The organism is Streptomyces sp. GLSS-08 (assembly GCF_056387915.1).
Window position 1 is genome coordinate 459,853 of sequence record NZ_JBWJAQ010000001.1, and the last position, 114,541, is coordinate 574,393.

General features: G+C 70.8%; 100 protein-coding genes, 1 pseudogene and 2 riboswitches (1 of these 103 cut by a window edge). Of the genes and pseudogenes, 43 read left to right on the top strand and 58 right to left on the bottom strand.

Annotated features, from left to right (window positions below; all coding sequences use genetic code 11):
* The 9 genes from AC0ZLC_RS01795 to AC0ZLC_RS01835 form a co-directional block, all read right to left on the bottom strand.
* Positions 1–1,283, bottom strand: partial view of a polynucleotide kinase-phosphatase gene (locus AC0ZLC_RS01795; RefSeq protein ID WP_476750044.1) — the 5' portion only. It extends 1,297 nt beyond the left edge of the window; 1,283 of the gene's 2,580 nt are visible here — the first part of the coding sequence; it begins with the start codon at positions 1,281–1,283; the stop codon falls past the left edge of the window.
* Positions 1,280–2,965, bottom strand: coding sequence for a 3' terminal RNA ribose 2'-O-methyltransferase Hen1 (locus AC0ZLC_RS01800; RefSeq protein ID WP_476750045.1), 1,686 nt, complete (start codon positions 2,963–2,965; stop codon positions 1,280–1,282). Before AC0ZLC_RS01800 ends, AC0ZLC_RS01795 begins: the two co-directional genes overlap by 4 nt.
* 289 nt (positions 2,966–3,254) lie before the next feature.
* Positions 3,255–3,851, bottom strand: a complete 597-nt coding sequence (locus tag AC0ZLC_RS01805) for a GTP-binding protein (RefSeq protein WP_476750046.1) — start codon at positions 3,849–3,851, stop codon at positions 3,255–3,257.
* On the bottom strand, positions 3,832–4,206 hold the full coding sequence (locus AC0ZLC_RS01810) for a DUF742 domain-containing protein (RefSeq protein ID WP_476750047.1): 375 nt from the start codon (positions 4,204–4,206) through the stop codon (positions 3,832–3,834). The genes AC0ZLC_RS01805 and AC0ZLC_RS01810 overlap by 20 nt, the downstream gene beginning before the upstream one ends.
* On the bottom strand, positions 4,199–4,630 hold the full coding sequence (locus AC0ZLC_RS01815; RefSeq protein ID WP_476750048.1) for a roadblock/LC7 domain-containing protein: 432 nt from the start codon (positions 4,628–4,630) through the stop codon (positions 4,199–4,201). Before AC0ZLC_RS01815 ends, AC0ZLC_RS01810 begins: the two co-directional genes overlap by 8 nt.
* Complete coding sequence (locus AC0ZLC_RS01820) at positions 4,627–6,906, bottom strand: sensor histidine kinase (RefSeq protein WP_476750049.1); 2,280 nt, start codon at positions 6,904–6,906, stop codon at positions 4,627–4,629. The genes AC0ZLC_RS01815 and AC0ZLC_RS01820 overlap by 4 nt, the downstream gene beginning before the upstream one ends.
* A 235-nt stretch (positions 6,907–7,141) precedes the next feature.
* Positions 7,142–8,329: an NAD(P)/FAD-dependent oxidoreductase gene (locus tag AC0ZLC_RS01825; protein WP_476750050.1), complete on the bottom strand. Its 1,188-nt coding sequence runs from the start codon at positions 8,327–8,329 to the stop codon at positions 7,142–7,144.
* A gap of 87 nt (positions 8,330–8,416) precedes the next feature.
* Entirely contained in the window at positions 8,417–9,946 is a 1,530-nt protein-coding gene (locus tag AC0ZLC_RS01830) for an amino acid adenylation domain-containing protein (protein ID WP_476750051.1), read from the bottom strand.
* Entirely contained in the window at positions 9,943–11,913 is a 1,971-nt protein-coding gene (locus tag AC0ZLC_RS01835) for a beta-ketoacyl synthase N-terminal-like domain-containing protein (protein WP_476750052.1), read from the bottom strand. The genes AC0ZLC_RS01830 and AC0ZLC_RS01835 overlap by 4 nt, the downstream gene beginning before the upstream one ends.
* 661 nt (positions 11,914–12,574) lie before the next feature.
* Here AC0ZLC_RS01835 and AC0ZLC_RS01840 point away from each other — a divergent pair.
* Positions 12,575–13,600 carry a GAF domain-containing protein gene (locus AC0ZLC_RS01840; protein ID WP_476750053.1) on the top strand — a complete coding sequence of 342 codons (1,026 nt, stop codon included), beginning with the start codon at positions 12,575–12,577 and terminating at the stop codon, positions 13,598–13,600.
* Between the two features lie 236 nt (positions 13,601–13,836).
* On the opposite strand, the gene AC0ZLC_RS01845 is transcribed toward AC0ZLC_RS01840, so the two are convergent.
* From AC0ZLC_RS01845 to AC0ZLC_RS01870, 6 genes are all read right to left on the bottom strand, one after another.
* Entirely contained in the window at positions 13,837–14,760 is a 924-nt protein-coding gene (locus AC0ZLC_RS01845; RefSeq protein ID WP_476750054.1) for an LLM class F420-dependent oxidoreductase, read from the bottom strand.
* A gap of 307 nt (positions 14,761–15,067) precedes the next feature.
* On the bottom strand, positions 15,068–15,544 hold the full coding sequence (locus AC0ZLC_RS01850; protein ID WP_476750055.1) for a DUF6099 family protein: 477 nt from the start codon (positions 15,542–15,544) through the stop codon (positions 15,068–15,070).
* A 190-nt stretch (positions 15,545–15,734) separates the two neighbouring features.
* Positions 15,735–16,067, bottom strand: a complete 333-nt coding sequence (locus tag AC0ZLC_RS01855; protein ID WP_476750056.1) for a nucleotide pyrophosphohydrolase — start codon at positions 16,065–16,067, stop codon at positions 15,735–15,737.
* Entirely contained in the window at positions 16,064–17,332 is a 1,269-nt protein-coding gene (locus AC0ZLC_RS01860; RefSeq protein WP_476750057.1) for an AAA family ATPase, read from the bottom strand. Before AC0ZLC_RS01860 ends, AC0ZLC_RS01855 begins: the two co-directional genes overlap by 4 nt.
* A 452-nt stretch (positions 17,333–17,784) precedes the next feature.
* On the bottom strand, positions 17,785–18,174 hold the full coding sequence (locus tag AC0ZLC_RS01865; RefSeq protein ID WP_476750058.1) for a cell division protein SepF: 390 nt from the start codon (positions 18,172–18,174) through the stop codon (positions 17,785–17,787).
* 134 nt (positions 18,175–18,308) lie between these two features.
* On the bottom strand, positions 18,309–18,668 hold the full coding sequence (locus tag AC0ZLC_RS01870; RefSeq protein ID WP_476750059.1) for an ArsR/SmtB family transcription factor: 360 nt from the start codon (positions 18,666–18,668) through the stop codon (positions 18,309–18,311).
* 79 nt (positions 18,669–18,747) lie between these two features.
* A riboswitch (cobalamin riboswitch) is annotated at positions 18,748–18,986 on the top strand.
* Between the two features lie 28 nt (positions 18,987–19,014).
* Here AC0ZLC_RS01870 and nicT point away from each other — a divergent pair.
* The 3 genes from nicT (at position 19,015) to AC0ZLC_RS01885 (ending at position 21,485) form a co-directional block, all read left to right on the top strand.
* The gene (gene nicT / locus AC0ZLC_RS01875; protein WP_476750060.1) at positions 19,015–20,106 is read left to right on the top strand and encodes a Nickel transporter NicT; all 1,092 of its coding nucleotides are present in this window, start codon (positions 19,015–19,017) and stop codon (positions 20,104–20,106) included.
* Positions 20,107–20,271: 165 nt separating this feature from the next.
* Positions 20,272–20,934 (top strand): TetR family transcriptional regulator, encoded by a 663-nt coding sequence (locus AC0ZLC_RS01880; protein WP_476750219.1) that lies wholly within the window; start codon positions 20,272–20,274, stop codon positions 20,932–20,934.
* A gap of 197 nt (positions 20,935–21,131) precedes the next feature.
* Positions 21,132–21,485, top strand: a complete 354-nt coding sequence (locus tag AC0ZLC_RS01885; protein WP_476750220.1) for a Zn-ribbon domain-containing OB-fold protein — start codon at positions 21,132–21,134, stop codon at positions 21,483–21,485.
* A gap of 169 nt (positions 21,486–21,654) precedes the next feature.
* On the opposite strand, the gene AC0ZLC_RS01890 is transcribed toward AC0ZLC_RS01885, so the two are convergent.
* Both AC0ZLC_RS01890 and AC0ZLC_RS01895 read right to left on the bottom strand, forming a co-directional pair.
* Positions 21,655–23,166 (bottom strand): cryptochrome/photolyase family protein, encoded by a 1,512-nt coding sequence (locus tag AC0ZLC_RS01890; protein WP_476750061.1) that lies wholly within the window; start codon positions 23,164–23,166, stop codon positions 21,655–21,657.
* Between the two features lie 194 nt (positions 23,167–23,360).
* Positions 23,361–24,362 carry a hypothetical protein gene (locus tag AC0ZLC_RS01895; RefSeq protein WP_476750062.1) on the bottom strand — a complete coding sequence of 334 codons (1,002 nt, stop codon included), beginning with the start codon at positions 24,360–24,362 and terminating at the stop codon, positions 23,361–23,363.
* A 17-nt stretch (positions 24,363–24,379) separates the two neighbouring features.
* Here AC0ZLC_RS01895 and AC0ZLC_RS01900 point away from each other — a divergent pair, with 17 nt between their 5' ends.
* From AC0ZLC_RS01900 to AC0ZLC_RS01920, 5 genes are all read left to right on the top strand, one after another.
* Positions 24,380–25,558: a CapA family protein gene (locus AC0ZLC_RS01900; protein WP_476750063.1), complete on the top strand. Its 1,179-nt coding sequence runs from the start codon at positions 24,380–24,382 to the stop codon at positions 25,556–25,558.
* Between the two features lie 208 nt (positions 25,559–25,766).
* Positions 25,767–28,022, top strand: a complete 2,256-nt coding sequence (locus AC0ZLC_RS01905; RefSeq protein WP_476750221.1) for a HAMP domain-containing protein — start codon at positions 25,767–25,769, stop codon at positions 28,020–28,022.
* Positions 28,023–28,028: 6 nt separating this feature from the next.
* The gene (pgsB, locus tag AC0ZLC_RS01910; protein WP_476750064.1) at positions 28,029–29,579 is read left to right on the top strand and encodes a poly-gamma-glutamate synthase PgsB; all 1,551 of its coding nucleotides are present in this window, start codon (positions 28,029–28,031) and stop codon (positions 29,577–29,579) included.
* Positions 29,576–30,058 (top strand): poly-gamma-glutamate biosynthesis protein PgsC/CapC, encoded by a 483-nt coding sequence (locus tag AC0ZLC_RS01915; RefSeq protein WP_358850423.1) that lies wholly within the window; start codon positions 29,576–29,578, stop codon positions 30,056–30,058. Before pgsB ends, AC0ZLC_RS01915 begins: the two co-directional genes overlap by 4 nt.
* 32 nt (positions 30,059–30,090) lie before the next feature.
* Positions 30,091–31,170 (top strand): C40 family peptidase, encoded by a 1,080-nt coding sequence (locus tag AC0ZLC_RS01920; protein WP_476750065.1) that lies wholly within the window; start codon positions 30,091–30,093, stop codon positions 31,168–31,170.
* A gap of 19 nt (positions 31,171–31,189) precedes the next feature.
* Here the strand turns inward: AC0ZLC_RS01920 and AC0ZLC_RS01925 are convergent, their stop codons facing one another.
* From AC0ZLC_RS01925 to AC0ZLC_RS01940, 4 genes are all read right to left on the bottom strand, one after another.
* Positions 31,190–32,407 (bottom strand): PucR-like N-terminal domain-containing protein, encoded by a 1,218-nt coding sequence (locus AC0ZLC_RS01925; RefSeq protein WP_476750066.1) that lies wholly within the window; start codon positions 32,405–32,407, stop codon positions 31,190–31,192.
* 222 nt (positions 32,408–32,629) lie between these two features.
* Positions 32,630–33,580, bottom strand: a complete 951-nt coding sequence (locus AC0ZLC_RS01930; RefSeq protein WP_476750067.1) for a hypothetical protein — start codon at positions 33,578–33,580, stop codon at positions 32,630–32,632.
* A 76-nt stretch (positions 33,581–33,656) separates the two neighbouring features.
* Positions 33,657–35,216 (bottom strand): DUF6801 domain-containing protein, encoded by a 1,560-nt coding sequence (locus AC0ZLC_RS01935; protein WP_476750068.1) that lies wholly within the window; start codon positions 35,214–35,216, stop codon positions 33,657–33,659.
* A 115-nt stretch (positions 35,217–35,331) separates the two neighbouring features.
* Entirely contained in the window at positions 35,332–35,964 is a 633-nt protein-coding gene (locus AC0ZLC_RS01940; protein WP_476750069.1) for a hypothetical protein, read from the bottom strand.
* A 736-nt stretch (positions 35,965–36,700) separates the two neighbouring features.
* Between AC0ZLC_RS01940 and AC0ZLC_RS01945 the strand changes: the two genes are divergently transcribed.
* The 14 genes from AC0ZLC_RS01945 to AC0ZLC_RS02010 all read left to right on the top strand — a co-directional run bounded on the left by AC0ZLC_RS01945 (position 36,701) and on the right by AC0ZLC_RS02010 (position 50,286).
* Positions 36,701–37,711 carry an ABC transporter ATP-binding protein gene (locus AC0ZLC_RS01945; RefSeq protein ID WP_476750070.1) on the top strand — a complete coding sequence of 337 codons (1,011 nt, stop codon included), beginning with the start codon at positions 36,701–36,703 and terminating at the stop codon, positions 37,709–37,711.
* Positions 37,712–37,737: 26 nt separating this feature from the next.
* Complete coding sequence (locus AC0ZLC_RS01950; protein WP_358850489.1) at positions 37,738–38,469, top strand: MlaE family ABC transporter permease; 732 nt, start codon at positions 37,738–37,740, stop codon at positions 38,467–38,469.
* Positions 38,470–38,475: 6 nt separating this feature from the next.
* Positions 38,476–39,282 carry an MlaE family ABC transporter permease gene (locus AC0ZLC_RS01955; protein WP_476750071.1) on the top strand — a complete coding sequence of 269 codons (807 nt, stop codon included), beginning with the start codon at positions 38,476–38,478 and terminating at the stop codon, positions 39,280–39,282.
* A gap of 100 nt (positions 39,283–39,382) precedes the next feature.
* Positions 39,383–40,591, top strand: a complete 1,209-nt coding sequence (locus AC0ZLC_RS01960; protein ID WP_476750222.1) for an MCE family protein — start codon at positions 39,383–39,385, stop codon at positions 40,589–40,591.
* Positions 40,588–41,646 carry an MCE family protein gene (locus AC0ZLC_RS01965; protein WP_476750072.1) on the top strand — a complete coding sequence of 353 codons (1,059 nt, stop codon included), beginning with the start codon at positions 40,588–40,590 and terminating at the stop codon, positions 41,644–41,646. The genes AC0ZLC_RS01960 and AC0ZLC_RS01965 overlap by 4 nt, the downstream gene beginning before the upstream one ends.
* Positions 41,643–42,737, top strand: a complete 1,095-nt coding sequence (locus tag AC0ZLC_RS01970; protein WP_476750073.1) for an MCE family protein — start codon at positions 41,643–41,645, stop codon at positions 42,735–42,737. The genes AC0ZLC_RS01965 and AC0ZLC_RS01970 overlap by 4 nt, the downstream gene beginning before the upstream one ends.
* On the top strand, positions 42,734–43,753 hold the full coding sequence (locus AC0ZLC_RS01975) for an MCE family protein (protein ID WP_476750074.1): 1,020 nt from the start codon (positions 42,734–42,736) through the stop codon (positions 43,751–43,753). Before AC0ZLC_RS01970 ends, AC0ZLC_RS01975 begins: the two co-directional genes overlap by 4 nt.
* Positions 43,753–45,003, top strand: a complete 1,251-nt coding sequence (locus AC0ZLC_RS01980) for an MCE family protein (protein WP_476750223.1) — start codon at positions 43,753–43,755, stop codon at positions 45,001–45,003. Before AC0ZLC_RS01975 ends, AC0ZLC_RS01980 begins: the two co-directional genes overlap by 1 nt.
* Positions 45,000–46,298, top strand: a complete 1,299-nt coding sequence (locus AC0ZLC_RS01985; RefSeq protein WP_476750075.1) for an MCE family protein — start codon at positions 45,000–45,002, stop codon at positions 46,296–46,298. The genes AC0ZLC_RS01980 and AC0ZLC_RS01985 overlap by 4 nt, the downstream gene beginning before the upstream one ends.
* Entirely contained in the window at positions 46,295–46,834 is a 540-nt protein-coding gene (locus AC0ZLC_RS01990) for a hypothetical protein (protein WP_476750076.1), read from the top strand. Before AC0ZLC_RS01985 ends, AC0ZLC_RS01990 begins: the two co-directional genes overlap by 4 nt.
* Positions 46,831–47,592 carry a hypothetical protein gene (locus AC0ZLC_RS01995; RefSeq protein ID WP_476750077.1) on the top strand — a complete coding sequence of 254 codons (762 nt, stop codon included), beginning with the start codon at positions 46,831–46,833 and terminating at the stop codon, positions 47,590–47,592. The genes AC0ZLC_RS01990 and AC0ZLC_RS01995 overlap by 4 nt, the downstream gene beginning before the upstream one ends.
* A 25-nt stretch (positions 47,593–47,617) precedes the next feature.
* Positions 47,618–48,157, top strand: a complete 540-nt coding sequence (locus AC0ZLC_RS02000; RefSeq protein ID WP_476750078.1) for a hypothetical protein — start codon at positions 47,618–47,620, stop codon at positions 48,155–48,157.
* Positions 48,158–48,205: 48 nt separating this feature from the next.
* On the top strand, positions 48,206–49,006 hold the full coding sequence (locus AC0ZLC_RS02005) for a hypothetical protein (RefSeq protein ID WP_476750079.1): 801 nt from the start codon (positions 48,206–48,208) through the stop codon (positions 49,004–49,006).
* Positions 49,007–49,050: 44 nt separating this feature from the next.
* Positions 49,051–50,286 carry a lytic transglycosylase domain-containing protein gene (locus tag AC0ZLC_RS02010; RefSeq protein WP_476750080.1) on the top strand — a complete coding sequence of 412 codons (1,236 nt, stop codon included), beginning with the start codon at positions 49,051–49,053 and terminating at the stop codon, positions 50,284–50,286.
* 60 nt (positions 50,287–50,346) lie between these two features.
* Here AC0ZLC_RS02010 and AC0ZLC_RS02015 read toward each other — a convergent pair whose 3' ends face one another.
* Complete coding sequence (locus AC0ZLC_RS02015; RefSeq protein ID WP_476750081.1) at positions 50,347–51,768, bottom strand: non-reducing end alpha-L-arabinofuranosidase family hydrolase; 1,422 nt, start codon at positions 51,766–51,768, stop codon at positions 50,347–50,349.
* Between the two features lie 409 nt (positions 51,769–52,177).
* Here AC0ZLC_RS02015 and AC0ZLC_RS02020 point away from each other — a divergent pair, with 409 nt between their 5' ends.
* Positions 52,178–53,824, top strand: a complete 1,647-nt coding sequence (locus AC0ZLC_RS02020) for a glycoside hydrolase family 27 protein (protein ID WP_476750082.1) — start codon at positions 52,178–52,180, stop codon at positions 53,822–53,824.
* A gap of 186 nt (positions 53,825–54,010) precedes the next feature.
* Here the strand turns inward: AC0ZLC_RS02020 and AC0ZLC_RS02025 are convergent, their stop codons facing one another.
* Positions 54,011–56,389 carry an ATP-binding cassette domain-containing protein gene (locus tag AC0ZLC_RS02025; protein WP_476750083.1) on the bottom strand — a complete coding sequence of 793 codons (2,379 nt, stop codon included), beginning with the start codon at positions 56,387–56,389 and terminating at the stop codon, positions 54,011–54,013.
* Positions 56,390–56,558: 169 nt separating this feature from the next.
* Between AC0ZLC_RS02025 and AC0ZLC_RS02030 the strand changes: the two genes are divergently transcribed.
* Together AC0ZLC_RS02030 and AC0ZLC_RS02035 are read left to right on the top strand one after the other, a co-directional pair.
* Positions 56,559–57,350: a TioE family transcriptional regulator gene (locus AC0ZLC_RS02030; protein WP_476750084.1), complete on the top strand. Its 792-nt coding sequence runs from the start codon at positions 56,559–56,561 to the stop codon at positions 57,348–57,350.
* A 166-nt stretch (positions 57,351–57,516) separates the two neighbouring features.
* Positions 57,517–58,095 (top strand): GNAT family N-acetyltransferase, encoded by a 579-nt coding sequence (locus AC0ZLC_RS02035; protein WP_476750085.1) that lies wholly within the window; start codon positions 57,517–57,519, stop codon positions 58,093–58,095.
* Between the two features lie 209 nt (positions 58,096–58,304).
* On the opposite strand, the gene AC0ZLC_RS02040 is transcribed toward AC0ZLC_RS02035, so the two are convergent.
* Positions 58,305–59,543 (bottom strand): MFS transporter, encoded by a 1,239-nt coding sequence (locus AC0ZLC_RS02040; protein WP_476750086.1) that lies wholly within the window; start codon positions 59,541–59,543, stop codon positions 58,305–58,307.
* 161 nt (positions 59,544–59,704) lie between these two features.
* Here AC0ZLC_RS02040 and AC0ZLC_RS02045 point away from each other — a divergent pair, with 161 nt between their 5' ends.
* Entirely contained in the window at positions 59,705–60,472 is a 768-nt protein-coding gene (locus tag AC0ZLC_RS02045) for a DeoR/GlpR family DNA-binding transcription regulator (RefSeq protein WP_476750087.1), read from the top strand.
* Positions 60,473–60,564: 92 nt separating this feature from the next.
* On the opposite strand, the gene AC0ZLC_RS02050 is transcribed toward AC0ZLC_RS02045, so the two are convergent.
* Both AC0ZLC_RS02050 and AC0ZLC_RS02055 read right to left on the bottom strand, forming a co-directional pair.
* Complete coding sequence (locus AC0ZLC_RS02050) at positions 60,565–60,792, bottom strand: hypothetical protein (protein ID WP_476750088.1); 228 nt, start codon at positions 60,790–60,792, stop codon at positions 60,565–60,567.
* Between the two features lie 281 nt (positions 60,793–61,073).
* The gene (locus tag AC0ZLC_RS02055; RefSeq protein WP_476750089.1) at positions 61,074–61,904 is read right to left on the bottom strand and encodes an SDR family NAD(P)-dependent oxidoreductase; all 831 of its coding nucleotides are present in this window, start codon (positions 61,902–61,904) and stop codon (positions 61,074–61,076) included.
* A gap of 743 nt (positions 61,905–62,647) precedes the next feature.
* Here AC0ZLC_RS02055 and AC0ZLC_RS02060 point away from each other — a divergent pair.
* A pseudogene (locus AC0ZLC_RS02060) lies at positions 62,648–62,755 on the top strand (IS5/IS1182 family transposase); the annotation flags it as partial.
* A gap of 73 nt (positions 62,756–62,828) precedes the next feature.
* Here the strand turns inward: AC0ZLC_RS02060 and AC0ZLC_RS02065 are convergent.
* From AC0ZLC_RS02065 to AC0ZLC_RS02085, 5 genes are all read right to left on the bottom strand, one after another.
* A complete protein-coding gene (locus AC0ZLC_RS02065) occupies positions 62,829–63,221 on the bottom strand; it encodes a type II toxin-antitoxin system death-on-curing family toxin (RefSeq protein WP_476750090.1) in 393 nt (130 codons plus the stop codon).
* Positions 63,218–63,412 carry a ribbon-helix-helix protein, CopG family gene (locus tag AC0ZLC_RS02070; protein ID WP_037672007.1) on the bottom strand — a complete coding sequence of 65 codons (195 nt, stop codon included), beginning with the start codon at positions 63,410–63,412 and terminating at the stop codon, positions 63,218–63,220. Before AC0ZLC_RS02070 ends, AC0ZLC_RS02065 begins: the two co-directional genes overlap by 4 nt.
* Before the next feature lie 575 nt (positions 63,413–63,987).
* Positions 63,988–64,614 (bottom strand): TetR/AcrR family transcriptional regulator, encoded by a 627-nt coding sequence (locus AC0ZLC_RS02075; RefSeq protein ID WP_476750091.1) that lies wholly within the window; start codon positions 64,612–64,614, stop codon positions 63,988–63,990.
* Between the two features lie 144 nt (positions 64,615–64,758).
* Positions 64,759–66,150, bottom strand: a complete 1,392-nt coding sequence (locus AC0ZLC_RS02080) for an amidase (protein WP_476750092.1) — start codon at positions 66,148–66,150, stop codon at positions 64,759–64,761.
* Positions 66,137–66,343: a hypothetical protein gene (locus AC0ZLC_RS02085; protein ID WP_476750093.1), complete on the bottom strand. Its 207-nt coding sequence runs from the start codon at positions 66,341–66,343 to the stop codon at positions 66,137–66,139. The genes AC0ZLC_RS02080 and AC0ZLC_RS02085 overlap by 14 nt, the downstream gene beginning before the upstream one ends.
* Positions 66,344–66,491: 148 nt before the next feature.
* Between AC0ZLC_RS02085 and AC0ZLC_RS02090 the strand changes: the two genes are divergently transcribed.
* The gene (locus AC0ZLC_RS02090) at positions 66,492–67,817 is read left to right on the top strand and encodes an MFS transporter (protein WP_476750094.1); all 1,326 of its coding nucleotides are present in this window, start codon (positions 66,492–66,494) and stop codon (positions 67,815–67,817) included.
* An 11-nt stretch (positions 67,818–67,828) separates the two neighbouring features.
* Positions 67,829–68,764 (top strand): MBL fold metallo-hydrolase, encoded by a 936-nt coding sequence (locus tag AC0ZLC_RS02095; RefSeq protein ID WP_383877273.1) that lies wholly within the window; start codon positions 67,829–67,831, stop codon positions 68,762–68,764.
* A 483-nt stretch (positions 68,765–69,247) separates the two neighbouring features.
* Here AC0ZLC_RS02095 and AC0ZLC_RS02100 read toward each other — a convergent pair whose 3' ends face one another.
* Positions 69,248–70,576, bottom strand: a complete 1,329-nt coding sequence (locus tag AC0ZLC_RS02100) for a class I SAM-dependent RNA methyltransferase (RefSeq protein ID WP_476750095.1) — start codon at positions 70,574–70,576, stop codon at positions 69,248–69,250.
* Positions 70,577–70,840: 264 nt separating this feature from the next.
* Positions 70,841–72,892 carry an APC family permease gene (locus AC0ZLC_RS02105; protein ID WP_476750096.1) on the bottom strand — a complete coding sequence of 684 codons (2,052 nt, stop codon included), beginning with the start codon at positions 72,890–72,892 and terminating at the stop codon, positions 70,841–70,843.
* 378 nt (positions 72,893–73,270) lie between these two features.
* Between AC0ZLC_RS02105 and AC0ZLC_RS02110 the strand changes: the two genes are divergently transcribed.
* Both AC0ZLC_RS02110 and AC0ZLC_RS02115 read left to right on the top strand, forming a co-directional pair.
* Positions 73,271–73,942 carry a potassium channel family protein gene (locus AC0ZLC_RS02110; protein ID WP_355783312.1) on the top strand — a complete coding sequence of 224 codons (672 nt, stop codon included), beginning with the start codon at positions 73,271–73,273 and terminating at the stop codon, positions 73,940–73,942.
* A complete protein-coding gene (locus AC0ZLC_RS02115; RefSeq protein ID WP_358853058.1) occupies positions 73,942–74,619 on the top strand; it encodes a potassium channel family protein in 678 nt (225 codons plus the stop codon). The genes AC0ZLC_RS02110 and AC0ZLC_RS02115 overlap by 1 nt, the downstream gene beginning before the upstream one ends.
* Positions 74,620–74,816: 197 nt before the next feature.
* Here AC0ZLC_RS02115 and AC0ZLC_RS02120 read toward each other — a convergent pair whose 3' ends face one another.
* The 8 genes from AC0ZLC_RS02120 to AC0ZLC_RS02155 all read right to left on the bottom strand — a co-directional run bounded on the left by AC0ZLC_RS02120 (position 74,817) and on the right by AC0ZLC_RS02155 (position 82,680).
* Positions 74,817–75,533, bottom strand: coding sequence for a DUF3159 domain-containing protein (locus tag AC0ZLC_RS02120; RefSeq protein WP_476750097.1), 717 nt, complete (start codon positions 75,531–75,533; stop codon positions 74,817–74,819).
* Positions 75,534–75,536: 3 nt separating this feature from the next.
* The gene (locus tag AC0ZLC_RS02125) at positions 75,537–75,935 is read right to left on the bottom strand and encodes an OB-fold nucleic acid binding domain-containing protein (protein ID WP_358853056.1); all 399 of its coding nucleotides are present in this window, start codon (positions 75,933–75,935) and stop codon (positions 75,537–75,539) included.
* 46 nt (positions 75,936–75,981) lie between these two features.
* Positions 75,982–76,698, bottom strand: coding sequence for a response regulator (locus AC0ZLC_RS02130; RefSeq protein WP_476750098.1), 717 nt, complete (start codon positions 76,696–76,698; stop codon positions 75,982–75,984).
* Entirely contained in the window at positions 76,686–79,238 is a 2,553-nt protein-coding gene (locus tag AC0ZLC_RS02135) for a DUF4118 domain-containing protein (RefSeq protein WP_476750099.1), read from the bottom strand. Before AC0ZLC_RS02135 ends, AC0ZLC_RS02130 begins: the two co-directional genes overlap by 13 nt.
* Positions 79,239–79,393: 155 nt before the next feature.
* Entirely contained in the window at positions 79,394–80,614 is a 1,221-nt protein-coding gene (locus AC0ZLC_RS02140; protein WP_476750100.1) for an alginate lyase family protein, read from the bottom strand.
* 197 nt (positions 80,615–80,811) lie between these two features.
* Positions 80,812–81,573, bottom strand: coding sequence for a DUF3710 domain-containing protein (locus AC0ZLC_RS02145; RefSeq protein WP_476750101.1), 762 nt, complete (start codon positions 81,571–81,573; stop codon positions 80,812–80,814).
* 1 nt (position 81,574) lies between these two features.
* Complete coding sequence (gene dut / locus AC0ZLC_RS02150) at positions 81,575–82,099, bottom strand: dUTP diphosphatase (protein ID WP_476750102.1); 525 nt, start codon at positions 82,097–82,099, stop codon at positions 81,575–81,577.
* Positions 82,096–82,680, bottom strand: coding sequence for a PaaI family thioesterase (locus tag AC0ZLC_RS02155; RefSeq protein WP_476750103.1), 585 nt, complete (start codon positions 82,678–82,680; stop codon positions 82,096–82,098). Before AC0ZLC_RS02155 ends, dut begins: the two co-directional genes overlap by 4 nt.
* A 58-nt stretch (positions 82,681–82,738) precedes the next feature.
* Between AC0ZLC_RS02155 and AC0ZLC_RS02160 the strand changes: the two genes are divergently transcribed.
* On the top strand, positions 82,739–83,203 hold the full coding sequence (locus AC0ZLC_RS02160; protein WP_476750104.1) for a DUF3093 domain-containing protein: 465 nt from the start codon (positions 82,739–82,741) through the stop codon (positions 83,201–83,203).
* 54 nt (positions 83,204–83,257) lie between these two features.
* On the opposite strand, the gene AC0ZLC_RS02165 is transcribed toward AC0ZLC_RS02160, so the two are convergent.
* The 4 genes from AC0ZLC_RS02165 to AC0ZLC_RS02180 all read right to left on the bottom strand — a co-directional run bounded on the left by AC0ZLC_RS02165 (position 83,258) and on the right by AC0ZLC_RS02180 (position 86,770).
* Positions 83,258–84,169, bottom strand: coding sequence for a hypothetical protein (locus AC0ZLC_RS02165; protein WP_476750105.1), 912 nt, complete (start codon positions 84,167–84,169; stop codon positions 83,258–83,260).
* Positions 84,170–84,182: 13 nt separating this feature from the next.
* Positions 84,183–84,479, bottom strand: coding sequence for a DUF4193 domain-containing protein (locus AC0ZLC_RS02170; protein ID WP_005481602.1), 297 nt, complete (start codon positions 84,477–84,479; stop codon positions 84,183–84,185).
* A gap of 393 nt (positions 84,480–84,872) precedes the next feature.
* Positions 84,873–86,117, bottom strand: coding sequence for a sensor histidine kinase (locus tag AC0ZLC_RS02175; RefSeq protein ID WP_476750224.1), 1,245 nt, complete (start codon positions 86,115–86,117; stop codon positions 84,873–84,875).
* Positions 86,117–86,770 (bottom strand): response regulator transcription factor, encoded by a 654-nt coding sequence (locus tag AC0ZLC_RS02180; RefSeq protein ID WP_358853048.1) that lies wholly within the window; start codon positions 86,768–86,770, stop codon positions 86,117–86,119. Before AC0ZLC_RS02180 ends, AC0ZLC_RS02175 begins: the two co-directional genes overlap by 1 nt.
* 421 nt (positions 86,771–87,191) lie before the next feature.
* Between AC0ZLC_RS02180 and AC0ZLC_RS02185 the strand changes: the two genes are divergently transcribed.
* Positions 87,192–87,365 (top strand): hypothetical protein, encoded by a 174-nt coding sequence (locus AC0ZLC_RS02185; protein WP_476750106.1) that lies wholly within the window; start codon positions 87,192–87,194, stop codon positions 87,363–87,365.
* Positions 87,366–87,497: 132 nt separating this feature from the next.
* On the opposite strand, the gene AC0ZLC_RS02190 is transcribed toward AC0ZLC_RS02185, so the two are convergent.
* The gene (locus AC0ZLC_RS02190; RefSeq protein ID WP_476750107.1) at positions 87,498–88,310 is read right to left on the bottom strand and encodes an inositol monophosphatase family protein; all 813 of its coding nucleotides are present in this window, start codon (positions 88,308–88,310) and stop codon (positions 87,498–87,500) included.
* A gap of 8 nt (positions 88,311–88,318) precedes the next feature.
* Complete coding sequence (locus tag AC0ZLC_RS02195) at positions 88,319–89,446, bottom strand: ferrochelatase (protein ID WP_476750108.1); 1,128 nt, start codon at positions 89,444–89,446, stop codon at positions 88,319–88,321.
* 128 nt (positions 89,447–89,574) lie between these two features.
* Here AC0ZLC_RS02195 and AC0ZLC_RS02200 point away from each other — a divergent pair, with 128 nt between their 5' ends.
* The 5 genes from AC0ZLC_RS02200 to sepH all read left to right on the top strand — a co-directional run bounded on the left by AC0ZLC_RS02200 (position 89,575) and on the right by sepH (position 94,343).
* Entirely contained in the window at positions 89,575–90,813 is a 1,239-nt protein-coding gene (locus AC0ZLC_RS02200) for an MFS transporter (RefSeq protein WP_476750109.1), read from the top strand.
* On the top strand, positions 90,773–92,092 hold the full coding sequence (locus AC0ZLC_RS02205) for a D-arabinono-1,4-lactone oxidase (RefSeq protein WP_476750110.1): 1,320 nt from the start codon (positions 90,773–90,775) through the stop codon (positions 92,090–92,092). The genes AC0ZLC_RS02200 and AC0ZLC_RS02205 overlap by 41 nt, the downstream gene beginning before the upstream one ends.
* A gap of 101 nt (positions 92,093–92,193) precedes the next feature.
* Positions 92,194–92,481, top strand: coding sequence for a hypothetical protein (locus AC0ZLC_RS02210; RefSeq protein ID WP_476750111.1), 288 nt, complete (start codon positions 92,194–92,196; stop codon positions 92,479–92,481).
* A gap of 123 nt (positions 92,482–92,604) precedes the next feature.
* Positions 92,605–92,853, top strand: a complete 249-nt coding sequence (locus AC0ZLC_RS02215) for a hypothetical protein (protein WP_476750112.1) — start codon at positions 92,605–92,607, stop codon at positions 92,851–92,853.
* Between the two features lie 431 nt (positions 92,854–93,284).
* Positions 93,285–94,343 (top strand): septation protein SepH, encoded by a 1,059-nt coding sequence (sepH, locus tag AC0ZLC_RS02220; RefSeq protein ID WP_476750113.1) that lies wholly within the window; start codon positions 93,285–93,287, stop codon positions 94,341–94,343.
* A gap of 143 nt (positions 94,344–94,486) precedes the next feature.
* On the opposite strand, the gene AC0ZLC_RS02225 is transcribed toward sepH, so the two are convergent.
* Positions 94,487–95,314, bottom strand: a complete 828-nt coding sequence (locus AC0ZLC_RS02225; RefSeq protein WP_476750114.1) for a sulfurtransferase — start codon at positions 95,312–95,314, stop codon at positions 94,487–94,489.
* A 314-nt stretch (positions 95,315–95,628) separates the two neighbouring features.
* Here AC0ZLC_RS02225 and AC0ZLC_RS02230 point away from each other — a divergent pair, with 314 nt between their 5' ends.
* Positions 95,629–96,432 (top strand): VOC family protein, encoded by an 804-nt coding sequence (locus tag AC0ZLC_RS02230; RefSeq protein WP_476750115.1) that lies wholly within the window; start codon positions 95,629–95,631, stop codon positions 96,430–96,432.
* Positions 96,433–96,464: 32 nt separating this feature from the next.
* On the opposite strand, the gene AC0ZLC_RS02235 is transcribed toward AC0ZLC_RS02230, so the two are convergent.
* The 4 genes from AC0ZLC_RS02235 to AC0ZLC_RS02250 form a co-directional block, all read right to left on the bottom strand.
* On the bottom strand, positions 96,465–97,112 hold the full coding sequence (locus tag AC0ZLC_RS02235) for a thymidine kinase (protein WP_476750116.1): 648 nt from the start codon (positions 97,110–97,112) through the stop codon (positions 96,465–96,467).
* Positions 97,113–97,180: 68 nt separating this feature from the next.
* Complete coding sequence (locus tag AC0ZLC_RS02240) at positions 97,181–98,368, bottom strand: alkaline phosphatase family protein (RefSeq protein ID WP_476750117.1); 1,188 nt, start codon at positions 98,366–98,368, stop codon at positions 97,181–97,183.
* Complete coding sequence (locus AC0ZLC_RS02245; RefSeq protein ID WP_358851493.1) at positions 98,368–98,955, bottom strand: DUF5998 family protein; 588 nt, start codon at positions 98,953–98,955, stop codon at positions 98,368–98,370. Before AC0ZLC_RS02245 ends, AC0ZLC_RS02240 begins: the two co-directional genes overlap by 1 nt.
* An 87-nt stretch (positions 98,956–99,042) precedes the next feature.
* Positions 99,043–101,916, bottom strand: coding sequence for a bifunctional acetate--CoA ligase family protein/GNAT family N-acetyltransferase (locus tag AC0ZLC_RS02250; RefSeq protein WP_476750118.1), 2,874 nt, complete (start codon positions 101,914–101,916; stop codon positions 99,043–99,045).
* Positions 101,917–102,120: 204 nt separating this feature from the next.
* On the opposite strand from AC0ZLC_RS02250, the gene AC0ZLC_RS02255 reads away from it, so the two are divergent.
* Positions 102,121–102,402 (top strand): HPr family phosphocarrier protein, encoded by a 282-nt coding sequence (locus AC0ZLC_RS02255; RefSeq protein WP_389461127.1) that lies wholly within the window; start codon positions 102,121–102,123, stop codon positions 102,400–102,402.
* 244 nt (positions 102,403–102,646) lie between these two features.
* Here AC0ZLC_RS02255 and AC0ZLC_RS02260 read toward each other — a convergent pair whose 3' ends face one another.
* From AC0ZLC_RS02260 to AC0ZLC_RS02275, 4 genes are all read right to left on the bottom strand, one after another.
* Positions 102,647–103,342 carry a GntR family transcriptional regulator gene (locus AC0ZLC_RS02260; RefSeq protein WP_476750119.1) on the bottom strand — a complete coding sequence of 232 codons (696 nt, stop codon included), beginning with the start codon at positions 103,340–103,342 and terminating at the stop codon, positions 102,647–102,649.
* Between the two features lie 184 nt (positions 103,343–103,526).
* Positions 103,527–104,294: a M23 family metallopeptidase gene (locus tag AC0ZLC_RS02265; protein ID WP_476750120.1), complete on the bottom strand. Its 768-nt coding sequence runs from the start codon at positions 104,292–104,294 to the stop codon at positions 103,527–103,529.
* A 12-nt stretch (positions 104,295–104,306) separates the two neighbouring features.
* A riboswitch (cyclic di-AMP (ydaO/yuaA leader) is annotated at positions 104,307–104,466 on the bottom strand.
* 245 nt (positions 104,467–104,711) lie between these two features.
* Positions 104,712–106,100: a M16 family metallopeptidase gene (locus tag AC0ZLC_RS02270; protein WP_476750121.1), complete on the bottom strand. Its 1,389-nt coding sequence runs from the start codon at positions 106,098–106,100 to the stop codon at positions 104,712–104,714.
* The gene (locus tag AC0ZLC_RS02275; protein ID WP_476750122.1) at positions 106,097–107,464 is read right to left on the bottom strand and encodes a M16 family metallopeptidase; all 1,368 of its coding nucleotides are present in this window, start codon (positions 107,462–107,464) and stop codon (positions 106,097–106,099) included. Before AC0ZLC_RS02275 ends, AC0ZLC_RS02270 begins: the two co-directional genes overlap by 4 nt.
* Before the next feature lie 475 nt (positions 107,465–107,939).
* On the opposite strand from AC0ZLC_RS02275, the gene AC0ZLC_RS02280 reads away from it, so the two are divergent.
* A complete protein-coding gene (locus tag AC0ZLC_RS02280) occupies positions 107,940–110,396 on the top strand; it encodes a DNA gyrase/topoisomerase IV subunit A (RefSeq protein ID WP_476750123.1) in 2,457 nt (818 codons plus the stop codon).
* A gap of 7 nt (positions 110,397–110,403) precedes the next feature.
* On the opposite strand, the gene AC0ZLC_RS02285 is transcribed toward AC0ZLC_RS02280, so the two are convergent.
* Both AC0ZLC_RS02285 and AC0ZLC_RS02290 read right to left on the bottom strand, forming a co-directional pair.
* Complete coding sequence (locus AC0ZLC_RS02285; protein ID WP_476750124.1) at positions 110,404–111,558, bottom strand: CobW family GTP-binding protein; 1,155 nt, start codon at positions 111,556–111,558, stop codon at positions 110,404–110,406.
* Between the two features lie 330 nt (positions 111,559–111,888).
* Positions 111,889–113,067, bottom strand: coding sequence for a citrate synthase (locus AC0ZLC_RS02290; RefSeq protein WP_476750125.1), 1,179 nt, complete (start codon positions 113,065–113,067; stop codon positions 111,889–111,891).
* A 108-nt stretch (positions 113,068–113,175) separates the two neighbouring features.
* Here AC0ZLC_RS02290 and AC0ZLC_RS02295 point away from each other — a divergent pair, with 108 nt between their 5' ends.
* Positions 113,176–114,441 (top strand): citrate/2-methylcitrate synthase, encoded by a 1,266-nt coding sequence (locus AC0ZLC_RS02295; protein ID WP_476750126.1) that lies wholly within the window; start codon positions 113,176–113,178, stop codon positions 114,439–114,441.
* The last annotated feature ends 100 nt before the right edge of the window (positions 114,442–114,541 follow it).

The window sequence follows — 114,541 nt, forward strand, 5'->3', positions numbered from 1 at the left end:
GGCGCCTCGGAGGCCAGCGGCCGTGTGGGCTCGTACCAGACCCGTTCGGCGGGTACGTCGACCAGCTCGCGCTCCGGCCAGCGCAGCGCGGTGAGCCGGCCGCCGAAGACCGCGCCCGTGTCGAGGCAGATGGTGTTGTTCAGCCAGGTCGCCGTGGGCACCGGGGTGTGGCCGTAGACCACGGCCGCGCTGCCCCGGTAGTCCTCCGCCCACGGGTAGCGCACCGGCAGGCCGAACTCGTCGGTCTCGCCGGTCGTGTCGCCGTACAGCGCGTGCGAGCGCACCCGTCCCGACGTACGCCCGTGGTACTTCTCGGGCAGCCCGGCGTGGCAGACGACGAGGCGGCCGCCGTCCAGGACGTAGTGGCTGACGAGCCCGTCGACGAACTCCCGGACCTGGCGCCTGAACTCCTCGCTCTCCTCCTCCATCTGCTCGATCGTCTCGGCGAGCCCGTGCGTGGCCTGGACCTTGCGCCCCTTGAGGTAACGCCCGTACTTGTTCTCGTGGTTGCCCGGTACGCACAGCGCGTCGCCGGACGCGACCATGGACATCACGCGGCGCAGGACGCCCGGGGTGTCCGGGCCGCGGTCGACGAGGTCGCCGACGAAGACGGCCGTCCGGCCCTCGGGGTGCACCCCGTCGGCGTAACCGAGTCTGGCCAGCAGCGACTCCAGCTCCGAGGCGCAGCCGTGGATGTCGCCGATGATGTCGAAGGGCCCGGTGAGGTGGGTCAGGTCGTTGTACCGCTTCTCGGTGCGGATCTCCGCGCTCTCGATCTCCTCCACGCCCCGCAGGACGTGCACCTTCCGGAACCCCTCGCGTTCCAAGTGCCGCAGGGAGCGATGCAGTTCGCGGGTGTGGCGCTGGATGACGCGGCGCGGCATGTCGGCGCGGTCGGTGCGCGCGGCGTTGCGTTCGGCGCAGACGTCCTCGGGCACGTCGAGCACGATGGCGATGGGCAGCACGTCGTGCTCCTTCGCCAGGTCGATCAGCTGCCGGCGGCTCTCCTGCTGGACGTTGGTCGCGTCGACGACGGTGCGCCGGCCGCTCGCGAGACGCTTGCCCGCGATGTAGTGCAGCACGTCGAAGGCGTCACGGCTCGCGCTCTGGTCGTTCTCGTCGTCGGCGACGAGGCCGCGGCAGAAGTCGCTGGATATGACCTCGGTCGGCTTGAAGTGCCGACGGGCGAAGGTCGACTTGCCCGAGCCGGACGCGCCGATCAGCACCACGAGGGAGAGGTCGGTGACGGGCAGGGTGCGCGCCTTGGTGGTCTTGTCCGTCATGCGGCCTTCTCCTCCTTCGTGACCGGGGTCTTCGCCGGGTCGTCGTGTGTGGTGGCGCGCAGGGTGAACACGGCCATCTGGGTCGGCGGCCCGACCTCGGGGTCGTCGGGGCCGACGGGGACGAACTCCACCTCGTAGGCGTGCCGTTCGCCCACCGCCGCGGCCCAGGCGCGGAACTCCTCGCGGGTCCACTCGAAGCGGTGGTCGCCGTGCCGGGAGTGACCGGCCGGGAGGGACTCCCAGCGGACGTTGTACTCGACGTTCGGCGTCGTCACCAGGACGGTCCTCGGACGGGCCGAGCCGAAGACGGCGTACTCGAGTGCGGGCAGCCGGGGCAGGTCGACGTGCTCGACGACCTCGCTCAGCACCGCCGCGTCGTATCCCTTGAGCCGCTTGTCGGTGTACGCGAGCGAGCCCTGGAGGAGTTTGACGCGCGCGGCCTGGCGCTCTCCCAGGTGCTCCAGCTTGAGCCGGCGCGAGGCGATGGTGAGCGCCCGCATCGACACGTCGACCCCGACGATCTCGGTGTACCGCGGGTCCTTGAGCAGCGCCTGCACCAACTCGCCCTGCCCGCAGCCGAGATCGAGGACGCGTCCGGCACCGGAGGCGTGCAGCGCGGCGAGAATCGCCTCACGGCGCCGCACGGCGAGCGGGACGGACTCGGTCTCGGCCTCGGCCTCGGCGGAGGCCGAAGCGGAGGAGGCAGAGGCAGAGGAGGCAGAGGCAGAGGCGGAGGCGGCGGCTTCGGCACCCGCGAAGGCGCCGGCTCCAGCGCCCACCCCCAGGGCGTCGGCCGAACCCCCCGTGCCGGAAAGGACGTCGGCCGAACCCCCCGTGCCGGAGGGGCCGTCGGTCTCCGGCTGGTCCCCGACCGCGTTGTCGATCTCCTCGACCGCGCTGTCGTCGGCCTCGGCCAGCCGCACGAGCTCCAGCCGCTCCATGGCCTCCCGCGTCAGCGACCAGCGCCGCGCGAGGTACCGGCTGGTGATCAGCTGCTGCTCGGGGTGGTCCGGGAGCCAGCCCTCACCGGCCCGCAGCAGCTTGTCGACCTCGTCGGACGCCACCCAGTAGTGCTTGGCGTCGTCGAGCACCGGAAGCAGCACGTAGAGGTGGCGCAGCGCCTCGGCCAGCGTCAGTCCGGCCTCGGCGGACTCCAGCACGAGGCGTACGTAGCGGGAGTCGCCCCAGGCGGGGAACCGGACGTCCAGCGGCACCGCTTCGACGGTGACCGTCCAGCCGAGCGGTTCGAAGAGCTTGCGTACGAGGTCCGCGCCGCCGCGGGCGGGCAGTGCGGGCACCTCGATCCGCAGGGGCAGCGGCCGCGCCGGCAGGTCGGGCCGGGCGTTGCACTGTCCCTTCATGGCGCTGGCGAACACGGCGCTGAGCGCGACGGCGAGCAGCGAGGACGCCGCGTAGGGGCGGTCGTTGACGTACTGCGCGAGCGCGGCGTCGGGGGCGCCGCCGCGGCCCTTGCCCTTGCCGCGCCGGACCAGCGCCACCGTGTCCACCTCCAGCAGCAGCGCGGCCGTGCACCGCTCGGCGGACGCCTCGGGGTAGAGGACGTGCGCCTTGCCGTAGGAGGTGGAGAACGCCTGCGCCTTGTCGGGGTGCTTGTGCAGCAGGAAGCCGAGGTCGGTGGCGGGGCGCTCTGTGGTGCCGGTGGTACTGATCGTCAGGAACACGGTGGGTGGCCTCGAAACGTCGTTCGTGCCGCGTACCCGTCGGATCGGCCGTCGCCGTGCACGGCCGGTGCACCTGCGCGGGCCGCGTCGAGCCGCCGCGATGGGAGAGCGCGCCGTCGATCACGTTTCCCGGCACGCCCGCACAACTTACAGCGAAGGCCCGGGGTACCCTCCGGGATTTTTTGTTGACGGTTGGCCGACGGCGTACCGATGTGTACCCCCGCGCCGACCGAGAGGGCTCTCATGGATGAGGGGCCCATTGCTCTCAGCCATCGCTTGCCGGTTGCACCTAAGCACGAGCGACGGATGCGAGGCGGGCGGCCGCCCGTGCACGGGCCGCTCCCAAGACGGTCAGCAGCACCTCCTTGCTGGAGTCGCGGTCGCGTACGTCGCACAGCAGGACCGGTGTGTCCCGGTCGACGTCCAGCGCGGCCCGCACCTCCTCCGCCGAGCTGCTGCGGCGCCCGTGGAAGCAGTTGACGGCGACAGTAAAGGGAATTCCTCTCTCTTCGAAGAAGTCGATGGAGGCGAAGGAGCTCTCCAACCGTCGAGTGTCAGCGAGTACGACAGCGCCGAGAGCGCCCATGGCCAGGTCATCCCACATGAACCAGAAGCGGTCCTGGCCTGGTGTGCCGAAAAGGTAGAGCACGAGTTCCGGGCCGATCGTGATACGGCCGAAGTCCATGGCGACCGTCGTCGACGACTTGGCCTCAACGCCGGTCAAGCTGTCGATGCCCAGGCTCGCTTCGGTCATGCGCTCCTCTGTCTGCAGAGGGGCGACCTCGCTCACCGAGCCCACCATTGTCGTCTTGCCCACACCGAATCCGCCGGCGATGAGTATCTTCAGCGCGGTAGGCATGACCGGCTCAGAGTTCGCGAATTGCATCGATCACCCTTTCAATGACTTCCACGCTCGGCTGGCTGTCCCGTCCGGGCGGCGCCTGGACGAGGACCAGCGACGCATCGAGCAAGTCGCCGCAGAGCACCTTCACTACGCTCACCGGCAGGTTCAACTGCGCAGCGATCTCGGCGACGGCCATCGCCCGGCCCTGGCACAGTTCCAGGATCTGGGTTGCTTCTGGCTCCAGATGGCGGTGCTGGACCTTCCCATCGGAGCGTGCTACGACCTGGGTGATCAGGGCGAACCCGTGACGCCCGTGGTGGGTGCGCCCGCGGGTGATGGCGTATGGCCTCAGGTAGCGCCCGTCCTGCGGGCCGTCACGCCATCGTGGCTCAGCCATCCTGTGCAGGGCCGGCGGCCATGTGCTGGATGCGGGGCGCCGCTGTCAGGTACTGGCCGACCTGCCTGACGAGGGTGGCCATCTCGAAGGCAAGCATCCCGAGATCCACCTCCTGCGAGGCGATCGCCGCCAGCCGGGCTCCTGAGCCGGCGGTGGTGATGAAGAGAACTGCCCTCTCCATCTGAATGACCGACTGCTGGACAGATCCGCCCCGGAATCGGTCGGAGGCACCTCGGGCCAATGCGTGGACGCCTGAAGCCACGGCCGATAGATGTTCGGCGTCCTCGCGATGCATGGTCTGGGACTTCCCGATGAGGAGACCGTCCCCCGAGAGCACGACGGCGCACTGGATCTCTGGGATCCGTGCCACCAGGGTGTCCAGGAGCCAGTCCAGGCCTTTGCCGCTGTGTACCGTGTCAGTCATTGCGTGGGTTCCTCACCGTTCGCCGGCATTGGGGGTGCCGATTCGTCCTGCCACCCGCGGACGTTGCGTGACTCGCTGTTCATTCCGGCCCTCCTGATTCCCGCGTCGATGGCAGCCATCGTGCGGGCCGCCGCCTGCGGGTCGAGGAACGCGTCGTGGACCTCGCCTGCGCCAGGATCGTTCAGCGCCGACTCGCGCCGTAGTTCCGGCGCGAGGCTGGCGCGCTTGACGCGCTTCGGCAGGACCTCGGGGTCGCCAAGGGTGTCAGCGGGCGACACGCGTGGAATCGCATGCTCTCGAGGGGGTCCCGGCTGTGCCGGAGGCCTCTGGCGACGTGGAAGGCCGTCTCCCGCAACATCAGCGGGGGCATCAGCTGCGGCCGTCGACGACTCGAAGGGACGCCCCGTGCTCCCTTCGGGGTGCCTGGCGCGGCTGGGCGGCGCGTACCTCGCCGGGGCTGTCCAACCGGCGGGATCGGCAACGGGCCGGGCCTGATGTCCTGAGGCCGGAGGAAGCAGGCCGGCGCCTCCGTACTCAGGAAAGCCGCTGTAGTCCGACGCAGGCGAACGGGTCACCGCCTCGTCCAGCGGTCCCCTGCCGGCGCCCACGCTCGGCAGCGCGTCGCGCTCGGTGAACGATCGGCCGCCCGTGACGGCTGGCGAGGGCGCTTCGGGCTGGCTCACAGCTGCCCGTCCCGAGGCCTGTGCTGCCGACTGCAGCTGGTCGAGGACCGGCGAGGGAACAACTTCCAGCAGTTCACTGGGAAGGAGGACGAGCGCGAGGGTGCCGCCGTAATCGGATGCGCGCAGGACCACCCTGATGCGGTGTCTCTCGGCGAGTTTCGCCACCACGAAGTGCCCCAGGCGTGGGTCTTCGCCCAGGGCCGTCATGTCGATCCGGGGCGGGTGAGCGAGCAGCTCGTTGGCGTGGTCTCGCTGCTGCGGTTGGATGCCGAGGCCTTGGTCCTCGATCTGCAAGGCCAGTCCTCGGGCCACCTTCGCTGCTCTGACCGTGACCTGAGTGTCGGGTGGGGAGAACTGGGTGCCGTTCTCGATGAGTTCCGCAAGGAGGTGCGTGACGTCTCCCACGGCCCGGCCGGCAAGGGCCACCCTCCGGTCGTCCGGCGTGTTCACGACGTGCACCCGGGTGTAGTGCTCGGTCTCAGCCACTGCGCCACGCATCACGTCGGTGATGGAGGTGGGCGGTGTGGTGGTGCGGCGTCCAGAAGTGGCACCGCTGAGAATCATCAGGTTCTCCGTGTGCCGTCGCACGCGGGTGGCCAGGTGGTCGACCTTGAAGATGTCCTTGAGGAGATCGGAGTCCTCGTGCTTGCGTTCGAGGTCGTCCAACAGGTTGATCAGGCGATGAATAAGGGTCTGGGCGCGGCGGATGAGCTGGCCAACGACCTTCTCCGTGCCCTGGCGGCCCTGGGACTGCCGCATCGTTGCCTGGGCGGCAATGCGGACCAGTTGGTCGATGTGGGCCGAGAGTTGAGCGATGTGGTCCTGGTCAGTCGCTTGCGGTCTGAACGGGACGAGTGCATCGAGGTCTATGCGCTCGCCGCGCTCTATTCGGTTCAGAAGGTCAGGCAGTTGTGTCGCCCACTGCTGCGTACCCTCCTGGAGTGCGGAGAGGCGTCCGTGCGTCGAGCGCCTGGCGTCCCGGGAGCGTCTGGCCAGCACCGCGGCGCCCACGACGACAGCGAGGGTGATGCCGCTGCTCACCAGTGCGACAAGGAGCAGCTCGTCGGCCCGATCGTCATCGCTGCCCGCCAGGCTGTCCGGCGAAGCGGCGGTCGGCGTCCGTGAGTTGCCGAGCACACTTTCGGTGGCCGTCGGCCGCGAGGTGGCCGCGGCCGGAAGCGGTGCGCCTTGGCCACCGGTCACGCCCTGGTCGTGGGACGTCAGATTGTTCCAGTGCGCACTCAGGGAAACTTGCCCGTACTGCGGCGTCTTGGGCGTGATCGACCGTGCGCTCTCGAACGCCGCGGTGGAGATGCCTCCGCGCTCGCGGTCTTTTCGAGTGCTGCGCCCCTCGTCTGTGCGCTGGGGTCCGTCCTGCGGCTGCGCCGGCGACTCGGCCGGCCGCGTGACGGATGAGGGACGGTCCGCGTCGTCTTGTCGCTGGATCTGTTGCTGCGCGAGGCTTGCGGCGGTGAAGCCCCCGAGCCCGGTCAGACAGACCAGCGGAACAACGAACGGGACGCCGAGCGAGGATCGCAGAGATCTGCGCTGAGTGGCGCGGGGTTGTGGCCGCCGGTCGCGGTTGCCTGGCATCTGGATTCCTCGTGCAGCAGCGATACACCCGTGCGGTAAGCGGTACGCGACCGTCGGTCCCCGCGGAGTGACTGCTCACTCTGTTCGAAGGTCAACGTGGGTTGCACCGTATCAGGATCATCGCGCAGGGTCACACTCGGGCCATGACAACTGGTCTGTGCGCACCGGTAGTTGAGCTTCCACCGACCGCCCCGCAGTGAGGAAGTTCGGGGCTTTTCACCGCTCTTGGGAACGGTCATAGGAGTTCGAGGAGTCTGGGCGTATAGAGGTCGTGCGGAGAAGCGATGCCGGCCACCATGTCGAGGTAGATCGCGACGAGTTCCGGGTCGGACTGGACGGCGCGAAGCAGGGAGAGACGTTGCTCGTGCGGGGTGGCCAGCTGGGCCACGCTGAGCGTGGCCTCGTAGCCCGGGGTGAGTGTCGTGTCCCGGCTCTCTGCGAACCGGGCCAGCGACGCGTCGAGCTTCACGGGATCGCCACCGAGCGTGTCTCCCACCTCGGCGACGAGGCTTTCTACCTGCTGGAAGGCATCGCTGATGCCTCGTGCCGTGATGGAGTCTTTGTGATGCCCGGCATCCCCGACCAGGACCCAGCCGGGCCCGGTCGCCTGCCTGAAGAAGTTCTGCTGATCCCCACTGCCACGCAGACGCTCCACCGGTGCACTTCCCCGCAGCCTCTCGTACAGGGCCGGCGCGGTGAGACGAATCTGCTCCTGGTAGGCATGCCGTGCGGTGGTGCGGATTTCGGCGAAACGGGACTGCTGGAAGTAGGCCAGTACGAGGGTGGCGTCGTCGTGTGTGGGCACGCTTGCCACCCAGCCGCCGGGGCGCTCGTAGAGCTCAAGGTCGGCGGGTACATCCGGCCAGTATGTGTAGTACGCGCAGGTCAGCAGAGGATCCCGCCTGGTGTACGGGGCTGCGGCCAACTGGGCGACGGTGGATCGCATACCGTCAGCGCCGATGACCAGGCGAGCGGATTCCGTGAAATTCCGGCTGCCGTGTCGGCCGTCGACGCCGACGACCCGGCCTGCCCTGTCCCGCAGCAGGCCGGTGACGCGGCTTCGCTCGCGGAACTCGGCCCCGGCCGCGATGGCAGCGTCGACCAGGAGGGCGTCCAACACTCGGCGCCGTGGCGCAAACGCTACTTGCTGGCCGGCCACGCCTCGGGCGCAGCCCGCGATACGGATGTCGGCGACCTCGTAGACGGTGCGCTTCAGGGGCGGGCATCCTGAGGCACGGACCTGCTCCAGCACCCCCCAGCGGGCGAGCGCCGCGATGCCTGGCTGGTGGATGAGGTGGGTGGAGAGGGTGTCGGAGCCGTAGGTGGATCTGTCGAGGAGGAGCACGCGGTAGCCCGCACGGGCCAGCAGCAAGGCGGCTGACGCACCGGCGCAGCGCGCGCCCACCACGATGGCGTCGTACATGCGGGTTCCTCATATCGGGCTGGGAGCCTTGGCTCGGGGCAGAGAACGGGGCGCGGTGTAGTGGGCTGGGACCTTGCGTGGGCGTGATCAGCGCGAGTTCGTCAGTTCGTCGAGCAGCGCCCTTCGATCGATTTTGCCGTTGGCGTTGAGCGGGAGCTGTTCCAGGACGGTGATCCGGCGGGGCAGCATGTAGGGCGGCAGCTGCCTTTGCAGGGCTGCGAACAGCCGGTCGGTATCGCGGCAGGGGCCGCTCACGGCGGCCTGCAGTTCCAGTTCTCCGTCTGCGGCGGGCAGGGTGATCACGGCAGCGTCGAATACCTCCGGGTGCGCCCGTAGTGCGGCCTCGATTTCACCCAGTTCGATGCGGTGTCCGCGGATTTTGACCTGGTGGTCGGTTCGGCCCAGGTGCACCAGGCGGCCGTTTTGGACGGCGGCCCGGTCTCCTGTCCGGTACCAGTGCTCAGGTGTCGGACGGTCGCCGGCCGGCTGGAGGTCGGTGGTGAGGAAGCGGCCGGCGGTGTGGGCCGGATCAAGGTAGCCGCAGAACCGCAGAGGGCCTCGCACGCATAGCTCTCCCGTGTCACTGGGCCGTCCGTCTTCGTCCAGCAAGAGCAGATCAAGGCCTGGATACGGACTTCCTATGGGTGCGGTGCCGTTGGGCGTGCTCGGCCAGGCGGTCATGTCGTCGGGAAGCCGGTAGGCGGTGCAGGAGATCGTCAGCTCTGTCGGCCCGTACAGGACCTCCAGCCTGCTGTTCGGAGCTGCGAGTCGCCACTGGCGGGCCGCTTGCAGGGTGAGCGGTTCGCCGCCGAAGAGGCTCCACCGAAGTGTCGGCATGCTGCCCGGGGCAAGGGTGCCGAGAAGAGAGGCGAAGGAAATGAGGGACGGGACGGAGAACCAGTGCGTGAGTCGCAGGCTGGTGATGGTCTTCACCGGGGACAGCAGCTGGCTGCGTTGGGGGACGACGAGGGTGCCGCCGCCCGCCCACGCGACGAAGAGGTCGTGCACCGATCCGTCGAAGGTCAGCTCGAAAGTCTGCGACAGGCGACTGCCCGGCCGGATGTCGTATCGGTCCGCTACGCGCTCCAGGTAGGCGCAGATGCTCCGGTGAGTGATGGGTACGCCTTTGGGAGTGCCGGTCGATCCTGAGGTGAAGATGACGTACGCAAGGTCGTCGGGATCCGCATACCGGTGCGCGACCACGGTCGAATGGGTCCCAGCCGGGGCCGACAGCCCCTCCGGGCCGGCGACAAGGACGGGGATGCCGAGATCGGGGACGCTGTCGATGGACTCGGCCAAAATGAGATCGAGTTCGGCTGCCGCGACGATCTGGGCTGTCCGTTCCGCGGGGTACTCCGGGCTCAGCGGCACGACGGCGGCACCCGCCCGCAGAACGGCGAGATAGCCGGCGTAGGCCGTCACCGATCGTGCGGCCATCAGCCCGACCCGCCGCGGTGGCCCGCCGGCCGGCGTCGTGACGAGACGCGCAGCGAGCCGCTCCACCTGGTCGTGCAGTTCTCGATAGGTCAGTTGCACCGAACCGACCTCGAGGGCCGTCTCATCCGGGTACGCGGCCGCCGAGCGGGCGAACCAGTCGAACAGAGTGCGCAGCTTCACCGGGCCGCTGCCAGTAGTCCACGCGTCCACTGCCGCAGCTCGCCGACTGTACGCAGCCGGCCGAACCCTTCCGGGTCGACCTCCCGTTGGCTACGTCTGCCGAGTTCGACCACGATGCGCAGTTTCGCCAGCGAGTCGATGCCGATCTCGGTGAGCGTCGAGTTGTCATCGAAGCTCGTGCGGGCGTGCTCGCGCAGCACCCAGGCCGCCAGGTCGGTGTCGTCCTCGTGCGTTTCGCCGGGCCAGTACCGTTTGGTCTGCCAGGGGTAGGCGGGCAGCGGTACGTAGTGGCCGGCTTCGCCGAACAGCGCCGCCCAGTCCAAGGCCTCGCCGCGGCGGTACCGGTCTGCGGCGGCAGACAGGGGACGTCCGCCGACTGTCGCTGTCCCGGCGAGAGCGGCCGCCAGTTCCCCATGACTGGAGCCGACCACGGCGATCCGGTGTTCGTGGTGGCGGCGCCGGGTGGCGGCGCTGTAGCAGATGTCCCGAAGTGCGTAGGCACGGCCGGTGCCGCCGGGGCCGAGGTAGTCGGCGTAGGAGCGGGCGAGGTCCTGGAGTGCCGCGGTGCTGTGGGCGGAAAGCGCCAGAACGTACGGCGTGCCGTCCGGTGCCGCGTTGGTGATGGGGGCCGTGGGCTCGAATTGGCTGAGCACTACGTGGGCATTCAGAGACGACGAGCCCTGTCCGCTCACTCCGGCAACGGCGGGCCGGTCAAGGTCCGGCAAGGGCTGGACCTTGTCCGGGATGACCAGCGGAAGCCGGTCCCAGTCGACACGAGGGTGGGGCGTATGCAGGTTCAGGCTGGCGGGAACCTCACCGTGCTCCAGGCACAGCACGGCCTTGATCAGTCCTGCGAGGCCGCTGCCTGCCTCCGCGTGCCCGATGTTGGTCTTGACGGAGCCCACGAGGAGCGGGCGGTCCGCGGGACGTCCGGCGCCCATCACTTCGCCGAGCGCGCTCAGCTCCAGGGGGTCGAGCGCCGGCGAGCCGGCGCCGTGGGCCTCGACGTAGTCGACGTCGGACGGATCCATACCGGCGTCCTCGTAGGCCCAGCGCAGTACGTCCAGTTGGCCCTGGAGCGAAGGGTTGAGGACCGTGTCGCTGGTGCGGCCGTCGTTGCCGATGGCACTGCCGCGGATGACAGCATGGATCCGGTCGCCGTCGCTGAGCGCGTCCGTCAGCCGCTTCAAGACGACGACTGCCACGGCGTCGCTGGGGGCATAGCCGTCCGCGTCCGCGTCGCCGAATTTGCAGCGTCCGTCGCTTGACATTGCTCCGGCGTGCGAGAGGACGAGGCTTTCGTCCGGGCGCAGAGCGATGTTCACGCCGGCAGCCAGGGCCAGCGGGCTCTCTCCCGAACGCAGGCTTTGGACGGCTTGGTGGACGGCTACCAGCGACGAGGAGCAGGCCGTGTCGACGACGATGCTGGGGCCGCGGAAGTCGAAGAAGTGGGATATCCGCGCAGGCAGCAGGGATCGGAAGTTGTGGAGTTGGGCTGCCGTCGCCGATTCCGGGCCCTGCCGCAGAGCGGCCTCGAGCGAGTCGGCACGGGTGTTGCCCACGAACACCGCGCTCCGGCTCCCCGCCAGAAGGTCGGTGCGCTGCCCCGCGTCCTCCAGGGCCTCCCACGCGGTCATCAGCAAGAGCCTTTGCTGCGGGTCGAGTTCGGTCGCCTCAGTAGCCGACATGGTGAAGAAGTCGGCGTCGAAGTCGGCAACGCCGTCGATGTAGCCCGCTCGGCGTCCTGCTATTCGGCCCCGTCTGGGCTCAGGGGAATGAAGGGCGTCGACGTCGAAGCGATCTCGCGGTGTCTCACTGAGGGAGCTGCTGCCGGCCTTCAGCAGGTCCCAGAGGTCGCTGGGTCCTGACGCCCCCGGCAGGCGGCAGGCCATGCCGATCACCGCGACCGACCGAGCGTCCACGTCGGACTTGCGGTACCTGGTCATCGAGAACTCCGTTTCGTACATCGCTCCGTTGTGGAGCAGTCGACCTTGATCACTGCACCTAGCCATAGATATCCGCCGCCTGGCAGCCGGAACCGGACTGTGACCGGAAGATCAGCGGGACCAGGCGCGCCGGCGTCTGATCGCCGGCTTGCTCGCCGTCCGCTCACACCTCAGCAGGCCACTCATTCAGGCCAATATTCGGCTCCACGCCGATCCGCCCGACCACGTGATCGAGCTGTAGAGGCTGGCGCAAACACGTTGTCAGGCGCTGCGAAGCAGGTACCGCTGCTCCGTGTCAGGGAGGACTGGCACGCGGGCCGTGCACCCAATCCACCTCCCGAAAACGAACATGCATTCGAATCTATCCCTTCACGTCGAGGTGCTCTAACGGTGTCGAAAACCGGTCCACCGCACGATTGTCGGGCGCAACATCGTTTCCGTTCGAGGAGGCGGCCGGGAATGACGAGAAGTGATCGGTGATGGTTGAAACATCAAAGGACCTGGGCAGCCTTCCCGGCTGCCCAGACGCTGGTCACAGCGACACGCTGCAAGGACGACCGGGCACCTCGGCAGCGCGTTGCAACTTGCGGTTGGCGCAGGGGTGTTGGCAGAGTGACAGCCGGACCCGCAAGGTCTTGCGGGGCAGACCACGGAGCCAGGATCTCTGCTTTGATCTAGCCTCATGGACTCCCACGATCCCCTTGAGGCGTTCCGTCGCACTGGACCGGAACGGACCCGTCGGCTGACGATTCTCGGCCTCAACGCGCCCGACGCGGAAGCCACCTTCGATCGCGTGGCACGACTGGCCGCCCGCCTGACCCAAGCACCCTTGGCCATGGTCAACTTCATCAGCGACGAGCGCCAGATGTTCCGCGGCATGTACGTGCCCGCTGCATCCCCCGACGCAGGAGTGGACATCGACGGTGGCGGCATACCCTTCGATCTCAGCGCACTCGGACGCGAGGCGCCCGGCGAGTACGGCTTCTGCCCGCACGTCGTTGCTCAGCGATCCCAACTCGCCCTCCACGACGTGTTCGACTACCCCCGGTTCAAGGGCAACCCGCTGGTCAACGACCTCAACGTGCGCTCCTACCTGGGCACCCCGCTGCTCGACAACACCGGGCAGGTCCTCGGCACCGTCTGCGTCGCAGATTTCCGGCCCCGGCGCTGGGACGACCAGATCATGGACGCGATGACGGAACTGACTGCGACCCTGCAGTCGGAATTCAAGCTGCGGGACAGCCTCCTCGCCCAGCAGCAGGAGCTCTTTGCCGTCTTCGACGGGGCACAGTTCCCGATCATGCTCACCGAGGGCCCGGATCATCTGCTGCGCTATGCCAACCGCAAGCAGGGCGAGGCCTTCGGCCAGGTGCCGCAGTTCAGCCCCGCCCGACACGTTCTCCCCGGGCTCGACCAGGTCGGCGTCTTCCGCGCCATGGACGATGCCTTGCGCCAAGGACAGCCCACCACACTGTCCGAGGTCACCCTCCGTCCGTACGACTCCGAGACGCCGCAGGCCTTCAGCTTCATGTGCACACCCGTGCGCACCTCTCCAGGCGCGCCCTTCAAGGGTGTCCTCACGGTAGCGATGAACACCGTGGGACAGGCATACGGGGGCGACAACCCGCAGACCTTCGCAGCCAACCTGCAGGGTCAGTTCGAACAAATGGGTTCGGGTGCATTTGCCCACCGCAATACCGGTCGTTAGACGCGGCAGACAGCGCCACGACGGCCGCGTACGGCTGACAGACGGGCTGACGCGGACAGCGAGTCCTGTTGTCGCCGTCGCGGTCATCATCTGGTCGGCGAAGGGATGTGCGGTCTCGGGGGACGAGGTGGGCGGCGCCACAGGCGCCTGCTCGGTGCACTCGGTGCACTCGGTGCACTCGGTGCACTAGGGCGGACAGCCGGCGCCGGACCGGCGCCCGCGCCGAGCCGAGGCCGTCACGTCAGCTGCGACTGCACCTGCGCCGAGATCAGGTCGAGGTGGTCCAGGTCGTCGAGGTCGAGGATCTGGAGGTAGATGCGCCCCGCGCCGATCTCCGCATACCGGCCGATCCTGTCGACGACCTCGGCCGGAGAGCCGGCCAGCCCGTTGGCCTTCAGCTCGTCCACGTCGCGGCCGATCGATGCGGCGCGCCGCGCCACCTCCTGGTCGTCCTTACCGACACAGGCCACCAGCGCGTTGGAGTACACCAGGTCACCGGCCTCGCGCCCGGCCCGCTCCGCCGCTGCACGCACCCGGCCGAACTGGCGCTCACTGTCCTCGACGGACGCGAACGGGATGTTGAACTCGTCCGCGTACTGCGCGGCGAGCCGCGGCGTGCGGGTCGCGCCGTGGCCGCCGATCAGCACGGGGATCCTCGCCTGCGCCGGCTTCGGCAGCGCGGGCGAGCCGGTGAGGTCGTAGTACGTGCCGTGATGATCGAAGGTCGCGCCGACCTCCGTCGCCCACAGCCCCGTGACGATCGCCAGCTGCTCCTCGAGGCGGGCGAACTTCTCCTTCGGGAACGGAATGCCGTACGCCTTGTGCTCCTCCTCGAACCAGCCCGCTCCCAGGCCCAGTTCGACCCGGCCGCCCGACATCTGGTCGACCTGCGCGACCTGGATGGCGAGCACGCCGGGCAGCCGGAAGGTGCCGGCGGTCATGAGCGTGCCGAGCCGGATGCGCTTGGTCTCGCGGGCGAGCCCGGCCAGGGTGATCCAGGCATCGGTCGGCCCGGGCAGCCCGTCGGCCTCGCCCATGCGGAGATAGTGGTCGGAGCGGAAGAAGGCATCGAAGCCGAGGTCTTCGGTGGCCTTGGCGACAGTGAGAAGCGTGTCGTAGGTGGCGCCCTGCTGGGGCTCGGTGAAGATGCGCAGATCCATGCCTCCATCCTGCACGGTCGAACGGGGGGCCGACCCCACCGGTCCCGCCGACCGCGCCCGCCCCGGCCGGGTGAAGACCTGTCCGCCCCGGGTGCGGTGCGGTCCGCGCAGCCACCCGGTTCGCTGGTGATCGTCGGCTCGCGAGCCGGAGCGCCGGGCACCCGTCACCGGCGCGTCACCGCCGGCGGCCCGCCTGCCGAGCCCGTGACCGCGTACGCTCGCGCGGCCTACGCGGCGCGGACCTGGTGAAGGGTCACGGGCCGGGGAGACCTCTCGCCCCCCGGACCCGGCAAACCGCACCGGCCCCTCATCCCGCCGCACGGTCCCGCTCCACCATCTCCTCCTCCCGGACCGCGAGGCGCCGCAGCATCTCCAGCACCCGGTCACGGGACTCGTCCGCCGCGTCGATCGCCTCCATGCACTGCCAGTACGTCCCCTCGTCGTCGGCCGCGCAGGCGATGCCGACGAGCGCGATGCCCACTTCGCCGAGCAGACACCCGAGATCGAGGAGGGTCTGCCGGGCATCGCCCAGGTCGGTGAGCCGGGCGGCCCGCAGGTCACCCACGCCGAGCGACGGCGCGTCCAGGACGCCGCAGCCTCTGCCCGCCAACTCCGTGAGCCCCAGGGCCTCACCGCGTAATTCCGGGGGACCGGACACGGCGAGGCGACTGCCGATCGCCTGCGCCAGGGCCTGCGCCTGCCACACCTCCCTCATGATCTCCGGCACGTCGCCGCTCCCCGCCAGGGCACGCCTGCTCGTCACGATGAGCCGCATCGCATCCATGCGCTGCCCCCGTCTGTCCGACGCGCTCTCGCACGTCTGCCCGAACTCCACCGTCCACTACCCAGAGTGAGGGCACGCGGGACGAAAAGCCAGAGGTAGCCCGAAATCTGTGGACACAGAATCGACTGTGGACAACTCAATCACTACTGAGAGTAATTGACGGAGTGGGGCGTGAGGGCCCGTGAGCCAGTCAGGGGCCCTCCGGAGGCGGGAACCTCCGTTCGTTGCGGTCGATCTTCGCGTCGAGTGCCGCGAGCGGATCCACGTCGAGCACCGTGCACAACTGGAGCAGATAGGCGAGCACGTCGGCGATTTCGTCGCTCACGCGGTGCGCGGTGTCCGGGTCGTCCATCACCCGGGCCGACTCCTCCGGTGTCAGCCACTGGAAGATCTCGACCAGTTCGGACGCCTCCACGCTGAGCGCGGCGGCCAGGTTCTTGGGGGTGTGGTAGGGCTGCCAGTTCCGCGCGGCCGCGAACCCGGCCAGCCGGCGCTGCAAGTACGACACGTCCAGTTCCGTCACACCCCCAGGTCTACCACCGTGGCCCCGACCACCTCCGCGGCCACTGACGCGGCGCTCACGGCCCCCACCAGCCGGATGTGCCCCCTCTCGCACATCCGCGCCGCGAGCCGCAGGAGTTCCCCGGCCTGCCGGGGATCGAGCGAACGGTCGAAGCCGTCGGCCAGCACCGTCAGCGTCTGCAGCGCCGCCGGGACCTCGCCGGCGGTGTCCACCTCCAGCACCCCGGGTCCGGTGAGCAGCACCAGGGCCAGCGCGAGATACCTCAACTCGCCGTCCCCCAGCAGTCCCAGGTGTGTGCGGCGGCCGTCGCCCCGGTCGAGCAGCCCGCGGACCCCGCCGCCGGGCAGCGGCTCGGCGAGCAGCTCGGCGACCGGGCCCGCGCAGCCGGCCCGGACCGCGGCCACCAGCAGCCCGTGGCGCCGTGCGCACTCGGTCCTGGTCCGCCAGAGCACGTCGGCGAGGTTGTCACAGCCGTGCAGCAGGCGCCCGCCGCCGGCCGGCACAGGTGCGCGCATGGACGGGGGTTGCGGGTCGCAGGGGAAGACGGAGCGCAGGGCGATCACCATCTGCTCGGCGGCGGCGAGCACTTGGCGCTGGCCCTCCGTCTTGCCCGCGACCCGCAGCGGCAGCAGCGCGGTACCGAGGCGGTCGTCGGGGAGCGGGCCCCGGGTGACCGGGGACGCGCCCGCCGTGTGCCAGGCCGCCTGGACGACGGAGCGGCTCGGATCCCGCAGCGCCGTCTCCAGCAGGACGAGGCCGTTCGCCGTCAGCCGTTCGCCGACGATGCGCAGTTCGGGCTCGGCCTGTACGGCGAGGTCGAGCCGGACGGGACCCTCGGGACCGTCCGCCGTGCAGCCGATACGGAAACCTCTCCGCCGCTGGGCGTCCGGGCGGGCCCCTTCGGGAACGCAGGCCGCCGGGTCCGGGAACACCTCGCCCAGTTCGGCCCCGCCGCCGAGCCGCGCCAGTGCCTCGTACGCCCGCAGCGCCGTGGACTTGCCGCTGCCACTGGGGCCCGCGAAAAGCGTCAGCGGTCCGAGCGCGAAGGCGGCGCCGCGGTGTCCGGCGAAGGCGGAGAGCCGTAGCCGGGTGATGCTGGGCCGGTCCGGCCGCGTGTGCGGGGCGCTCGGCGCGGCCGGCGCCGTCTCGGGAACACCCGGCGCCGCCGCGGGCGCTGCGAGGACCCCGGGGGCCGCGGCACGCGGTTCGGGGACCCGTTCCCGCCTCTCCGGCTCGGCAGCGCGCTCCCACGCGTCCGGCTCCACGCCGAGGCGCCGGTCCGGACACACTCCCGTGCCCGGGGGGACCCCGGTGTCCGGACTCACCCCGACGCCCGGGCGCACCCCGGCTTCCGTGCCGACCTCGACGCCCGGGCGCACCCCGGCATCCGGGCGGGCCCCGGCATCCGGACGTTTCTCGACATCCGTGCGGTGTCCGGCGGACGCGCGGTGTCCGGCATCCGTGCCGAGTCCGGCGGACGTCCGGTGCTCAGCGGACGGCGCGCACGGTGGGGACGGCGGGGACGGTAAGGCCGGCAGGGCCGGCAAGGGTGACAGGGCCGGAAGCGGCGGGAGAGGTGACGCGGTCATATCCGGACGGTAGGACTCCGCCGCCAGGCGAACCGTTCCGGCCGGGCGATCTTCCTTCGTTCGGGGTATCACGCCCGTTGATGGCGTCCCCCGGGGACGCCGCCCACCCCGGGGACGTCATCCCCCGGTCACAGCCCGGGGACCCCGGCACTCTCCATCAGCCCCTGCACCTCGGTACCGGGCGGCGTCAGCAGGAACACGTTCCGGTCGACCCGGTGCATCCCGCTCGCCAGGCCGAAGACCACGCCCGTGCTGAAGTCCAGCACCCGCTTGGCGACATCGGTCTCCGCGCCCGTCAGGTCGAGGAGCACGGGGGTGCCGCCCATCAGCGTTTCGGCGACCTCACGGGCGTCCGCGAACACGTTGACCCGCAGGACCACGAAGCGGCGCCGCGCCTCGGTCGGGGCCTCGGGTATCGACCGGTGGCCGACGGCCGAGGGCCACGCGTCCCGGCCGCGCAACGGAACGACCTGGGCGAGCCCTTCCCACTGTTCATCGGTGACGTCGTGGCTGTTCACTGGCCATCCCCGCCCTGGCTCGCCATGGTTGTCTGCACCAGGCAATTCTTACCCATGGTCACCCGTTCGGCCGAACAGCGACACGGTCCGCGACAGCTCTCCTTGCGGTACGGCTCGCGGAAGCACGTCCAAAATCAGGCGATGTCCGTGCCGCAGTGCGCCAGCAGCGCAACGACCGGACCGTCGATCAAGCGGTAGCGCACGACGCGTCCCTCCCGCTCGCCGACGACGACCTCGGCCGTCCGCAGCAGGCGCAACGCCTGCGACACGGCGGGGTCGTTCATGCCGGTCGCGATCGCCAGGTCGGACACCGCCAGGGGCCCGGCCCGGTGCAGCGCCAGCAGGAGCGCCAGCCTGCCGGGGTCGGCGAGCAGCGAGAAGCGGTCGGCCCAGGCGCGTACGGCCGCGGGCTCGCCGATGGCGGCGGCGGCGTCGCAGACCCGGTGGCCGTCGATGGTGCGCCGGTCGGCACGGTCGGCGGGGACGAGATGCATGACGGCATTCTTCCAGGCGGCACTGTGATCTTCGATACCTGCGCAACTGTGCAGGCTTGCAGCGGTCGACGGGCGGCACCTAGGGTTGGCGGGCCGTGGTGTTCGGGAAGACCGGTGACAGCCTTTCAGGGGCCCAGTCCGGAGCGGCCCTCGCCACTGTGATCGGGGAGTTCCCGTCCCGTGCCGCTCCAGGGCGGCGCCACTGGCCGGACGGCCGGGAAGGCAGGGGCGGGCGCGTCGACCCTCCGCCACGCCCGGCTTCGGCTCGTGCGGGAGGTACCCGCGAGCCAGGAGACCGGCCACGGCATCTCACGAAGTGATCCACGAGGTGCTGGAGCGTGACCGCATGACCCTGCCCACCGGGCCCGCCGCCTTCCGATGGCGACGCGAGGACACCGTCCGTACCGCCGGCCTGCTGGCGGTGATCGCCGCCCTGCACGTCGTCGCGTTCGGGGTGCTCTTCCTGCTGGTCGTGCCGGCGCACTACGAGGTCGGTTCGAAGGCGTTCGGCATCGGCCTCGGCGTGACCGCGTACACGCTCGGCATGCGGCACGCCTTCGACGCCGACCACATAGCGGCCATCGACAACACGACGCGCAAGCTGATGGCCGACGGCAAGCGGCCGGTGTCGGTGGGGTTCTGGTTCGCGCTCGGCCACTCCAGCGTCGTGGTCCTCCTCGCGGCGCTCATCGCGGGCGGCACCCAGCTGGCCGGGCGGATCATGAACGAGGGGTCGAGCACGCACCAGGTGCTCGGCGTCATGGGTACGACCGTCTCGGGCGTGTTCCTCTACCTCATCGCCGCGCTCAACCTCGTGGCCCTGATGGGCATCCTGCGGGTCTTTCGCGCGATGCGGGCGGGGACGTACGACGAGAAGGAACTCGAAGGACACCTGGACTCCAGGGGGTTCATGAACCGGATCCTCGACCGCTTCACCAAGTCCATCAGCCGCCCGGGGCAGATGTTCCCGCTGGGTTTCCTCTTCGGCCTCGGCTTCGACACCGCGACGGAGGTCACGCTGATGGTGATGGCGGGCAGCGGCGCCGCGGCGGGGCTGCCCTGGTACGCGATCCTGTGCCTGCCGCTGCTGTTCGCGGCGGGCATGAGCCTGTTCGACACGCTCGACGGCACGTTCATGAACTTCGCCTACCAGTGGGCCTTCTCGAATCCCGTGCGCAAGGTGTTCTACAACCTCACCATCACCGGTCTGTCGATCGCGGTGGCGTTCCTGATCGGCACGATCGAACTGGTCGGCGTCCTGCACGACCGGCTCGACCTGCGGGACGCGGTCACGGGCTGGATCGCCGGTCTCGACCTCGACAACGTGGGTTTCATCATCGTCGGTCTGTTCGTGGTCGTGTGGGCCGCCGCGCTCGCCTACTGGCGGCTGGCCAGGGTCGAGCAGCGGTGGGCGGTGCGCCCGGCGGACGGGGGCTGACGCCGGGGACGAGGGCGACGCCCTCCGGGAACACCCGTCGATATGACACTCAGTCCCCTCCTGCGGGCACTGAGTGTCATACGTGATCTCCGATGCTAGTTTCCCCGCATGAGTGAGACTCCCCGCCGGAGCCCGTCGGCCGGGACGGGCGCCCCGAAACCCCCGATGCGCGACGCGCTGGTCGAGGCGGCGTTCCGGCTGTTCCTCGAACACGGCTACGAGCAGACCACGGTCGACGACATCGTGACGCTGGCCGGGGTGGGACGACGGTCGTTCTTCCGGTACTTCCCGTCGAAGGAGGACGTGGTCTTCCCGGACCACGAGCGCTGCCTCGCCGAGATGACCGAGTTCCTGGACTCCGGCTCCGGTCCGGCGGACCCGGTCGAGCGGGTCTGCGACGCGGCCCGGCTGGTACTGCGGATGTACGCCGAGAACCCGACGTTCTCCGTGCAGCGCTACCGGCTGACCAGGCGGGTGCCCGGACTGCGCGCGTACGAGCTCTCCGTGGTCTGGCGCTACGAACGTGCCCTCGCCGACCACCTGCGCACCCGTTTCGCGGGCCGGCGCGACGGAACCCTTCAGGCCGACGTGATCGCCGCCGCCGTGGTCGCGGCCCACAACAACGCGCTGCGGTCCTGGCTGCGGGCGGACGGCGAGGGAGACGCCGACGCCCGGGTGGACCGGGCGCTGCGCCATGTGCGGCGCACCTTCGGCGCGGACGAACCGGGCACCCGCCGGGAGGGCGGGGACGTGGTGGTCGTCGTGGCCCGGCGCGGGGTCCCGATGTGGCGGGTGGTCCAGGAGATCGAGTCGGCCTGGACGGATTGAGGGTACGGAGTGCCTTTACGACTGGCACTGAGTGCCATAGCCTGTCGCTCGTGCACGGCGATCCGAGCACATCAGATTCCGGCCGAGCGCAGGGAGATGACATCGTGTTCCACCCGGGAATCGGGATCGCGGCGGACGTGCTGGACGGCGATGCGCCCCAGGACAACGCCACCGCCCCCACGGAGAGCGGCGCCCCCATGTGGGCCACGCGGAGCGAGGAACGTCTCGCCTTCCAGCGGTGCCGCTGGTGCGGGACCACCATGTTCCACCGGCTGCTCTGTCCGGTCTGCGCGTCGAGCGACCTGCACACCGAACACAGCCGGGGCGCGGGCATCGTGCGCCGCACGACCGTGGTCCGCCGCAACACCCCCGGCGCGCGCAACGTGTCCCTCATCGAGATGGCGGAGGGCTTCACCGTCCGCGGCCGTGTGAAGGGCCCGTTCATCGCGATCCACCCGGGCGGCCGCGTCCGCCTCACGGTCGCCGAGGACCCGGTCCGCGGCGAGCCGGTCTTCGAACTCTGCGACGACTTCTACGGGTTGCGCGACTGACGTCCGGCCGCGCGGCCGACGGCTCACCGCCCTGCTCGCCCCAGCCGCGTTCGCACCCGCGACCGCGCCGCTCGGCGCCCAGTTCGGTGACCTGCCACCCCTACGTCGAGCCCGTGCCCCGCGGCCGGCCGGCCCGTCAGAACCGGCGTCACCGTGCCCGGAGCCGGTCTTAGTCCCGACGGCCCCGCTCCTGCTCCAGCAGTTCTTCGAGGTCGCGCAGGCGGTCCAGTCCGCGCACCGCCTGCGTCATCCTCGCGTTGTGTTCGAAGCGGTCCCGGTGGCGGTGCAGGAGGTTCCAGTACCCGGCGGTGAAGGGGCAGGCGTCCGCACCGACCCGTACGGACGGTGTGTACCGGCAGGGTCCGCAGAAGTCGCTCATGCGGTCGATGTACGCCCCGCCGGACGTGTAGGGCTTGCTGGTCATGCGGCCCCCGTCCGCGTACTGCGACATGCCGACCACGTTCGGGACCATCACCCAGTCGTAGCCGTCGACGAAGCTGCGGTGGAACCAGTCGGTGACGGCCCGGGGGTCCCAGCCTCGCTGCAGGGCATGGCTGCCCAGGATCATCAGGCGTGGGATGTGGTGCGTCCAGCCGGTCTCTTTGACCTGCTGGAGGACGTGCGTGAGGCAGTTCGCGTCGGTCGCGTCAGGGGACAGCTCCGTGAACCAGCCGGGCAGGGGCTCGTGGTGGCCGAGGGCGTTGCCCTCGCGGTACCGGTCGCCGAAGTACCAGTAGACGTGCCAGACGAACTCGCGCCAGCCGGCGATCTGCCGCACGAAGCCCTCGGCGCTGTTGAGCGGCACGGCGCCCGACCGCCAGCGCGCCTCCGCCTGTCCGACGCACTCCGCGGGGTCCAGCAGGCCGAGGTTGAGCGACGACGAGAGCAGGCTGTGGCTCATCGTCGGGTCCCCGGCGAGGATCGCGTCCTCGTACGCGCCGAACGTGGCCAGCCGGTGCTGGACGAAGCGGCGCAGCGCGGCGAGGGCCTCCCGGCGCGTGGCGGGGAACCTGCGGCGTCCGTCCTCGCCGACGAACTCGACCTCCCCGTCGCGCGACCAGCGGTCGAGATCGGACCGCACCTCGGCGTCGATGTCGTCCTCCCGTGGCCGATAGGGCGCCGGAACGCCCAGGCCGGTGCGGCCGCGCGGCGGGGGCTGACGGTTGTCGTGGTCCAGGTTCCAGCGGCCGCCGACGGGCCGGTCGCCCTCCATCAGCAGATCGTGTGTCTGGCGGACCCATCGGTAGAAGTCCTCCTGGCGGAGGTGTTTCGTGCCCCGGCCGTCCGCCCAGAGCTTGAACTCCTCGTGCGCCACGAGAAAGCCGCGGGCCGGCAGGACGCGTACCGAGGGCAGCGCGCGTACGAAGGTGAGCGCCGCGTGGGACGTGGGGTGGTGCACGGTCACCGGACCGTCCCCCACCGCCTCGCGCAGACCCTGTCGATACGTGTCCGCCTTGACGTAGCTCACGCGGTCGCCGAGTTCCGCGGCGCGATGGCGCATCGCCGAGAGGATCAGGTGCGCCTTGGCCCGGTGGAAGCGGCGCCGCCGGAAGACGCCCCTGGACTCGATCATCACCAGTGGAGCGTCCCGGTCGGGCCCGCCCCGCGCCGGATCGGCGAAGTGAGGGCCCAGCTGATCGCCGAACAGCCAGTGGGGGGTGCCGGACTCTTCTTCCGTCATGGCGAGCGCTCCGTGGACGATCCGTTGCCGGGCCGGCACGCCACGCGAGGTGGCACACCTGTCCGCAGATCAAAGCGCAGGCGGACACGGACGGGACGCGGCACACGCCGTTCCTCTTCGGATGGCCGGGCAGGTGACACCGGGGGGGAGCAGCGGTGGCTCGGCGATGGCCACGCACTGCATGTTGTGATGCGTCACCCCCTGTCGGACTGACCGGACTTCCACGCCGTGACCAGCCCGGCGAGGGCGTCGGCGGCCTCCTCGGTGTCGCGGCCGTCGTCCGCGCGGGCGTGCCGGGCCAGCTCGACGTGGACGAAGCCGGCGTGTTCGCGCTGCGCCGAGCGGCCCTGGACGTTGGTCGTGCCCTCCAACGGGCAGCGCGCCACCCAGGCCCGGCAGACCCGCAGCCCGTCGTCGTCCATGCGGTCGGCCATGGCGGCCACCTCGGCGGGCGCGGTCTCGACGGCGCCGGTGGAGACCACGGCGTCGTAGGGGCGGTCGGAGGAGTCGGTGAAACCGTGCAGCTGCACGCCGGGCACCCCGCGCTTCTGCAGCTCGACGACGATCGTGTGGAAGGCGCTGTCCTCGCGGTGGGCGACATCGGCGGCACCGTCCTCGCCGGCCCGGCGGTGCGTGCCGGCGAGGACGAGGGCGCCGCCGGGACTCCGCTCCAGGAGCCGGATGCCGAGGGCCTCGGTGTCGCGGTCGGAGACGGGGTGCGGGACCTGGGCGTTCCACCGGACGGCGGAGTCGGCGTTCAGGTACAGGCGGCCCCAGCCGGTGCTCGCGCCGGTGCCGGTGGCGGCGATCTCGTCGTAGCGGCGGCCGGAGTCGGTGTCGGTGAGGCGGGTGAGGCCGAGGCCGAGCGGGGCGAGCCGGCGTTCGGCCTCCTGGGCGTCGCCGGACAGCAGGCTCCCGACGGCCTTCGCCAGCCGCGCGCGCTGTGCCTCGCCGGGCGGAGTGTAGGGGGCGTCGGCGCGGAACCCCGCTGTGTATCCGAGGATGCGGCCGCGCAGGTCGACCAGTTCCCGGGCGCGCGGAATGGAATCTTCCGAGGTCGGGGACGTGTCGGCCTGACAGCCCACCAAAGCCAGAAGCAAACCTATCTGGACGAAAACGCGCTGGAAGTGTGATCGTCCCGTGACGATAATCCGATGGTCGCTTGTGTGGTTCATGTAAATATGACTCAGTGACATTCCGTAAGTCTCTCCGTATGGGCCGTTCGCTGGCGGTACTGGCGGCGGCCACCGGGCTGACCGTGTCGTGCGGCTCCGAGGCCGCGCAGCCCCGGGCCGAGGCCGGCGGCCGCAGTTTCACCGTCGCCGCGGCCGGCGACGTCCTCATCCATCCCGAGCTGGTCGAGCAGGCCGCCAAGGATGCCGAGGAGAGCGGACACGGAGAGGCCGGACTGGACTTCGGGCCGCTGCTCGCCGGGGTGAAACCCGTGATCAGCAAGGCCGACCTGGCGATCTGTCACATGGAGACGCCGGTCGGGAAACCGAAGGGACCGTTCGAGGGATACCCGGAGTTCCTGGTTCCGCCGCAGATCCTGACCACCCTGAAGGACGTGGGGTACGACACCTGCTCGACGGCCTCCAATCACACCTTCGACCACGGACTGACCGCGGTACGGCGCACGCTGAACGCCATGGACGAGGTGGGCCTCGGGCACACCGGGTCGGCGCGGACGCCGAAGGAAGCGGAGCAGATCAACATCCGCAACGTCAAGGGCGTCAAGGTCGCCCACCTCGCCTACTCCTGGGAGTCCTTCCTCAACCCCACGCCGGAGAACGAGCGTTGGGCCTTCAACCGTTCCAGTACGGAGGAGGTCAAGAAGGCCGAGAAACGGGCCCGCGACAAGGGCGCCGAAGTGGTGATCCTCTCCCTGCACTGGGGCCTGGAGCACTACAACGAACCGAGCGTCCCGCAGCTGGACATGGCCCAGCGGATCACCGAGGAGACCGGGGTCGACCTGGTGATCGGGCACCACTCCCACGTGGTGCAGCCGATCCAGAAGGTCAACGGCACGTGGGTCGCCTACAGCCTCGGCAACCAGGTGGCCCGGCACTCCTCGCCGACCGGCCTCACCGAGGAGGGGGCCATCGGCTGGTTCGAGTTCCGCGAGACCGCCGACGGCTGGGACGTCTCCGCCCGCTACCGCACCACGCTGGTGGACATCCCGCCCGAGACCGAGGCAGGGGACAAGGCGGCCGAGGGGTCGGTCGAGGACGTCCGGGTGGTGGATGTCCAGCACGCGCTGGAGCACCCCGAAGGGCTGTCCGACGACCGGATCGCCCGCTACCGCCTGGCCGAGGACCGCACGCGCGGCTTCCTCTACAACCGGGGAGCGCCGGGCGGTGACGGCCTGAAGCGGCTGTCGCCGGAGAAGTGACCAGGGCCACACCCCCCTGTGTGCCGACGGACACAACCTTGTCGGCGTTTATCAGTCTTTTCTGTGACGGCGTCATGCTGCCGCGCGACAGCGGTGCTTCCTTCGGGCGCTGAGCACCCGCAGCGACCAAGGAAGAAGACCGGTGACATCGACTCCTGCCGCGCCCCTCGTGCCGAAAGGCCGGCGGCGCAGCCGCAGACGCGCGGACATGCCGCTGCTGGGCGGCATCCGGCCGCCGATCGCGCTGCTGTGCGTGCTGGTCCTCGCCCTCGCGGCCCTCACGGCCAAGGTGCTGGGGCCGGACGCGGAACCGGTCGTGCCGAAGGCGGTCCTCTCCTCGCAGCAGTACTTCGCCCAGGACGGCGCCATCGCCCTGCGCGCCTCGATCGACGAGCGGGTCACGGACCTCGAACGCACCGCCACCGCGCTGAGCGCGGGCAGGCCGGCGGACCCCGAGCGCGTCCTGTCGGACCTGAGCAAGGCGTACCAGAAGTGGACCGGCACCACGGTGCTGGACCTGGAGAGCGGCAAGGTGCTCGCCGCCCGCGGGGAGCGCATCCCGCTCGGCTGGCTGGACAAGGACGTCCTCACCGGTGACCGGGCGCTCACCCCGCGCATGGTGCGCCTGGAGACCGGCGACGTGCGCCTGATGACGATGGCCGTACTGGGCGGGAAGAAGGGGGCGCAGCAACTGCTGATCGCCTCCAACAGCCTCTCCGTGCCCTCCATCAACCTGGGCCCGTTCCGGAGCATGGCCGTCGTCGCGCGGGGCGGCGAGGTCCTCGCCACCGCCGGCTTCGAGCAGTCCGAGGCACTCAACTCGGACGCGGAGCGCGAGGAACTCACCTTCCTGCAGAAGCAGATGACACGGTTGTCCGACCGGGCCGCCGAGGAGACCGAGCGGAACCCCGTCAGCGCGCGGGAGCCCGGTTCCCGCGGCTATCCCGGCGTCAGCGGAACCCTGCTGGGCGATGACTACAACGGCCGCGTCGCGACCGCCGGGTACGCCTCTCTCGCCGCGTCCGATCCGGAGGACGGGGAGAGTGTCGCCGCCGGCCTCGGCCTGACGGTCGTCGCCATGCTTCCCGTGGTCCAGCAGCAGACCGTCACCGAGGGCAGCCGGCAGCTCTTCGGTCTGCTGGCGGCGGGCGCCCTGGTGCTGCTCGGACTGCTCGCGGTCGCCGTGCTGTGGATGACCGTGCAGCGTCCGCTGCTCAAACTGTTCCTGGAATCCCGCCGGCTCGCCCGCGGCGACCTGGTCAGGCCCGTCGCGGTGCCCCGCTGGGGCGAGGCCGCCCGCATCGGCTCCGCGCTGGAGCGCACCCGCGGCCAGCTCGGCGGCGCGAGCGCCCCGGACGGTGCCGCCGGTGCCCGCCCGGCCGGCAGGTTCCGGGGCGGTGCGCGCGGACCGCTGGTGCTGACGGCGGTGCTCCTGCTGCTGTGGTGCGTCCCCGTCGGCTTCCTGCTCAACCGCACGGACGGGACCGTCAGCATCCCCGCCCCCATGGTCAACGACCAGCGCGACCGCACCGACCTGGTCGCCGACCGGGCCCGCCGGGCGCTGAACGAGGCCCAGGCCGACCTCGTCTCCACCGCACACCTGATCGACATCGACGACCCCGCCGCCACCGAGACCTTGCTGAAGGACGCCCTGCGCGAGCACACCCGCTACCAGGCGCTGTATGTCGTCGGTGAGGACGGCGACATCGTCGCCCGGGCCGGCGCCGGCCCCCACGCGTGGAGCTCGAAGAAGGACCGGGCCCTCGTCCGCGTCTCCGGCAGGGGTGGGAAGAAGCCCGTCGTCCAGACCGGGGCGCCGGTGCCTGAGCACGAGGGCACCACCCTCGTCGGCGAGGTGCGGGTGGAGTTCCTCAACTCGCTGCTGAAGCGGCCCGGCCTCGGCGAGGTCCGGATCGTGAACGCCGACGTGCGGACCCTCGCCGCCAGCGACGGTTTCCTCGCCTTCGAGGGGCTGCCGAACGACGCGCTGCCCGACCTGGTGCGCGCCGGCAATGTGCGGGTGGGCGCCGGGCCCGTCGAGAACGGTCTGCTCATCCGGGACGGTGGCGCCGTCACCGTGGCCGCCGCGGCGCCGTTCACCGGCGGCGGCGTCGCCTCCGACCTCGGCTGGACCGTCGTGAGCTGGCAGAACGCCGACCACTTCGAGATCACCGCCTACGAGCGCGAGGACCGCAGTGTGCTCGCGGGTCTGCTCGGCCTCGCCCTGATCGTGGTCTGCCTGGGCTGGATCCACCTCGTCGTCGTACGGCCCCTGCGGGCCCTCGCACAGGACGCCGAGAAGCTCGCCGACGGCGACCTCAAGACCGTGCACTACCCCCGCTACCAGGACGAGGTCGGCGCCGTCGTCCGCAGCCTCGAACTGATCCGCCAGCAGTTGCAGGCCCGCCGGCAGAACCAGGCGCGCCGGCCCGCCGAGTCCCGGCCCGGCGCCGGAGGAAGGTGACCAAGCGTGCTCTATCTCTACTTCGTCCTGTTGATCGGCTGTCTGTTCCTGTTCGTCGCGGGCATCGTGGAGCAGCGTCGGCACTACGCCGCGCTGCACACCATCCCCTCGCGGGTGCTCGTCAACGGCATCCGCGGCAAGTCCTCCATCACCCGGCTCTGCGCGGGCGCGCTGCGGGGCGGTGACCTGATCACCGTCGCCAAGACGACCGGGACGGCGGCCCGCTTCATCCACCCCGACGCCACCGAGGAGCCGGTCTACCGCAAGTTCGGCATCGCCAACGTGGTGGAGCAGATCGGCATCGTCCGGCGGGCCGCCACGTACCGGCCCGACGCCCTCGTCATCGAGTGCATGGCCGTGATGCCGGCCCTCCAGGAGGTCAACCAGAGCAAACTGATCCGCTCCACCATCGGCGTGCTGTGCAACGTCCGCGAGGACCACCTCGCCGAGATGGGCCCCACCCTGGACGACGTGGCCCGGTCGCTGTGCCGCTCGATGCCCCAGGACGGCATCTGCGTCACCGCCGAGAAGGAGCGCTTCCACATCCTTCAGGAGGAGGCGGACGCCCGGAACTGCCAGTTGGTCTACGCCGACCCGGAGACCGTCAGCGACGAGGAACTGCGCGGCTTCAGCTGGTTCACCTTCAAGGAGAACGTGGCGATCGCCCTGGTCGTCGCCGAATTGCTCGGCGTGCGGCGCGAGGTCGCCCTCCAGGGCATGTACGACGCCCCGCCGGACCCGGGCGTGCTATCCGTGGAGCGTTATGCGGCCCCGGGCGGCAACCGGCTCGCCTTCGCCAACGTCTTCGCGGCCAACGACCCCGAGTCGACGCTGATGAACATCAACCAGCTGCTCGACCTCGGCGCCATCCGCCGCCCCCTGAACGTGGTGATCAACTGCCGCCCCGACCGCGTGGAGCGCAACGGGCAGATGGGCGAGATCATCCCCGACCTCCAGCCCGACCACGTCTTCGTCATCGGGCACCCGGCGAAGAGCGCCATCGACGCCATCCCCGCCGAGTGGCGGGACCGGGCGGTCGACCTGGGCGGCGAGAAGCGGTCCGCCGAGGAGTTCATGCCGGCCCTGCTCGGCCGCATGGCCGACGGCTCCTCCCTGGTGGCCATCGGCAACATCCACGGCCAGGGCGAGGAGCTGCTGGAGTACCTCGCCGAACTCCCCGCCGACGAGAGCGAAGCGGACGAGGAGACGCCCGGTCCCGTCGCCGCGGCATCCCCGGCGCAGTCGCCCCGCCTGGACCCGTTCGCCTCGTACCCCCCGGCGTACGAGGAGCGCTACCAGGCTTCGCGGACCCAGGAGATCCCGGTGGTCCGCATCCCGGCCCGACCGTCACCGCCGTACCCGCAGCAGTACGAGCCCCAAGCGCAGTACGCGCGACAGGAGCGGTACGAGCCCCACGAGCAGTACGCGCAGCAGGAGCGCCACGGGCCCCACGAGCAGTACGCCGACGCGCCGCGGCAGCAGCCGTACGAATCCGCCCAGCAGACCTGGCCGCCGCCCTACGACGAGCCGCACGACGACGCCCGGAGACCCCGTTGACCACCGCCGCACTGACCCCCGAGATGGCCGCCCTGGGTATCGCGATAGGGCTGTTCTTCTCGCTGCTGTGCTACCTCACCACCAATCTCTCGCCCGGCGGCATGATCACTCCGGGCTGGCTCGCCCTGACGCTGATCGAGGACGTCCAGCGGGCGGCCATGGTGGTCGGCGTCACCGCCCTCACCTACGGCGGCACCAAGATCATGCAGCGGCTGGTGATCCTCTACGGCAAGCGGCTGTTCGCCTCGGTGGTGCTGCTCGGCGTGCTGCTCCAGGGCACGGTGATGATCCTGCTCTCGCTGGAGTTCCCCCTGCTCTACGGCAACCAGACCCTCGGCTTCATCGTGCCCGGCCTGATCGCCTACCAGATGGTGCGCCAGCCCAAGGGCGCCACCCTGCTGGCGACCGGCACGGTCTCGCTCATGGCCTACATCGTCGTCGCCGCCGGGCTGCTGCTCGGCATCATGCCCACCGTCTGACAAGCCGCCCCAGAACGACCGAGGAGTAACCGATGGCAGGGAAGAAGAAGTCGCGGCCCGTCCTCTCGGGTCTGGTGGTGCTGGGGCTCGTCGCGACCTCCGGCTACCTCACCCTGGAACTGCGCAAGCGGGAGGCGCCCGGGGTGACGGATGTGCGCAACGTCGGCGTCCTGGACGGCGGCGAGGCCTCCGGTTCCGCCTCCGACGACAAGGGCGAGGCCAAGTGGTCCCGACTGGAGAACCCCGCGCGGTCGGTGCTGCGCGGCTCCGACGGCCAGATCAAGGCGGTGTTCACCGACGGGGCGCGCCTTGCCACACTCACCGGCCGGGCCCGCACCTTCGCCGAACCGGCCTCGACCTCCTCCAAGGTGTCCACCACGGACTGGGTGCGGCTGATGCCCAAGTCCTGGAAGAAGGGGGCCGAGAAGGAGAAGTGGTTCACCGACTGGTACGCCGAGTACCGGGACAGCAAGGAGGACGACCTCTTCGCCATCGCCTTCCAGTACGTGTCCGGCGCCCCGCAGAAGAAGGACGGACAGGGCACCGCCTACGCCGGTGACGCCGCCTTCGGACCGCTGAACACCACCGGCGCCGAGGGCGGCGACCTGCGCCTGGAGCAGTCCGACTTCTACGACTACCTCGGCCGGCCCTACCCCTTCAGGGACGGACAGACCGGCACCCCCGAGCCCCTGCGCGCCAAGTCCCTGGACTGCTCGGGCTTCATACGGATGGTGCTCGGCTACCGCACCCGCTACCCGCTGATGTCCTCGGACACCTCCGGCGACGGACTGCCGCGCACCGCCAACGGCATGGCCCGCTCCGACGAGGGCGTCGACGTGCTCCCGCTGACCGGGGTGACGGCCGACGACCGGCCGTCCGCCATCGACCAGCTCCAGCCCGGCGACCTCGTCTTCTTCAAACTGGACACCCGCACGAAGGACCGGCTCGACCACGTCGGCCTGGTGCTCGGCTACGACACCGAGGGTCACCTGATCTTCGTCTCCAGCCGCGAGGAGGTCAACGGCCCGACCATCGGCGACGTCGGCGGGGTCTCCCGGCTGGACGGCAACGGCTACTACGCCAAGACACTGCGCAGCGCCAAGCGGCTGTGAGCGTGCCGGCCCGCCGGCGTCACGGGCACGTACCCGCGTCGTCCTGCAGGTGCAGCGAGCGCAGAGCCGCCTCCAGCGCGAAGCGGTGATCCGGGTCGGTGAGGCGTTCGCCCAGGCGGGCGTCGAGGCTGCGCAGGCGGTAGCGGACCGTCTGGGCGTGCACCCCGAGCATGTCACCGACCTGTTCGGCCGGCGCCCGGGTCGAGATGTGCACCCGGAGCGTCTCCACCAGCCGCTCGCGCCGGCTGGCCGGCAGACCGGCCAGCGGGGCCAGTTCGCGGGCGGCGACCTGGCGCACCAACGGCGGGTCCGAGAGCAGCCAGAGGGTGGTGAGGTGGTCCTCGCAGCGGACGACGGGGGCGTCGGGGACGATGCCGTCGTCGATGAGCTGGAGGACTCGGCGGGCCCAGCGGAAGGAGTCGGCCGCCTGTGCCGTCGGCAGCGTCAGACCGACGACGGCACGGGTGCCGCTCAGTGCCCGGCCGAGCATGGCCTGGCGTTCGGGGGTCAGTGGACCGGGGACCAGGAGGTGCGGATGCGGGGCGTCGAGTTCCGTGAGCACGTCACCGGCGAGCCCGGCCGTCTCGACGGGGTCGGGCACGGCAGAGCGGAACACGACCAGGGTGCACTCGGTCGGCAGGGGCCACGCCGCGGCCTCGCACAGGTCCGTGACGGTGGGCTGCGGCAGCGGCGGCGCCGCAAGAATCAGATGGAGCAACTGCCGTCTCAGCATGGTCACTTCGGAGGTGCCGCGGGCCTGCACCTCGCTGTACCCCTCGCGGGTCACCTCCGCCAGCTCCTCCACGTAGGCGAAGAGGGCGTCGGCGAAGGCGAGGATGAGCGTGGGCGAGAGGCTGTACTGGCGGCCCACCGTCTGCGCGCGCCGCAGGGCGATGCGGGCTCCCAGCCGGTACGCGCCCTGGAGGGACTCCAGGTCGCGTCCCTCGTACGCCTCCACGCGGCCGAACCTGCGCAGCAGCGCGTCACGGAGCGTGGAGGGCTTGCCGGGTTCGGCGACCCGGTCGACGAACGCCGTGAGGGCCTGTTCCACGCCCTGCCGGACCGTGTCCGCGTTCGGTCCCTCGAGGAGGCGGCCGTACACGGGATAGGCGCGGGTGACCTCGGCCCAGATCTCCTTGACGAGACTGGGTAACTCCGGTCTCATCAGGGCGGCGAACCCGGTGGGCAGTGGGTCGAGCGGCTCACCGACTTCCGGTGTACGCGCGGGTGAAGGCATCCGTGGTCCCTCGCTCTCTGCTTGCCCGGGGGAGATCGCCAGCACGGACACCGAGGCCCCGAACGGGCGGGTTCGGCGTCCGGGCCGGACGAGGGACGCATGACGTCCTCGGCAGTTGAAAGTAGTTCAACTTCCGTAGCACGTACACACTTTGGGCACCGATTGGTCTGCTGAGGCGACTGTGTGCTGCCGAGGTGCCTCAGAACAGCCGCCTCACGGCCGTTACTTGACGGCGCTGTGCCAGTTCTTCGAGAGTTCCCTGCCCGCGTTCGGTGCGACGGTGCCCGGTGCTCCGAGAGCGGCGAGGGACGTGGTGGTGTTGTTGAGCGTCAGGCTGTTCTTGCCTGCGGCGGACGGCAGTCCTGTCTTCAGGTTCACCGCGGCGTCGATCAGGCCGAACAGTCCGAGTCCGCAGCCGCTGGCGCCCGGAACGGCGAAGGTGCTGTCGTTCTGTGTGGCACCCGCGAGATTGACGCGGCTCATCACGCCCTCGTCGTTCAGGTTGCCGGCCCCGTCGAAGAAGGTCAGCGAGAAGTCGGGGTAGTTCACGTTGCTCGGGCGGAGCACGACCGGCTTGGACGCCGTGCCGATGTAGCACTTGCTGCCCAGGAACGGGTTCTCCAGGTGGATGCGGACCGGGATCGAGACGATGGGCAGGTCGGTCAGGGCGCCGGCACTCTGGTTGAAGTCGGAGGGCGTGCCGACGGATTCCACGGTGGCCGTGATCTTGTTGAGGGTCGAGTTGGTGAGCTGGTTGCAGATCGCCGTGACCGCGGGCACGTTGCTGGGGCACATCAGGCCGAGCAGCCCGCCGGGCACGGTCGCGGAGTCGGCGATGAGCGCGCCGCCGGACGGTGCCACCACGGTGCTGCTGCCGTCGGAGTTCTGCACGACGCCTATCTGAAGGTTGGTGCGGCCGGTGGTCACGGTGGTGTTGCCCAGCTTGATGGAACCGCTGGCGGAGGAGGACACCACGCACTGCGGGGTCCGCTCCAGGCCGTCGGCGGCGACCAGCGCGGGGGCGTCGACGGGACACCGCGTGAAGGGTGCCCATTCGCCGTTCAGCTGAGCGGTGGCCGCGGTGGCCGTGCCGACCGCGGCGAAGGCGCCGACCGCGGTGGTCAGCGCGGTGACGACGGTGGCGGATCTGGCGGAGAGACGCAGGCGGGTCATGACGTGCCTTTCGTGACGGGAGGGTGGGTGCGGGGGTCGTCGAACGGTTCGGGTGCGGTTCAGCGTTCGGTGCGGTTCAGCGTTCGGGTACGGGAACCTTCAGGGGCTGGCGGTCCTCGGTGCACTCGTCGGGGTTGGGCACCTCGGCGACGGCGTAGCAGGTCTGGCCCTGCATCTGCTTGATGTAGTTGCCTGATCCGGAGACGGCCGCCGTGAACAGGCGGTCGAGGTTCTCTCCGGCGTTCCTGCATCCGCGGAAGGCGGGGACGGTGATCTCGCCGGTCAGCGGTCCGCCGGAGAGCAGCTGGTAGCCGGTCGCCGGCTCACCGGAGTTCTGCTCGCCACGCCCGTGCAGGACGAGATGGTCCCCGGGGAACTTGGCGCTGTCGGGCTCGGGCGACTTCAGCGGGCCGCTGGTGCGGCACGTCGGGCCGACGTTCAGCGGCGTGCCGTCGACCTCCAGTTTGATCACCCGTAGCACGAGCGGCACCCGGATGTACGTGTCGGTGCTGGTGAAGACGAAGTCGGTGGCGCCGAGCGAGTCGACCGTCAGCGGTCCGGCCTGTTCCAGCACCATCGTCGCCTCGGCCGGCATGAAGCGGAAGGTGAGGAAGGTCGCCTTGAACGGCAGGCTCTCCTTGCGGCCGTTGTTGTACAGGTCACCGGTGGAGTGCTGGCGGATGACGCCGCCGCTCCAGTCCGGGTACGGCTCGAACTCGGGCGATCCCTGTTCGAGCATGGTGCAGAACGGCGGGATGAGCGCCGCGGCGTTCTGCTTGCGTACGTTGGCGTACCCCGCGACGTAGGCGTTCAGCGACATCGGCCCTGCGGGGTAGCCGTCGTCGTACTTGCACGGTGGCGCCGCCGGGCGGGCGTCGGCCTCGGCGGCCGGCCGGTCCGCGACCTCCGGGGCGCCCTTGTCCTGGCCGCCCCCCGTGGTCCCCTCGTCCCGGCCCGGCGTGCCGGAGGGAGCGGCGGCCGACGGGGCGGTGGGTGAGCCGTCCGGTCCGCCCGGGTCGTCCCCGACCCTCACGGTGGCCAGCAGAGCGGCGGCGTCCTTGCCGGGCGTGCATTCCAGGGTGAGCGGCGCCGGGTCGCTGTCCGGAGCGGTTCCGGTCAGCGCCAGGTCCACGCCGAGGGCCCCCGCGGTGAAGGTCAGGTCGCCGTCGTCCTGACCGGTGACCGTGGGGACGTCCCCCGTGGTGGTCAGCGTCAGCGGTCCGGTCGCCGGGACCGGTTGCGGGTTCGCGGAGCCGCGCCACAGCGCTTGTGCGGTGGAGGCGCCCTGCGCCACGTCCACCGTGAGACGGGTGGCGGCCGAGACGGCGCCGGCCTCCTTCTCGGTGAGCTTCTTCACCGCCTCCTCGGGCAGTTCGAGGGAGGTCTCCACGTCCGTCGCCCGGATGGCCTGTCCCACATCGACCCGGGCGGGCAACGAAGCGGAGACGCGCAGGGCCGCGTCCACTGCTCCGGACGGCAGGGTGCAGGTGTAGGGCAGCGAGACGTCGACCGTCTGGTCGGCCGCGACGACAGCCCCGGCGGGCACCATGGCGGCGAGGACGACGAACGCGGCGATCGTGGCATTGCGGCCACGGGTGCCCGGCCGGGTCGCGCCCACCGTCAGGTGCAGTCTCATCACGTGGCTCCGCTCGGTCGGATCAGGGGCGTGCGGTCGTACGGGGTCCTGCGGGCCGACGACCCGGATGCGCCCGACCGGTGGTCCGGTCGGGCGCATCCGAGCACTGAACGACCTACGGGTTGGAACCCTTGATGGTCGGGATGGTGGTCGTGTTCGCGACCTTCACGGCGTAGTTGCCCTTGAAGGTCGGCTTGGTCGAGGTGGTGACGACCGTGCCGCACCCGGTCGCCGTGGTGACCGTCAGCTCACCGGAGACGCTGTTGACCGCGAGGATGCCGGTCGAGTTGGTGTAGGTGGCGGACGCCTTGCCGGCGACCTTGAACACACAGGCGCCGACGGTGATGGTCGCGTTCACGTTGCCGATGTAGCCCTTGGTCACGCCGGTCGCGGCGGTGTAGTCCTGGGCGACGACGGTCCACGGGGTGGAGGCCACGGTCGTCACGTTGCCGAGGACGCTGGTGCAGGGTGCGGCACTGGTACCGAAGTTGATGGCGGAGATGCTGGCGACCGTCGCGGGGTTACCGGTGGCGCTCGCCATCGTGCCGGAGGCGGAGGACGTCGTACACGTCATCGGGATGTTGGCCGTCAGCACGATGTTGCCGCTGTTGGTGGCCGTGAAGCTGGACGGCGTCGGGTTGACGGTCCAGACGGTGGACGGCACGGCCGACGACGGGCCGATGGCCAGACCGAAGGCGGCAGCAGCCCCACCCGCGATGACTGCGGTTCTCTTGAGGGTTTTCTTCATAACTCTCGGACGCTCCTTGTGGATTGACCGGCAGAGGGTGCACATCACCCGACAGAAAATTACGGGCTACTGGCTCCCGCGGCTCTGGATTCCTCGACCGCGCTCCGACGTTACTCGTGAGAAACATCGCAGAACAATGGCACAGCCCATGATTCTTTCCGCTCTTTACAGGACTGTTTCCCAGGTGAGCGGTCCACTCTCGGCCTTAGTCATCCGATGCCAAATCCACGCAGGACCCGGCTGGTTGGCCGAGCAGCTCCGCATCGGGCCTGCACGGTCCGCCCCAGGTACGCCGGAACCCCTGGATTGCTCATCGAGTGACAAAGTTCCGACCGTCTTTTGTCTCCTGGCACACACAACGGGTTTGGCCGAAGCCGGCCGTTCCAAAAACTCGGTGACTGGTATTGCCCGGCCAGGTTACTGAGCCGTAATGTTCCGATGCGCAGCTGCGGTCCAGGTCGGCGCCCCCTGCCGGCCGGACCCGTGACGGGCGGTTTCGGCCCCACCCTCCTTCAGGGCCGGATCCCCGTCAGCAGGGCCTCGTACAGCCGACCCCCCGGAGGTGCGAGGCCCTGCTGTCTCCGCGCAGACAAGTTCCGATCCGGTTTTTGTCTCCGTGGTGACAAAGTCGAGGAGCACCCCCGAGAGCGGGCTCCCTACCCATTGTCAACGAACGACAGAACCACCTAGCGTGCGCCACACGGTGCACACGCGACCTGCGCCTGCTGGAGGTGAAATGGGCATCGAAGTCGTGGTCGAGGGACTGACCAAGTCCTTCGGTCGGCAGAACATCTGGCAGGACGTGACACTGACTTTGCCTGCTGGGGAAGTGAGCGTCATGCTCGGTCCGTCCGGCACCGGAAAGACCGTTTTCCTGAAGTCGCTCATAGGACTGCTCAAACCGGATAGCGGCCGTGTCCTCATCGACGGGGTGGACATGGCGAACAGTCCCGAACACGAGATTTACGAAACCCGGAAAATGTTCGGGCTCATGTTCCAGGACGGCGCCCTGTTCGGCTCCATGTCATTGTTCGACAACATTGCCTTTCCGCTTCGCGAACACACGCGCAAGAAGGAGTCGGAGATCCGCCGCATCGTCATGGAGCGGATCGAGGTGGTGGGCCTGCTGGGTGCCGAGGGCAAGCTGCCCGGCGAGATCAGTGGCGGCATGCGCAAGCGCGCGGGACTCGCCCGTGCACTGGTGCTCGACCCGCAGATCATCCTGTGCGACGAACCCGACTCCGGCCTCGACCCGGTCCGCACCGCCTATCTGTCGCAGCTGCTGATCGACCTGAACGCGCAGATCGACGCGACGATGCTGATCGTCACCCACAACCTCGACATCGCCGCGACCGTGCCCGACAACATGGGGATGCTCTTCCGGCGCGAGCTGGTCACGTTCGGCCCCCGCGAAGTGCTTCTCACCAGCGAGGAACCGGTGGTGGCGCAGTTCTTGCGCGGACGCCGCGAGGGTCCGATCGGCATGTCCGAGGAGAAGGACGCCGCCACGCTCGCCGCCGAGGCGGCCGCCACCCGCGGCCCGGAACAACCCCGGGAGATCGTGCCCCAGTTGGAACCCTCCCCCGGACTCCCCCAGCGACGTGCCGTCGCCCGGCGGCGGGAACGGGTGCTGGGCATGCTGGACCGGCTGCCGCCGGCCGCCCGGGCCGCCATCGAGCGCACCTACGCGACGAGCGGCGCCAGCGCCCCCACCGTGCCGGTCCCCGTCTCGGGGGGCGGCGCGTGAACGCAGCACTGCGCCAGACCGGACTGATGTTCGCGCTGGCTGCCGAGGTGTGCCGGGCCGTGTTCCGACGGCCTTTCCAGTTCCGGGAGTTCGTCGAGCAGTTCTGGTTCGTCGCGAGCGTCACCATCCTGCCCTCCGCGCTGGTCGCCATCCCGTTCGGCGCGGTGATCGCCCTCCAGGTCGGTTCACTGACCGAGCAGCTCGGCGCCCAGTCCTTCACCGGCGGCGCCAGCGTGCTGGCCGTCGTCCAGCAGGCCAGCCCGCTGATCGTCGCACTGCTCATCGCAGGCGCGGGCGGCTCCGCGATCTGCGCCGACCTGGGTTCACGCAAGATCCGCGAGGAGCTCGACGCCATGGAGGTCATGGGCGTCTCGCCCGTCCAGCGACTGGTCGTCCCCCGCGTGCTCGCCACCATGGGCGTCGCCGTGCTGCTCAACGGGCTGGTCTCGGTGGTCGGCACCCTCGGCGGCTACTTCTTCAACATCGTCCTTCAGGACGGCACACCCGGCGCCTACCTCTCGAGCTTCTCCGCGCTGGCCCAGCTGCCCGACCTGTACATCAGCGAACTCAAGGCCCTCGTCTTCGGCTTCATCGCCGGCATCGTCGCCGCCCAACGGGGCCTGAACCCGCGCGGCGGCCCGAAGGGCGTAGGCGACGCCGTGAACCAGTCGGTGGTCATCACCTTCATGCTGCTCTTCTTCGTGAACATGGTGATGACGGGCCTGTATCTGCAGATCGTCCCCCCGAAGGGAGGCTGAGCGCCCGTGGCCTCCCCACTCGTCTGGCTCGACCGCTCCGGCGACCAACTCATCTTCTACGCCAAGACCCTGCTGTGGATCCCGCGCACCCTGCGCCGGTACTCCAAGGAGATCCAGCGGCTGCTCGCGGAGGTCGCCTTCGGCTCCGGCGGACTCGGTGTCATCGGCGGCACCGTCGGCGTGATGATCGCGATGACCGCGTTCACCGGCACCGTCGTCGGCCTCCAGGGTTACGCCGCCCTGGACCAGATCGGCACCGCGGCGTTCACCGGATTCGTCTCCGCGTACTTCAACACCCGGGAGATCGCCCCGCTGGTCGCGGGACTCGCCCTGTCCGCCACCGTGGGCGCCGGCTTCACGGCGCAGCTCGGCGCGATGCGCATCAACGAAGAGGTCGACGCTTTGGAAGGCATGGGCGTCCGCTCCAAGCCCTACCTGGTCAGCACCCGTGTCGTCGCGGGCGTGATCGCCATCATCCCGCTCTACGCGGTCGGGCTGCTCACCTCCTACGTGGCGTCCCGGTACATCACCGTGCTGTTCAACGGCCAGTCCCGGGGCACGTACGACCACTACTTCAACCTGTTCCTCTCCCCCACGGACGTGCTGCTGTCCGTGCTCAAGGTGCTGCTCTTCAGCGTGATGGTGATTCTGGCGCACTGCTACTACGGCTACCGGGCCGCCGGCGGACCTGCCGGCGTCGGTGTCGCCGTCGGACGGTCGGTGCGCCACGCCATCGTGCTGATCAGCGTGACCGACTTCTTCCTGTCACTGGCGCTGTGGGGCGCCACCACGACCGTGAAGGTGGCGGGCTGAGATGAGCGCGGTCCTGCTCCCCGAGGAGCGACGCGAGACCCGGCAGCCGCCGAAGCGGCGCCGACGGAGCTCGTCCACCGCGGTGCGGCGTTCGGCCGGCCTGGCGTTCCCGCTGGTGACGGCCCTGCTGATCTACGGCACGATCGCCGTCTACGACAAGAAGTTCGTGGACTTCGACCCGATCACGGTGGAGACCGGCAGCGTCGGCAACGAGATGCACCGGGGCGCCGAGGTGAAACTGCGCGGCGTGGTCGTCGGCGAGGTCCGCGAGATCAGCTCCGCGGGCGACGGGGCCCGGCTCGGCATCGCCCTGCGGCCCGGCGTCCTCGCAGACATCCCGTCGGACGTGCGCGCGCAGATGCTGCCGACCACCCTGTTCGGCGAACGCTACGTCGCCCTCGTACCGCCGGCCGCACCCTCCTCGACGCCACTGGCCGAGGGCGCCGTCATCCGGCAGGACCGCTCCGCCAGCGCCGTCGAGCTCCAGCAGGTGCTCGACGATGTCCTGCCGATGCTCACGGCGGTACGACCGGCCGAACTGTCCCAGACCCTGTCGGCCGTCTCCCAGGCGTTGGAGGGGCGCGGCGACCAGCTCGGCGCCACCCTCTCCCGGCTCGGCCGGCACCTGGCCCGATTCAACCCCCAGCTCCCCGCCCTCAACAGGGACCTCGAGGAACTCGTGAAAGTGAGCCACGTGTACGCCGACGCGGCGCCGGACATCATCACGGCGCTCACCGACTTCACCACCACGAGCGGCACACTCGCCGAGAAGGAAGGCGACCTGTCCCGGACCTTTGGCGCGACGACCCGCACCGCCGAGGACGTGACCACCTTCCTGCGGCAGAACAAGGACAACATCATCCGGCTCTCCGCGACGTCCCGTCCCACGCTGCGGCTGCTGGCCGAGTACTCCTCGGAGTTCCCCTGCACGCTGCGCACGCTCGCCGAGTTCGTCCCCGCGATGGACAAGGCGCTGGGCAAGGGCACCGACCGGCCTGGGCTGCACGTGGACGTGACCACCGACACGAGCCGCGGCGCGTACACCGCGGGCCGCGACACGCCCGTCTACGACTCCGGCGGTGGTCCGAAGTGCTACCCGGTGCCGTATCTCGGCGCGGCCGCCCGCCCCGCGAGCACGGTGTCCGCCGACGTCGAACAGGATCTCGGCCCGGCCAACTCCCCGCAGGAGAACGCGCTGGTGAACGAACTCATCGCACCGGCCACCGGGAAGAAGGCCGGTGACCTGCCCGACTGGAGCAGCCTGCTGGTCGGCCCCGTACTGCGCGGAACGGAGGTGACACTGAAGTGACCCGCCCCTCCGACGCGCACATCAGGCGCCGCCCCCTGACCGGGCCGCTCCTGAAATCGCTGATCTTCATCGTGGTCACCGCGCTGGCCACGACGATCCTCGGATACAGCGTCGCCGGTACCGGCGCCGGCTCCTCCGGCCGCACGTACCGGGCACTGTTCAGTGACGTCACCGGGCTGGTCGACGGCGACAGCGTGCGTATCTCCGGCGTGAAGGTCGGCGAGGTCACGGACGTCCGTGTCGTCGACCGCCGCACCGCCCGGGTCACGTTCACCGTGAGCGAGGACCGGACGCTGCCCCGCTCGACGACCGCGGCCGTGAAGTACCTGAACATGGTCGGCCAGCGGTACGTGGCCCTCGACCGCGGCACCGGCGGCCTGTCCGGGACACTCGCGGCGAACTCCACCATCCCGCTGAACCGCACCACGCCCGCGCTCGACCTGACCCTGCTCTTCAACGGGTTCAAGCCGCTGTTCGAGGGGCTGTCCCCGAAGGACGTCAACGAACTGGCCGGGTCCATCGTCCAGGTGCTCCAGGGCGAGGGCGGCACCGTCGACAGCCTGATGCGGCACATCGGCTCACTGAGCAGCACCGTCGCCGCCAAGGACAAGGTGATCGGCGCGGTCGTCACCAACCTGAACACCGTCCTGAAAACCCTCAACGACCGCGAGACCTCCTTCGACGACCTCGTCGTGACGCTGAAGGAGCTCGTCTCCGGCTTCAACGCCGACCGCAAGCCGCTGGGCCGGGCCGTCACCGCCGTGGGATCGCTGACCACGGTCACCGCCGATCTGCTCCAGGACGGCCGCGCACCGCTCAAGCAGGACATCAAGCAGCTCGGCCGGCTCTCGGACAACCTCGCCGACGGCACCCCCCAGATCGAGAACTTCCTCAACCGGACCCCGGCGAAGCTCACCACGCTGTCGCGGCTTTCGTCGTACGGGTCCTGGTTCAACCTCTACCTGTGCGAGGCGAAGGTGACCGGCGTGCGGACCTCCGACGGCTCCAGGCCGCCCACCGGGATCTCCGTCACGGAACCGAGGTGCGGCGCATGACAGCGCAGGTCCAGGGCCGCCGGCCCGCGCGACGCGCGCCCCGGATCAAGCCCGTGAAGGAACGCGACCCGGTGGCCGTGGCCCTCGTCGGCCTGGCCGCGCTGAGCGTCCTCGGCCTTCTCGCCTACAACGTGCGGGAGCTGCCGTTCATCGGGTCCGGCACCACGTACAGCGCCGACTTCAGCGAGGCGGCCGGTCTCAGGGACGGTGACGAGGTGCGGATCGCCGGGGTGAAGGTCGGCGAGGTCACCGGCGTCTCTCTCGACGGGGCGAAGGTCAAGGTGACCTTCGACGTGAAGGACGCCTGGATCGGGGACCGCACGACCGCCGCCATCGCCATCAAGACGCTGCTGGGCGACAAGTACGTGGCGCTCGACCCGCTCGGCGGGTCCCGCCAGAGCCCCGACGTGCGGATCCCGCTGTCCCGCACCACCTCCCCGTACGACGTCACCCAGGCGTTCCAGGACCTCGGCACAACCATCGACGACATCGACACGAAGCAGCTCGCCGCCAGCTTCGAGACGATCTCGCAGACGTTCGCCGACTCGCCCGCGCACGTCCGCAAGGCCGCGACCGGCCTCTCGGCGCTGTCCAGGACGGTGTCCAAGCGGGACCAGAAGCTGGCGGACCTGCTCAAGGGGAGCAACAAGTTCACCAAGACGCTCAAGGACCAGAAGTCGAGCTTCGAGACGCTCATCGACGACGGCGGCCCGCTGCTCGGTGAACTGACCGACCGGCGCGACGCCATCAAGGCGCTGCTGACCGGCAGCCGCAACCTGGGCAAGGAACTGCGCGGTCTCGTCGACGACAACGACAAGCAGCTCGGCCCCACCCTCAAGGCGCTCGGCCGGGTCACCGGGGTGCTGGAGGCCAACAGCGACCAGCTCGACCGGACGCTGGCTCTCGTCGGCCCCTACTACCGGCTCGTCGGCAACACCCTGGGCAGCGGTCACTGGTTCGACAGCTACCTGTGCGGGGTCGTCCCGCCGGAGTACCTGCCCGAACAGTCCCGGCCGAAGTCCGGCTGCGTGCCGCCCCGGACGACGGGCGCCGGGCAGTCGTCCGCGTCCACACAAGGGGGCCGGTCATGACCAGGCGCAGAACACTCCTCGCGGCCGGGGCCGCCATGGTGGTGCTGGCCGGTGGCCTCACCGTCACCACGCTGGCCGACGACTCCGGCGGCATCCGGCTGACCGCCTACTTCGACCGGGCCGTCGGTGTGTACCCCGGTTCGGACCTGCGCATCCTCGGGGTCCGCGTCGGTGAGGTGGAGTCCGTGCATCCGCAGGGCACCAAGGTCCGGGTACGACTTGAGCTCGACGAGGGCGTACACGTGCCCGTCGACGCGCACGCCGTCGTCGTCGCGCCCAGCGTCGTCGCCGACCGGTACGTCCAGCTGACCCCGGCCTACCGCTCCGGACCCCGCCTCGGTGACGACGCCGTGCTCGACGCGGCCGGCAACCGCACTCCGATGGAGATCGACCAGCTCTACGACCAGATCACCGAGCTGAGCAGGACTCTCGGCCCGGAGGGTGTGAACTCCGAAGGGGCCCTGAACAAACTGCTCGCCACCGGCGCCGCCAACCTCGACGGCAACGGCGCCGCGATCGGTGACACCGTCGAGCAGTTCGGCAAGGCGGCCAAGACCCTGGACGGCAGCAGTGACGACCTGTTCACCACCCTCAGCCAGCTCCAGTCGTTCACGACCATGCTGAAGAAGAAGGACACCGGGGTCCGCACCGCCCAGGAACGCCTCGACGAGATCGTCGGCTTCTTCGCCGACAACAAGGACGACCTGACCGACGCGCTGAAGGAACTCGGCATCGCCCTCGGTCAGGTCAAGACCTTCATCAAGGACAACCGGGGCGAGCTGAAGAAGAACGTCGACAAGCTCGTGCCCATCACCCAGGCGCTCGTGAGGCAGCGGGCGTCCCTGGCGGAGGCCATGGACGTGGCCCCGCTCGCCGCGGGCAACCTGGTGGCCGCCTACGACCCGGACACGCGCCGGCTCAACGGCCGCGCCGACCTCAACGAGATCAGCGTGCTGCCGCTGCCGGTCGCAGGCGACGGCGCCGCGTCGTCCTCGGCGGAAGGAGCCGCCCGATGATGCGCAGAAAGACACGTGCGGACTCGGCGGAGGTCAGCCGCGGCGCGAGCAGCGCGGGCGTCGTCACCGGCTCCAGCCTGCGTGGCCTCATCGCCGTCGGCCTCGGCCTCGTGCTGAGCGTCGGGGCCGCCGTGGTGGTGCTGCCCGGCTTCGACGGCATCGAGAACGTGCCGCTGCCCGGAGGCGCCGACCTGGGCTCCCACCCGTACCGCGTCACCGCCGACCTGGACGACGTACTGAGCCTGGTCCCCCAGGCCGCGGTGAAGGTCGACGACGTCGCCGTCGGCCGCGTCACCCGGATCGAACTGAACGACAACTGGTCGGCGCGCGTCACCCTGGAGATCAACGGGTCGGTGCGACTGCCCGCGAACGCCGGCGCCCGGCTGGAGCAGTCCAGCCTGCTCGGCGAGAAGTACATCCAGCTCGTGGCGCCGCCGAAGTCGGGCGCCACGGGACGGCTCGCCGAGGGAAGTGTCATCCCCGCCTCGCGCACCAACCGCAACACCGAGGTCGAGGAAGTGTTCGGCGCCCTGTCCATGCTGCTCAACGGCGGCGGCGTCAACCAGCTACAGACGATCACCACCGAGCTGAACTCCGCACTCGGGGGCCGCGAGCCACAGATCCGGTCGACCCTGAAACGGGTCGACAAGCTGGTCACCGAACTGGACAGGCACCGGGGCGACATCACCGGCGCACTCGACGGCGTCAACCGGCTGGCATCGACCCTCGCCACACGCAAGGAAGACGTCAGCACCGTCCTGACCGGCCTCTCCCCCGGCCTCAAGACGCTGGAGCACCAGCGCGGCTCCCTGCTGACCATGCTGCGCTCGCTCGACACGCTGTCCGACACCGCCGTCTCCACCGTCAACGCGAGCAAGGACGACATGATCGCCGATCTCAAGGCCATCGCCCCCAGCCTGAAGGCACTGGCCGACGCGGGGACCGACCTGCCCGACTCGCTGGAGGTCCTGCTGACGTACCCGTTCACCGACGAGGTGCTCAGCGGGGTGAAGGGCGACTACCTGAACGTGTATCTGACGATGACCGCCCCCAGGGACACGGTCGTCATTCCGCCGCTGATCCCCGCACAGTCGTCGCCCTCACCCACCCCGTCCCCCACAGCCGACCCGCCCGACGCGTCGTCGGAGCCATCCGCCCGCAAGGCGTCACCACTGCCGCTGCCGTCGGTCAGCACCGTGCAGTCGAGCCCCGGCCGGGCCACGGCCACCGGGGGAGGTGAGGACCGGTGATCACTCGGGCCGTCTGGTTGAAGAACATCGCCTTTCTCGCCCTGTCCGTCACCGTGCTCGGATTCCTCGGCGTCCGGTACGCCGACCTCGGCCGGTACGTCGGAGTCGCCGACTACTACACGGTGGACGTGGAACTCCCCTCCACCGGCGGCCTGTTCACGCACTCCGACGTCACCTACCGCGGCGTGTCGGTGGGAAGGGTCGGGCCGTTGGAGCTGACCGACGACGGAGTGGTGGCGCAGCTGCGCATCAAGAAGTCCGCACCCCGGATCCCCGCGGACACCAAGGCCGTGGTGGCAAGCCTGTCGGCGGTCGGCGAGCAGTACATCGATCTGCGGCCGGCCGGCGACGGCGGTCCCTATCTCGCGGACGGCTCCCATGTGGACCGCGCGGACACCCGGGTTCCGGCGCCCGTGACGGACGTCCTCACCAGCGTCGACGACCTCGTCAGGTCGGTGCCGCTGGACGATCTGCGCACGGTGGTCGACGAGTTCGGCAAGGCCTTCGAGGGCCGGGGCGACGACCTGGAGGTGCTGCTGGACAGCAGCACCTCGTTCGTCGACGCCGCCGACGACGCGCTGCCGGCCACGACGCGGCTCATCACCGACTCGGAGACGGTCCTGCGGACCCAGGCCGAGGAGGGCGACGCGATCCGGGACTTCGGCTCCGGGGCGGTCGAGCTGGCCCGCGCCCTCAAGGGTTCGGACACCGACCTGCGTCGGCTGCTCGCCACCGCTCCGGACGCCACGGCCCAGGTCAGCGGATTGCTGCGGGACGTCGATCCGAGCCTCGGCGTGGTCCTGGCCAATCTCCTGACCACCTCGCAGGTCGCCGTCACCCGGCAGCGCGGCGTCGAGGAACTCCTGGTGAGATACCCGGCGGCGGTCGCCGCCGGCGCCACCGCCGTCGACGGGGGAAAGCTCAACCTCGGTCTGGCGCTGACGTTCTTCAAGCCGCTGCCCTGCACCGAGGGCTACGGCGCCACCCGCTACCGCAACGGGCTCGATCTGGGGACGGCGCCAGCGCTCAACACCGGCGCGTCCTGCACCGCTTCCGCGTCGAGCGGCGTCAACGTCCGCGGCTCGGCGAACGCGCCGAGCGGGGGCGGCGTGCCGGCACCGGCCCGGCCCGGTTCGCTGCCGTCGGGTTCCTCGGCACCCTCCGCGACGGCGCGGGGCACCTCGCGGAACACCTCCGCGGCACTGCCCGGCGCCCTGGCCCTGCCCGACGCGGGTGACACCTCACCGAGCGGCATGGCCGGCCTCCTGGGCCTCCACACCGGGGGCGACCGATGAGGCGGGCCCGCGCGCTGGCCGGCGCGGGGCTGGCCCTGGCGCTCGCCTTCTGCGCCACGGGGGCATGGACGTACGCCCAGGCCCGGAGCGACGACACCCTCGCCTACGGGCGGGCACGGGACACCGCGCTGGACGACGGACGGCACGCTCTCGCCGTACTGAACACCCTCGACGCCTCGACGCAGAAACGCGCGGAGGTCGGCGTACGAGCATGGCGGACCGTCGCCACGGGACCCCTGCGCGACGAACTGGGCACCACCCGCGCGCGGCAGGGGCCCTCGGCACGCGGCACCGTCACGGAAGCCGCCGTGACCGCGCTCGACACCCGGGCGGGCACGGCGAAGCTGATCGCGACGGTACGGGTCGACGTCACGCCCGTCGGGTCGAGGACCGCCACCCCGGAACGCAAGCGGCTGGAGGCCGTCCTGGCGCGTGACGGCGACGGGCGGTGGCGGGTGCGGGCCCTCGGCGCCGTCCCGCGGGCGGGCGACGGCACGAGCGAGTCGCCCGCCCCGAGGAAGGGGGGTACGCGGTGAACCGGCTGTGGGGCGGGGCCCGGACCGCGTCGCGGGAGAACGCCGAGAACGCGGCGGCGGCCCTCGCGGACGAACCCTCGGAAACCACGTCCGCGGCGGCCACCCCGAGGTCCACGTCCGACGCGGCGGACACCCCGAGGTCCACGTCCGACGCGGCGGACACCCCGAGGTCCACGTCCGACGCGGCGGAACACCAGGAGACCGACGACGGGGGTGACACGCCCGGGGAACCCCACGACGGCCGGCGTACCGGTCTCGCAGCCGGCCGGCGCGGGATCGCTCTCCTCACGCTGGCGGTCGTCCTGCTCGTCACCGGCGCCGGATTCCTGTACGGGGCCCACCGGGTCCGGTCCACGCCGTCCGCCGAGAACCGTGCCCTCACCGACGCCGAGGCCACCAACCGCGTCGCCGGTGATGTCGACAACGCCCTGGCACGGATCTTCTCGTACACCCCGAAGGGCACCGAGGCGACCGAGGAATCGGCACGTTCGGTGCTCACGGGACGGGCCGCCCGGCAGTACGGGGAGCTGTTCGACCGGGTCCGGTCGGATCTGGCCGGGCAGAAGGTCAGCCTGACCACGGTCGCGGTCCGCACCGGCGTGGTCGACCTGCACGACGGAACGGCGAAGCTGCTCGTCTTCCTGGACCAGACCTCACGACGCGGCGACGCGAAGGAGAGTCACGCGGCCGCCCAACTGACCGTCACGGCCCGCTTCGAGAACGACCGCTGGCGCATCGCCGACATCCAGACCCGCTGACCCCAGCGCGAGACGGGAGCACCTGATGAGAAACCCGGTACGGGCCCTGACGGGACGACGGGCCGTACCCTCCGCGGCCCTCGCCCTCGCGCTGGTGGCCGGAGGCACCGCCGCATGGGCCGGCACCGACTGGTACCGGGCCGCGCACGACGACTCCGCCGCCTACGCGGTCCAGCGCGAGCAGGCACTGACGGCGGGCGAACAGGCCGTGCAGAACCTCAACACCCTCGACCACCGCAAGGTGGACGACGGCCTGGACCTGTGGGAATCCTCGACCACGGGTGACCTGCACGACCAACTCGTCGACGGACGTGCCGCATTCGCCAAGCAGGTGAAGGCCGCCGGGACGATCACCACCGCACGGGTGCTGTCCGGCGCCGTCACCGAACTCGACGAACGTGCGGGCCGCGCCCGCGTCCTGGTGGCCCTGCGCGTCACCGTCCGGGCCTCGACCGGCAGCACCGACAAGGACAGCCGCATGCTCGGTGAACTCACCCGCACGGGCGGCCGGTGGAAACTCAGCGGCCTCGGCCAGGCACCCGTGGGTTCGGCGGCGAGCGACTGAGCCCCGCCCGCCCCGTCACCCGGCCGCACCGAGAGGACCCCGCGCACCATGTCCAGCACCCGGCACCACATCAACCACCAGCGCCGCCGCCAGGCCCGTGCCGACCGGCCCCGTACCGCCACGGAGTCCGGCCCCGCGGCCGCCCCCACGGCGGGCAGCGTCACGCAGGACCCGCCGAGGCCGGCGGCCGAGGGGGCGCGCCGGTCCGTCCGGGTCCCGCCCCGCTCCCTCACCACCGTCGACGCCGCACCCCGCCAGGACACCGGGCCGGATGCCGACGACGCCCCGGACAAGCCCACGGACGCCACGAACCGTCCGCGCCGCTCCGCCTACGTCGTGGGCGCCCTGTGTGTACTGACGCTGCTGCTGGGCGGCTTCGCGGGGTGGGCGCACTCCCGGGCCGAGACGCTGCGGGAGCAGCCCGCACGCCATAACACCGCGCTCACCGACAGCGCCGCCACCAGCGAGATCAAGGGCCAGACCACGCGCGCGGTGGCCGCGCTCTTCTCGTACGACCACGCCGACCCGGCCGCCTTCGACGAGGCCGCTCGCAAGCTGCTCACGGGAAGGGCCGTCGCGCAGCACCGTGACCTCTTCGCAAAGGTGCGCGACCGCGCGGCCGAGCAGAAGGCCGTGATCACGACGACGGTCACCGACAGCGGTGTGGAACGGATCGACGGCGACCGTGCCCGGGTCCTCGTCTACGCCGACCAGAGCAGCGTCAGCACCGCCGCCAAGAGCGCCAAGACCGACGACCGGGGCACGTACGCGGGTGCCGTGCTCGCCGTGGACGTGGTGCGCCGCAACGGACGGTGGCTGGTCTCAGGCATCGACACGTTCGGCCGCTGACACCGCCCGCCGGTCGGCTCTCCCCCATCGACAGGAGCTTTGAGATGTCCGCACTGCGTCTGCCACGTCCGTCCGTCCGTACCCGCAAGGGTGTGCGGACGACCGCGATCGCCGTCGCGGCACTGGCGGTCCTCACCGCTTCCCGCGCTCCCGAGGCCGTGAGCGGCGGCACGGAGCAACGCGCCGCGCCCGCCGCCGATCAGGACGGCCCCGGCTGGACGGGGTCCGCGGCACCCGGGGCCGGCGGGCCGGGCGACGGCTCCTACCACACGGAACTCCCTCCGCTGGTGAGCCCGGACCTGCCCACGTCGGTCCGGCTCCCGGCCGTCTACGTCGCCCAGTCGGGCATCCCGGCGACGGTCCTACGTGCCTACCGGGCGGCCGAGACCGCGGTGGCCCGGACGGACCCGGGCTGCCGGCTGCCCTGGGAACTGCTCGCCGCGATCGGCAAGGTGGAGTCGGGACACGCCGGGGGCGGTGCCGTCACGGCCGATGGCACCACGCGCGGACGGATCGCCGGCCCGGCGCTCGACGGCGTCGGGTTCGCGCTGATCCGTGACAGCGACGGCGGGTCCCTGGACGGGGACACGGTGTACGACCGGGCGGTGGGTCCGATGCAGTTCCTGCCATCGACCTGGCACCACTGGGGTGCCGACGGCAACCACGACGGAGTCCGCGACCCGAGCAACGTCTTCGACGCGGCACTGGCCGCCGGGCACTACCTGTGCGCCGGAAGCCGCGACCTGTCGCGCCCCGGCGACCTCGACGCCGCCGTACTCGGTTACAACCACTCCGACGCGTATCTGCGGACCGTGCGGCAGTGGTTCGCCTTCTACCGCACAGGCGCGCACACGGTGCCCGACGGCAAGGGGGTCGTGCCGCACAGCCCGGGTGCGGGCGGCAGGACACCCGCGACCGAGCCGGCCGACGACGGTTCGGACGGCGGCGGCATCGTCGTCGGTCCCGACCCGTCGGAGTCCGGCAGCCCGACCGCCACGCCCCGGCCGACACCGTCGCCGGGCGGGACGCACGGCCCGACGACGACGCCGGCGCCGCCCGCCGAGTCCCCCTCCCCCACGCCCGGCCCGACGGACACGGCCACACCCACGGCCCCGGAGGAACCGACCCCGCCGACGGACTGCCCGACGGCCACGACGGCCCCGAGTCCCGGTCCCTCATCTCCCGAACCCGGCCCGGCCTGCCCGGGCTCCACCCCGTCCCCCACGCAGTCTCCGTCGCCGAGCGCGACAGCCGCGACGGAGACGGGACCTGCGCGCTGACACCGCCCGCCCGGACCCGGCGGACCGCACGGGCATCGCGGCCGCCGGGGATCGGAAAGGTCAGCGCTGCAGGGTCAGGACACCCGGCCGCCAGGGCAGTTGGTCGTAGGGGCCGCTCGCGGTGGGCGACTTGCCCTGGTAGAGGAACCGAAGGTTGCAGGGGTCGACGGTCATGGTCTGATCGGGGTTGTCGCGGACCAGGTCACCGTGGCTGATGTCGTTGGTCCAGGTGGCGCCGCTGTTGGCCTTGCCGGCGAAGGGGTTGCTCTCGGCGGCGGCCTGCGGGGTCCACGAACCGCTCAGGCTGGAGGCCGTGAACGAGCGGAAGTAGCGCCCGTTCGCACCCATCGCCTCAACGATCATGAGGTACTGGTTCTGGCCCTGGACCTTGTAGACCTGCACCGCCTCGAACAGGTTGGCCGTCGTGTCGCTCATGACCGTCGTGTACGACGAGCCGAAGCTCCCCGGGAAGTTCCCGATCGGCATGCTCGCCCGGTAGATCTTGCCGTTGTCACCGGCGAAGAACAGGTACATGTTCTGCCCGTCACCGATCAGGGTCTGGTCGATCGGGCCGGTGCCGGAGCCGGAGATGCTGCCGGTGAACAGCGGCTGCGGCGAGGACCAGCCCTGGGGGTTGGTGGGGTCGCTGGACGTGCGGTAGACGAAGGGCGACGCACCCCACTGGTACGCCAGCACCCAGATGTTCTTGGGCGCGAAGTAGAACAGCGTGGGCGCCACCGCCGCCTGGTTCATCCCGGTCTGGCCGGCCGACGCCATGTCCGACCAGTTCGTGAAGGGCCCGAACATCATCGAGCCGTACGACGATCCCGACACGTTCGACGCGTAGACCAGGTGCTTGCCGTTGTGCACCACGCTGGTGAAGTCCTTCAGCGAGGCCCACCCGTTCGCCGGCTGCGCCAGGACACCCGTCGACGTCCAGCGGTATGCCGAGGGAAGCGCGCACGTGCCGGGTGGGGTCGTCCCGGACAGGCCGGTCCACTTCTGGTTGCTGCCGCCGTTGCACGTCCAGATCTCCACCGCCGTGCCGTTGGCCGTACCGGCGCCCGTGACCTCCAGGCACAGCCCGGACTCCACGCCGACGACCGTGCCGTCGGAGTTCAGCCGCCACTGCTGGTTGGCACCGCCGGAACAGGTCCAGATCTGCACCCGGGTACCGGCCGCGGTGGCGTGGCCCGGAACATCCAGGCACTTGTTGCCGTACACGGTGAGCTGGTTGCCGTCCGTAAGCGTCCACTGCTGGTTGGTCCCGCCCCAGCAGTCGTAGATCTGCAGGTACGTGCCGTTGGTCTGGCCCGCGTCCGGCACGTCGAGACACCGGCCCGAACCGGCACCGCGCAAGGCGCCACTGGTGGCCGCCTGAGCCGGGTCGGCGACGAGCAACGCCGCCAGCGCGATCAGGACCGCGACCGTGGCGGCGAGCACCCCGGACAGACGCCCGCGGCTGAAACTTCTTCTGCGCATGAAGACTTCCCAAACCTCGATCAAGCGGTTCCGGTTGGCCTCGTCAGAGGTTGTCCGGACTGTCGGTGTGGTGCGGCGAACGGTCGTTCAAGCCGCTCGCGTTCGGGATATCGAATAAGGGTCGGCACATCGAGCAACCAGAACGATAGGGAACCGGTGGACGGCGTCAATACCTCTCGCAAGAATCGCGATGAGCCTCGAAACATTCGCAGAACTCTGCGGACGACGCGACGCAGGCCGAGCCGTCAAATGGCCAAGTATGAACGGCATTTGGCGCCGGAGCGAGGCTGCTTCCTCGGGTGGTGTTGACACAGCCGACCCCGCCCCTAACATCCGTGACACCAGATTTCCGAAAGATGTCCGAAGTTTCGAACGCTCTCGGGTGATTGCCGGGAAAAGGAGCCCCCAGGTGCCCAGACGAACAGGCGGACGACTGCTCCGCCTCCTCGCGACCGCCGTGCTGACGGTCACCGCGTCCGTGACCGCCTCCTCCCACTCCACCGCCACGGCCGCACCGGGCAGCCCGGCGCTCACCCCGCCGCTGGGATGGAACAGCTGGAACAGCTTCGGGTGCTCGATCACCGAGGCGCAGGTCCGCCAGGCCGCCGACGCGATGGTGTCCTCGGGGATGCGCGACGCCGGCTACCGGTACGTCGTGGTCGACGACTGCTGGTTCGACCCGCAGCGCGACGCGGCGGGCAACCTGCGGGCCGATCCGGCCAAGTTCCCGAGCGGGATGAAGGCGCTCGGGGACTACATCCACGGCAAGGGGCTGAAGTTCGGCATCTACCAGGTGCCCGGCGAGCGCACCTGCGCGCAGGCCACGGGCGGCTACCCGGGGTCCACCGGCAGCAGGGGCCACGAGACGCAGGACGCCGCCACGTTCGCCTCCTGGGGCGTCGACTACCTGAAGTACGACTGGTGTTCGTCGAGCGGTACCCGTGACGAGCAGGTCGCGCGGTTCACGCTCATGCGCGACGCCCTGCGGGCCACCGGGCGGCCGATCGTCTACAGCATCAACCCCAACAGCCTGCACGCCATCACCGGCGCCGCCTACAACTGGGGAGAGGTCGCCGACCTGTGGCGGACGACCGAGGATCTGCTGGACATCTGGCAGAACGGCAACACCAACAGCTATCCGATGGGCGTCGGCAACGTCCTGGACGTCACCGCGCCGCTGGCGGCGCAGTCCGGCCCGGGACACTGGAACGACCCCGACATGCTGGTCGTCGGCCGCCCCGGCCTGTCGACGACCGAGTCCCGCGCGCACTTCGCCCTGTGGGCGCTGCTGGGCGCCCCGCTCATGGCCGGCAACGACATCCGCACCATGTCCGCAGATGTGAGCGCGATCCTGCGCAACCCCCGGCTGCTGGCGGTGAACCAGGATGCGCTGGGCGCGGGCGGACGCAGGGTGCGCGACGACGGCGCCACCGAGGTGTTCGCCAAGCCCCTGTCGGACGGTTCGGTCGCGGTGGGCCTGTTCAACCGGGGCGGCGGCACCGCGACGGTGACCACGACGGCCGCCCAAGTCGGCCTTTCGGGCGGGCCGTTCACCCTCACGGACCTGTGGACCGGCGGCACGTTGAGCTCGTCCGGGCAGATCTCCGCGAGCGTCCCCGCGCATGGCGTGGCCACGTTCCGGGTGACCGGTGGCACCCCGCTGACCGCCGCCACCTCGCGTCTGCGGGGCAGCACGTCCGGCCGCTGCGTGGACGTGGACAACGCCTCCACCGCCGCCGGGGCCACCGTACTGCTCTGGGACTGCCACACGGCCGCCAACCAGCTGTGGACCACGTGGGCGGGCGGCGAGATCCGGGTCTACGGCGACAAGTGCCTGGACGCCTCCGACCGGGGCACCACCAACGGCACCCGTGTCATCACCTGGCCCTGCAACGGCCAGGACAACCAGAAGTGGACCCTCGGCTCCGACGGGACGATCCGCAACGTCCACGCCGGGCTGTGCCTCGACACCGACGGGGCGCGCACCGCCAACGGGACCCCTCTGGTCCTGTGGACCTGCAACGGCCAGGCCGGCCAACGGTGGCCCCGCGCATGAAGGACGGTCGGGCGGTGACCATGGCCGGCGTAGCCACCACCTGAGAGGTGCGGGCGAAGGAGGTGAGCCAGACAGGCGTGCGCCTTCGGCAGCACGGGCGATGCCGGCTTCCGGCCCGACGCACGCCGACCACGGCCGGAGCCCCCGCCCCCTGTCACCAGGCGGAGGCCGACGGGCCGTGTCGCGTCAGGTGCCGACGTACTGTGCGAGGTGCTCGCCCGTGAGGGTGGGGCGGGCGGCGACGAGATCGGCGGGCGTGCCCTCGAAGACGATCCGGCCGCCGTCGTGGCCGGCGCCCGGGCCGAGGTCGATGATCCAGTCGGCGTGCGCCATGACCGCCTGGTGGTGCTCCACGACGATGACCGTCCTGCCGGCGTCCACCAACCGGTCGAGCAGGGCGAGCAGTTGCTCGACATCGGCCAGGTGAAGGCCGCTGGTCGGCTCGTCGAGGATGTAGACGCTGCCCGTTCCCGCCAGGTGGCCGGCGAGCTTCAGCCGTTGCCGTTCGCCGCCGGAGAGCGTGGTGAGCGGCTGGCCTAGGCCGAGGTAGCCCAGACCGACCTCGGCGAGCCGGTCGAGGACGGCATACGCGGCCGGCGTCCGCGCCTCACCGCTGCGGAAGAACTCCGCGGCCTCGGCCACCGGCATCGCGAACACCTCGCTGATGTCCCGGCCGCCGAGCCGGTACTGGAGCACCGAGGCCTGGAACCGCTTGCCCTCGCACTCCTCGCAGGTGGTGGCGACGCCGGCCATGATCGCCAGGTCGGTGTAGATCACGCCGGCGCCCTTGCAGGTGGGGCATGCGCCCTCGGAGTTGGGGCTGAACAGGGCGGGCTTGACCCCGTTGACCTTGGCGAACGTCTTGCGGATCGGTTCGAGCATGCCGGTGCAGGTGGCCGGGTTGCTGCGCCGGGAGCCCTTGATGGGCGACTGGTCCACCGTGACGACACCCTCCCGGCCCGCCACCGAGCCGTGGATCAGGGAAGTCTTGCCTGAGCCGGCGACGCCGGTGACCACGGTGAGCACGCCGAGCGGGATGTCCACGTCGACGTCGTGCAGGTTGTGCTCGCTCGCGCCGCGCACCTCCAGCACACCGGACCGCTGACGCACGGACGGCTTCAGCGAGGCCCGGTCGTCCAGGTGCCGTCCGGTGACGGTGCCGCCGGCCCGCAGACCCTCGACGGTGCCTTCGAAGACCACCTCGCCGCCCTTGGTCCCGGCGTGCGGTCCCAGGTCGACCACGTGGTCGGCGATCACGATCGTCTCCGGCTTGTGCTCCACGACCAGCACGGTGTTGCCCTTGTCGCGCAGTCGCAGCAGCAGGTCGTTCATCCGCCGGATGTCGTGCGGGTGCAGGCCGACGGTGGGCTCGTCGAACACGTAGGTGACGTCGGTGAGCGCGGAACCCAGATGCCGGACCATCTTGACGCGCTGGGCCTCACCGCCCGAGAGCGTGCTCGAGGACCGGTCGAGCGAGAGGTAGCCCAGGCCGATCCGGACGAACGAGTCGAGGGTCTGGCCGAGCACCGTGAGCAGTGTCGTGACCGACGGATCGCTCAGACCGCGGGCCCAGGCCGCGAGGTCGCTGATCTGCAGGGCGCAGGCGTCGGCGATGCTGAGGCCGTCGATCTTCGCGGACCGGGCGGTCTCGCTGAGCCGGGTGCCGTGGCACTCGGGGCAGACGGAGAACGCCACCGCCCGTTCCACGAAGGCACGGATGTGCGGCTGGAGCGTCTCCCTGTCCTTGGACAGGAAGGACTTGCGCACCCGCGCGAGGAGGCCCTCGTAGGTGGTGTTGATGCCCTTCACCTTGACCTTGACCGGATCCCGGTGCAGGAAGTCGTGCCTTTCCTGCTCGGTGTAGTCGCGGACCGGCTTGTGCGGGTCGAGCAGACCCGACTCGGTGAACGACCGCATCACCCAGCCGTCGGGCTTCCAGCCGGGGACCGTGACCGCGCCGTCCGCGAGCGACTTGGAGTCGTCGACGAGCCGGGCGGGATCGATGTCCGAGACGGTGCCCATGCCCTCGCACCGCGGGCACATGCCGCCGACGACGCTGAAGCCCTTCTCGATCTTCTTGCCGTTCACCACGAGGACACCCGACGCGTCGGCCGAGGCGACGTTGAAGGCGAACGCCTTCTGCGTCCCGATGTACGGCTCGGCGAGCCGGCTGAAGAGGATGCGCAGCAGTGTGCCCGCGTCGGTGGCGGTGCCGACCGTGGAGCGGGGACTGGTGCCCATCGGCTGCTGGTCGACCAGGATCGCGGTGGTCAGCCCGTCGAGCACATCGACCTCGGGCCGCGCCAGGGTGGGCATGAAGCCCTGGATGAAGGCGCTGTACGTCTCGTTGATCAGCCGTTGCGACTCCGCGGCGATCGTGTCGAACACCAGGGAGCTCTTGCCCGATCCGGAGACCCCGGTGAACACGGTCAGCCGCCGTTTGGGGATCTCCACATGCACGTTCTTGAGGTTGTTCTCACGTGCCCCGTGCACACGGATCAGATCATGGCTGTCGGCGGCACACAGCCCAGGAGGCTGGGTGTCCGTCTCCGTGCCGGCCGTCATGGTGTCCCTCCCGTTCGTCGGACACGGCATGCCGTCGTCAGGTGAAGTGGTGACGAGTTCCTGAACGTCCCGGTTCATGGCACTCAAGCGTAAACCTGCAAAGTCGGTTGAGGGTTTGGGAGAAGCCACTCGGACCGTACGCGGATCGCTCAGGATAAAGTCTCAAACCGTGAAGTACCTGCGTCCGTTCGACCTGGCCCGTGAGCACGGCATCTCCACCCAGGCGGTCCGCAACTACGAGCGGGAGGGGTTCATCCCGCTCGCCCGGCGCACCCCGTCCGGCTACCGCTCCTACACCGAGGCCCACGCGGCGGCCCTGCGCGCCTATCTGGCGCTCGTCCAGGCGTACGGGTACGCCACGGGCGGAGAGATCATGCGGTCGCTCAACACCGGTGACCTCGACGCCGCGCTGACGGCCGTCGACCGCGGTCACGCCCAACTGCTGCGCGACCGGAGCACGCTGGACGCGGTGGGGCGGGCGGTGGAGCACCTCACCTCCAGCCCCGGCCCCGCTGAGCACCCGTCCGCCGAGCACCTGTCCGCCGGCAGCGAGCCGCTCAGCATCGGCGAACTCGCGCGCCGTCTGGGGGTGACCGCGGCGACCCTGCGGAACTGGGAAGCGGTGGGCATCCTCACCCCCGCCCGGGAACCGGTCACCGCCCACCGCTCGTTCGGCGCCACGGACGTACGCGACGCCGAGCTGACCCATCTCCTCAGACGCGGGGGCTACCCGTTGGAGCACATCCGTACGGTGGTCCGGCAGATCCGCACGGCCGGCGGCACCGAGGCGCTGTCCGCCGCCCTGGACGACTGGCGGCGACGGCTCACAGCCCGCGGTGTGTCCATGCTCGACGCGGCGGCCCTGCTCGGCGGGTACGTGGCACTTGTGGGCCTCGCCCCGGCCGGACCGCCGGCCACCGCAGAACGGGCTCCCGCGCCGGGGTCCCCACCGACGCTTTGAGACCGCGTAGCCCGGCAAGTCCGCCCACTGCCCCGACGGCATCGCCCTAAGCCTCAGCGGGTCTTTCGCGGGCTCGGTGGTCACAGCGGCCTGTCCCGGACCGCCCGGTTACCAGGCCGCCCCGAAACCCGACCCATGCCGGCCAAACTGATCGTAGGTTCATGCCATGACGACCGTTGACGACATGGACTACGAGTTCCGCACTGCCCGGCCTGAGGACACCCGGGCCATCGAGACACTCAACGGATCCTTCACCACCCGCACCATCTTCCGCGTGACCGTCAGCCAAGACGGATTCGCCCTCCAGGAGATCCCAGTGGACCCGCCCATCCACAAAGTCTTCCCGGCAGAAGACGCCGACGACGGCCCTGCAGACGAGGAGGAGCCGAACAGCCGTACTTTCGTCGCCGTCGGCCCTGACGGTCTGGCGGGCTTCGCCGTCGTCTCCTATGTTCCGTGGAACCGGCGGCTGGCCATCGAGGACATCGAGGTCGCTCCGGCCCATCGGGGTCAGGGCGTCGGCCGGGCCCTGGTGGGCCAGGCTGTCGAGTTCGCCCGTGAGCGCGGTGCCAGGCACATCTGGCTGGAAGTCAGCAACATCAACGCGCCGGCGATCCACGCCTACCAGCGCATGGGATTCACCTTCTGCGGACTGGACACGACGCTCTACGACGGCACGATCTCATCGGGGGAACGCGCCCTCTACATGAGCATGCCCTGCCCTGAAGTCGCCGCAGACGGCTGACAGGGGGAGGTGGTACGTAGCCCTCGCGCGACCGTCGTCCCCATGGGGAACCGTGACCGCGGGAGTGGAGAATTGCCTGACGCCGAACCTACTTGACGCGGGGGAGGTGCACGCCATCGCCCGCGCCTGCCGCCGCCCGCGAGGGTGTCGAGCAGCTCCACGGCGCGCTGCGCGCGAGGGCACCGAACATATATCGAGGAGTACGGCTTTCATCCTTGGATTCCTTGGGACGGGACAACGTCCGGGAGGGCTTCGGGGCGGGAGGCCGCCGCGCCATCGGGGTCGGGGGCGTGCTTCCGCAGCCACAGGCTGAGCCCCACGCAGATGAGGGCGAGACCGAACAGCACCAGTGGGGCCGCCCGCACGTCCATGGTGTCGATCACCCCGCCCAGGAGCGGCGGGAAGGCCACCCCGCCGATCATGGAGGCGGCGATCACGTAGGCCCCGGCCGCGGCGACGCTCGGTACGGCCCGGTTCAACCAGGGCAAGCAAGTGGGGAAGATGGGCGCGATCATCAGCCCGACGCCGAAGTAGGCGTAAGGGGCGAGGTGGGGAACGGTCGCGAGCACGAGGAAGACGGCCATGCCGGCGCAGCAGACCGTCAGGATCGACGGCGCGGACCAGCGAAGGCTCAGGGGGACGATGACGAAGCGGCCGATGGTCATGGCGGCCCAGTACGCGGAGGTCGCGGTGGCGGCGGTGGCGGCGCCGTAACCGACGGCCTCCAGGTGGGTGGGCTCCCAGCCACCGACACCGGTCTCGATGGCCACGTGCAGGACGTAGATGCCGATGAACGCGGCGATGACCGGCAGGACGCGTGCTCCGCGGGCCTCTTCGCCCTCGGTGACGGCCGCCTCCGGCTCCCGGGCGGTGACGCCCCCCAGGGTGAGCAGGATGAGCAGGCAGACGATGCCGAGGCCGACGAAGATCTCCGGATAGCTGTCCGCGCCGAGCCAGCCGATCAGAGCGGGACCGGCGATCGCGCCCACACCGAAGTGGCCGTTGAGCAGGTTCAGCATGGCGGTGCTGCGGCGCCCGAACCCGATGGCGAAGAGCTGGTTGAGGCCGTAGTCGATGCCGCCGAAGCCCAGCCCGATGACGAAGGTGCCGGTGAGTGCCAGGATCCAGCTGGGCGAGAACGCGAAGAGCGCTGCGCCTGCGGCCATGAGCACGTACGAGCCACCGAGCAGCGTGCGGTTGTCCAGTCGGCCCCTCATGACGTGATAGACCAGCACCCCCAGGAGGGCCCCGATGAAGTGGGCGCTGAGGCTGAGCCCGGCAACGGCGGGGCTGATGCCGAACTCCTCGCGCAGCGCCGGGATGGCAGGGCCGTACAGCGCCTGCAGGGCACCGATCACCACGAACGCCACGCACGAGGCGACGATGGCGACGGTGGTGAGCAGGCGCCTCGCCGTCTTGGACGGGTCGGCCTCACTGGTGGCGGACATCGCTCTCCTCATCGTCCGTCAACTAATGAACATTATTAACGTTCATTACGGTGCGAAACTCACACTCAATTTTGCATACTACTCACGGAAAATGTTCGTTTCAACACCTACCATGTGCACTCCGGCTCTCAGTGCTGCTTTTCTGTGCTAGAAGCAGACGTATGAACGTGATGGACAGACACAAGTTCGTGGTCGCGCTGCTCATGAAGGAGAACCGCGCGACCGTCGCGGAGCTGGCCCTGGCCACCGGCGCGTCCGAGATGACGATCCGCCGGGACCTGGAGGTACTGGAGTCACGCGGCGCCCTGCGCAGGGTGCGCGGCGGCGCCGTGAGCAACCTCCCCGGTGGCGTCGAACCTCCCTACGCGATCCGCGCCATGTCGGGCGCGCTGGCGAAGGAGCGGCTCGCGAACGCGGTGCTGGAACTGCTCACCGACGGCGAGACCATCGCCCTGGACACCGGGACCACCGCCGTGGCCATCGCCAAGGCGATGGGCGACCGCCAGTTCACCGTCACCCCCCTCTCCTTGCACGCCGCCTTCGCCCTCTCCGCACATCCGGGCATCCAGCTCCTGCTCCCCGGCGGTCAGGTGCGCCCCGAAGAACTCTCCTTCTATGGCCACACCCCGGTCCAGACGTTCCGTGATCTGTGCTTCGACACGTTCATCCTGGGCTGCTGCGGCGTCGACCCGGTCCAGGGCGCCACCGCATACAACCTCGACGACGTACAGGTGAAGCGGGCTGCGGTGGCCTCCGCCCAACGGGTCATCCTGGTGGCGACCGCCGACAAGCTAGGCCGGGCGGCACTGGGGCGGATCTGCCCCATGGAGCAGATCGACCTCATCGTCACGGACGCGCCGGAGAGCTCACCGGTGGTCGAGGAGCTGCGGGCGCAGGGCGTCGAAGTGATCCACCCGTCGGACGGCTGACCCATGCGCCCCCGCCGCCGGCGGGGGCGTTCGCTCGTTCCATACCTCGCGCCCTTCTCCGCACCGCGCCGTTTCCCCATCGCACGCACGCCCTACATGCAGAGCGCCACGCACCGGCGCAACAGCGGTTCAAGGCGCAATTGGGTGTCCTCGTGGTCGAACGCCTGAAGAGCGTTCAGGCAGTTGACGATCCACCGCCCCTCGTCCTCGTCCTCGATCTGGAGCGCCACAGCAGTCACCGCGCCCGCGAGACGTACGCCGCGCTCCTCGATCTCCAGCAGTACGTCCGGCCCGGCGCACAGGAGGAGGCGCACCGGCACGCCCGGCAGACAGGGCTACGGGACGACCGGCTCGCCACAGCCGCACTCGACGGGGCGCTCGACCAGGCCCGGCGCGCCAAGCTCGCGGGCACCCCGCCGTCCGGCTCCGGACCCTGCCCGGCGTGGTGCACGGCAGTCCGGGGACACCGCTCGGGATCGCCCCGATGTGGCCGTCCATGGTGGACGCGCTGCCCGTTCACGACCGGCCCGCTCCGGCCGGCGGCCCTGATCCGCCGCGAGCGACGGGTCCGGAGCGGGCCGCCGCGGCCGGGCGGTGGTGGTCATGGAGTGTCGGGGACCTCGCTGCCGCGTGGCGCGACGTGGAAGTCGAAGGCCAGCGTCCCGGGGTCCAGGGCCGTCGCGCCGCCATCGACAGTGAGAACGGCACCGTTCACGTACGACGCCGCCGGCGACAAGAGCCAGGCGACGGCCTCCGCGATCTCACGCGGCTCGCCCGGTCGCCCCAGTGGCAGCAGCCTGGTCACCTCCTCGTAGGCGGCCCGGGCGCCGTCTCCTCCCAAGTCCGCCTCCTCGGCGAAGCGCGTCATGCGACGGTCGGCCATCTCGCTGCGCACCCAGCTCGGGCACACGATGTTGGCTCGTACTCCCTGGCGCCCGTAGTCGACGGCGACGGAACGGCACAGCTGGAGCAGGGCAGCCTTGGACGTGGCGTACGGGACGTTGCTCGTGCCGTTGCGCAGGGCGGAGACCGAAGCAACGGCGACCACCGCTCCGCTCGACTCCAGCAAGTGCGGGATCGCCGCGCGCAGGAGCAGCAGAGGGCCGGTGACATTGGTGCGCATCACCACGTCCCAGTCGTCCAGCGACAGGTCGCCGACGGTACCGCCCCGGCCGATGCCCGCGTTGAGCACCACCCCGTCGATCCGTCCATGGGCAGCCAGCGCGGCTCGGACGAGACCGTCGGCGGCCTCCGGATCACCGGCGTCGGACGGATGCGCGAGTACGCCGATCTCCCGCTCGAGGCGCCGCAAGGGCTCGCTCCGCCGACCGGAGACGACCACATGGTGCCCCCCTTCGCGGAGCAGCCGGGCCGTGGCCTCTCCGATGCCTGAACCTCCACCGGTCACAATGACAACTCGCTCGTCGACCACTGCTTTCCTGGCTCCTTCCGGATCGCGTGACACGTCGGAGACTAGGTCCCGGGGATCCTTCGCTGACGACTTCGAGCCAGGTCGGACAGCCTCCGTGAGCCGAAGAGGCGCTCAACGTCGTGCGCTTCGGGAAACAGATCGAGCACACCTTGCCGCACTTGAAAGCCCGGGAAAACCGCAGGTCAGAGGCCTTTCTCGGCAGGCTCGAGAATTGCCCACACACTCCACGTGCGACGTCATCGGAAAGATGTCGGAACTGGGACTCCGTGACGTCACCGCAGGTCAGCGGGCAAGTGTCACTCCACCGAACGTCCCTTTGAACGCTCAGAGCGTCAAACGAGCGTCACGGCCGAGGTATGCGTTGGCCTCCGTTCCTGAGACCCATTCAGTGCAGTGCCGCACGGGTGACGGCCGTCCATCTCAACCGGGACCCAGTCTCCCGCAGGGCTTTCGGCTGGCGTCGGTGTGCAATCGAGCCATGACCGCAGATCCTTGAATGCTCTGGTCGGAGGGCTGGCCACAGGGACGCTCATCCCCAATGTTCCTCCTGGTGGCGCAGGAGGTCATCGCCGTGGAGTTGCTTGGTGGCGTAAGAAGCCGCAGACGGCCTTGACGATGTTGTGCCTTAGCGACTTGTCGGCCTGCCGGGTGTGCACGTTCCAGCGGGCGCTGGCCTTGAACTCGGTGCCCTGGGACTCGCCGGCGGCGATCATGTCGGCCGGGTGGTCGGGACGTACGCAGGGCGTTCTCCGACGTGGAAGATCCTGCGCGACTGCAGGCTCAAAGGTGCCGGCGTCCATCACGCCATGCCCGGTGTCGCCCGCCTGCACAACCTCCTCCAAGCCGCGTAGAAGCACCGTCGCCTCCGCTACCTGGTACGTCTCGGCATACCTGAAGAACAATCACGGGACACGACGTCGAACGTCAGGAAATGGGGAACCAGGCCGACAGACGCTTGGCAATGACCGGTACATCGACGTTGTCCTGCGCGACTTCCTCGACGAATGGGCCGGCAACGGAGACGGGCGGCGGCACGGTACTGGCGCTGACGCCGTTGAACCGCAGGAAGACACGCATGGCGAGCCAGGCGGTGCGCTTGTTACCGTCGATCAGCGCATGATTGCGGGCAACGGAATGCAGCAGTGCCGCCGCCTTCTCGTGCAGCGTGGGATACAGCTCGGCTCCGAACACGTTCGTCCGGGGTCGCTCGATCGCCGACACCAAAAGTCCCATGTCACGCACACTGTGCTCGGTACCGTTGACCGTGCGAGCAATGGCCAGGATCTCGTCGAGCTGGATGTAGCGCACGTCCGTCACTTCAGGTAGTCCAGAATCTCCGCATCGCTGTCCATCAGCTCGGCCAGGACGTCGTCGACCTTCAGCTCGGCCCGGTTCTGGGCGTCGCGGATGGCCTCGATGGCAAGTTCCTGCTTGCTGCGGCCCTCCCGACGAGCCCGCTCGGTGAGCTTCGCGTCAAGGTCGTCGGGGAGTCGGAGTGTCATCGCCATACAGAGATGATACCTGACCGGTATCAAGACGGCACGGTCGAGCCGCGTTCCCGCCCCCCAAGGAACGTGGGGCCGGGATGGTCACTCGCACCGCCTGCGGCGGCGCAGCAGAGACTTCCGCTTCGAGCGTCATCCAAGCGTCAAGAATCTCCGAACGACCCCCTGAAGACGTCGCCGATGCAGGCACCTCGCTCACGAATCCGCAGGTCAGCGAGGTACAAAGATCGATCCATCCGCTCGAAGCGCTGCACGGAGGGAAACAGGTCGAGCAACCCACCCGGACAACGAAAGCGCAGCTCAGGACCCCTTACCCGCAGGTTCGAGGATCGCGACGCACTCCACGTGCGACGTCATCGGAACGATGTCCCGACAGGATGGATCTCGTACAACACCAGGTCAGGGGTCATTTTCTGCTCCGCTGAAGGGTCCTTCGTGCGCACGGAGCGTCAAACGGGCGTCACACCCCAGGGCTACGTCCTGGTCGGTCATTGCCGGGGATTTCAGGATCCCTGCCAGTACAGCCAGCCCCTTGGCCTCCACAGCCCAGTGGCCAGACCGCCCGATGAGCGAAGTGGTCAGCTGTCGGGTTTCTTCGAGCGCCGCGGTGCGGCGGCCTGGGTGGGGCGAGTGCCGGCCTCGATCTGCAGGGCGTCCACGGCGTTCGTCACGAGCTCGCGCGCGTATGCGGCGTCCAGTCGACCAGGGCGGAAGAGGATGCGGTACATGATCGGCGCCACGACCCGGTCGATCAGCAGTTCCGTCTCGGGCACCGGCTCCCCCCGCTGCACCGCACGGGCCAACACGACGTCGATCTGCTCCGCGGCATACGCCGAACACTGACCGGCATTGGTTCCGTCGGGGTCACCGAGCAGGGCGTCCCGGATGTAGGCACGCCCGGGCGGCGAGGCCATCTCGTCGAGGAACTGTTCCGCCCACGCGTCGAGATCGGCCCGCACGCTTCCGAGATCGGCCGGCTCCGTTTCCGGGCGCAGTCGTTCGACGGCCACGTCGGACAGGAGTTCCTGCAGGTCGCCCCAACGACGGTAGATCGTGGAGGGGGTCACGCCCGCCCGAGTGGCCACCATCGGGACCGTGAGCGCGTCGCGGCCCACCTCCCCTACGAGTTCACGTACCGCCGCATGGACGGACTCCTGTACGCGTGCGCTGCGCCCGCCGGGGCGGACCATGGGCTTGGGACTCATGCGGTCCACTTTAATGCGAATTTGTTGCTTCTAGGCGGTGGCCGGCGTCGGCGACCCGCAGGGCTACGATCCGGGCGGCCCCGAGCACGGCGGACGCCCCTGCGGCGACGCAACCGCATGCCGGCTGGAACGTCCGCCTTCCCCTCAGACAGCGAGGGGAGCAAGCCGCCCCGCGCCGGCCACCGACTCCTCGTAGACCCGGCCCACACGGAGCACGGTCGCGTCGTGGAAGGGGCGCGCCATCAGCTGCATACCGATCGGCAGTCCGGCGCGGTCGTGACCGACCGGCAGGGTGAGGGCCGGGACGCCGGTGATGTTGGCGGGGGCACAGAGGCGGACATAGCTGTCCGACACGGCCTCGGTCGTGCCATCGGCCCACTCGACGGCTTTCTGCCCCGCCTCGGCGGCGGTCATCGGCACCGTCGGCGCGGCGAGGACGTCGATTCCGTCGAACATGCGAGCCCAGGCGTCTCGCATCATGGTGCGGGCCCGCTGGGCGCGGAGGTAGTCGCCCGCAGAGGTGAGTTCGCCGGCCTCCAGCAGGATGCGAACGTCCGCCGCGTACAGGTCGGGGGTGGCCCGCAGTGACCGCTCGTGGTACGCGGTGGCCTCGGGAACCATCAGCCCCCACTGAACGGCCTGGATGTAACGCGCCATCGGGATCTCGACGTCGACGAGCTCCGCCCCCAGCTCCGCCAGCCGCTCGATCGCGCCGCGCACGGACTCCTCGACCTCGGGCGTGACCCGGTCGAAGTAGTGGTTCCGCGGTACGCCGACCTTCAGTCCTCGCAGGTCGCCTCCCGGGAAGCGGTCCAGCATGGGGCCGGACACGCTCGCCGGGTCCCGCGGGTCGTGGCCGGCGGTCGCCGACAGCACCAGCGCGACGTCCTGGACGGTGCGGGTGAGAGGGCCCACGTGGTCCAGGGACCAGGACAGCGAGGTCACGCCTGTGCGTGGGACCAGGCCGTAGGTCGGCTTGAGGCCCACCACGCCGTTCAGGGCCGCGGGGACCCGGATGGAACCGCCCGTGTCCGTGCCCATGGCGAACGTCGCCCCGCCGGCGGCGACAGCTACCGCCGAGCCGCCGCTCGACCCACCCGCGATCCGGCTGTGATCCCAGGCGTTGTTCGTCTGCGGAGTGGTCAGGCCGTAGGCGAACTCGTGCGTGTGCGTCTTGCCCAGGAGGACGGCCCCGGCAATGCCGAGCCGTTCGGCCACTCGACTGTCGCGTTCCGCCACGTGCCCTGTCCGGACGTGCGAACTCGCCGTGGTGGGTACCCCCTCTGCGTCGATCAGATCCTTGAGCGCCATGGGGATCCCGTGCAGCGGCCCGCGCGGTCCGCTTCCGGAGATCTCCCGTTCGGCGCGGACCGCTGCGGCCAGGGCCGCGTCGGCGGCGACGGTGACGTAGGCGCCCAGCCGTCCTTCGACGGCAGCTATACGGGCGAGCACCGATTCGGTGAGTTCGACGGGGGACAGCTCCCGTGCGCGCACCGCACGGGAGGCTTCGGTCAGCGACAGCTCAAACGGTTGCATCGGCGTCCCCCTGTCCGGCTCGGTAGGAGGACGCGGGAGGGGTCTCGCCGAAATCGAGCTCGCGCAACGTGCTGATCACGGAGTGGATGTGGTTGGCCGTCATGGCCACTTCCTCATGTCGGCCGTCCCCGAGGGGGAGCCCCGCCCGCAGCGCCCCTCGGGCTGCCTCTTGGGGAGTGAGTTCGCTGGTCATGGCTTCCTTCCGGATCTGTGCGGCGTGACGGGCCGGGGCTGGTACAGGACCTCCGACCAACGTAAAAGCGAATCGTTTGCTTTAAGTCACCGTAGGCCCTACAGTCAACTAAAGCAAACGATTCGCTTTTAGCACGGGAAGGACCCTCATGCAGAGCGTCCCCGCGGGCCTCGCGCCTTCCTGCACCTCCCCATCCGGACGCCTGCCGTTCGCATTGCACGCCTCGATCCTGATCGCGCTGCTCGCCGCATCCAGCGCGCCGACCCCGCTGTACCCCCACTACCAGGCTCAGTGGCAGTTGTCGGCCCTCGACATCACCGTGGTCTTCAGCGCCTACGCTCTGGCGCTCCTGATCGCACTGCTGACGACCGGAACCCTTTCCGACCATGTCGGACGCCGCCCCGTGCTCCTGGGCGCGCTCACGGTCCAGGTCGCCTCCATGGCGCTGTTCGCGACGGCCGGCGGCCTGACCACCCTGATCGGCGCCCGCGTGCTGCAGGGCATCGCGACCGGCGCGGCGACCAGCGCAGCAGGTGCGGCTCTCCTCGACCTGGAAGACCCCGCCCGGCCGGGTCGCCCCGCTCTGGCCAACAGCATCGCGCCGGTGACGGGCATGGCGGCCGGCGTCCTGGCAGCCACCCTCATGGTGCGCTTCGCCCCCGTCCCGGCGATCACGGTGTACGCGGCCCTGATCGCCGTGTTCACCGCGCAGGCCATCGCCCTTGTCTCGACGTCCGAGACCGTCCGCCGTCATCCCGGAGCACTGCGCTCGACGCGGCCCCACCTGGCGCTGCCGTCGGCGGCCGCCCACGCTCTCCTGCTCAACGGCGCCGGCGTCGTCGCCGTCTGGGCACTCGGCGGCTTCTACTCGTCCCTGGGACCGGGCTTCACACGGCTCATCTCCCCCGACGGACCCGAATACGCCGGCGGCCTGGTCTTCTTCACGCTGACGGCCGTCGCCGCCCCGACGGTGTACTTCACGCGCAGGATGCGTGCCGACGTCTCCGCTCTTCTCGGGAGCTGCGCGGTGATTCCGGCGGCCGGCCTGACCCTGGGTGCCCTCTATCTCGCCGGCCCCGTACTTCTCTTCGCCGGGGCGGCGCTGGCCGGGTTCGGCTTCGGAGCCGTCTCCCAGGGTGCGCTGCGCGCGGTCGTCGACTCGGTCCCGGCCCGGGAGAAGAGCGGCACGCTCGCCTCCTATTACGTACTCAGCTACCTGGCGATGAGTCTGCCCGCCATCGGCGCCGGCGCCCTCACCGCCGGCTTCGGGCTGCGTGCGGCAGCACTGGCCTATGCCGGCTGCGTGGCCGTACTGGCGACCGTCGCAGTCGCGACGCTGACCGCGCCGCTGCGCAGTCGGCGCCGGACACCGTCTGAGGACGCCCACTCCCGCCCGGCAACGAGCAACTACACATCCGTCTCTCGGGACATCCCCGCTCCAGACATCTCCGTCCTCGCGACCCATAACAGGTAAGGAAAGTCGCCGTGTTCACCTCATCGCAAACGACCAAGTCCACCACTCCCCCCGCCTCTTCCTGGACGGTGGGCAACCACACCGTACGACGCATCGACGAAGTGGCCCTGCCCGCCCAGACCGGTCCGTGGCTGCTGCCCGGGGCAACCACCGACCTCGTGAGCCGGACTCCCTGGCTGAGCCCCGAGTTCGCCGACGAACAAGGCGTCCTGCGCCTGGCGAGTCACAGCTTCGCCGTCGAGGTGGACGGCATGCGGGTGCTGGTGGACACCGGCATCGGGAACGGGAAGCGGCGCTCCAACCCCGCCTGGCACAACCTGAACAGCGACTACGAAGCACGGCTACGGGCGGCGGGCTTCGCGCCAGAGAGCGTTGACGTCGTGGTCCTGACCCACCTCCACGCCGACCACGTGGGGTGGAACACGCGTGCCGAGGGCGACGCCTGGGTGCCCACCTTCCCGAACGCGCGCTATCTCACCTCACGCACCGAGTGGGACTACTGGGCGGGTGTCGACATGGAGGAGGCGCGTCGGCAGATGTTCCGGGACTCGGTCCATCCCGTCCGGGAAGCAGGTCTGTTCGACCTCATCGATGTCGCGGACGAGGGCACGGACGTCGCGCCGGGCATCCGTCTGCTGCCCACCCCCGGCCACACACCGGGGCAGGTAGCGGTGGAACTGAGCAGCCGTGGCGAGACCGCACTGGTCACCGGCGACAGCATCCACCACCCGGTCCAGATGGCGCATCCGGAGCTCTGCAGCTGTGTGGACGTCGCTCCCGAACTCGCGGCCAGGACCCGGAACCAGGTACTCGGCTCACTGGCCGGTACGTCAACTCTCCTGCTGGGAAGCCATTTCCCGCCGCCGACCGCCGGACACGTGCGACGCGAGGACGGCGGGTACCGACTGGCCCCGGCTCCCTCAGGGGTCACGCCCATCGGCGGCTGAAGCGGATCAAAGCACCCGGGACGGGCCGCGCACCGAGTCGCACCGAGTTTGTGCGGGTGACGTCCTGGGCGTCCGCGACCGGACGGCCCGGGAGCGGATATGAGACTCCTCCGGCATGCGCTCCGTCGTCACCGATGGTGCCGGAGGAAGTGATGACCGATCACCGGCTTGTGCCCTTCGCGTAAGCCGGCTGTCGGCTGTCCCACGTGGGCGGCAGTCACGCCGACGCGTCGCGAGCGCGGGCAACCTGCCGGCCCCGCTCGCCCCTCGTCGGCCGGGCAACGCGACCCTGCCTCAGTCTCACGAATCGAGCGTCATTCGAGCGTCAAGAATGATGAATGCGCGTCGCCGACATCATTCGTACGAACCCCGCCACACCCTGTAACCGCAGGTCAGGCGAGTTTGAACAAGCAGTGCGTCTGCCCGACCCGCTGCACGGAGGGAAACAGGTCGAGCGACCCACCAACGCTGCTAAACGGCAGGTCAGGCGTCCTTCTTGGTCGGCTCCAGAATCGCCACGCACTCCACGTGGTGCGTCATGGGAAACAGATCGAACGCCCGCAGCGTCCGCACCCGGTATCCGCCGTCGCGGAAGTACGCCAGGTCCCGGGCCAGTGCCGCCGGGTCGCAGGCCACGTACGCGATCTTGCGGGCGCCCAGGGACGCCAGGTGCTCCACCGTCTTCTTGCCCGCGCCCGCGCGGGGCGGGTCGAGGACGATCAGGTCGACCTCGGTGATGCCCGTACGCGGGAGGACCGACTCGACCTTGCCCTGCTCGATGCGGACCCGCTCGAAGCCGGCGAGGTTGTGCCGGGCGTCCTCCACCGCGCGCTTGCCGGACTCGATGCCGAGGACCGCGCCCTTGTCGCCGAGGCGGTCGGCGAGCGCGCCCGCGAAGAGCCCGACGCCGCAGTACAGGTCGAGCGCCATGTCGCCCTTGCGCGGCAGCAGGCCCTGCATGACGGCCTTGACGAGGGTGTCCGCGGCCTTCGGGTGGACCTGCCAGAAACCGCCGCTGCCGACCCGGTAGGTCCGGTCGTCCGCGCGCTCGCGCACGAAGGCGCGGCCGTGCACCCGGTGGATGCCGCCGTCGTGCTCCTCGACCCGCATCACCGAGACGGGCCGGTCGAGCTCCACGAGGGGCAGCCGGGCGCCGGGCCGGGGCTCCAGGATCACCATGCGGTCCTGCGACCCCGTCGCGGCGATGGCCTCGACGGACTCCATGCCGGACCAGTCGCGCTGTTCGATCCCCAGCTCGCTCACGCCGTCCGCGGCGATCATGCAGTGCTCGATCGGCTCGACCTCGTGCGAGCGGTGGCGCCGCAGCCCGGCGTTGCCGTCCGGGTCCACCGCGTACTGCACGCGGGTGCGCCACGAGGGCACCTCGCCGGGCGGCAGCTTGTCGCCCTCGGCGGGCATCACCGTGCCGTCCCAGCCGGCCTCCTCGGGCGTGAGGCCCGCCAGCCGCTGCAACTGCTCGGCGACGACCTCACCCTTGAGCCGCCGCTGGGCGCCCGGCTTGGCGTGCTGCCAGTCGCAGCCACCGCAGCGGCCGGGGCCCGCGTACGGGCAGGGCGCCTCGACGCGGTCCTTGGACGCGTCGAGGATCTCGACGGCGTCGGCGCGCAGGAAACGGGCGCCCTCCTCGCCCTCGGTCACCCGGGCGCGGACCCGCTCGCCCGGCAGCGTGTGCCGGACGAAGAGGACCTGGCCCTCGGCCGTACGGGCGATGCAGTGCCCGCCGTGGGCGACGGGGCCGATCTCGACCTCGTACTCCTCCCCCACCAGTGACTTCTTCGGTTCTGCCTGCATGGCGGGGTGACTCCAGATGCGAAAAGGGGGAACGGCCGGACAACAGCCCACCAGTCTACGTGGACGTCGCCCGGCCGCTCACCACGAGCCCGCCGACCCTTCGAGGCCGTCAGCCCGCCAGTCCCGCGAAACGGTCGGCCCGGCAGCCCGCCGGTCCCCGGACAGGTCGGCCCGCCGGTCCTCGGACAGCTCGGCCCGTCAGCCCGCCAGTCCTCCGGGCCGGCCGCCCCGGAGGACTCGTCAGGCCCCCGACCGGTCGGCCCGTCAGCCCTTCGGCTTGGTGGGTTCCTTCGTCCGCTGCTCGGCGGGACCACGGCGCACCGCACCCGGCGCGTTCCAGTCCTGGCGCCTGCGGGCCCGCTTCTTCGCGGCCTCGGAGGACTCCAGCTGGTAGGGCACGGAGGTGACCATCACGCCCGGCGTGAACAGCAGCCGGCCCTTGAGGCGCAGGGCGCTCTGGTTGTGCAGCAGGTGCTCGTACCAGTGGCCCACCACGTACTCGGGGATGATCACCGAGACCGCGTCACGCGGGGACTCGCGGCGCAGCCCCTTCACGTACTCGATGACGGGGCGCGTGATCTCGCGGTAGGGCGAGTCGAGGATCTTCAGCGGGACGGTGATACCGCGTCGTTCCCACTCCGCGCGCAGGGTCTTCGTCTCCGCGGGGTCGACGTTGACGCTGAGCGCCTCGAGGGTGTCGGACCGCATCAGCTTGGCGTAGGCCAGGGCGCGCAGGGTCGGACGGTGGATCTTCGAGATCAGGACGACGGAGTGGACGCGGGAGGGGCGGACACTGTCGTCGGAGGGGCCCTCGGGAGCGGCGATCTCCTCGGCGACCCGGTCGTAGTGCTTGCGGATCGCGCTCATCGTCGCGTAGAAGATCACCATGCCGAGCAGGGCGACCCAGGCGCCGTGCGTGAACTTGGTGACGAGTACGACGACCAGCACGAGCCCGGTGAAGAAGGCGCCGAAGGCGTTGATCGCCCGGGACCTGACCATGTGACGGCGCTTGTTCTGGTCGCGCTCGGCGGCGAGGTTGCGGTTCCAGTGCCGCACCATGCCGGTCTGGCTGAGCGTGAAGGAGACGAAGACGCCGACGATGTAGAGCTGGATCAGCCGGGTGGAGTCGGCTCCGTAGATGACGACGAGGAGCGTGGCCGCGCCGGCGAGGAGCACGATGCCGTTCGAGAAGGCGAGGCGGTCGCCGCGGGTGTGCAGCTGGCGTGGCAGATAGCGGTCCTGCGCGAGGATCGAGCCGAGCAGCGGGAAGCCGTTGTACGCGGTGTTGGCGGCGAGGAAGAGGACCAGCGCGGTGGCCGCCGCGAGCACGATGAACAGGAAGCTGTCCTTGCCGAAGACGGCCTCGGCGACCTGCGAGATCACCGGGTTCTGCACATAGTCGGAGCCGACGGCGACGCCGTTGTTCAGCAGGTCGACGGCCGGGTTTTCGGCCATCCGGACCTTGGTGACCATGGCCAGGGCGATGATCCCGCAGAACATGGTGACGGCGAGCAGACCCATCGCCGCGAGGGTGCTCGCCGCGTTCTTCGACTTGGGCTTGCGGAAGGCCGGCACACCGTTGGAGATCGCCTCGACTCCGGTGAGCGCGGCACAGCCGGAGGAGAAGGCCCGCAGCAACAGGAAGACGAGGGCGAAGCCGGCGATGCCCTCGTGCTCGGCCTTGATGTGGTAGCCGGCGGTCGGCGCGCGCATGGTGTCGTCCAGGACGAGCCCGCGGAACGCGCCCCACGCGACCATGATGAAGACGCCCGCCACGAAGACGTACGTCGGGATCGCGAAGAGCTTGCCGGACTCCTTCACCCCGCGCAGGTTCATCAGCGTCAGCAGCACGATCACGGCGACCGCGCAGAACACCTTGTGCTCGACCACGAAGGGGACGGCGGAGCCGAGGTTCTCGATGCCGGAGGAGATGGAGACGGCGACGGTGAGGACGTAGTCGACGAGGAGCGCACTGGCGACGGTGAGGCCCGCCCGGGGACCGAGGTTGGTGTTGGCCACCTCGTAGTCGCCGCCGCCGCTGGGATAGGCGTGCACGTTCTGGCGGTAGGACGCCACGACCGTGAACATGAGCACCACGACGGCGACCGCGATCCACGGGCTGAAGTGGTAGGCCGACACACCCGCGATGGACAGGACCAGGAGGACTTCTCCGGGTGCGTACGCCACAGAGGAGAGCGGGTCGGAGGCGAAGACGGGGAGTGCGATGCGCTTCGGCAGGAGAGTCTCTCCGAGCCGGTCACTGCGCAGTGCGCGCCCGATCAAGATCCGTTTGGGCACGTCGGTCAGTTTGGACACGCAGAGGATCGTAAGCGTTCGAACGGGCGGCCGCCCACCCGCCACCCGGCATCTGCTCTACGAGTGAAATCGCGGACGTTTTCCACTGCGGATTCCGCAGTCCACAAGATCCGCATGCCTATATGACAAAACCCCGTCCCTGTCTGCTTCTGGAGGTTCCATGCACACGACCGCGGAGCTCATCGGCGCCGCCGCCGGACTGGTCGGCCTCGGAATCCTGACACTGGTCAGCGTGCGCAGCATCAGCCGCCGCTGAGCGGGGAAAACCGCAGACGACGTGCACAGGGGTGCCCTCCGCGCACCGCGCGTGTGTAGCTTGGGCGGCGGTCTGAGACCCTTTCCACCTGAGCCGTGACCATTGACTTCGGAAGGACGGTCGTGCACATCGTCATCATGGGCTGCGGAAGAGTGGGATCCGCTCTTGCCCAGACCCTGGAGCAACAGGGGCACACGGTCGCCGTGATCGACCAGGACCCCACCGCCTTCCGACGACTGGGCTCCGGGTTCGGCGGACGCCGGGTCACCGGGGTCGGCTTCGATCAGGACACGCTGCGCGAAGCCGGCATCGAGGAGGCCGGCGCCTTCGCCGCCGTCTCCAGCGGTGACAACTCGAACATCATCGCCGCCCGGGTGGCCCGCGAGATGTTCGGCATCGAGAACGTCGCGGCCCGTATCTACGACCCCCGCCGCGCCGAGGTCTACCAGCGCCTCGGCATTCCGACCGTCGCGACCGTCCGCTGGACGGCCGACCAGATGCTGCGCCGGCTCCTGCCCTCGGGCGCGGAGCCGCTGTGGCGCGACCCCACCGGCGGGGTGCAGCTCGCCGAGGTGCACGCCTCCGCCGCCTGGGTGGGCCACAAGATCAGTCGGCTCCAGGACGAGACCGGCGTCCGCGTCGCCTTCCTCACCCGGCTCGGCGAGGCGATGCTGCCGTCCTCGCAGACGGTGTTGCAGGAAGGCGACCTGGTGCACGTGATGATGCGTACGGACGACGTCGAGAAGGTCGAGGCGGCGTTCGCCGAGGGCCCTGAAGAGGAGGCCGGTCACTGATGAGGGTCGCCATTGCCGGTGCCGGCGCCGTGGGCCGCTCGATCGCGGGCGAGCTCTTGGAGAACGGTCACGAGATCCTGCTGATCGACAAGGCGCCGACCGCCATCTCGGTCGAGCGCGTCCCGCAGGCGGAGTGGCTGCTGGCCGACGCCTGCGAGATCACCTCCCTGGACGAGGCCGCGCTCCAGCGCTGCAACGTGGTCATCGCGGCCACGGGTGACGACAAGGTGAACCTGGTCGTCTCCCTCCTCGCGAAGACCGAGTACGGCGTCCCGCGGGTCGTTGCCCGCGTCAACAACCCGAAGAACGAGTGGCTGTTCAACGAGTCGTGGGGCGTGGACGTCGCCGTCTCCACCCCGCGTCTGATGTCGGCCCTCGTCGAGGAGGCCGTCAGCGTCGGCGACCTGGTCCGTCTGCTGCGCTTCAGCCACGGCGACGCCAACCTCGTGGAGCTGACGCTGCCGCCGGAGTCCGCCCTGGCCGGTACGCAGGTCGGCGACGTCGAATGGCCCGAGGACACCTCGCTGGTCACGATCATCCGGGGCACCCGCGTCCTGACCCCGTCCCGGGAGGACTCCCTGGAGGCGGGCGACGAGTTGCTGTTCGTGGCCGCCCAGGCCCGCGAGGAACAGCTGGAGGACCTGCTGTCGGTACGCCGCGAGGACGCGACGAGCTGAGGTCGCCGAGGTCTTGAGACGACGAAGGGGGGCGCCCGGAGAATTCCCGGCGCCCCCCTTCGTCCTGCGGTCCGTTTCGTCTTTCAGTCCGTCCGGCGTCGGAGGACGAGGCCGCAGGCCGTTGCGGTGACCGGGCCCGTTCTCGCCGGGCGGTCCCACCCGGCAGTGCGGGAGTCCTACCCGGCGGGCCGGGAGTCCTACTCGGCAGAGCGGGCGGCGGCCCTGGCGCGCTCCGCCTGCTCCTCCGCCTCCAGCTCCGCGAACACGTCGATCGGCGCGGGTGCCTTGGCCAGGAAGACCCAGGTGAGCCAGACGGCGAGGAGGAAGGGCGGGATCTTCAGGGCGACCAGGACCCAGCCGAGCTGGGTGGTGTCGGCCCACCAGTACAGCGGGAAGAGCACGGCGCACTTGGCGAGCAGGATCAGACCCCACGCCCAGCTGGCCTTCGCGTACGCCTTCTTGCGGCCGGGGTTGCGCTTGCGCCAGGAGAGGTTCTCCTTGAAGACCGGGCCGAGGATCAGTCCGATCAGCGGGACGCCGCACAGGGTCGTGATGATGTACGCCAGCGCCAGGCCGAGCGTGTAGAGCATGCCCGGCAGGTAGAAGTCCTTGGCGTTGCCCGTCATCATCGCGAAGACCACGCCGAACGCGACGCCGAAGACGCCGCTGAAGGCGTGCTTGACCGTGTCCTTCGTGACCAGGCGGACCAGGACGAGCAGCAGGGACACCGCGAGGGCGGCGATCGCCGACCAGTGCAGGTCCTTGGTGAGCGTGAAGATGCTGACGAAGAGCAGGCCGGGCAGGACCGTCTCGACCATGCCCCGCACGCCGCCGAACGCCTCGAAGAGCGCGGCCTCGGTCACCGCCCTGGAATCCTGCTGGGCGTCTTCGGTCGGCTTGTCGAGCGACGTCACCGGCTACTCCCGTCCGAGCGGTCTGAGTTCGTACTTCGGGTTGAACAGCACCCTACGGCCCCGGCTCAGGGAGATCCGGCCCGAAGCGATGAGTTTGCGTCCCGGCTCTATGCCCACGATGGAGCGCCGGCCGAGCCACACCACGTCCAGCGCGGCCGAGCCGTCGAACAGCTCGGCCTCCAGGGCCGGGACGCCCGCCCGCGGCCGCAGGGTGACCGTGCGCAAGGTACCAGTAACCGTGACGATCTGCCGGTCCTGGCAGTCGCCGATGCGCGTACAGCCGGTGGTGTCGGTGTCCTCCCGCAGCTCCTCGGACTCCAGGTCCTCCTGGGAGGAGGAGAGCCGGTCGAGCATGCGCCGGAACCGGCCCACCGGCTTGTCGGAACGGGGAACAGCACTCATACCGAAAGCGTACCGGGGGGCGCCGGGAGCCACGTACCCGCACGGGTCAGCGTTCGAACCGGTAGCCCATGCCCGGTTCGGTGACGAAGTGCCGCGGGTGCGCGGGGTCCGGTTCCAGCTTCCGCCGCAGCTGGGCCATGTAGACCCGCAGGTAGTTCGTCTCGGTGCCGTAGGACGGCCCCCACACCTCCTGGAGCAGGTGCTTCTGCCCGACCAGGTGGCCGGGGTGACGCACCAGGACCTCCAGCAGGTGCCACTCGGTGGGGGTCAGGCGTACGTCGCGGCCGGCGCGGCGCACCTTCTTGGCCGCGAGGTCGACGGTGAAGGCGTCCGTCTCCACGATCACGTCGCTCTCGCCGGGCCCGGCCGGCTCCGCCCGGCGGACGGCCGCGCGCAACCGGGCGAGGAGTTCGTCCATGCCGAAGGGCTTGGTGACGTAGTCGTCCGCGCCGGCGTCGAGGGCCTCGACCTTCTCGTCCGAGGAGTGGCGGGCGGAGAGCACCAGGATCGGCACGCGGGTCCAGCCGCGCAGGCCCCTGATCACGTCGACGCCGTCCATGTCGGGCAGCCCGAGGTCGAGCACGACGACGTCCGGGGGCCGGGCGGTTGCGAGTTCCAGTGCGGTGGCACCGTCGGGGGCTGCGTCGACCTCGTACTTGCGTGCCCTGAGGTTGATCACGAGAGCACGGGTGATCTGCGGTTCGTCGTCGACCACGAGCACCCTCGTGGGGGTGCGGGCGTCCGTCCCGGTCAGGCGCCGCATGGGGCCTTCCTTTCTGCTGTCTCGGTGGCCTCACCGGACCGGTGGTCCACGGCCCGGAGCGTGAGCACCATGGTGAGTCCGCCGCCGGGGGTGTCCTCGGCGTCGAGGGTGCCGCCGACGGCCTCGGCGAAGCCGCGGGCGACCGCGAGGCCGAGTCCCACCCCGGCGCCGCGCGGGGCGTCGCCGTGGCGCTGGAAGGGCGCGAAGATCCGTTCCTTGGCCTCGTCCGGGACGCCAGGGCCGCGGTCCACGACGCGGAGTTCGACCCGGTCCGCGAGGGTGCTGGCGAGGACCAGCACCGGTTCGCCGGGCGGGCTGTACTTGACGGCGTTCTCCACGAGGTTGGCGACCGAGCGCTCCAGCAGTCCCGCGTCGACGGCGACCATCGGCAGCGTCTCAGGGATGTCCAGCCGCACGCTGTCCTCGGGCACGCCGACGAGCGCCATCGGCACCACCTCGTCGAGGTCGAGGTCGCGGATCAGCGGGGTGACGGTGCCGGTCTGGAGGCGGGACATGTCCAGCAGGTTGCCCACCAGGTGGTCGAGGCGGTCGGCGCCGTCCTCGATGCCCTCCAGCAGCTCCGCCCGGTCCTGCTCGGACCATTCCACCTCGTCGGAGCGCAGGGACGAGACGGACGCCTTGATCCCGGCCAGCGGGGTGCGCAGGTCGTGGCTGACGGCGGCGAGCAGGGCGGTGCGGATGCGGTTGCCCTCGGCGAGCGCGCGGGCCCGGTCGGCCTCGGACCGCAGGCGACGGCGGTCCAGGACCACGACGGCCTGCGCGGCGAAGGCTGCGAGCACCCGCCGGTCCTCCGCCGGCAGGACCCGTCCCGACAGGGCGAGCGCCAGGTGGCCGCTGACCGGCACGTCCACGTCCGCGTCCTCGGGCCGCTCCGGGGGGCGGGTCCCGGCACTGCCTGCGCAGGTCCACGGGTCGACGTCGCTCGTACGCTCCAGCAGTGCCGCCGACCGCATGCCGAAGGTCTCCCTGACCCGCTCCAGGAGTGCCTCGAGGCTGGTCTCGCCGCGGAGCACACTGCCGGCGAGGAAGGAGAGTATCTCCGACTCGGCACGCAGCCGGGCCGCCTGATGGGTCCGCCGGGCCGCGAGGTCGACCACCGAGGCCACCGCGACGGCGACGCCGAAGAAGACCGCGATGGCGAGGATGTTCCTGGGGTCCGAGACGGTGAAGCGGTGCAGGGGCGGGGCGAAGTAGTAGTTCAGCAGGAGGGAGCCGACGGCGGCGGAGGCCAGTGCCGGCAGCAGTCCGCCGAGCAGGGCCGCGGTCACCGTCAGCGACAGGAACAGCAGCATGTCGTTGGCGATGCCGAGACCGGTGGCGGTGTGGGTGAGCGCCAGCGCCAGCAGGGCCGGTCCCGCCAGACCCGTCAGCCATCCCCCGGCGATCCGGGAGCGGCCGAGCCGGGCGCCCCGGGCGACCGGAAGGCCGCGTCCCGTGGCGGCCTCCTCGTGGGTGACGATGTGCACGTCGAGGTCGGGGCCCGACTCCCGGGCGACCGTGGCTCCGACGCCGGGTCCGAAGACGTACTGCCAGGCTTTGCGGCGCGAGGAGCCGAGCACGATCTGGGTGGCGTTGGCGCCGCGGGCGAAGGCGAGCAGCGCGGCCGGCACGTCGTCGCCGACGACGTGGTGGAAGGTGCCGCCCAGGTCCTCCACGAGGGTGCGCTGGACGGCCAGCTCCTTCGGGGAGGCGGAGGTCAGTCCGTCGCTGCGGGCGATGTAGACGGCCAGCACCTCGCCGCCCGCGCCCTTCTCCGCGAGGCGGGCCGCCCGGCGGATCAGTGTCCGCCCCTCGGGTCCGCCGGTCAGCCCGACCACGATCCGCTCGCGCGAGCCCCAGATCGCCGAGACCCGGTGCTCGCTGCGGTACTCGGTCAGGCGGGCGTCGACCCGGTCCGCGACCCACAGCAGCGCCAGCTCGCGCAGCGCGGTCAGGTTGCCCGGGCGGAAGTGGTGCGAGAGGGCGGCGTCGATCTTCTCGGGTCTGTACACGTTGCCGTGGGCCATCCGGCGGCGCAGCGCCTGCGGGTCCATGTCGACCAGCTCGATCTGGTCGGCCCGGCGCACGACCTCGTCCGGGACGGTCTCTCGCTGCCGCACCCCGGTGATCGACTCGACGACGTCGCCGAGGGACTCCAGGTGCTGGATGTTGACGGTGGAGAGGACGTCGATGCCGGCGGCCAGCAGTTCCTCGACGTCCTGCCAGCGCTTGACGTTGCGCGAGCCGGGGACGTTCGTGTGGGCCAGCTCGTCCACCAGTGCGACGGCGGGGGCGCGCTCCAGGACCGCGTCCACGTCCATCTCGGTGAACCGGGAGCCGCGGTGGTCGAGCTGTCTGCGCGGGACCTGTTCGAGGCCGTGGAGCATGACCTCCGTGCGCGGCCGGTCGTGGTGCTCCACGAAGGCGACGACGCAGTCGGTGCCCCGCTCGGCCCTGCGGTGCGCCTCGGCGAGCATCGCGTACGTCTTGCCGACGCCCGGTGCCGCACCGAGGTGGATCCGAAGCTTGCCGCGTCCCATGGCCCCATTGTCTTCCCGTGCCGGCGATGTCCGCCCCGTCGACCTTACGGCCGCGGAATCCGGCAAGAGGGGTGGTGGGGCGCCGTGCGGGACGACTTTGACGCAACCCTGACGGCCGGGCGTACGGCGGTCACCGCACGCCCGGCCGGGCAGGGTCAGTTCGGGTTGTTCCCGTGGGTGAGCGTCTCCCATGCCACGAAGAGGTTGTTGCTGCCGGCCGGGCGGTTCCGCTCGGTCAGCCGCTGGGTGTTGGTCATCGCGATGCCGAGCCGGTTGTGCAGGGCGTTGTACCCGACCTCGGTGACCGGTCCGAGCCCGAGGGTGAGGGAGCCGCCGCACAGCCAGCTCGGTGCCACTTCGCCCAGCTGGTACCTGGACTGGAGGCCGAGGGCCTGCCGCAGCCGTTCGCCGACGTCGGTGGAGTAGAGATCGGTGCCCTGGATGCGGCTGGTCTCGGCGATGTGCGCGATGGCGGAGATGCCGTACCCGGTGTGCGTGAAGTCGCGGCAGGTCTCCTGGGTGAGGCCGGTGACGAAGGTGGACTGGCCCTGCCAGTAGTTGACGATCTTCGCCGTGGTGTCGAGGTTCTGGCTCGGCACCGTCTTCGGCAGGGAGCCGTCGGAGGCCAGGTAGATGTACGCGGCCGTGCGCGTGCGGAACTTCGCCATGGCCTTGTCGTAGGACGTCCTGTCCTCCAGGAAGACGGAGATGCCGACCGCGGCCTCCGTCATCGACAGTTCCCAGTTGCCGTTGGAGTTGGAGCCGTTGATGACCTTGGGCAGGTAGACGTCGCGCAGCATCGTCGCGAAGCGCCCGGAGTTCGCCCACGTCCCGGTGTACGTGTACTTGATGATCTCGGCGGCCCTGGGCCACGAGGAGCCCGCCCAGCCGGTCTGCAGGGGCGCGTTGCTGTTGGTGTGGCCCTTGATCGTGGCCGACCAGGCGTCCATCAGCTCGATGGACTTCTTCGCGTACCGCTCGTCGCGGGTGATGTACCAGGCGAGGGCGTCCGTGTACGCGGCGATTGCGTCCTCGCGCTCGTCGGTGCAGCCGTAGTCGGGGTTGGAGTACGAGCCGCACTCGACCGTCGCGCGGGGCTTGGCGGTGCGGGTCAGCGAGGCGTACTTGCTCGCCAGCATCTGGTCGTAGGCGCTCTTCCAGGGCTGGGCGCCCGCGTTGACCTGGGTGCGGGCGAAGTCCAGCTGGCCGCGGGAGACGGTGACTCCGGGGTGCGCGAAGGCCGCCGGGGCGGCCTCGGCGGTCTGCGCGGCCGGCCAGGCGAGGAAGCCGCCGACCAGGGCGGTGGTCAGGGCGGCGACGGTGGTGAGCAGGGCGGGACGCCGTCTGCGTCGGTGCGGGGTGGGGGTGTCGGGCATGTGGGACCATCCGTTCCCGTTTGCGAACGACGAGCGCGTCTTTGAACGCGGTCGATGGCCGGGACCCTAGGTATGGACCAACTGCCCGTCAAGAGGCCGGACATGAGAACGCCGGACACGAGAACAAGGAGCCGGACACGAGAAAGGGCCGCATCCCGTCAGGGATACGGCCCGATCCGGACGCGTGCGCGGCGCGGTCAGCGCACTTCGGTGGTCTCCGGTCCGCGCTGAAGCTGGCCCATGCCGCCGGAGAAGCGGGAACCGGCCTGGTCCTCCTGCTGAACGCCCTCGGGGACCATCTGCGCGTCGTTCGGCAGCTTCAGGACGATGGGGTCGCGCGGGGCCATCGGGCCCTCACCGCGGACGACCACCGTGTCCCGGAAGATCTGCTCGAGCAGACCCGCGGCCTGCGGCTGCACCGCGCCCTGCCCGGAGATCACTCCGCGCAGGAACCAGCGGGGGCCGTCGACACCGACGAACCGGACGACCTGGAAACCGCCCGTGCCGTCGGGCAGCTGCACCGGCACCTGAGCCCGCAGCTCCCAGCCCAGCGGCCCCTCGACCTCGTCGATGACACCGCCCTGCTGCGTGATGCCCGAGGCGATCTCCTCGCGGACCTCGCCCCAGATGCCCTCCCGCTTGGGAGCGGCGAAGGCCTGCAGCTGGATGGCGCTGTCCTTGAGGACGACGGTGGCCGCGACGATCGCGTCGCCCGCGACCTCGACGCGCAGCTCCATGCCGTCGACCCCGGGTACGAAGAGACCGCCGAGGTCCACCCGGCCCTCGGCCGGGTCCCGCACCTCGGAGTCGTCCCAGGGGCCGTCGGGACGCGGTTCCGGCTCCAGCCTCACGCGCTCCCGCTCCGCCTCGTCCGCCTCAGTGTCGACAGCGTCGACGACCTGCTCGGCCTCGCCCGCCGCGTCCTCGGCGGCACTGCCCTTCTTGCGACGTCCGAACACGTCACTGTCCTTCCCGGTCGGATACGACCGAAGCGTATCGATTCCCACCCGCCCCGCCGCCCACGGCGGCATGACCGCCGGTGGACCCGAAGCCCCCTGCGGCCCGCTCCGAGTCGGGAAGCTCCGCGACCTCCCGGAAGCGGACCTTCTCGACCTGCTGGACGACCAGTTGGGCAATCCGGTCGAAGCGCTCGAACCGCACGGACTCGTACGGGTCGAGATTCACCACGATCACCTTGATCTCCCCACGGTACCCGGCATCCACCGTCCCCGGGGCATTCACGAGGGCGACACCGCAGCGGGCGGCGAGGCCGGAACGCGGGTGCACGAAGGCCGCGTACCCCTCCGGGAGCGCGACAGACACACCGGTGGGCAGAACGGCTCGTTCGCCGGGCTTCAGTTCACGGCTCTCGGTGGTCCGCAGATCCGCTCCCGCGTCACCGGGCTGCGCGTAAGCGGGCAGCGGTACGTCCGGGTCGACGCGCCGGATGAGCACGTCCAGTTCTGGACGGGGTGCACGGTTCACGGGTTCACCTCGAAGGCGCGGGTGCGCCGGATCTGGTCGGGGTCGTCCATGGCCGCCCGGATCTCCTCGGGCCTGCCGTGGTCGATGAAGTGGTCGACCTTCACCTCGATGAAGAGGGCGTCCGCGCGGACGGCGACCGGCCCCTCGGGGCCGCCGATCCGTCCGGTGGCGGTCGAGTAGATCTTGCGGCCCGCGACGGCGACGACCTCGGCCTCAAGGTGAAGGACGGTGTCCACGGGCACGGGCCGTACGAAGTCGGTCTCCAGCCGGCCGGTGACCGCGATGGTGCGCAGCAGCCAGTTCAGCGAGCCGAGCGTCTCGTCGAGCGCGGTGGCCAGTACCCCGCCGTGGGCGAGGCCCGGGGCGCCCTGGTGGGCCGGGCGCACGGTGAACTCCGCCGTGATCCGCACCCCCTCCCCCGCGCGGGCTTCGAGGTGCAGCCCGTGGGCCTGCTTCTCACCGCATCCGAAACAGTGTCCGTAGTGCGCGCCGAGGAGCTCGCCGGGGGCGGGCGCGTCGGGGTGCCGCACCGGTGCGACGGCGTCGGCGGGGGGCCTCAGAGCTGCGGAAGTACCACTCACAGGCGCAGACCTTACCCGCGCGTCGGGCCACGGCCGACACCGTGCCAAGCTTGGTTTCATGCAGCCTTCCGCCTCGCCCTACGAAGAACGCCTCACCGCGCCCCGCAGCTGGTGGCTGATCTGCCTGATGGTCGGCGTCGCGATGGCGCTGATCCTGCTGCCGTTCGGCACCCTGCCGCTGCTCGGCGGGCTGGTGGGCGGCACCGCGGTCTCGGCGGTCGTGGCGAGCTCGTACGGCTCGGTCCGCATCCGGGTGGTGGGCGACTCCCTCATCGCGGGCGAGGCGAAAATCCCGGTCGCGGCGCTCGGCGAGGCCGAGGTGCTGGACCCGGAGGAGACCCGGGCCTGGCGCACCCACAAGGCGGACACCCGCGCCTTCATGCTCCTGCGGGCGTACATCCCGCGGGCGCTGCGGGTGGTCGTGACCGATCCGCAGGACCCGACGCCGTACCTGTACCTGTCGACGCGGGAGCCGGAACGGCTCGCGGCGGCGCTGGAGGCGGCCCGGGCGACGGCCCGGTAGGTCCCGCGGCCCCGGCCGCCCGTCCGATAGTGCCCTCGTGTGTCCGCGGGGGCCTCAGTGGCCCGGCTCCTCGGGGAACTCGCCCGGGAGCAGGGGTTCCGCCGGCTGTTCCAGCGGTGGAAGTTCCGGCAGGGCGTCCCACGGCACCTGGGCCTTGCGCAGGTCCTTTCGGATGCGCTCCGCGACGCGCTTGGTGTCCCGGCGGTTCATGACCGCTCCGACCGCGGCTCCCACCATGAAGGGCAGCAGGTTCGGCAGGTCGCGGACCATGCGCTTCATGATCTGCTGGCGCAGCTCGCGCTTCATCTGGCCGCCCAGTGCGGTCTGGACGGTCAGCGGCTTGGTCACGTCGATGCCGCGCTCCCCGGACCACGAGCTCAGGTACGCGGTGCTGCGCTGCTTCAGGTTCCCCGGCGGGCGCAGGCCGTAGACCTCGTGCAGTTCGGCGATCATCTTCAGCTCGATGGCGGCGACGCCGGTGATCTCGGCGGCCAGTTCGGTGGGCATCGCGGGGGGTACGGGCATCATGGCGGCCGCGCCGATGCCGGCCCCGACGGTGGAGGTCGCGGCGGCGGCGCCCGCGACGAGTTTGTCGGCGAGCTGCTCGGGCCCGAGGCCCGGGAACTGTCTGCGCAGGGTCGCGAGGTCCCGCACGGGGATCCTCGGGGCGATGTCGATGATGCGGTCGGCGAGGAACGCCAGGCCCGCCCTGGCCCGGCTGCCGCCCTTGCGGACGCCTTCCCTCACTCCGTCCCGGACGACCGCGGCGCGTCGCCTGGCGGCGGGCGCAGGGGTCTCCACGGGGGTCGGCAGTCCGCCTGGGGCGGGCGCCGGTTCGAGCGAGGCTGATCCTGCTTCGGATGAGCCCCGCTCGTCGTCACGCACGCTCTCAGAGCCGCTGGACGGCCCGTCGTCCGCTTCCGTCCTGCGGAAGCGGCGCTTCCAAGGTGGGGTCGAGCCAGTCACGGCCGACCCTGCCTCAGTCGCAGTCGCGGCAGATCGGCTGGCCGTTCTTCTCGCGGGCCAGCTGACTGCGGTGGTGCACCAGGAAGCAGCTCATGCAGGTGAACTCGTCCTGCTGCTTGGGCAGAACCCGGACGGCCAGCTCTTCGTTCGAGAGGTCCGCGCCGGGCAGCTCCAGGCCTTCGGCGGCCTCGAACTCGTCGACGTCCACGGCGGACGTCGACTTGTCGTTCCTCCTGGCCTTCAGTTCTTCAAGACTGTCCGAGTCGACGTCGTCGTCGGTCTTGCGTGGGGTGTCGTAATCCGTTGCCATGTCGCTCTCCCCCTCTGGGTGTCTGCGGTGTCTCCAGCGCACGTAACGCGTGAGAGGCCGGACTTGTGCCCGACCCGAGGCGGAGATTTTGCCTCACATCAAGGTCTGTTACTCAATCGACACCCAACCGGACTCCTCAGGAGTGATCGGCTTGGATGGCGATGGGGACCGTACACGGTCCGAATGGCGCACTTCAAAGCGGTCTCACCGTGTACTTCCCGTGATCACGACCTCCGAAAACCCGGATTTTCCCGGCTTTCCGACGGCCTGCGTGATCACGGAGAGTATACGGCCAGAAAATCGTTCTTGTGATCGATCACACACGGGGCTCCCGGACGTCCGGCCCGGGATTTCCGCGCAAAGCGAACAACGTCGTGTGTCGGCGACATGGTCTCAGATCGGCAGGGTGACCCGCATCACGAGCCCACCTCCCTCCCGGGGCTCGGCGTAGATGTGCCCGCCGTGCGCGCGGGCCACGGACCGAGCGATGGACAGGCCGAGGCCGACGCCCTTGTCGCTGCCGGTGCGCTCCATGCGCAGCCGCCGGAAGGGCTCGAAGAGGTTGTCGACCTCGTACGCGGGGACCACGGGCCCCGTGTTCGTCACGACCAGGACCGCCCGGCCGTGCTGCACCTCGGTGGTGACCTCCACCCAGCCGCCCTCGGGCACGTTGTACCGCACGGCGTTCTGGATGAGGTTCAGGGCGATCCGCTCCAGCAGCACGCCGTTTCCCTGGACGACCGCCGGGGCGCGCTCACCGCGGATCTCCACGCCCTTCGCCTCGGCCTCACCCCGCACCTGGTCGGTGGCCTGTGAGGCGACCTCCGCGAGGTTCACCGGCTTGCGCTCCACGATCTGATTGTCACTGCGGGCGAGCAGCAGCAGGCCCTCCACCAGCAGCTCGCTGCGCTCGTTGGTGGCGAGCAGGGTCTTGCCCAGCTGCTGCAGCTCCACGGGCGCGCCCGGATCGGACAGGTGCACCTCCAGGAGCGTGCGGTTGATCGCGAGAGGGGTGCGCAGCTCGTGCGAGGCGTTGCCGACGAACCGCTGCTGGGCCGTGAAGGCCCGCTGCAGCCGCTCCAGCATGTCGTCGAAGGTGTCGGCCAGCTCCTTCAGCTCGTCGTCCGGACCGTCCAGCTCGATGCGCCGGGACAGGTCCGAGCCCGCCACCGCGCGTGCGGTGCGGGTGATCCGGCCGAGCGGCGACAGGACCCGCCCGGCCATGGCGTAGCCGAAGGCGAAGGCGATCACGGCGAGACCGAGCAGGGCGAGCAGCGAGCGGCTGAGCAGTCCGTCGAGCGCGTGCTGGCGTCGGACGGCGGTGCACTCCTTGAGCATCGCGTTCAGCTCGTCGATGCTGCCGGCACCGCTCAGCTGCGGACAGTTGCCGCTGGCGAGCTGGAGGTTGGTGCCGGACACCTTGAAGTCCATGCCGCTGCCCTCGTGCAGCGCCTGGGCCGCGAGGAGGTAGATGATCGACAGCAGCAGGATGCCGGCGATCAGGAACATCCCGCCGTACAGCAGCGTGAGCCGTATGCGGATGGTGGGCCGCAGCCACGGGAACGGTGCCTGCGGCTTCCTGGGGTCCCAGGTCGGCTTGGGGGGCGCCGTCGGCGGCGCGGGTGCGGTCACGAGGATCAGATCCGGTAGCCCGAGCCGGGGACGGTGACGATCACCGCAGGCTCGCCGAGCTTGCGCCGCAGCGTCATCACGGTCACCCGGACGACATTGGTGAACGGGTCCGTGTTCTCGTCCCAGGCCTTCTCCAGGAGCTGCTCGGCGGAGACGACGGCGCCCTCGCTGCGCAGCAGCACCTCGAGGACGGCGAACTCCTTGGGCGCGAGCTGGACCTCCTTGCCGTCGCGGAAGACCTCACGGCGGTTGGGGTCCAGCTTGATGCCGGCGCGCTCGAGGACGGGCGGCAGCGGCATGCTCGTACGCCGCCCGAGGGCCCGCACGCGGGCGGTGAGCTCGCTGAAGGCGAAGGGCTTGGGGAGGTAGTCGTCGGCGCCGATCTCCAGGCCCTCGACCCGGTCGCTGACGTCGCCGGACGCGGTGAGCATCAGCACGCGCGTGGGCATGCCGAGTTCGACGATCTTGCGGCAGACGTCGTCGCCGTGCACGAGCGGGAGGTCGCGGTCCAGGACCACCACGTCGTAGTCGTTGACGCCGATGCGCTCCAGGGCGGCCGCGCCGTCGTACACGACGTCGACGGCCATGGCCTCCCGGCGCAGTCCGGTGGCCACCGCATCGGCGAGCAGCTGCTCGTCCTCGACGACGAGTACGCGCACGTCGCTTGTCCTTCCTCTGTCCGCCCGCGCAGCGCCGTACAGGCGCCCGGGGGCAGGGTCTGACGGGGGTCCCCCGCCCGGGCACAGCCGAGATCGGGGGCTGGGGCATCCATCCTGCCCTTTTCGGCCATAAGTCGGCTGTAAGGCGGGTGGGGGCCCGGGAACGCCGGATTTTTCTCCCGCGGTTGAGGTTTCCGCGGAAGAGAGGGCGGGGAGGACGGATTTACACCCCGCGATCACGCTCTGCTTGTGGCACGCCATCTCGTGGTTGTCCAACCGCTTCCGCAGAGCGGGCGTGGGTGTCCGGCACCGTCGCCGCCCGGCTGGGTAGCGCTGGGCACCCGTATGGAGACGTGATCGCCCCTTCCGAATGGCACACCCCCGTGCCACCGACCCACGACCCAGGACGAGGGGGCGCAGCATGGACGCATTCACCGCAGGGCTTCTGCAGCGCATAAAGGCGACCGAGTCCGACCTGACGCGGGCTCGCGAGACAGGCGACGACTTCCTCGCGGAGGTCGAGCAGGGAGAGCTGGACGACCTGCGCCGCCTGGCGGCCGAGCACGGCGTGCAGGTCGGCGTCGCGCACGTCTGACCGGATCGCACGAGGAGCGGGGCCCCGGCATCGATCCAGTGCCGGGGCCCCGCTTCGTGCCGTACGCGGCCCTATGCCTCCCGCGCCTCCCGCGCTTCCCGCGCCTGTCGCGAGAGGGGCGGTGCTCCTCGGCTAGTCGTGCCAGGCGCCGAGGTCCTCGAGGCGGGTCTGGAGGGTCTCGAAGAGGCCGGGCGGGGCCGCGACGGTCAGCTCGGTCGAGAGGGGCTCCCCGGGGCGGCCACCGGTCAGCGCGCCCGCCTCGCGGGCGATCAGGTCGCCCGCCGCGTAGTCCCAAGGGTTCAGCCCGCGCTCGTAGTACGCGTCGAGGCGGCCCGTCGCCACGTCGCACAGGTCGATCGCGGCCGAGCCGCCGCGGCGGATGTCCCGCACCTCGGGGACCAGCTCCCGCAGGACCTCCGCCTGCCTGGCCCGGCGCTCGGCGAGGTAGCCGAAGCCGGTGCCGACCAGGGCCAGGCCGAAGGACGGCGCGGGCCGCACGCGCGCGGGCCGGTCGTTCACGAACGCGCCCCGGCCGAGCACCGCGCGGCAGGTCTCGCCCCGCACGGGCGCGTGGACCACGCCGACGAGGGTCTCGCCGTCCTTGCGGGCCGCGATGGAGACGGCCCAACTGGGCAGGCCGTACAGGTAGTTCACTGTGCCGTCGATCGGGTCGATCACCCACTGGACGCCACTGGTGCCCTCGACGCTCGCGCCCTCCTCCCCCAGCACGCCGTCGTCCGGCCTGCGCTCGGCGAGCAGGGCGGTGATCAGCTTCTCGGAGGCGATGTCCATCTCGGTGACGACGTCGACGGCGCTGGACTTGGTCGCCGCCACCCCGAGGTCGTCGGGGCGGCCGTGGCACAGGAAGTCGCCCGCCCGGTGGGCGGCTTCCAGCGCGAGCTCCAGCAGCTCGGCCCTGAGGCGGTCGTGTGCGGTGTCGGTCACGGTGTTCCTCACGCGTAGGGGCTGTCGGCGCCCGCGGCGGCGGGGCGGGGGGCGCGGGCGGGGCAGCAGCCGACCGGGCACAGGTCGTGGCTCGCGCCCAGTGCGCCCAGGGCGCAGGGAGCCGCCTGCCGGCCCTTCTCGGCGACGGCGCGCTCCAGGACGAGGTCGCGGACGGCCGCGGCGAAGCGGGGGTCGGCGCCCACGGTGGCCGAGCGGCGCACCGGCAGACCCAGCTCCCCGGCCTTGGCCGTGGCCTCCGTGTCGAGGTCGTAGAGGACCTCCATGTGGTCCGAGACGAACCCGATGGGGGCCATCACGACGGCCGGGACCCCGGCGCCGTGCAGCTCCTCCAGGTGGTCGCAGATGTCCGGCTCCAGCCATGGGATGTGCGGGGCTCCGGAGCGCGACTGGTAGACCAGCCGCCAGGGGTGCTCGATGCCGGTCTCCTCGCGCACGGTGTCGGCGATCAGCCGCGCGACGTCCAGGTGCTGGCGGACGTAGGCACCGCCGTCGCCGTGTCCCTCGACAGGCCCCGAGGTGTCGGCGGCCGCGTCCGGGATGGAGTGGGTGGTGAAGGCGAGGTGCGCGCCGCCGCGCACGTCCTCGGGCAGCTCGGCGAGGGACCTCAGGACGCCGTCGACCATGGGGCGCACGAAGCCGGGGTGGTTGAAGTAGTGCCGCAGCTTGTCGATCCGCGGCGGTTCGAGCCCCTCGGCATCGAGGGCGGCCAGGGCGTCCGCCAGGTTCTCGCGGTACTGCCGGCAGCCCGAGTACGAGGCGTACGCGCTGGTGGCGAGGACGAGGACGCGCCGGCGGCCGTCGGTGACCATCTCGCGCAGGGTGTCCGTCAGGTAGGGCGCCCAGTTGCGGTTGCCCCAGTACACCGGCAGGTCGAGGCCGTGCTCGGCGAAGTCCTCCCGGAGCGCCTGAAGCAGGGCGCGGTTCTGCTCGTTGATCGGACTGACCCCGCCGAACAGGAAGTAGTGCTGCCCCACCTCCTTGAGCCGTTCCTTGGGGATGCCCCGGCCGCGCGTCACGTTCTCCAGGAACGGGACCACGTCGTCCGGGCCCTCCGGGCCACCGAACGAGAGCAGGAGCAGGGCGTCGTAGGGGGTGGCATCGAGCGCGTCTGGCATGTCTCGATCCTGCCACCCGCCACCGACGACCGGGATCCCGGCCCGCGGAACCCGCATGCGTGAGGGCCGCCCGGCCCCGTAAGCTGTATCAGCCATCTTCACGCCTTACCTGGACCCCCGGAGTCCCCGTGCCCAGCCCCTACGTCGCCCTGTTCGCCGCCCCAGGCTCCAAGGGCTTCTCCGCCGCGGGCTTCCTCGGCAGGATGCCGCTGTCCATGATGGGCATCGGCGTGGTCACGATGATCTCCCAGCTCACCGGCAGGTACGGCCTCGCGGGCGCCCTGTCGGCCACCATGGCCCTGGCCGCCGCCGTGATGGGACCCCAGGTCTCGCGTCTGGTGGACCGCCACGGGCAGCGCCGGGTGCTGCGCCCGGTGACACTGTTCGCCCTGGCCGCGGCCGCCGGGCTGCTGTGCGCGGCGCACTACGAGTGGCCCGACTGGGTGCTGTTCCTGTGCTCGGCGGGCATCGGCTGCGTCCCGAGCGTCGGCGCGATGATCCGGGCGCGCTGGGCGGCCGTCTACCGGGACACCCCGCACCTGCACACCGCGTACTCCTTCGAGTCCGTGGTCGACGAGATCTGCTTCATCTTCGGGCCGATCATCTCCATCGGTCTCTCGACGGTCTGGTTCCCCGAGGCCGGTCCGCTGCTCGCCGCGTGCTTCCTGGCCGTCGGCGTCTTCTGGCTGACGGCCCAGCGCGCCACCGAGCCGGTGCCCCATCCGCGCGAGCACCACTCCCGCGGCTCGGCGCTGCGCTCGGCCGGACTCCAGGTCCTGGTGGCCACCTTCGTGGCGACGGGGGCCATCTTCGGCGCGGTCGACGTGGTCACCGTGGCCTTCGCGGAGGAGCGGGGCCACAAGGGTGCCGCGAGCGTCGTCCTCGCGCTGTACGCCGCCGGCTCCTGTGTGGCGGGGGCCGTCTTCGGGCTGCTGCGGTTCTCGGGGCCGCCCGAGCGCCGGTGGCTGCTGGGCATCTGTGCGATGGCCGTGAGTATGATCCCCCTCCTACTGGTCGGGAACCTGCTGTTTCTGGCCGTGGCGCTGTTCCTGGCGGGCCTGTCCATCGCACCGACGATGATCACGACGATGTCCCTCATCGAGCAGCACGTTCCACGCGCGAAACTGACCGAGGGCATGACCTGGGTGAGCACCGGGCTCGCGGTCGGGGTCGCGCTCGGCTCCTCCGTGTCCGGCTGGGTGATCGACGCCGCCGGCGCGAAGGCCGGGTACGGGGTTCCGGCGGTGTCCGGGGCCGTCGCGGTCGTGGTGGGTCTTCTCGGGTATCGCCGGCTGAACAGGCCGGTTCCGCAGCGGGGAGGGACCCATGAGCAGCACAGCGAGCGGGAAGAGCGGAACGTGGCGTAACTGGGCCGGGAACGTCACGGCCCGCCCGGTCCGGGAGGTCGCTCCGGCGTCCGTGGGGGAACTGTCCGCGGCCGTGCGCAAAGCCGCCGAGGACGGGCTGCGGGTCAAGGCCGTCGGTAGCGGCCACTCGTTCACGGCGGCCGCCGCGACCGACGGGGTGCTGGTCCGCCCGCACCTGTTGACGGGCATCCGCGGGATCGACCGTGCGGCCGGCACCGTCACCGTCGAGGCGGGCACCCCGCTCAAGCGTCTGAACGTGGCGCTCGCCCGCGAGGGACTGTCGCTCACGAACATGGGCGACATCATGGAGCAGACGGTCTCGGGCGCGACCGGCACCGGCACCCATGGCACCGGCCGCGACTCGGCCTCGATCGCCGCCCAGATCAAGGCCCTCGAACTGGTCCTGGCGGACGGCTCGGTCCTCACCTGCTCCGAGAAGGAGAACCCCGAGGTCTTCGCCGCCGCCCGCATCGGGGTCGGCGCGCTCGGCATCGTCACCGCGATCACGTTCGCCGTGGAGCCCGTCTTCCTGCTCACCGCCCGTGAGGAGCCGATGAGCTTCGACCGGGTGACCACGGACTTCGACGCCCTCGTCGCGGAGAACGAGCACTTCGAGTTCTACTGGTTCCCGCACACCGGCAACTGCAACACCAAGCGCAACAACCGCAGCGCGGGCCCCGAGAAGCCGCTCGGCCGGGTCGGCGGCTGGATCGAGGACGAGTTCCTCTCCAACGGCGTCTTCCAGGCGGCCAATCTGCTCGGCCGCGCCGTGCCCGCCACCATCCCGGCCATCGCGAAGGTCTCCAGCCGCGCCCTGTCCGCCCGGACGTACACCGACATCCCGTACAAGGTCTTCACCTCTCCCCGGCGGGTGCGCTTCATGGAGATGGAGTACGCCGTCCCGCGCGAGGCCCTCGTGGAGACGCTGCGGGAGCTGAAGACGATGGTCGACCGCTCGCCACTGCGGGTGAGCTTCCCGGTCGAGGTCCGCACCGCCCCCGCCGACGACATCACGCTCTCCACGGCGTCCGGCCGGGAGAGCGCGTACATCGCCGTCCACATGTTCAAGGGGACGCCCTATCAGGCGTACTTCACGGCGGCCGAACGGATTTTCACGGCGCACGACGGGCGGCCGCACTGGGGCAAGGTGCACACCCGTGACGCCGATTACTTCGCCCGGGTCTACCCCCGCTTCGGCGAGTTCACCGCGCTGAGGGACCGTCTGGACCCGGAACGGCGGTTCGGGAACGACTACTTGCGCCGGGTGCTGGGGCCGTAGTCGTGCCGGACGAGGGGGCCGGGGCCGAGGTGCCGGCGCCGGAGCCGTCATCGGTGGCGCCGTCCCCGGGGTCCGGGCTCTCCGTGGGAGCTGGTGTCGGCGTGGGACTCCACCCGGTGTCACCGTCACCGCTCGGTGAGGGGACGCCGTCGTCCGGTGTGCCGCTGCCGGTTGGGGACGGCGACTGCGAGGGGACCGGCGACGGAGTGCGGTCCGGCGAGGGCTTCCCGTGGTGGCCGGACACGGCGTCGCCGACCGTGGTGCTGCCGCTCCCGCTGAAGCTGTCACCGGACACCAGTTCGTACGTGGTGATGCCCGCCATGGTGACGCCGAAGACGAGCGCGGCGGCGACCAGCGGCCGCTTCCAGCCCGTGACCCGCGCACGATAGACGGTTCCCGCACCGAACTCGTGCGCGGGAGCGGCCGGTTCCGCGGGCTCCGGCCCTCTCGGCCGGGACCCCGTCGCCGGCTTCGGCCGCCCCTGGACCTTCACCTCGCGTATCTGCTCGCCGGTGCGGCTGAAGAAGTGCTGGAAGACCGTGCCCCCGCACGTCGCGATCGCGCTCACCACCCCGGCGCCGAGGATCGTCCCGTACACCCCGAAGTACGAGGCGAGTCTGGCCGCCACCACCGCGGCGACCGCGCTGCCCGCCACCTGCGGGACACTCAGGTCCACCCGCTTCCTCTTCGGCTCCTGTGAGGCATCCGACGTTTCGCCCATTCCCGAACCTTGCCTGCCTTTCCCGTACTTGGCCGACTGACTGCACGAGAAAGGGACGTATGGGCGAAACCAATAGTTCCGTTTCTGGTTGTTTCGTGAAGTGCGTCACGATCGAGGGTGCGAAGGGCGCACATCGGGCAGTTGACTCAGGGCCGCCACGCGAAGTCGCGCGGCGCGCCGATCCACGCAGGTGGCCCGAATGGAGTACTGTTGCGAGCCCTGGAGTCCGGACTCCCGCCAGGGTGTCCGGGGCCTTGCAGGACCGCCGAAGGGGGATCGTTGCACAGGGTGATGAGGTTCGTCACTCAGCGTTGCGAACAGGTAACCGTGCCATAACGGCGATCACGGGCCCGTGCCCGACACGCCGGGCAACTCGGCAAGGTTGTGGCAGGCTGCACCCGGGCAGGCCACACTCGACTAGCGGAAGCAGCGACGCACGTGACGTCGGCAGGCACCACCCGGGAGGTCCCCATGCCCGAACTGCGTGTCGTGGCCGTCTCCAATGACGGCACACGGCTGGTGCTGAAGGCTGCGGACAGCACGGAGTACACGCTTCCGATCGACGAACGTCTCCGCGCCGCCGTGCGCGGCGACCGTCCCCGCCTCGGCCAGATCGAGATCGAGGTGGAGAGCCATCTCCGCCCCCGAGACATTCAGGCCCGTATACGCGCCGGAGCCTCCGCCGAGGAGGTCGCGCAGTTCGCCGGCATCCCCGTCGACCGCGTGCGCCGCTTCGAGGGTCCCGTGCTGGCCGAACGTGCCTTCATGGCCGAGCGGGCCCGCAAGACTCCGGTCCGCCGTCCCGGTGAGAACGCCGGTCCCCAGCTCGGCGAGGCCGTGCAGGAGCGGCTGCTGATCCGCGGGGCCGAGAAGGACAGCGTCCAGTGGGACTCGTGGCGGCGCGACGACGGCACCTGGGAAGTGCTGCTCGTCTACTTGGTCGCGGGTGAGCCGCACTCGGCGAGCTGGACGTACGACCCGCCCCGGCGGCTCGTCCAGGCCGTCGACGAGGAGGCGCGCTCGCTGATCGGCGAGTCCGAGGACCTCGCGGCGCCCGAGCCCAGCTTCCCGTTCGTGCCGCGGATCGCCCGGCTGCCGCGGGACCGCCCGCTGGACCGTGCCCTGGACCGGCAGATGGAGCGGCCCAGCCTGCCCGCGGCGTCGCCCGAACCGGCCGAGGAAGCCGCGAGCGAGCGCGATTCGCTCACCAGCCTGCTGGAGGCGGTGCCCAGCTTCCGCGGCGACATGGTCGTGCCCGAGCGTCCCGTCGGCACGGAGTTTCCCGCAGCGGAGGAACCGCCGGAGTCCGAACCCGAGGCGGAGGAGCCGCCGGCTCCCGCGGCCTCGGCCGGTGCCGGTTCGGCCTACGCGGACGTCCTCATGCCGCGGTCGGTCGGCAGCCACCGCGACCGTCTCGTCGGGTCCACCGACCGTCAGGCCGAGGCCGACGGAGTCCGGCCGGGCCGCCGCGCGGCGGTGCCGAGCTGGGACGAGATCGTCTTCGGCACTCGCAGGAAGAAGCAGGAGTAGCCGCTCGTACGTCAGGTACCGGCACGAGTACCGGCGCACGAGAGGCACGTCGTACGGGGAAAGGGGGCTCGCGCCCGGCCGGGCGCGAGCCCCCTTTCCCCGTGTCCGTGTCCGGGTGCGGCCGCGGGCCAACGGGCGCCCCGCTACTGGGGGTCGGGGCCCACGGCGACCGGGCGGCCCGCGTCCCGGGACCACTCCGACCAGGAACCCACGTAGAGCGCCGCCGGGATGCCCGCGACCGCGAGCGCGAGAACCTGCTGGGCGGCCGAGACCCCGGAACCGCAGTACACGCCGACCTCCGTCCCGCCCGTCGCACCGAGGGACTTGAAGCGCTCGGCGAGCTCCTCGGCGGGCAGGAAGCATCCGCTTTCGGCCAGATTTTCCGTGGTCGGCGCCGAGACCGCTCCCGGGATGTGACCGGCGACCCGGTCGATCGGCTCGACCTCGCCGCGATAACGCTCGCCGGCCCGCGCGTCGAGGAGCAGCCCGGTGCGGGCCAGCGCGGCGGCGCCGTCCGCGTCCAGCAGCGGCAGCGCTCCCGGCGCGGGCACGAAGTCCCCGGGGTCCGGGTCCGGCACCTCGGACGTCAACGGCCCGCGCCAGACGGCCAGGCCGCCGTCAAGCACACGCACCGCCTGATGCCCCGTCCAGCGCAACAGCCACCAGGCACGTGCGGCGGCCCAGCCGAGGCCGCCGTCGTACACCACGACGTCCCGGCCTGCCCGGACCCCGGCGGCCCGCATCGCGGCTCCGAACACCTCAAGGTCCGGCAGCGGATGCCGGCCTCCGGCACCGGGCGGACCTGCGAGCTCGGAGTCCAGATCGACGAAAACGGCCCCCGGCAGATGCGCTTTCTCGTACTCGGGCCGCAGGTTCGGACTGCCCAGCTGATAGCGGACGTCGAGAAGGACCGGCCGGTTCGGCCCTGCCGGAGCGTCGGCGAGTTCGGAGGCGGAGATGATGGCGTTCATGGCCACCATCCTCGCGCACGGGGTGGCCGCGTCGTCCAGGTCCGGCTACTCTGCTCCGCCGGACAGCCCCGATCACGAGGAGTGTGCGATCGGGCACGTGCTGTACAGCTGATGGTCACCGGTCGACAATGTCGCGGAAACGGATGAGTGCCCGCATAACGGGCATTCTCTTGCGGTAGTACGGCGCCCGGCGGCGCGGCCGGAGCGACCGGCGGTGCCGACATCGGCGCGGGGCGTGCGTGCCCGGGGCGGATGTACGCGCACGCACTGGCGGAAGTCGACCGGTCCCCACGAGGGCCGAGAAGAGAGTGACGATGACCGAGGCACGGGGGTCGGCCGGCCTGAACGGCACCACGCACGCCCGGCGCACACCCGGCACACCCTGTTGGGTGAGCCTGATGGTGCACGGGACGGCCGCGACCCAGGAGTTCTACGGAGCGCTGTTCGGCTGGGAGTTCGAGCCGGGCCCCGAGCAGCTCGGCCCGTACGCGAGGGCGCTCCTCGACGGCCGCGAGGTGGCCGGCATCGGTCACCTGCCGCCCGACCGGCAGCTGCCCGTCGCCTGGACTCCCTACTTCGCCTCGGACGACGTGAACGTGACGGCCGAGACCGTGCGGCACTCCGGCGGCACCGTCGGGGTGGGTCCGCTGGACGCGGCCGACGCCGGCCGGCTCGCCATCGCGTCCGACCCGACGGGAGCCGTCTTCGGCGTCTGGCAGGCGGCGGCCCATCTCGGCACGGGCATCAGCGGAGTGCCCGGCACGCCGGCCTGGAACGAACTGCTGACCCGCGACTCGGCGAGCGTCGCCAAGTTCTACCAGGGCGTCTTCGGCTTCGAGCTGGAACCGGTCGACTCCGCCGACCTGGACCACGTCACGCTCCTGCTCGGCGGCCACCCGGTGGCCGGCATTCACGGCGTGGGCCGCGCCCTGCCCCGGGACCGGGGTGCGCACTGGCTGACGTACTTCGAGGTCGCCGACGCCGAGGACGCAGTCACCCGCGTCGTCGAGCTGGGCGGCCGGGTCCTGAAGCCGCCGCACGACTCGGCGCACGGCCGCATGGCCACGGTGGCGGACCTGGAGGGCGCGGTGTTCTCGGTGCTCCACACGGCGTGCTGAACCGCCCGGACGCGCGGTGGGGCGGACCGGCGTCAGGCGGAGGCGATGGGCAGGACGTCCGGGGACAGGGCGCCCGCCCGGGCGGTCGCCGCCGTCATCCGGCGCCGGTGGTGGCGACGGCACAGCACCTCGTATCCGACGGCGTCCGACTGGTTGACGTCGCCGACCACGACCTGGGCGCCTTCCACGACCATCTCGCCCCCTATCGTGCGGGCGTTGTGCGTGGCCCGGGCGCCGCACCAGCACAGGGCCTCGACCTGGAGGACCTCGACCCGGTCGGCCAGTTCCACCAGGCGCTGCGAGCCGGGAAAGAGCTTGGAGCGGAAGTCCGTGGTGATGCCGAAGGCGAAGACGTCGACGTCGAGGTCGTCCACGATGCGGGCCAGCTGGTCGATCTGGTCCTCCGCCAGGAACTGGGCCTCGTCCGCGATCACGTAGTCCGCACGGCCGCCCTGCGAGAGATGGTCGACCACGTACGCGTACACGTCCTGGCCGGCCGCCACCTCCACGGCGTCGGTGACCAGGCCGAGGCGGGAGGAGAGCTTGCCCTCCCCCGCACGGTCGTCACGCGTGAAGATCAGGCCCTGCAGCCCCCGCGCGGAGCGGTTGTGCTCGATCTGGAGAGCCAGTGTCGACTTCCCGCAGTCCATGGTTCCGGAGAAGAACACCAGCTCGGGCATGGCGGGTTGAGCACCTTTCGGCGGGAGGTCGGCGGGGATTCAAGGGCGTGCGCATCCGTGCGGACGACTCAGGAGCGTACTTGGAGGAGCGGGACCAGCTGCTCGACGGGGGTCATCGAGCCGTGGTTGCCGACCATGGCCGACTCCTTCGGCTCGCGCTCGGAGGCGATGAGCAGGACGTCGTCCCGGGCCGCCGCGACCACGTCACCGATCCGCCCGTACACCCGCCCGTCGATCCGCGGCCCGAACCAGCCCGCGGCGATCGCCTCGTCGCGCGACGCCACCCAGAACTGCTCTCCGAGCACCTCGCGCCAGCAGGTCAGGACGTCCGCCTCGGCACCCCGCACGGCGTAGACGTGGCGCGCGCGGCCCTCACCGCCGAGCAGGGCGACCCCGGCCCTCAGCTCCCAGTCCTCGTCGAAGTCGATGCGGTGCTGCTCGTCGAACGGGATGTCGATCATGCCGTGGTCGGCGGTGACGTACAGGGCGGTGCGCGGCGGGAGCTGTTCCGCGAGCCGCTGGACCAGGCGGTCGACGTACATGAGCTGGCCGCGCCACGGGTCGGAGTCGACACCGAAGCGGTGGCCCTTGCCGTCCACCTCGGCGTAGTACGTGTAGACCAACGAGCGGTCACCCGCGGCCAGTTGCTCGGCCGCGAAGTCCATGCGCTCCTCGCCGGTGAGCCGGCCGTGGAACGTGCCGCCGCTCAGCGCGACCTTCGTCAGCGGCGTGTTCTGGAAGCCGGGCGAGGAGACCTGGGCGGTGTGCACGCCGGCCGCGTCCGCCAGCTGGAAGACCGTCGGGTACGGCTGCCAGACGCGCGGCTCCGTCCACGGATTCCAGCGCAGCTGGTTCATGAGCGCGTCCGTCTCCGGATTGCGGACGGTGTAGCCCGGCAGGCCGTGCGCGCCGGGCGGCAGACCGGTGCCGACCGAGGCGAGGGAGGTCGCGGTGGTCGCCGGGTAGCCGGCGGTGATCGGGCGGCCCGTGCCCCCGCGGGAGGACGCCAGCAGGGACGTCATGAAGGGGGCCTCGTCCGGATGCGCCCTCAGCTGCTCCCAGCCGAGGCCGTCGATCAGGAAGACGCAGTTGCGGTCGGCCGAGGCCAGTTCCGCGATGGCGGCGGTCGCACCCGGTACGCCCATGCCCGCGGCGAGCGTGGGCAGCAGATCGGCCAGCGAACCCGTGCCGTACTCGGGGACGGGTGCGGAGGCGACGGCGAGAGGCTCCGGGTGGTCCCAGGCGGGCAGAGCCATCAGCTCGCGATGTCCGCGGTCGCCTCGGAGAGGGACTGCGCGAAGGCGAGGGCCTGGCGGACCGTCTCGGGGCCGTCCCCGGCCTCGCTGACGCGCAGGCTCAGGTCGTCCGCCGTGGAACTGCCCGTGTAGCCGTGGTCCGCCTCGCAGTTGGGGTCGCCGCAGGCCGCCGGCTCCAGGTCGATGCGGGAGACCGCGCCCCAGCCGATGGTCAGGACGACCTCGCGGGGCAGCGTGCCCGGGACGTACGACTCGGGGTTGGCGACCACGCGGCTGAGCACGACCGACGAGATCCGGCTGAGCTTGACGGACTCCGTGGACGTCGTGGCGTAGGGCGTCGGCGAGGTGGTGTCCGCCGCCTGCTCGTCGGTGTGGCTCACGACGAAACGGTTGGCGGTGAGGACCAGCACCGTGACGTGCCTGCGGACCTCGTTCGCGTCGAACGTCGTCTCCTGGTGGACCAGGAACGACTTGACGGCATCACCGCCGACGGCGGCTTCCACCGCCTCGGCCACGAGAGCCGGGTAGTAGCCGCTGCGCTCGATCGCCGCTCGCAGCCCCTGGGTCGTCGTACTGGTCTTGGCCATGACGTCCATCCTACGGTGGTGCGCCGACTGCACGGCACCGCTCGCGGGTGTCCGTGCGGGACGGGCGCCTGCCGACGGCGCGGGCGCTCAGATGACGGGCAGTGTGCGCGGGCCGAGGTCGTCGCGGGCGGGCGGGCGGGCGAGCCGGACGGTGGCCCCCAGGACGCTCAGGCCGCGCGGTGCGACGACCACCGGCTCCAGGGAGACCGCGACGACCTCCGGGTGGTCGTCGACCAGCCGCGACAGGCGCAGCATCAGCTCTTCGAGCGCCGCCGTGTCTACCGGCGCCGAACCGCGCCAGCCGAACAGGAGCGGCGCCGTCCGGATCGACCGCACCAGCGAGGTCGCCTCCCGGTCGGTGACCGGGATCAGCCGGTGCGCCGTGTCGCCGAGCAGCTGGGACGCGGCCCCGGCGAGCCCGAAGGAGAGGACGGCGCCGGCCGCCGGGTCGATGACGGCCCGCACGACCGTGTCGACCCCGCGCGGCGCCATCGCCTGCACCACCGGCCGCAGCTCCTCCGGCCCGCCGAACAGCTCGGTCAACTCGGCGTACGCCCGGCGCAGTTGCTCCTCGTCCGCCAGGTCCAGCCGGACGCCGCCCAGGTCGGCGCGGTGGCGCAGGTGCGGAGCGGTGGTCTTGAGGGCGACGGGGTAGCCGAGGGTGCGCGCGGCCTGTGCCGCGTCCTCGGGCGTGGGCGCGGGCAGAGCCCGGCGGACCGCGATCCCGTAGCGCCCGAGCAGCTCGCACGTCTCGTCCGCGCCCAGCGTGAGCCCCTCGTTTCGCGCAAGCAGCCCCTCGATCAGCTCGGCGGCGCCCTTCTCGTCGATGTCGTCGTACTCGGGGACCCTGCCGGGCTCGGCGGCGTCGCGGCGCCACTGGGCGTACTTCACGGCTTCGGCGAGGGCCCGGACGGCGCGCTCGGCGGCGGGGTAGGCCGGGATGAGCCGGGGGCTCGCGGCGGGGTCGTCGGCGGCCGTGGTCCCGGCCCGGCGAGGGGACTCGCTCCGCCCGGACGCGGCGGGGACGGCAGGGGGCCGGGAACCGGCGGCGGCCGGCTGGGGGGCGGTGCTCGCGGCGGCGGACAGTGCCTCGGCGAGCCCGCCCAGCTCGACGTGGACGACGAGCACCGGTTTGGCGGGGGCCGCCGCGGCGGCGGAGCGCAGCGCCCCGGCGAGGGCCTCGTCGGCCGCGGGCGTCTCCCTCACCGCCGGGATGGCGGTCACCACCACCGCGTCGCACGCGTCGTCGGCCAGCGCGTGGGCCAGCGCGTCGTGGAAGTCGTCCGCCGAGGCCGCCGTCGTCAGGTCCAGCGGAGGCAGCGGCCGCAGTCCCTGGGCGAGGCACGCGTCGTACGTGAGGAGCCCGAGCGACTCCGAGTTGCCGAGGATCGCCACCCGGGGCCCGGGCGGGAGCGGCTGGCGGGCGAGCAGGAGGCCCGCGTCGACGAGCTCGGTGATGGTGTCCACGCGGATGACGCCGGCCTGCCGCAGCAGCGCGGAGACGGTCGCGTGCGGCAGCCGGGTGGCCCGGACGGCGTGGCCCTGGGGGGCGGCTCCGCCGTGCCGTGCGCCCTGGACGACGACCAGGGGCTTGGCCGCCGCGGTCCGCCGGGCGAGCCGGGTGAACTTGCGCGGGTTGCCGATGGATTCCAGGTACATCAGGGCGACGTCGGTGTCCGGGTCGTCGTACCAGTACTGGAGCACGTCGTTGCCGGAGACGTCCGCGCGGTTGCCGGACGAGACGAAGGTCGACGCGCCGGTCACGCCCGTGACGCCGCCGCCGCGCCGGTGCAGCCGGGACAGCAGCGCGATGCCGATGGCGCCGGACTGGGCGAACAGGCCGATCCGCCCGGCGCGGGGCATCTCGGGGGCGAGTGAGGCGTTGAGCCGCACCCCGGGCGAGGTGTTGATGATCCCGAAGGCGTTGGGCCCGATGATCCGCATGCCGTACGTGCGGGCCTGGCGGACCAGCTCGCGCTGGCGCTCGCGTCCCTCGGGCCCGCTCTCGGCGTATCCGGCGGAGACCACGACGAGTCCCTGCACGCCGTGCTCCCCGCACTCCGCGACGGCGTCGGGCACGTGCTCCGCGGGGACGGCGACGACCGCGAGGTCGACGGGCTCGGCGATCTCCCGGACGGAGCGGTGGGCCGGGACCCCCTCCAGCTCCTTCTCCTCGAACGCCCTGTTCACCGCATACAGGCGGCCGGTGAAGCCGGCCTCGCGGAGGTTGTCGAGGACGCTGCGGCCCACTCCGCCGGGCGAGCGGCCGGCGCCGATCACGGCCACCGAGCCGGGCGCGAGCAGCCGCTGCACGGACCGCGCCTCGGCCCGCTGCTCCCGCGCCCACTGGACGGCACGCGAGCGGTCCGTCGGCTCCAGTCCGAACTCGAGGCGGACGACCCCGTCCTCGAAGCTGCGCTTCTGCCGGTAGCCCGCGTCCGTGAACACCTTGATCATCTTGCTGTTGGCCGGCAGCACCTCGGCGGCGAAGCGGCGGATGCCGCGCTCCCGGGCCACCGCCGCGATGTGCTCCAGCAGGGCCGAGGCGACACCGCGTCCCTGGTGGGCGTCCTGCACGAGGAAGGCCACCTCGGCCTCGTCGGAGACGGGTGCGCCCCCTGTCGCGTCGGGCGCGGGGTGGGAGGAGGCGGGCAGGCCGTCGGGGGTGATGCGGTCGTACCGTACGGTGGCGATGAACTCGCCGCCGACCGTGGCCGCGAGTCCCACCCGGTCCACGAAGTCGTGGTGCGTGAAGCGGCGGACGTCCTTGGCGGACAGCCGCGGGTAGGGCGCGAAGAAGCGGTAGTACTTCGACTCGTCCGAAACCTGCTCGTAGAAGCTGACCAGGCGCTCGGCATCGTCGACGGTGATGGGGCGGATGCGCGCCGTGCCGCCGTCGCGCAGCACCACGTCGGCTTCCCAGTGGGCGGGGTACTCGTGCCGGTCCGACGAGGTCTGCATGGGCCCCAGCGTACGGCTCGCGTCCGACGACGTCGCGAGGCAGGCTTGGGGGTCCGCCACCCCCTCCGGGGGCGTGCCAGGTGACACCTTCGGGGCCCATCCTGGAGGCTCCCGCCGGGGTGCGGCCCGCGGTCCGCCCGGGCACGCTTCACCGTATGGGACACTGGTCTAGACAACCCTGGAACACCGGAAGGGCAGCATCACATGGCTGAGCGCCGCGTCAACGTCGGCTGGGCCGAGGGCCTCCACGCCCGCCCCGCCTCCATCTTCGTCCGGGCGGCCACGGCCTCCGGCGTCCCCGTGACGATCGCCAAGGCGGACGGCAACCCCGTCAACGCCGCGTCGATGCTCGCGGTCCTCGGCCTCGGCGCCCAGGGCGGCGAGGAGATCGTCCTCGCCTCCGACGCGGAGGGCGCGGACGCGGCCCTCGACCGCCTGGCCAAGCTGGTCTCCGAGGGTCTCGACGAGCTTCCCGAGACCGTCTGACCCCTCGGACACCCTCTCGTGCGGCGAAGCCGCGTCGGCCCGACCGGTCGACGCGGCTTCGCCGTTCCCGCGCCTTTCCGGATCCCACCGCTCGTCACCGGCCGACGGCCGGTCGATATCAGCACGCCGTCCGGACAATGCGACGGGCACCTGAAAAGGCGCGCCGGGAATTCCCGGCGCGTGAAAAGAGGGCAGCGGGAAACAGCCACCTGCCGAATATGCCTCTTTGTATACGGTGCTTTTGTTAATGCCGCGGGCCCGAGATGTTTACGGGAGGTTGCGAAGTCCTCACGCGGTCCGCGGGCCGGGCGCGCCGCGCGGAGCGGAAGCAGTGCGCGGAGGCGGCGCGCTCGGCGTGCAGCGCGGTGATCGCGCGCGCCCGCTCACCGTCCCCGCGCGCGACGGCGTCCACGATGCCGCCGTGCTCCGCCCAGGCCTGAGCGGCGTCGGCCGGCGCCTCCACCGCGTACATCCAGGCGATCTTGTGACGCAGCTGGGCGAGCGTCGAGGTCAGCGCGGGGCTCCCGGACGCCTGGGCGAGCGTCTCGTGGAACCAGCCCCCCAGGGACCGCAGATCCTCGTTGTGGCCTCTCCTGGCCCGCTCCTGCCCGAGCCTGACCAGGCCCCGCAGAACCTTGAGGTGGGCCTCGGTGCGGCGCTGGGCGGCCCGCGCCGCGCCCAGGGGTTCCAGCAGCAGCCGCATCTCCAGGAGGTCCGCGGCCTCCTGTTCGGTGGGCTCCGCCACGCACGCGCCCGCGTGCCGCCGGATGACGACGAACCCCTCGGCCTCCAGCGTGCGCAGCGCCTCGCGCACGGGGACGCGCGAGACGCCGTAGCGGCGGGCGAGCAGTTCCTCGGTGAGCCGGCTGCCGCGCTCGTAGACACCCGCGACGATGTCGTCACGGATCGCCGTGCATACCGAGTGCGCCGGAATGCGCATGAGCGGACCTCCGCTTAATCCTCGCGAAACGCCGTCGATTGACGCTTGTTCAGCGACTCTATTGCAGCGGGACGGAATTTCCGATGGCGGACCGGAATCCATATGTATTTTTTGGACGGCCGCGCGTCCTAAACGCCGAAGGCCCCGGCTCGTCGAGCCGGGGCCTTCACAAGTCGCGGGGGGGTCAGAGGCTGACGCCGTGCGAGCGGAGGTAGGAGACGGGGTCGATGTCCGAGCCGTACTCGGCCGTCGTACGGGCCTCGAAGTGGAGATGGGGCCCCGTGGAGTTGCCGGTCGACCCGGAGAGGGCTATCGGCTGGCCCGGGGTGACGGTCTGCCCCTCGGAGACGTTGACGGACGACAGGTGGCCGTACATGGTGTACGTCCCGTCGTGCATCTTGATGACGACCTGGTTGCCGTAGGCGCCGGCCCAGCCGGTCGTGACGACGGTGCCCGCGCCGACGGCCTGGACGACGGTGCCCGACGCGGCGTGGAAGTCGACGCCGGTGTGGCTGCCGGAGGACCAGAGGCTGCCGCCGGTCTTGTAGCCGGTGGAGACGTAGGAGCCGGCGACCGGCGCGACGAAGGTGTTGAGGAGCTTGCGCTCGGCGGCGCGGGCGGCACGGGCCCTGACCTCGCGCTCCTTCTTGGCCTCGGCCATGATCCGCCGCTTCGCGGCCTCCTCGGCCTTCTTCAGCGCCGCGGCCTCGTCGGCGGCGTGCTGCTGGGCGGCGGCCTGCGCGTCGACCTGCTCGGCGACCGTGTCGCCGATGGTGACGGCCTGGGTCAGCCCGGTCTGCTGGACGGAGGCGGCGTCCGCGGCGAACGCGGGGGCGGCCAGGGTTCCGATGACACCGGTGGTGGTGAGAGCCGCCACGCTTGCCGCACTCTTGGTGGTGCGCGTGATCCGGCTGGGACGACGATGCTTCCCGGTGGCACGGGTGAACGCCATGAAGGGGCTGGTCCTTTCCTTCCCTCTCGCCTACCGGGTTAGCTGACGGGTTCGGAGCAGGAAGGTCTCCTACGGGCTTCCTTGGGGAAGGACGCCCGATTCACCCCAGGGACTGCGATGGGTCCCCGGCTCCCCTGGCTCGCGCCGTACGGGGACTCGGCGATGACTGTCCGGTGCCGCGGACGCGGCGCACTGCCTGACGAACAGTCGGACTGACGCTAAGGGGGCGTCTTTCAATCGACAAACGGATCACGGCTTTTGTAGTGCACGCCACAGGGCAGAAGGGCAACGCCCCGGCAATACGGACATAACGCGGACGAAGCCGGGTAAGCGCGCGCGGAACCCCGAATGGACGGCGGGTAAACGCGGGGACCCTGGTGACTCATCAGTCACCAGGGTCCCGTCGTCCGCGGGGCTCTACTCGGCCCGTACGACGCTCACTTCACCGATGCCGAGGGCCTCGACGGGCTCCTCGATCTGCGCGGCGTCGCCCACCAGGACCGTCACCAGGCGGTCGACCGGGAAGGCGTTCACGACGGCCGCGGTGGCCTCCACAGTGCCTGTGGCGGCGAGCTGCTGATAGAGCGTCGCCTGGTAGTCGTCCGGCAGGTGCTGCTCGACCTGGTCGGCGAGCGTGCTCGCGACCGCCGCCGCCGTCTCGAACTTGAGCGGTGCGACGCCCACCAGGTTCTGCACGGCCACGTCGCGTTCGGGGTCCGTCAGACCGTCCGCGGCGAGCGTGCGCAGCACCTTCCACAGGTCGTCGAGAGCCGGACCGGTGTTGGGCGTGTCCACGGATCCGCTGATGGCGAGCATCGCGGCACCCGAGCCGTCCGGAGCCGAGCGCAGCACCTGGCCGAACGCCCGCACTCCGTAGGTGTAGCCCTTCTCCTCGCGCAGGACGCGGTCCAGGCGGGAGGTGAGGGTGCCGCCGAGGCAGTACGTGCCCAGCACCTGGGCGGGCCACACCCGGTCGTGCCGGTCGGCTCCGACGCGGCCGATGAGCAACTGCGTCTGTACGGCGCCGGGGCGGTCGACGATGATCACGCGGCCCAGGTCGTCGGCGGTGACTGGCGGCACCGGACGCGGCTCGGCCGAGGAGCCGGTCCAGGCGCCGAGCGTGTCGGCGAGCAGCGCGTCGAGGTCGACGTCGGTGAGGTCGCCGACGACCACGGCGGTGCCGGTGGCGGGACGCACGTGCTTCTCGTAGAAGGCGCGCACGGCCGCGGAGTCGATCTTCTGGACCGTCGCCTCGGTGCCCTGGCGCGGACGCGACATGCGCGAGCCGGCCGGGAACAGCTCCTTGGAGAGCTCCTTGGCCGCGCGGCGGGCCGGATTGGCGGTCTCGTGCGGGATCTCGTCGAGCCGGTTGCGTACCAGCCGTTCGATCTCGCTGTCCGTGAAGGCCGGTGCCCGCAGGGCGTCGGCGAGCAGGCCGAGCCCCTTCTCGAGCCGGGAGACCGGGACCTCCAGCGAGAGGCGCACGCCCGGGTGGTCGGCGTGCGAGTCGAGGGTGGCGCCGCAGCGCTCGAGCTCGGCTGCGAACTCCTCTGCGGAGTGCTTGTCGGTTCCCTCGGAGAAGGCACGGGCCATGATCGTGGCGACGCCGTCGAGACCGGCGGGCTCGGCCTCCAGGGGAGCGTCGACGAGCACCTCCACGGCGACGACCTGCTGGCCGGGGCGGTGGCAGCGCAGGACCGTCAGGCCGTTGTCGAGCGTGCCGCGCTCGGGTGCCGGGAACGCCCACGGCCTGGCCTCGCCTGCCTGCGGCCGGGGGTGGAACTCCATCGTCGCGAGCTCGGTCACTTGGCCGACTCCTCGTCCTCGTCGGTGGCTTCGGCGGCCGCTGCGGCCTCCGCCTCGTCGGCGGCGACCGGCTCGTACACGAGCACCGCGCGGTTGTCGGGGCGCAGCCGGGCCTTGGCGACCTCCTGCACCTCCTCGGGGGTGACGGCGAGCACGCGCTCCACCGCGGTGAGGGCGAGCTGCGGGTCGCCGAACAGGACGGCGTACCGGCACAGTTCGTCGGCGCGGCCCGCGACCGTGCTCAGCCGGTCCAGCCACTCCCGCTCCAACTGGGCCTGGGCGCGCTCCATCTCCTCGGTGGTGGGGCCCTCCTCGGCGAACCGGGCGAGCTCCTCGTCGACCGCCGCCTCGATGACCGGGACCTCGACGTCACCGGACGTCTTCACGTCGAACCAGCCCAGGGAGGGCGCCCCGGCGAGCCGCAGCAGGCCGAACCCGGCCGCGACGGCGGTGCGGTCACGGCGGACGAGCCGGTTGTAGAGGCGGGACGACTCGCCGCCCCCGAGGACGGTGAGCGCCAGGTCGGCCGCGTCGCACGCGCGTGTGCCGTCCTCCGGGAGGCGGTAGGCGGCCATCAGCGCGCGGGCCGGGACCTCCTCCTCGACGACCTCGCGCAGCTGCTCGCCGATGATGTCCGGCAGCGAGCCGTCGCGCGGGGCGGGCTTCCCGTCGTGCCCGGCGATGGAGCCGAAGTACTTCTCGATCCAGCCGAGGGTCTGCTCGGGGTCGATGTCCCCGACGACCGACAGGACGGCGTTGTTGGGCGCGTAGTAGGTCCGGAAGAACGCGCGGGCGTCCTCCAGGGTGGCCGCGTCCAGGTCCGCCATCGACCCGATCGGGGTGTGGTGGTAAGGGTGGCCCGCCGGGTAGGCGAGGGCGGTCAGCTTCTCGAACGCGGTGCCGTAGGGCACGTTGTCGTAGCGCTGCCGGCGCTCGTTCTTGACGACGTCCCGCTGGTTCTCCATGGACTCTTCGTCGAGCGCGGCGAGCAGCGAGCCCATGCGGTCGGCCTCCAGCCAGAGAGCGAGCTCCAACTGGTGCGCGGGCATGGTCTCGAAGTAGTTGGTCCGCTCGAAGCTCGTCGTGCCGTTCAGCGAGCCGCCGGCGCCCTGTACGAGTTCGAAGTGGCCGTTGCCCTTCACCTGGCCCGACCCCTGGAACATCAGGTGCTCGAAGAGGTGAGCGAGGCCGGTCCGGCCCTTGACCTCGTGGCGCGAGCCGACGTCGTACCAGAGGCACACCGCCGCGACCGGGGTCAGATGGTCCTCGGAGAGCACCACGCGCAGGCCGTTGGCCAGGCGGTGCTCGGTCGCTGTCAGGCCGCCGGAGCCTGCCTCAGCTGTGGCCGTGTGACCCATGGGCATGTACGTCCCTTCGATCGCGGAAAACTGCAGAATTCCTGTCGGTCCTGCCACTGTATGCAAGCGCGCAGACGCCTGGCGAAGTTCCCGCACCTCGTACGCCCACAGCGAGACTTCCGCGGCGGAATCCGAACGCCCGCACGAGGCGGTCGCCGCGGGCCGGACGGCCCGGTGGGCGGTCGGTCACGGCGCCGCGGCGGGAGCCGGCCGGGCGGTCCTCCTCGGGTCGCCCTGGCCACCAAAGTGGCCGCGCGGGCCACGAGCCGACGGTCGGGCCGGGCCACCCGGAGTGGCCGTGCGGGCGACGAGCGGAGGGGCGGCCGAGCCGACGGGAGTGGCCGTGCGGGCCGCCGACGGGCGGGGCCGCGGGGCGCGGCGGGAGCGGTTAGGGACGGGGCGTGGTCCGCGTTGTCAGCGGAGCGGTCCACAATGGTGCGCGTCAGAACCCGTTCATGTTGGTGAAGGAGCCGCAGCAGCGATGGCCCGCCGCAGCACGAAGACCCCGCCGCCCGACGACTTCGAGGAGCGGATCCTCGACATCGACGTCGTCGACGAGATGCAGGGCTCCTTCCTCGAGTACGCGTACTCGGTGATCTATTCCCGGGCCCTGCCGGACGCGCGTGACGGCCTCAAGCCCGTGCACCGCCGCATCGTCTACCAGATGAACGAGATGGGCCTGCGCCCCGACCGCGGCTACGTGAAGTGCGCCCGCGTCGTCGGCGAGGTCATGGGCAAGCTCCACCCGCACGGCGACGCGTCGATCTACGACGCCCTGGTGCGGCTGGCCCAGCCCTTCTCCATGCGGCTCCCCCTGGTCGACGGCCACGGCAACTTCGGTTCCCTCGGCAACGACGACCCGCCCGCCGCCATGCGGTACACCGAGTGCCGGATGGCCGACGCGACGTCCCTGATGACGGAGTCGATCGACGAGAACACCGTCGACTTCGCACCGAACTACGACGGGCAGGAGCAGGAGCCCGGCGTCCTCCCGGCGGCCTACCCCAACCTGCTGGTGAACGGCGCGTCGGGCATCGCCGTCGGCATGGCGACCAACATGCCGCCGCACAACCTCGGCGAGGTCATCGCGGCCGCCCGGCACCTGATCCGTCACCCGAGCGCCGACCTGGACACGCTGATGAAGTACGTCCCGGGGCCCGACCTGCCCACCGGCGGGCGGATCGTCGGACTCTCCGGGATCAGGGACGCGTACGAGACGGGCCGCGGCACCTTCAAGATCCGCGCCACGGTCTCCGTGGAGAGCGTGACACCGCGCCGCAAGGGCCTCGTCGTCACCGAACTGCCCTTCACCGTGGGTCCGGAGAAGGTGATCGCCAAGATCAAGGACCTGGTCGGCGCGAAGAAGCTGCAGGGCATCGCCGACGTCAAGGACCTCACCGACCGTGCGCACGGCCTGCGCCTGGTCATCGAGATCAAGAACGGCTTCGTGCCGGAGGCCGTCCTCGAACAGCTCTACAAGCTGACGCCGATGGAGGAGTCCTTCGGCATCAACAACGTGGCTCTGGTCGACGGCCAGCCCCTCACCCTGGGCCTCAAGGAACTGCTCGAGGTCTACCTCGACCACCGCTTCGACGTCGTGCGCCGCCGCAGCGAGTTCCGCCGCACCAAGAAGCGCGACCGGCTGCACCTCGTCGAGGGGCTCCTGATCGCCCTGATCGACATCGACGAGGTCATCCGGCTGATCCGCTCCAGCGACAACTCCGCCCAGGCCAAGGAGCGTCTGATCGGACGCTTCTCGCTCAGCGACATCCAGACGCAGTACATCCTGGACACGCCGCTGCGCCGGCTCACCAGGTTCGACCGCATCGAGCTGGAGACCGAGCGCGACCGGCTGAACGGCGAGATCGACGAACTGACCGGCATCCTGGACTCGGACGCGGAGCTGCGCAAGCTGGTCTCGAACGAACTGGCCTCGGTGGCCAAGAAGTTCGGCACCGACCGGCGCACGGTGCTGCTGGCTTCCGCCGGTTCCCCCGCCGCCGCCGTCCCCCTCCAGGTCGCGGACGACCCGTGCCGGGTCCTGCTGTCCTCCACGGGCCTGCTCGCCCGTACGGCGAACGGCGACCCCTTCGGTGAGGACGCGGACGGCAAGCGCAGCAAGCACGACGTGATCGTCTCCGCGGTGCCGGCGACGGCCCGCGGCGAGATCGGCGCGGTCACCTCCTCCGGCCGCCTGCTCCGGCTGAACGTGATCGACCTCCCGCAGCTGCCGGAGACGGCGTCGGCACCCAACCTCTCGGGAGGCGCGCCGATTTCGGAGTTCCTGCCCTCCCTGGAGGCGGACGAGACGGTGGTCTGCCTCATGACGCTCGACGAGTCGTCGCCGGGACTGGCGATCGGCACGGCACAGGGCGTGGTCAAGCGCGTGGTCCCCGACTACCCCTCGAACAGGGGCGAGCTGGAGGTCATCACGCTCAAGGACGGCGACCGCATCGTCGGAGCCGTCGAGCTGAGCACCGGCGACGAGGACCTGGTCTTCGTCACCGACGACGCCCAGCTGCTGCGCTACCAGGCCGCACACGTCCGCCCGCAGGGCCGTCCCGCGGGCGGTATGACGGGCATCAAGCTCACCGAGGGCGCCAAGGTGATCTCGTTCACGGCCGTCGACCCCGCGGCGGACGCGGTCGTCTTCACCGTGGCGGGCTCGCGCGGCACACTGGACGACTCGGTCCAGACGACCGCCAAGCTGACCCCCTTCGACCAGTACCCGCGCAAGGGGCGCGCCACGGGCGGCGTGCGCTGCCAGCGGTTCCTCAAGGGCGAGGACTGCCTGTCGCTGGCCTGGGCGGGCCCCGCTCCGGCGCGGGCGGCGCAGAAGAACGGCACGCCTGCCGAGCTGCCCGAGATGGACCCGCGCCGCGACGGCTCGGGGGTGTCCCTGGCGAAGACGGTGGCGGTGGTGGCCGGACCGGTGTAGCCCCGGCTCACTCCTGCGGACGCTGCTCCTGTACGTAGCGGAGGACGCCCCACATGCTGTGCTCATCGGCGTGCGGGGCGTCCTCCTTGCATGCCTCCAGCTCCTTGCCGAGGGCGTGGGCGTCGATTCCTGCGCCGATGAGCACGAGCTGGGTCAGCCGCTCGTCGCCGTCGGTCCACGGCTCCGGATAGAAGCGCAGGAACCGCCCGACGGCGTGCACGGCGTACCGGTTGCGCGGGTCGGCTGCGCCGAAGTCGACGTACCCCTTGATGCGGTAGAGCCCCTCGGGCCTGCTGTCGAGGAAGTCCATCAGCCGGCGGGGTCCGAGCGGGACTTCGGAGGTGAAGGACACGGATTCGTAGGCGGAGTGCAGATGCCCGCCGTGGTCGCCGCCCCCGTCGCCGCGGTGCCCCTCTCCGTCGCCGAACCCCTCTCCGTCGCCGTGGACGTGGAGGTCGTCGAAGGACAGCTGCCCGATGCGCTCCTCGGGCGGCCTGCAGTCGAAGAGGAACTCGGGGTCGATACGGCCGAAGGTCGCCGGGACGACGGCGGCGCGGTCGGCGAGCTCACGGACGACCCGGAGCACGTGGTCACCGTCGGCGCCCGGCTCGTCCCCTGTGCCCTCCGCGCCGGAGGCGTGCCGGCCGGCCCCGCGCCCCGCGACGGCCCGGTCCAGCTTGTTGACGACGACGAGGTCGGCGAGGGCCAGATGCCGGTCGATCTCGGGGTGCCTTGCGCGAGTGGCGTCGAACTCGGCGGCGTCGACGACCTCGACGAGACCGCCGTAGACGACCCGCGGATTCTCGCCGGCCAGCACCATCCGCACGAGTTCCTGCGGCTCGGCGAGCCCGCTCGCCTCGATGACGATGACGTCGATCCCGGCCGAGGGCCGGGCGAGCCGCTCCAGATAGTCGTCGAGCTCACCGGCGTCGACGGCACAGCACAGACAGCCGTTCCCGAGAGCGACGGTGGAGTCGCCGAGTGCTCCGGCCACGGCCATGGCGTCGATCTCGATCGCCCCGAAGTCGTTGACGATCGCGCCGATACGGCTGCCTCCGCTGTGGTGCAGGAGATGGTTGAGCAAGGTGGTCTTGCCGGAACCCAGGAACCCGGCGAGGACCACGACCGGGATCTGCGGACTCGACTCACTCGGCTGACTCAACGTGCGCCCTCTCTGAACCTGAGCGTGCACCGGCTCATGGACCGGATGCCCGTGCTCGCGACGAATGCCGACCCAGGATACGAGCGGGAGGAAACGCCCCGAAGTGAACTTCTCGTCGGCAGCGCTCGCGGGGCACACGTCGGGCCCGGCGCCGGGACACCCACCTCGCACTTCCCTCCGTACGCCTCCTCTCCGTCCCCCTCCCGATCGGCGCCGCTCGGCAGAACTGCTGCGCCGGCCGGCTCGGATCGCCGGGCGCCGGACACGGGCGCCGGGCGTAGGGCATCGGGCATCGGGCATCGGGCATCGGGCGGCGGACAGGACCGGCGTTCAGGCCGCCGCCGGGACTCGCTGAGGTGCCGGCTCCCCGACGTACCGCGCCGCCGGCCGGATGATCTTCGGGTCCTCCGCCTGTTCCAGGATGTTGGCACTCCAGCCGACGACCCGCGCCGCGGCGAAGGTCGGCGTGAACATCTCACGGGGCAGCCCGCACAGTTCCATGACGACGCCCGCGTAGAACTCCACGTTCGTGTGAAGTTCCCGGCCCGGCTTCAGCTCGGCGAGAATCGCCTCCACCCGGCGTTCGACCTCCACCGCGAAGTCGACGAGCGGCCCGCCGAAACCTTCGGCGATGCCCCGGAGCATGCGGGAGCGGGGGTCCTCCGTGCGGTAGACGGGGTGACCGAAACCCATGATGCGGTCGCCGGCGAGGACCCGTTCGCGGATCCAGGAGTCGATGCGCTCGGGCGTGCCGATGGCGTCGAGGGTGTCCAGGGCACGACTCGGCGCGCCACCGTGGAGGGGGCCGGAGAGTGCTCCCACCGCGCCGACCAGACACGCGGCGACATCCGCGCCTGTCGACGCGATCACCCGCGCCGTGAACGTTGACGCATTGAATCCGTGGTCAATGGTGGAGATGAGATATTGCTCGATCGCCCTGGCCCGCGCCTCGTCCGGCTCCGTGCCCGTGAGCATGTAGAGGTAGTTGGCCGCGTACGAGAGATCATCGCGCGGCTCCACCGGATCGAGCCCCTGCCCGAGCCGGTACAGCGCCGTGAGCAGTGTCGGCACGGCCGCGGAGGCGGCGAGGGTGTCGGCGCGACGCCGGTCGGCGCCGATGTCGTACACCGGCCGGAGCCCCAGGGACGCACCGAGGAGCGACAGGGCGGTGCGCATTCCGGCGAGGGCACCGCTGCCGGCGCTTCCCGCGGCAATGGCCGGCAGTGCCGCGCGCACCTGGTCCGGCAGCTGTCGCAGCGCCGTCGTCCTCCCGAGGAACGCGGTGCGCTGAGCCGCGTCGGGCAGTTCGCCGTGGAGCAGCAGGTGCCAGACGTCTTCGAAGGCCCGGGTCTGTGCGAGTTCGACGGCCGAGTACTGGCGGTAGTGGTAGAAGCCCTCCCGTCCTCTGACGTCCCCGAGAGCGGTGTCGGTGACGACGACACCCGCGAGCCCTCGGGGGACTTCGACAGGAGTGAAGGACGTGGTGGCAGCGGCCCGATTGTTCGGCATGGTTTCCTCCCTGGACTTGATTCGACTGTCCATGCTTGACTAAGTCACTGTCAATATTGATTGAGTCAATGCGCATCAGGCTTGTCGAGGTATGGATACGGTGACGCCATGAGGGATCGAGAACTGTCGTCGCCCACCCGCGACGTGGAACGGCGGATCAGCACCAGAGAGACCGCCGAGCTGCTTGGCGTGAAGCCGGAGACGGTCTACGCGTACGTCAGCCGGGGCCAGCTCAGCAGCCGGCGCGAGCCCGGCGGGCGCGGCAGCACCTTCGACGCCCACGAGGTCGAGGCGCTCGCACGGCGCAACGGGCGTGGGGCGGGAGGGAGTTCGAGCGCTTCGGGTGACTTCTCGGTCCGTACCCGCATCACCTTGATCGACCAGGACCGCTACTACTTCCGGGGGGTCGACGCGACCGAACTCGCCGCCCGCCACTCCTACGAGGAGATCGCCGAGTGGCTGTGGACCGGGCAGCTGCGCCCAGGTGTCACCTTCACCGCCCCGGAAGCCTCCGTCGCCCTGGCCCGCCACGCCGTCGACGCGCTGCCCGAACACAGCAGTCCCACCGACCGGTTGCGGGTCGCGGCCATCGCCGCCGCGGCCGCGGACCCTCTGCGCTTCGACCTTTCCGAGAGCGCGGTACTCGGCACCGCACGCACTCTCATCCCCACCCTCGTGGCCGCGCTGGCCCCGCTGCGGTACGACCATCGCGACGAGGGACCGCTGGCCCACCGGTTGTGGGCACGCCTCACCGGCCGCAGCCCCGACGAAGCGTCCCTGCGCGCGCTGGACACGGCGCTGGGGCTGCTCGTCGACCACGACCTGGCCGCCTCGACGCTCGCCGTCCGTGTCGCCGCCTCGGCCCGGGCTCACGCCTACGCCGCCGTTTCGGCGGGCCTCGGCGTCCTGGAGGGCCCCCTGCACGGAGCGGCCAGCGGACTGGCGCACCGCCTGCTGCTGGAGGTGCTGGACCGGGGCACCGCGGTCCCCGTGATCGCCGACGAACTGCGCGCCGGCCGCCGTGTCCCCGGGCTCGGACACCGCCTCTACCCCGGCGAGGATCCCCGCGCGCGCGCCCTGTTCGCTCTCCTCGCCGAGGTGCCGCACGCCGCACCGGCCCTCGCCGCCGCCCAGGACGTCGCGGCCACCGCCGCCCGGCACACCCCCCTGCACGCCAACGTCGACCTCGCCCTGGCCGTCCTGACGGTCGCCTCCGGTATGCCCTCCACGGCGGGCGAGACCGTCTTCGCCGTGGCCCGCACGGCCGGCTGGATCGCCCACACCCTGGAGGAGTACGGGGAACGGCCCCTGCGCATGCGGCCGAGCGGGCACTACGCAGGAGCACGACCGCCGCAGCCGCTCCCCGGTGGGTGAGCGGGGCGCCGCGGAGCCCGGTGGGTTTCACGCCCTCCCGCGCGCCGGGGGTGTCACGTCAATGCGCCCCTCTTCGTGCGGCCGGAAGCTTTTGGCGGGG

Bases quoted from the DNA above. Each gene is read 5' to 3' on its own strand.
- AC0ZLC_RS01805 (WP_476750046.1), bottom strand. From the start codon at position 3,851: ATGCAATTCGCGAACTCTGAGCCGGTCATGCCTACCGCGCTGAAGATA.
- AC0ZLC_RS01810 (WP_476750047.1), bottom strand. From the start codon at position 4,206: ATGGCTGAGCCACGATGGCGTGACGGCCCGCAGGACGGGCGCTACCTG.
- AC0ZLC_RS01815 (WP_476750048.1), bottom strand. From the start codon at position 4,630: ATGACTGACACGGTACACAGCGGCAAAGGCCTGGACTGGCTCCTGGAC.
- AC0ZLC_RS01820 (WP_476750049.1), bottom strand. From the start codon at position 6,906: ATGCCAGGCAACCGCGACCGGCGGCCACAACCCCGCGCCACTCAGCGC.
- AC0ZLC_RS01825 (WP_476750050.1), bottom strand. From the start codon at position 8,329: ATGTACGACGCCATCGTGGTGGGCGCGCGCTGCGCCGGTGCGTCAGCC.
- AC0ZLC_RS01835 (WP_476750052.1), bottom strand. From the start codon at position 11,913: ATGTACGAAACGGAGTTCTCGATGACCAGGTACCGCAAGTCCGACGTG.
- AC0ZLC_RS01840 (WP_476750053.1), top strand. From the start codon at position 12,575: ATGGACTCCCACGATCCCCTTGAGGCGTTCCGTCGCACTGGACCGGAA.
- AC0ZLC_RS01845 (WP_476750054.1), bottom strand. From the start codon at position 14,760: ATGGATCTGCGCATCTTCACCGAGCCCCAGCAGGGCGCCACCTACGAC.
- AC0ZLC_RS01850 (WP_476750055.1), bottom strand. From the start codon at position 15,544: ATGGATGCGATGCGGCTCATCGTGACGAGCAGGCGTGCCCTGGCGGGG.
- AC0ZLC_RS01870 (WP_476750059.1), bottom strand. From the start codon at position 18,668: ATGCATCTCGTCCCCGCCGACCGTGCCGACCGGCGCACCATCGACGGC.
- nicT (WP_476750060.1), top strand. From the start codon at position 19,015: ATGACCCTGCCCACCGGGCCCGCCGCCTTCCGATGGCGACGCGAGGAC.
- AC0ZLC_RS01880 (WP_476750219.1), top strand. From the start codon at position 20,272: ATGCGCGACGCGCTGGTCGAGGCGGCGTTCCGGCTGTTCCTCGAACAC.
- AC0ZLC_RS01885 (WP_476750220.1), top strand. From the start codon at position 21,132: ATGTGGGCCACGCGGAGCGAGGAACGTCTCGCCTTCCAGCGGTGCCGC.
- AC0ZLC_RS01890 (WP_476750061.1), bottom strand. From the start codon at position 23,166: ATGACGGAAGAAGAGTCCGGCACCCCCCACTGGCTGTTCGGCGATCAG.
- AC0ZLC_RS01895 (WP_476750062.1), bottom strand. From the start codon at position 24,362: ATGTCACTGAGTCATATTTACATGAACCACACAAGCGACCATCGGATT.
- AC0ZLC_RS01900 (WP_476750063.1), top strand. From the start codon at position 24,380: ATGGGCCGTTCGCTGGCGGTACTGGCGGCGGCCACCGGGCTGACCGTG.
- AC0ZLC_RS01905 (WP_476750221.1), top strand. From the start codon at position 25,767: ATGCCGCTGCTGGGCGGCATCCGGCCGCCGATCGCGCTGCTGTGCGTG.
- AC0ZLC_RS01920 (WP_476750065.1), top strand. From the start codon at position 30,091: ATGGCAGGGAAGAAGAAGTCGCGGCCCGTCCTCTCGGGTCTGGTGGTG.
- AC0ZLC_RS01925 (WP_476750066.1), bottom strand. From the start codon at position 32,407: ATGCCTTCACCCGCGCGTACACCGGAAGTCGGTGAGCCGCTCGACCCA.
- AC0ZLC_RS01930 (WP_476750067.1), bottom strand. From the start codon at position 33,580: ATGACCCGCCTGCGTCTCTCCGCCAGATCCGCCACCGTCGTCACCGCG.
- AC0ZLC_RS01935 (WP_476750068.1), bottom strand. From the start codon at position 35,216: ATGAGACTGCACCTGACGGTGGGCGCGACCCGGCCGGGCACCCGTGGC.
- AC0ZLC_RS01940 (WP_476750069.1), bottom strand. From the start codon at position 35,964: ATGAAGAAAACCCTCAAGAGAACCGCAGTCATCGCGGGTGGGGCTGCT.
- AC0ZLC_RS01945 (WP_476750070.1), top strand. From the start codon at position 36,701: ATGGGCATCGAAGTCGTGGTCGAGGGACTGACCAAGTCCTTCGGTCGG.
- AC0ZLC_RS01950 (WP_358850489.1), top strand. From the start codon at position 37,738: ATGTTCGCGCTGGCTGCCGAGGTGTGCCGGGCCGTGTTCCGACGGCCT.
- AC0ZLC_RS01970 (WP_476750073.1), top strand. From the start codon at position 41,643: ATGACAGCGCAGGTCCAGGGCCGCCGGCCCGCGCGACGCGCGCCCCGG.
- AC0ZLC_RS01975 (WP_476750074.1), top strand. From the start codon at position 42,734: ATGACCAGGCGCAGAACACTCCTCGCGGCCGGGGCCGCCATGGTGGTG.
- AC0ZLC_RS01980 (WP_476750223.1), top strand. From the start codon at position 43,753: ATGCGCAGAAAGACACGTGCGGACTCGGCGGAGGTCAGCCGCGGCGCG.
- AC0ZLC_RS01990 (WP_476750076.1), top strand. From the start codon at position 46,295: ATGAGGCGGGCCCGCGCGCTGGCCGGCGCGGGGCTGGCCCTGGCGCTC.
- AC0ZLC_RS02000 (WP_476750078.1), top strand. From the start codon at position 47,618: ATGAGAAACCCGGTACGGGCCCTGACGGGACGACGGGCCGTACCCTCC.
- AC0ZLC_RS02005 (WP_476750079.1), top strand. From the start codon at position 48,206: ATGTCCAGCACCCGGCACCACATCAACCACCAGCGCCGCCGCCAGGCC.
- AC0ZLC_RS02010 (WP_476750080.1), top strand. From the start codon at position 49,051: ATGTCCGCACTGCGTCTGCCACGTCCGTCCGTCCGTACCCGCAAGGGT.
- AC0ZLC_RS02015 (WP_476750081.1), bottom strand. From the start codon at position 51,768: ATGCGCAGAAGAAGTTTCAGCCGCGGGCGTCTGTCCGGGGTGCTCGCC.
- AC0ZLC_RS02025 (WP_476750083.1), bottom strand. From the start codon at position 56,389: ATGACGGCCGGCACGGAGACGGACACCCAGCCTCCTGGGCTGTGTGCC.
- AC0ZLC_RS02035 (WP_476750085.1), top strand. From the start codon at position 57,517: ATGACGACCGTTGACGACATGGACTACGAGTTCCGCACTGCCCGGCCT.
- AC0ZLC_RS02040 (WP_476750086.1), bottom strand. From the start codon at position 59,543: ATGTCCGCCACCAGTGAGGCCGACCCGTCCAAGACGGCGAGGCGCCTG.
- AC0ZLC_RS02045 (WP_476750087.1), top strand. From the start codon at position 59,705: ATGAACGTGATGGACAGACACAAGTTCGTGGTCGCGCTGCTCATGAAG.
- AC0ZLC_RS02070 (WP_037672007.1), bottom strand. From the start codon at position 63,412: ATGGCGATGACACTCCGACTCCCCGACGACCTTGACGCGAAGCTCACC.
- AC0ZLC_RS02075 (WP_476750091.1), bottom strand. From the start codon at position 64,614: ATGAGTCCCAAGCCCATGGTCCGCCCCGGCGGGCGCAGCGCACGCGTA.
- AC0ZLC_RS02080 (WP_476750092.1), bottom strand. From the start codon at position 66,150: ATGCAACCGTTTGAGCTGTCGCTGACCGAAGCCTCCCGTGCGGTGCGC.
- AC0ZLC_RS02085 (WP_476750093.1), bottom strand. From the start codon at position 66,343: ATGACCAGCGAACTCACTCCCCAAGAGGCAGCCCGAGGGGCGCTGCGG.
- AC0ZLC_RS02090 (WP_476750094.1), top strand. From the start codon at position 66,492: ATGCAGAGCGTCCCCGCGGGCCTCGCGCCTTCCTGCACCTCCCCATCC.
- AC0ZLC_RS02100 (WP_476750095.1), bottom strand. From the start codon at position 70,576: ATGCAGGCAGAACCGAAGAAGTCACTGGTGGGGGAGGAGTACGAGGTC.
- AC0ZLC_RS02115 (WP_358853058.1), top strand. From the start codon at position 73,942: ATGAGGGTCGCCATTGCCGGTGCCGGCGCCGTGGGCCGCTCGATCGCG.
- AC0ZLC_RS02125 (WP_358853056.1), bottom strand. From the start codon at position 75,935: ATGAGTGCTGTTCCCCGTTCCGACAAGCCGGTGGGCCGGTTCCGGCGC.
- AC0ZLC_RS02130 (WP_476750098.1), bottom strand. From the start codon at position 76,698: ATGCGGCGCCTGACCGGGACGGACGCCCGCACCCCCACGAGGGTGCTC.
- AC0ZLC_RS02135 (WP_476750099.1), bottom strand. From the start codon at position 79,238: ATGGGACGCGGCAAGCTTCGGATCCACCTCGGTGCGGCACCGGGCGTC.
- AC0ZLC_RS02140 (WP_476750100.1), bottom strand. From the start codon at position 80,614: ATGCCCGACACCCCCACCCCGCACCGACGCAGACGGCGTCCCGCCCTG.
- AC0ZLC_RS02160 (WP_476750104.1), top strand. From the start codon at position 82,739: ATGCAGCCTTCCGCCTCGCCCTACGAAGAACGCCTCACCGCGCCCCGC.
- AC0ZLC_RS02170 (WP_005481602.1), bottom strand. From the start codon at position 84,479: ATGGCAACGGATTACGACACCCCACGCAAGACCGACGACGACGTCGAC.
- AC0ZLC_RS02185 (WP_476750106.1), top strand. From the start codon at position 87,192: ATGGACGCATTCACCGCAGGGCTTCTGCAGCGCATAAAGGCGACCGAG.
- AC0ZLC_RS02195 (WP_476750108.1), bottom strand. From the start codon at position 89,446: ATGCCAGACGCGCTCGATGCCACCCCCTACGACGCCCTGCTCCTGCTC.
- AC0ZLC_RS02205 (WP_476750110.1), top strand. From the start codon at position 90,773: ATGAGCAGCACAGCGAGCGGGAAGAGCGGAACGTGGCGTAACTGGGCC.
- sepH (WP_476750113.1), top strand. From the start codon at position 93,285: ATGCCCGAACTGCGTGTCGTGGCCGTCTCCAATGACGGCACACGGCTG.
- AC0ZLC_RS02225 (WP_476750114.1), bottom strand. From the start codon at position 95,314: ATGAACGCCATCATCTCCGCCTCCGAACTCGCCGACGCTCCGGCAGGG.
- AC0ZLC_RS02230 (WP_476750115.1), top strand. From the start codon at position 95,629: ATGACCGAGGCACGGGGGTCGGCCGGCCTGAACGGCACCACGCACGCC.
- AC0ZLC_RS02235 (WP_476750116.1), bottom strand. From the start codon at position 97,112: ATGCCCGAGCTGGTGTTCTTCTCCGGAACCATGGACTGCGGGAAGTCG.
- AC0ZLC_RS02240 (WP_476750117.1), bottom strand. From the start codon at position 98,368: ATGGCTCTGCCCGCCTGGGACCACCCGGAGCCTCTCGCCGTCGCCTCC.
- AC0ZLC_RS02245 (WP_358851493.1), bottom strand. From the start codon at position 98,955: ATGGCCAAGACCAGTACGACGACCCAGGGGCTGCGAGCGGCGATCGAG.
- AC0ZLC_RS02250 (WP_476750118.1), bottom strand. From the start codon at position 101,916: ATGCAGACCTCGTCGGACCGGCACGAGTACCCCGCCCACTGGGAAGCC.
- AC0ZLC_RS02255 (WP_389461127.1), top strand. From the start codon at position 102,121: ATGGCTGAGCGCCGCGTCAACGTCGGCTGGGCCGAGGGCCTCCACGCC.
- AC0ZLC_RS02260 (WP_476750119.1), bottom strand. From the start codon at position 103,342: ATGCGCATTCCGGCGCACTCGGTATGCACGGCGATCCGTGACGACATC.
- AC0ZLC_RS02265 (WP_476750120.1), bottom strand. From the start codon at position 104,294: ATGGCGTTCACCCGTGCCACCGGGAAGCATCGTCGTCCCAGCCGGATC.
- AC0ZLC_RS02275 (WP_476750122.1), bottom strand. From the start codon at position 107,464: ATGCCCATGGGTCACACGGCCACAGCTGAGGCAGGCTCCGGCGGCCTG.
- AC0ZLC_RS02280 (WP_476750123.1), top strand. From the start codon at position 107,940: ATGGCCCGCCGCAGCACGAAGACCCCGCCGCCCGACGACTTCGAGGAG.
- AC0ZLC_RS02290 (WP_476750125.1), bottom strand. From the start codon at position 113,067: ATGCCGAACAATCGGGCCGCTGCCACCACGTCCTTCACTCCTGTCGAA.
- AC0ZLC_RS02295 (WP_476750126.1), top strand. From the start codon at position 113,176: ATGAGGGATCGAGAACTGTCGTCGCCCACCCGCGACGTGGAACGGCGG.